At 59.4% G+C, this 115,343-nt stretch carries 86 protein-coding genes and 11 pseudogenes (2 of these 97 cut by a window edge); 54 read left to right on the forward strand and 43 right to left on the reverse strand.

Annotated features, from left to right (window positions below):
- The 7 genes and pseudogenes from RS887_RS28205 to RS887_RS28235 all read right to left on the reverse strand — a co-directional run.
- Positions 1–405 carry the beginning of an enoyl-CoA hydratase/isomerase family protein gene (locus tag RS887_RS28205; protein WP_322617963.1) on the reverse strand. Its footprint begins 714 nt before the window's first position, so only the first 405 of its 1,119 coding nucleotides appear in the window; the start codon lies at positions 403–405; its stop codon lies beyond the left edge, outside the window.
- A gap of 2 nt (positions 406–407) precedes the next feature.
- Positions 408–1,298, reverse strand: coding sequence for a 3-hydroxyisobutyrate dehydrogenase (gene mmsB, locus RS887_RS28210; protein ID WP_322617964.1), 891 nt, complete (start codon positions 1,296–1,298; stop codon positions 408–410).
- A gap of 110 nt (positions 1,299–1,408) precedes the next feature.
- The gene (locus RS887_RS28215) at positions 1,409–2,917 is read right to left on the reverse strand and encodes a CoA-acylating methylmalonate-semialdehyde dehydrogenase (protein WP_322617965.1); all 1,509 of its coding nucleotides are present in this window, start codon (positions 2,915–2,917) and stop codon (positions 1,409–1,411) included.
- Positions 2,918–3,019: 102 nt separating this feature from the next.
- The gene (locus RS887_RS28220; RefSeq protein ID WP_322617966.1) at positions 3,020–4,723 is read right to left on the reverse strand and encodes an AMP-binding protein; all 1,704 of its coding nucleotides are present in this window, start codon (positions 4,721–4,723) and stop codon (positions 3,020–3,022) included.
- A gap of 268 nt (positions 4,724–4,991) precedes the next feature.
- Positions 4,992–6,241, reverse strand: a pseudogene (locus RS887_RS28225) (OprD family porin).
- 169 nt (positions 6,242–6,410) lie between these two features.
- Positions 6,411–8,060, reverse strand: coding sequence for a cation acetate symporter (locus tag RS887_RS28230; protein ID WP_322617967.1), 1,650 nt, complete (start codon positions 8,058–8,060; stop codon positions 6,411–6,413).
- Complete coding sequence (locus RS887_RS28235) at positions 8,057–8,386, reverse strand: DUF485 domain-containing protein (RefSeq protein WP_322617968.1); 330 nt, start codon at positions 8,384–8,386, stop codon at positions 8,057–8,059. The genes RS887_RS28230 and RS887_RS28235 overlap by 4 nt, the downstream gene beginning before the upstream one ends.
- 401 nt (positions 8,387–8,787) lie before the next feature.
- Between RS887_RS28235 and RS887_RS28240 the strand changes: the two genes are divergently transcribed.
- On the forward strand, positions 8,788–9,738 hold the full coding sequence (locus RS887_RS28240; RefSeq protein WP_322618099.1) for a LysR family transcriptional regulator: 951 nt from the start codon (positions 8,788–8,790) through the stop codon (positions 9,736–9,738).
- 518 nt (positions 9,739–10,256) lie between these two features.
- Here RS887_RS28240 and RS887_RS28245 read toward each other — a convergent pair.
- A complete protein-coding gene (locus RS887_RS28245; RefSeq protein WP_322617969.1) occupies positions 10,257–11,330 on the reverse strand; it encodes an FAD-binding oxidoreductase in 1,074 nt (357 codons plus the stop codon).
- A 103-nt stretch (positions 11,331–11,433) separates the two neighbouring features.
- Positions 11,434–12,645, reverse strand: a complete 1,212-nt coding sequence (locus RS887_RS28250) for a patatin-like phospholipase family protein (protein ID WP_322617970.1) — start codon at positions 12,643–12,645, stop codon at positions 11,434–11,436.
- 509 nt (positions 12,646–13,154) lie between these two features.
- On the opposite strand from RS887_RS28250, the gene RS887_RS28255 reads away from it, so the two are divergent.
- Entirely contained in the window at positions 13,155–14,609 is a 1,455-nt protein-coding gene (locus tag RS887_RS28255) for a TrkH family potassium uptake protein (RefSeq protein ID WP_322617971.1), read from the forward strand.
- 186 nt (positions 14,610–14,795) lie between these two features.
- On the opposite strand, the pseudogene RS887_RS28260 reads toward RS887_RS28255, so the two are convergent.
- Positions 14,796–15,104, reverse strand: a pseudogene (locus RS887_RS28260) (LysR family transcriptional regulator); the annotation flags it as partial.
- A 125-nt stretch (positions 15,105–15,229) separates the two neighbouring features.
- Between RS887_RS28260 and RS887_RS28265 the strand changes: the two are divergent.
- Positions 15,230–15,754 carry a flavodoxin family protein gene (locus RS887_RS28265; RefSeq protein WP_322617972.1) on the forward strand — a complete coding sequence of 175 codons (525 nt, stop codon included), beginning with the start codon at positions 15,230–15,232 and terminating at the stop codon, positions 15,752–15,754.
- Between the two features lie 474 nt (positions 15,755–16,228).
- Here the strand turns inward: RS887_RS28265 and RS887_RS28270 are convergent.
- The 6 genes and pseudogenes from RS887_RS28270 to RS887_RS28295 all read right to left on the reverse strand — a co-directional run bounded on the left by RS887_RS28270 (position 16,229) and on the right by RS887_RS28295 (position 22,332).
- Positions 16,229–17,664, reverse strand: a pseudogene (locus tag RS887_RS28270) (IS1182 family transposase).
- Positions 17,665–17,814: 150 nt separating this feature from the next.
- Positions 17,815–18,990, reverse strand: a complete 1,176-nt coding sequence (locus RS887_RS28275) for a PAS domain-containing sensor histidine kinase (protein WP_322617973.1) — start codon at positions 18,988–18,990, stop codon at positions 17,815–17,817.
- Between the two features lie 521 nt (positions 18,991–19,511).
- A complete protein-coding gene (locus RS887_RS28280; RefSeq protein ID WP_322617974.1) occupies positions 19,512–19,883 on the reverse strand; it encodes a hypothetical protein in 372 nt (123 codons plus the stop codon).
- 721 nt (positions 19,884–20,604) lie between these two features.
- Positions 20,605–21,063 (reverse strand): hypothetical protein, encoded by a 459-nt coding sequence (locus RS887_RS28285; protein ID WP_322617975.1) that lies wholly within the window; start codon positions 21,061–21,063, stop codon positions 20,605–20,607.
- A 75-nt stretch (positions 21,064–21,138) separates the two neighbouring features.
- Positions 21,139–21,225, reverse strand: a pseudogene (locus RS887_RS28290) (alpha/beta fold hydrolase); the annotation flags it as partial.
- 33 nt (positions 21,226–21,258) lie between these two features.
- Positions 21,259–22,332, reverse strand: coding sequence for an ornithine cyclodeaminase (locus RS887_RS28295; RefSeq protein ID WP_322617976.1), 1,074 nt, complete (start codon positions 22,330–22,332; stop codon positions 21,259–21,261).
- A gap of 598 nt (positions 22,333–22,930) precedes the next feature.
- On the opposite strand from RS887_RS28295, the gene RS887_RS28300 reads away from it, so the two are divergent.
- The 7 genes and pseudogenes from RS887_RS28300 to ctlX all read left to right on the forward strand — a co-directional run bounded on the left by RS887_RS28300 (position 22,931) and on the right by ctlX (position 28,859).
- Positions 22,931–23,710 (forward strand): transporter substrate-binding domain-containing protein, encoded by a 780-nt coding sequence (locus RS887_RS28300; RefSeq protein WP_322617977.1) that lies wholly within the window; start codon positions 22,931–22,933, stop codon positions 23,708–23,710.
- Positions 23,711–23,769: 59 nt separating this feature from the next.
- Positions 23,770–24,495, forward strand: a complete 726-nt coding sequence (locus tag RS887_RS28305; protein WP_322617978.1) for an ABC transporter permease — start codon at positions 23,770–23,772, stop codon at positions 24,493–24,495.
- Positions 24,492–25,202 carry an ABC transporter permease gene (locus tag RS887_RS28310; protein ID WP_057399569.1) on the forward strand — a complete coding sequence of 237 codons (711 nt, stop codon included), beginning with the start codon at positions 24,492–24,494 and terminating at the stop codon, positions 25,200–25,202. The genes RS887_RS28305 and RS887_RS28310 overlap by 4 nt, the downstream gene beginning before the upstream one ends.
- A gap of 56 nt (positions 25,203–25,258) precedes the next feature.
- Positions 25,259–26,020, forward strand: a pseudogene (locus RS887_RS28315) (ABC transporter ATP-binding protein).
- A gap of 12 nt (positions 26,021–26,032) precedes the next feature.
- Positions 26,033–26,512 carry an Lrp/AsnC family transcriptional regulator gene (locus RS887_RS28320; protein WP_007974731.1) on the forward strand — a complete coding sequence of 160 codons (480 nt, stop codon included), beginning with the start codon at positions 26,033–26,035 and terminating at the stop codon, positions 26,510–26,512.
- A 661-nt stretch (positions 26,513–27,173) separates the two neighbouring features.
- Positions 27,174–27,467, forward strand: a complete 294-nt coding sequence (locus RS887_RS28325) for a hypothetical protein (protein WP_322617979.1) — start codon at positions 27,174–27,176, stop codon at positions 27,465–27,467.
- A gap of 417 nt (positions 27,468–27,884) precedes the next feature.
- Entirely contained in the window at positions 27,885–28,859 is a 975-nt protein-coding gene (gene ctlX, locus RS887_RS28330) for a citrulline utilization hydrolase CtlX (protein ID WP_322617980.1), read from the forward strand.
- Here ctlX and RS887_RS28335 read toward each other — a convergent pair.
- Positions 28,804–29,622, reverse strand: coding sequence for an AraC family transcriptional regulator (locus RS887_RS28335; protein ID WP_322618100.1), 819 nt, complete (start codon positions 29,620–29,622; stop codon positions 28,804–28,806). The genes ctlX and RS887_RS28335 overlap by 56 nt on opposite strands.
- 96 nt (positions 29,623–29,718) lie before the next feature.
- Here RS887_RS28335 and RS887_RS28340 point away from each other — a divergent pair, with 96 nt between their 5' ends.
- Both RS887_RS28340 and RS887_RS28345 read left to right on the forward strand, forming a co-directional pair.
- A complete protein-coding gene (locus RS887_RS28340; protein ID WP_322617981.1) occupies positions 29,719–30,675 on the forward strand; it encodes a threonine dehydratase in 957 nt (318 codons plus the stop codon).
- 60 nt (positions 30,676–30,735) lie between these two features.
- On the forward strand, positions 30,736–31,431 hold the full coding sequence (locus RS887_RS28345) for a tRNA (adenine(22)-N(1))-methyltransferase (protein WP_322617982.1): 696 nt from the start codon (positions 30,736–30,738) through the stop codon (positions 31,429–31,431).
- Between the two features lie 28 nt (positions 31,432–31,459).
- Here the strand turns inward: RS887_RS28345 and RS887_RS28350 are convergent, their stop codons facing one another.
- Positions 31,460–32,452 carry a GlxA family transcriptional regulator gene (locus RS887_RS28350; RefSeq protein ID WP_322617983.1) on the reverse strand — a complete coding sequence of 331 codons (993 nt, stop codon included), beginning with the start codon at positions 32,450–32,452 and terminating at the stop codon, positions 31,460–31,462.
- 182 nt (positions 32,453–32,634) lie between these two features.
- On the opposite strand from RS887_RS28350, the gene RS887_RS28355 reads away from it, so the two are divergent.
- The 8 genes and pseudogenes from RS887_RS28355 to RS887_RS28390 all read left to right on the forward strand — a co-directional run bounded on the left by RS887_RS28355 (position 32,635) and on the right by RS887_RS28390 (position 39,983).
- Complete coding sequence (locus RS887_RS28355; protein ID WP_322617984.1) at positions 32,635–33,426, forward strand: cysteine hydrolase; 792 nt, start codon at positions 32,635–32,637, stop codon at positions 33,424–33,426.
- 275 nt (positions 33,427–33,701) lie between these two features.
- Positions 33,702–34,519 (forward strand): annotated as a pseudogene (locus RS887_RS28360) (alpha/beta fold hydrolase).
- Positions 34,520–35,176: 657 nt separating this feature from the next.
- Positions 35,177–35,810, forward strand: a pseudogene (locus RS887_RS30675) (hypothetical protein).
- Between the two features lie 627 nt (positions 35,811–36,437).
- Positions 36,438–36,880, forward strand: a pseudogene (locus RS887_RS28370) (OsmC family protein).
- Between the two features lie 78 nt (positions 36,881–36,958).
- A pseudogene (locus RS887_RS28375) lies at positions 36,959–37,415 on the forward strand (Ohr family peroxiredoxin).
- A 127-nt stretch (positions 37,416–37,542) separates the two neighbouring features.
- Positions 37,543–37,983 carry a MarR family winged helix-turn-helix transcriptional regulator gene (locus RS887_RS28380; protein WP_416340016.1) on the forward strand — a complete coding sequence of 147 codons (441 nt, stop codon included), beginning with the start codon at positions 37,543–37,545 and terminating at the stop codon, positions 37,981–37,983.
- 432 nt (positions 37,984–38,415) lie between these two features.
- Positions 38,416–39,075: a hypothetical protein gene (locus RS887_RS28385; protein ID WP_322617986.1), complete on the forward strand. Its 660-nt coding sequence runs from the start codon at positions 38,416–38,418 to the stop codon at positions 39,073–39,075.
- A gap of 671 nt (positions 39,076–39,746) precedes the next feature.
- Positions 39,747–39,983, forward strand: a complete 237-nt coding sequence (locus RS887_RS28390) for a hypothetical protein (protein WP_322617987.1) — start codon at positions 39,747–39,749, stop codon at positions 39,981–39,983.
- Positions 39,984–40,196: 213 nt separating this feature from the next.
- Here the strand turns inward: RS887_RS28390 and RS887_RS28395 are convergent, their stop codons facing one another.
- On the reverse strand, positions 40,197–40,475 hold the full coding sequence (locus tag RS887_RS28395; protein WP_322617988.1) for a DUF2790 domain-containing protein: 279 nt from the start codon (positions 40,473–40,475) through the stop codon (positions 40,197–40,199).
- Between the two features lie 595 nt (positions 40,476–41,070).
- Here RS887_RS28395 and RS887_RS28400 point away from each other — a divergent pair.
- Positions 41,071–41,775, forward strand: coding sequence for a response regulator transcription factor (locus RS887_RS28400; protein WP_322617989.1), 705 nt, complete (start codon positions 41,071–41,073; stop codon positions 41,773–41,775).
- On the opposite strand, the gene RS887_RS28405 is transcribed toward RS887_RS28400, so the two are convergent.
- The 4 genes and pseudogenes from RS887_RS28405 to RS887_RS28420 all read right to left on the reverse strand — a co-directional run bounded on the left by RS887_RS28405 (position 41,772) and on the right by RS887_RS28420 (position 47,449).
- Positions 41,772–43,259: an ATP-binding protein gene (locus RS887_RS28405; protein WP_322618101.1), complete on the reverse strand. Its 1,488-nt coding sequence runs from the start codon at positions 43,257–43,259 to the stop codon at positions 41,772–41,774. The genes RS887_RS28400 and RS887_RS28405 overlap by 4 nt on opposite strands.
- A gap of 182 nt (positions 43,260–43,441) precedes the next feature.
- Positions 43,442–44,706: pseudogene (locus RS887_RS28410) on the reverse strand (MFS transporter).
- Positions 44,707–44,757: 51 nt separating this feature from the next.
- Positions 44,758–45,828: a sugar phosphate isomerase/epimerase family protein gene (locus RS887_RS28415; RefSeq protein ID WP_322617990.1), complete on the reverse strand. Its 1,071-nt coding sequence runs from the start codon at positions 45,826–45,828 to the stop codon at positions 44,758–44,760.
- A gap of 112 nt (positions 45,829–45,940) precedes the next feature.
- Entirely contained in the window at positions 45,941–47,449 is a 1,509-nt protein-coding gene (locus tag RS887_RS28420; RefSeq protein ID WP_322617991.1) for a PLP-dependent aminotransferase family protein, read from the reverse strand.
- A 233-nt stretch (positions 47,450–47,682) separates the two neighbouring features.
- Here RS887_RS28420 and RS887_RS28425 point away from each other — a divergent pair, with 233 nt between their 5' ends.
- From RS887_RS28425 to RS887_RS28440, 4 genes are all read left to right on the forward strand, one after another.
- A complete protein-coding gene (locus RS887_RS28425; RefSeq protein ID WP_322618102.1) occupies positions 47,683–48,120 on the forward strand; it encodes a GFA family protein in 438 nt (145 codons plus the stop codon).
- A gap of 224 nt (positions 48,121–48,344) precedes the next feature.
- On the forward strand, positions 48,345–49,217 hold the full coding sequence (locus RS887_RS28430) for a DNA/RNA non-specific endonuclease (protein WP_322617992.1): 873 nt from the start codon (positions 48,345–48,347) through the stop codon (positions 49,215–49,217).
- Between the two features lie 481 nt (positions 49,218–49,698).
- Positions 49,699–51,039: a putrescine-ornithine antiporter gene (gene potE / locus RS887_RS28435; protein WP_322617993.1), complete on the forward strand. Its 1,341-nt coding sequence runs from the start codon at positions 49,699–49,701 to the stop codon at positions 51,037–51,039.
- Positions 51,040–51,087: 48 nt separating this feature from the next.
- The gene (locus RS887_RS28440; protein WP_322617994.1) at positions 51,088–51,993 is read left to right on the forward strand and encodes an amino acid ABC transporter substrate-binding protein; all 906 of its coding nucleotides are present in this window, start codon (positions 51,088–51,090) and stop codon (positions 51,991–51,993) included.
- 135 nt (positions 51,994–52,128) lie between these two features.
- Here RS887_RS28440 and RS887_RS28445 read toward each other — a convergent pair whose 3' ends face one another.
- Complete coding sequence (locus RS887_RS28445) at positions 52,129–53,829, reverse strand: aspartate:alanine exchanger family transporter (protein WP_322617995.1); 1,701 nt, start codon at positions 53,827–53,829, stop codon at positions 52,129–52,131.
- 101 nt (positions 53,830–53,930) lie between these two features.
- Complete coding sequence (locus tag RS887_RS28450; protein WP_322617996.1) at positions 53,931–55,268, reverse strand: MFS transporter; 1,338 nt, start codon at positions 55,266–55,268, stop codon at positions 53,931–53,933.
- Positions 55,269–55,496: 228 nt separating this feature from the next.
- On the opposite strand from RS887_RS28450, the gene RS887_RS28455 reads away from it, so the two are divergent.
- Both RS887_RS28455 and RS887_RS28460 read left to right on the forward strand, forming a co-directional pair.
- Entirely contained in the window at positions 55,497–56,063 is a 567-nt protein-coding gene (locus RS887_RS28455) for a nucleotidyltransferase family protein (protein ID WP_322618103.1), read from the forward strand.
- Positions 56,064–56,120: 57 nt separating this feature from the next.
- Complete coding sequence (locus tag RS887_RS28460; protein ID WP_111286363.1) at positions 56,121–56,282, forward strand: DUF2986 domain-containing protein; 162 nt, start codon at positions 56,121–56,123, stop codon at positions 56,280–56,282.
- Positions 56,283–56,390: 108 nt separating this feature from the next.
- On the opposite strand, the gene RS887_RS28465 is transcribed toward RS887_RS28460, so the two are convergent.
- Complete coding sequence (locus RS887_RS28465) at positions 56,391–57,713, reverse strand: DUF1329 domain-containing protein (RefSeq protein WP_322617997.1); 1,323 nt, start codon at positions 57,711–57,713, stop codon at positions 56,391–56,393.
- A 365-nt stretch (positions 57,714–58,078) separates the two neighbouring features.
- Between RS887_RS28465 and RS887_RS28470 the strand changes: the two genes are divergently transcribed.
- Together RS887_RS28470 and RS887_RS28475 are read left to right on the forward strand one after the other, a co-directional pair.
- Entirely contained in the window at positions 58,079–60,985 is a 2,907-nt protein-coding gene (locus RS887_RS28470; protein WP_322617998.1) for an EAL domain-containing protein, read from the forward strand.
- 69 nt (positions 60,986–61,054) lie between these two features.
- On the forward strand, positions 61,055–61,636 hold the full coding sequence (locus tag RS887_RS28475; RefSeq protein WP_322617999.1) for an eCIS core domain-containing protein: 582 nt from the start codon (positions 61,055–61,057) through the stop codon (positions 61,634–61,636).
- An 84-nt stretch (positions 61,637–61,720) separates the two neighbouring features.
- Here RS887_RS28475 and gfa read toward each other — a convergent pair whose 3' ends face one another.
- From gfa to RS887_RS28495, 4 genes are all read right to left on the reverse strand, one after another.
- Positions 61,721–62,299: an S-(hydroxymethyl)glutathione synthase gene (gene gfa / locus RS887_RS28480; RefSeq protein WP_322618000.1), complete on the reverse strand. Its 579-nt coding sequence runs from the start codon at positions 62,297–62,299 to the stop codon at positions 61,721–61,723.
- Between the two features lie 129 nt (positions 62,300–62,428).
- Complete coding sequence (locus tag RS887_RS28485; protein WP_322618001.1) at positions 62,429–63,295, reverse strand: patatin-like phospholipase family protein; 867 nt, start codon at positions 63,293–63,295, stop codon at positions 62,429–62,431.
- 86 nt (positions 63,296–63,381) lie between these two features.
- A complete protein-coding gene (locus RS887_RS28490) occupies positions 63,382–64,002 on the reverse strand; it encodes a LysE family translocator (protein ID WP_322618002.1) in 621 nt (206 codons plus the stop codon).
- Positions 64,003–64,102: 100 nt separating this feature from the next.
- Entirely contained in the window at positions 64,103–64,981 is an 879-nt protein-coding gene (locus tag RS887_RS28495) for a LysR family transcriptional regulator (protein ID WP_322618003.1), read from the reverse strand.
- Positions 64,982–65,174: 193 nt separating this feature from the next.
- Here RS887_RS28495 and RS887_RS28500 point away from each other — a divergent pair, with 193 nt between their 5' ends.
- The 8 genes from RS887_RS28500 to RS887_RS28535 all read left to right on the forward strand — a co-directional run bounded on the left by RS887_RS28500 (position 65,175) and on the right by RS887_RS28535 (position 73,524).
- Positions 65,175–66,398, forward strand: a complete 1,224-nt coding sequence (locus RS887_RS28500; RefSeq protein WP_322618004.1) for a cyanate transporter — start codon at positions 65,175–65,177, stop codon at positions 66,396–66,398.
- Between the two features lie 164 nt (positions 66,399–66,562).
- Positions 66,563–67,333: an ABC transporter substrate-binding protein gene (locus RS887_RS28505; protein WP_322618005.1), complete on the forward strand. Its 771-nt coding sequence runs from the start codon at positions 66,563–66,565 to the stop codon at positions 67,331–67,333.
- A gap of 125 nt (positions 67,334–67,458) precedes the next feature.
- Positions 67,459–68,148, forward strand: coding sequence for an ABC transporter permease (locus tag RS887_RS28510; protein ID WP_322618006.1), 690 nt, complete (start codon positions 67,459–67,461; stop codon positions 68,146–68,148).
- Positions 68,145–68,858 (forward strand): ABC transporter permease, encoded by a 714-nt coding sequence (locus RS887_RS28515; protein ID WP_322618007.1) that lies wholly within the window; start codon positions 68,145–68,147, stop codon positions 68,856–68,858. The genes RS887_RS28510 and RS887_RS28515 overlap by 4 nt, the downstream gene beginning before the upstream one ends.
- A 25-nt stretch (positions 68,859–68,883) precedes the next feature.
- Complete coding sequence (locus RS887_RS28520; protein WP_322618008.1) at positions 68,884–69,651, forward strand: ABC transporter ATP-binding protein; 768 nt, start codon at positions 68,884–68,886, stop codon at positions 69,649–69,651.
- 79 nt (positions 69,652–69,730) lie between these two features.
- On the forward strand, positions 69,731–70,924 hold the full coding sequence (locus RS887_RS28525; RefSeq protein WP_322618009.1) for an amidohydrolase family protein: 1,194 nt from the start codon (positions 69,731–69,733) through the stop codon (positions 70,922–70,924).
- A gap of 40 nt (positions 70,925–70,964) precedes the next feature.
- The gene (locus RS887_RS28530; RefSeq protein WP_322618010.1) at positions 70,965–72,449 is read left to right on the forward strand and encodes an amidohydrolase family protein; all 1,485 of its coding nucleotides are present in this window, start codon (positions 70,965–70,967) and stop codon (positions 72,447–72,449) included.
- A gap of 382 nt (positions 72,450–72,831) precedes the next feature.
- The gene (locus RS887_RS28535; protein ID WP_322618011.1) at positions 72,832–73,524 is read left to right on the forward strand and encodes a response regulator transcription factor; all 693 of its coding nucleotides are present in this window, start codon (positions 72,832–72,834) and stop codon (positions 73,522–73,524) included.
- 63 nt (positions 73,525–73,587) lie between these two features.
- Here the strand turns inward: RS887_RS28535 and RS887_RS28540 are convergent, their stop codons facing one another.
- Complete coding sequence (locus tag RS887_RS28540) at positions 73,588–75,084, reverse strand: sensor histidine kinase (RefSeq protein WP_322618012.1); 1,497 nt, start codon at positions 75,082–75,084, stop codon at positions 73,588–73,590.
- Positions 75,085–75,156: 72 nt separating this feature from the next.
- Between RS887_RS28540 and RS887_RS28545 the strand changes: the two genes are divergently transcribed.
- On the forward strand, positions 75,157–75,579 hold the full coding sequence (locus tag RS887_RS28545) for a hypothetical protein (protein ID WP_322618013.1): 423 nt from the start codon (positions 75,157–75,159) through the stop codon (positions 75,577–75,579).
- Between the two features lie 298 nt (positions 75,580–75,877).
- Positions 75,878–86,866, forward strand: coding sequence for a peroxidase family protein (locus tag RS887_RS28550; RefSeq protein ID WP_322618014.1), 10,989 nt, complete (start codon positions 75,878–75,880; stop codon positions 86,864–86,866).
- A 174-nt stretch (positions 86,867–87,040) separates the two neighbouring features.
- On the opposite strand, the gene RS887_RS28555 is transcribed toward RS887_RS28550, so the two are convergent.
- The 4 genes from RS887_RS28555 to RS887_RS28570 all read right to left on the reverse strand — a co-directional run bounded on the left by RS887_RS28555 (position 87,041) and on the right by RS887_RS28570 (position 90,571).
- A complete protein-coding gene (locus RS887_RS28555; protein WP_322618015.1) occupies positions 87,041–87,442 on the reverse strand; it encodes an ester cyclase in 402 nt (133 codons plus the stop codon).
- Positions 87,443–87,534: 92 nt separating this feature from the next.
- A complete protein-coding gene (locus tag RS887_RS28560) occupies positions 87,535–88,293 on the reverse strand; it encodes an SDR family oxidoreductase (protein ID WP_322618016.1) in 759 nt (252 codons plus the stop codon).
- Positions 88,294–88,472: 179 nt separating this feature from the next.
- Entirely contained in the window at positions 88,473–89,375 is a 903-nt protein-coding gene (locus tag RS887_RS28565) for a LysR family transcriptional regulator (RefSeq protein WP_322618017.1), read from the reverse strand.
- Positions 89,376–89,470: 95 nt separating this feature from the next.
- Positions 89,471–90,571: an alkene reductase gene (locus RS887_RS28570; RefSeq protein WP_322618018.1), complete on the reverse strand. Its 1,101-nt coding sequence runs from the start codon at positions 90,569–90,571 to the stop codon at positions 89,471–89,473.
- A 146-nt stretch (positions 90,572–90,717) separates the two neighbouring features.
- On the opposite strand from RS887_RS28570, the gene RS887_RS28575 reads away from it, so the two are divergent.
- The gene (locus RS887_RS28575; RefSeq protein ID WP_322618019.1) at positions 90,718–91,602 is read left to right on the forward strand and encodes a LysR family transcriptional regulator; all 885 of its coding nucleotides are present in this window, start codon (positions 90,718–90,720) and stop codon (positions 91,600–91,602) included.
- A gap of 55 nt (positions 91,603–91,657) precedes the next feature.
- On the opposite strand, the gene RS887_RS28580 is transcribed toward RS887_RS28575, so the two are convergent.
- From RS887_RS28580 to RS887_RS28595, 4 genes are all read right to left on the reverse strand, one after another.
- Positions 91,658–92,575, reverse strand: a complete 918-nt coding sequence (locus RS887_RS28580) for a LysR family transcriptional regulator (protein ID WP_322618020.1) — start codon at positions 92,573–92,575, stop codon at positions 91,658–91,660.
- A 21-nt stretch (positions 92,576–92,596) separates the two neighbouring features.
- Positions 92,597–93,349 (reverse strand): Asp/Glu racemase, encoded by a 753-nt coding sequence (locus tag RS887_RS28585; protein ID WP_322618021.1) that lies wholly within the window; start codon positions 93,347–93,349, stop codon positions 92,597–92,599.
- Between the two features lie 24 nt (positions 93,350–93,373).
- Positions 93,374–94,693 (reverse strand): MFS transporter, encoded by a 1,320-nt coding sequence (locus RS887_RS28590; protein ID WP_322618022.1) that lies wholly within the window; start codon positions 94,691–94,693, stop codon positions 93,374–93,376.
- A 355-nt stretch (positions 94,694–95,048) separates the two neighbouring features.
- A complete protein-coding gene (locus RS887_RS28595; protein ID WP_322618023.1) occupies positions 95,049–96,221 on the reverse strand; it encodes a DUF1624 domain-containing protein in 1,173 nt (390 codons plus the stop codon).
- A 384-nt stretch (positions 96,222–96,605) separates the two neighbouring features.
- Between RS887_RS28595 and RS887_RS28600 the strand changes: the two genes are divergently transcribed.
- From RS887_RS28600 to otnI, 9 genes are all read left to right on the forward strand, one after another.
- Entirely contained in the window at positions 96,606–97,427 is an 822-nt protein-coding gene (locus RS887_RS28600) for an ABC transporter substrate-binding protein (protein WP_322618024.1), read from the forward strand.
- The gene (locus tag RS887_RS28605; protein WP_322618025.1) at positions 97,424–98,269 is read left to right on the forward strand and encodes an amino acid ABC transporter permease; all 846 of its coding nucleotides are present in this window, start codon (positions 97,424–97,426) and stop codon (positions 98,267–98,269) included. Before RS887_RS28600 ends, RS887_RS28605 begins: the two co-directional genes overlap by 4 nt.
- 36 nt (positions 98,270–98,305) lie before the next feature.
- On the forward strand, positions 98,306–99,688 hold the full coding sequence (locus RS887_RS28610; protein ID WP_322618026.1) for an LLM class flavin-dependent oxidoreductase: 1,383 nt from the start codon (positions 98,306–98,308) through the stop codon (positions 99,686–99,688).
- Positions 99,689–100,355: 667 nt separating this feature from the next.
- Positions 100,356–100,502, forward strand: coding sequence for a hypothetical protein (locus RS887_RS28615; protein WP_322618027.1), 147 nt, complete (start codon positions 100,356–100,358; stop codon positions 100,500–100,502).
- On the forward strand, positions 100,499–101,404 hold the full coding sequence (ltnD, locus tag RS887_RS28620) for an L-threonate dehydrogenase (RefSeq protein WP_057399507.1): 906 nt from the start codon (positions 100,499–100,501) through the stop codon (positions 101,402–101,404). Before RS887_RS28615 ends, ltnD begins: the two co-directional genes overlap by 4 nt.
- 10 nt (positions 101,405–101,414) lie before the next feature.
- Complete coding sequence (gene otnK, locus RS887_RS28625; protein WP_322618028.1) at positions 101,415–102,707, forward strand: 3-oxo-tetronate kinase; 1,293 nt, start codon at positions 101,415–101,417, stop codon at positions 102,705–102,707.
- Entirely contained in the window at positions 102,704–103,342 is a 639-nt protein-coding gene (locus RS887_RS28630) for an aldolase (RefSeq protein ID WP_322618029.1), read from the forward strand. Before otnK ends, RS887_RS28630 begins: the two co-directional genes overlap by 4 nt.
- 189 nt (positions 103,343–103,531) lie before the next feature.
- A complete protein-coding gene (locus tag RS887_RS28635) occupies positions 103,532–104,992 on the forward strand; it encodes an SLC13 family permease (RefSeq protein WP_322618030.1) in 1,461 nt (486 codons plus the stop codon).
- Positions 104,993–105,013: 21 nt separating this feature from the next.
- Complete coding sequence (gene otnI / locus RS887_RS28640) at positions 105,014–105,802, forward strand: 2-oxo-tetronate isomerase (protein WP_322618031.1); 789 nt, start codon at positions 105,014–105,016, stop codon at positions 105,800–105,802.
- A gap of 46 nt (positions 105,803–105,848) precedes the next feature.
- Here otnI and RS887_RS28645 read toward each other — a convergent pair whose 3' ends face one another.
- From RS887_RS28645 to RS887_RS28655, 3 genes are all read right to left on the reverse strand, one after another.
- The gene (locus RS887_RS28645; protein ID WP_322618032.1) at positions 105,849–106,670 is read right to left on the reverse strand and encodes a DeoR/GlpR family DNA-binding transcription regulator; all 822 of its coding nucleotides are present in this window, start codon (positions 106,668–106,670) and stop codon (positions 105,849–105,851) included.
- 384 nt (positions 106,671–107,054) lie between these two features.
- Positions 107,055–108,482, reverse strand: coding sequence for a mechanosensitive ion channel family protein (locus RS887_RS28650; protein WP_322618033.1), 1,428 nt, complete (start codon positions 108,480–108,482; stop codon positions 107,055–107,057).
- A 61-nt stretch (positions 108,483–108,543) separates the two neighbouring features.
- Positions 108,544–109,560 carry an alpha/beta hydrolase gene (locus tag RS887_RS28655; protein WP_322618034.1) on the reverse strand — a complete coding sequence of 339 codons (1,017 nt, stop codon included), beginning with the start codon at positions 109,558–109,560 and terminating at the stop codon, positions 108,544–108,546.
- Between the two features lie 233 nt (positions 109,561–109,793).
- Between RS887_RS28655 and RS887_RS30680 the strand changes: the two are divergent.
- The 3 genes and pseudogenes from RS887_RS30680 to RS887_RS28665 all read left to right on the forward strand — a co-directional run.
- A pseudogene (locus RS887_RS30680) lies at positions 109,794–109,910 on the forward strand (LysR family transcriptional regulator); the annotation flags it as partial.
- 75 nt (positions 109,911–109,985) lie between these two features.
- Positions 109,986–110,639: a hydrolase gene (locus tag RS887_RS28660; protein WP_322618035.1), complete on the forward strand. Its 654-nt coding sequence runs from the start codon at positions 109,986–109,988 to the stop codon at positions 110,637–110,639.
- A 142-nt stretch (positions 110,640–110,781) separates the two neighbouring features.
- The gene (locus RS887_RS28665) at positions 110,782–112,365 is read left to right on the forward strand and encodes an MFS transporter (RefSeq protein WP_322618036.1); all 1,584 of its coding nucleotides are present in this window, start codon (positions 110,782–110,784) and stop codon (positions 112,363–112,365) included.
- Positions 112,366–112,604: 239 nt separating this feature from the next.
- Here the strand turns inward: RS887_RS28665 and RS887_RS28670 are convergent, their stop codons facing one another.
- On the reverse strand, positions 112,605–113,558 hold the full coding sequence (locus tag RS887_RS28670; protein WP_322618037.1) for a LysR substrate-binding domain-containing protein: 954 nt from the start codon (positions 113,556–113,558) through the stop codon (positions 112,605–112,607).
- A 132-nt stretch (positions 113,559–113,690) separates the two neighbouring features.
- On the opposite strand from RS887_RS28670, the gene RS887_RS28675 reads away from it, so the two are divergent.
- Together RS887_RS28675 and RS887_RS28680 are read left to right on the forward strand one after the other, a co-directional pair.
- Positions 113,691–114,860, forward strand: a complete 1,170-nt coding sequence (locus RS887_RS28675) for a M20 aminoacylase family protein (RefSeq protein ID WP_322618038.1) — start codon at positions 113,691–113,693, stop codon at positions 114,858–114,860.
- Positions 114,861–114,918: 58 nt separating this feature from the next.
- A protein-coding gene (locus RS887_RS28680) for an ABC transporter substrate-binding protein (RefSeq protein WP_322618039.1) crosses the window boundary here: on the forward strand, positions 114,919–115,343 show its 5' portion. Its footprint extends 364 nt past the window's final position; 425 of the gene's 789 nt are visible here — the first part of the coding sequence; the start codon lies at positions 114,919–114,921; its stop codon lies off the right edge, out of view.

Genomic DNA, 115,343 nt, shown 5'->3' on the forward strand with positions numbered 1-115,343 from the left:
CATCCTCGTGCGCTCGGTGATCACCCGCAGCGAGGCAGCCTGTGCCAGCCCCATGCCACCGCCCAGGACAAAACCATCCAGCAGCGCCAGCACCGGTTTGGAGTAGCCATGCAGGTACTCGTCAAGGGCGTACTCTTGCTCCAGGAACAGCTCGTGCAGATCGTCGCCGCCCTTGTGACTGTCGTACAGCATGCGGATGTCGCCACCGGCACAGAAGGCCTTCTCTCCGGCGCCACGGAAGGTCACGGCGACGATCTCCGGATCCCGCTCCCAGGCCGATAGATGCCGGTACAGCTGCGTCACCATGGGCAGGTCCAGGGTGTTCAATGCGCTCGGTCGATTCAGTGTCAGGTGGCCGATGCGGTTGCGCACACTGGCCAGCACCGGGGCTTGCTGCTCGCTCATGCTCAGGCTTCCCCGCGGAACAGTTTGATGATCGCGGAGAAGTCCAGGCCGCCATTACCTTGCAGGCTGAAGGTCTGGTACAGCTGCTGAGCGGCAGCACCGAGCACCACTGGCTGACGCGCATGTCTGGCTGCTTCGGTGGCCAGGCCGAGGTCCTTGAGCATCAGGTCGGTACCAAAACCGCCACTGTAACCACGCGAGGCCGGCGCATTTTCCAGCACGCCCGGGAACGGATTGTTGATCTCCGAGCTCCAGCAGCGACCGGTGGAAGTGCCGATGACACCGGCCAGCACCTTGGCATCCATGCCCAGGGCCACACCCAGGGCCATGGCCTCGGCAACGCCGACCATGGAGATGCCGAGCAGCATGTTGTTGGCGATCTTGGCCACCTGACCGTTGCCTGCTGCGCCGCAGTGCACGATGTTCCTGCCCATGGCTGAGAGAATCGGCAGGGCCTGGTCGTACACACTGACCGGGCCGCCGACCATGAACGTCAGGGTGCCTGCCGTCGCACCGCCGGTGCCGCCCGATACCGGCGCGTCGAGCATCAGGTTGCCTTGGGCAAGGGCGAATCTGGCCACCTCGCGGGCACTGAGCGGGTCGATGGTCGAACTGTCGATCAACAGCACGCCTTGGCCCATATTGGCCAGCAGGCCGTCCTTGCCCCGATAGACTTGCTTCACGTGCTCGGCGGTTGGCAGCATGGTGATAATCACCCCGACCCCGGCTTTGGCCACGCCGGCAGGCGAGTCAGCGGCGCTGGCGCCGGCCTCGACCAAGGCGGCGACAGCCTGCGGGAAAGGATCGAAGACGGTCAGGCTGTGGCCAGCCTTGAGCAGGTTGCGGGCCATTGGGCCGCCCATGTTGCCCAGGCCGAGAAAACCGATATGCATGATGACTACCTTTTGCGAGTGGGGCGACGCTACTGCGCATCGACCCGTTATGTCGGGTATTGCACCGTTCAGCTCCCGGCCGGCCGACGCTTGGCGCCGGCCGGCAGAGATCATTTCAGGGTGATGGTGGTGTTCACCGAGCCGCCGGTGTCATCCTCGTCGAACCAGCGCTGGGTGACTGTCTTGGTCTGGGTGTAGAAGGTCACCACTTGCTTGCCGTAAGGGCCCAGATCGCCGAGCTTGGAGGCGCGGGAACCGGAGAAGGAGAACAGCGGAACCGGTACCGGAATGGGCACGTTGATACCCACCTGGCCGACGTCGATTTCTTCCTGGAAGTGACGGGCAGCCGCGCCGGATCGGGTGAACAGGGCGGTGCCGTTGCCATTCGGGTTGGCGTTGATGATCTCGATCGCCTCGTCCAGGCTGGCTGCGTGCATGACGCACAGTACCGGGCCGAAAATTTCTTCGCGGTACACAGACATTTGCGCAGTGACGCTGGAGAAGATGGTCGGGCCGACGAAGTTGCCGTCCTGGTAGCCGGGCACGCTTGGGTTGCGTCCATCCAGTTCGAGCCTGGCGCCTTCTTCGATGCCGCTGGCGATCAGGCTGTTGACGCGATCCAGCGCCACGCAGGAGATCACCGGGCCGATGTCGGTGCCAGGTTCGGTGCCGCCATTGATCTTGAGGGTTTTGGTCCGCTCGATCAGGTCCGGCAGCCAGGCCTGCGCTTCACCCACCAGGATCACCACCGGCAGTGCCATGCAGCGCTGGCCGGCGGCGCCGAAAGAGGCGCCCAGCAGGTTGTTCAGCGTCTGCTGTTTGTTGGCATCGGGCAGGACGATGGCGTGGTTCTTCGCGCCCATCATGCACTGTGCGCGTTTGCCGTTCTGAGTGGCACGGTTGTAGACATGGGTACCGACCTTGGTCGAACCCACGAAGGACACGGCCTTGATGTCCGGGTGATCACAAATCAGGTTCACCGCATCGACGCCGCCGTGGATGACATTGAGCACGCCCTTGGGTACACCGGCTTCCAGTGCCAGTTCGACCAGGCGCATGGTCACCAGCGGGTCCTGCTCGGACGGTTTGAGAATGAAGGTGTTGCCGGTGGCGATGGCCATGGGGAACATCCACAGCGGGATCATCGCCGGGAAGTTGAACGGGGTGATGCCGGCACACACGCCCAGCGGCTGCATCAAGGTGTAGGTGTCGACGCCGTTGGCGACGTTGTTGGCCAACTCGCCCATCTGCAGGTTGCCAATGGAGGTGGCGTGCTCGACCACCTCCAGACCGCGGAACACATCGCCTTCGGCATCGGGCAGGGTTTTACCCTGTTCGGCGGTGAGCAGGGCGGCCAGTTCCTTGATGTTCTCGCGAATCAGTTGCTGGTATTTGAAGAAGATCCGGGAGCGGGCGCCGATCGGAGTCTTGCGCCAGGTCTTGAAGGCCTCCTTGGCACTGGCGACGGCGGCGTCCATTTCCTCGGCGGTGGCGAAGGGTACGCGAGCCAGGACTTCCTGAGTGGCCGGGTTGACCACGTCGCGCCACTGGGTGGTACGCGATTCGACGAATTCGCCGTTGATAAGGAGCTTGACGCTTGGAATGCTGGAAGAGGTCATTTTCGGGGTCTGCCTACTTTCTTTGGGGCGAGTTAAACCCCTCGGCCGGGTTGGCCGAGCGGTCGGATTTGAATTCGGAAAGGCCGGCGTACCGGCCCCGGTTCAGCCCTTGAGCTGAGGGAAGTCTTCTTCGAAGTACTCTTGTGGGCCGCGCGCGTCGCTCTGACGGCGCTGCGTTTCCATCTGCCGCAGTTCTACCCGGCGGATCTTGCCGGAGATGGTCTTGGGCAGCTCGGTGACGAACTCAATGCGTCGTACCCGCTTGTAGGGCGCCAGGTGCTCGCGGGCGAAGGCGAGGATATTGCCGGCCAACTCGGCGCTCCCGGGTTCGTCATGGGCCAGGATCAGAAACGCCTTGGGCACGGCCAGGCGCAGTGGGTCCGGGCTTGGCACCACGGCCACTTCCATCACCGCCGGGTGCTCGATCAATGCGCTTTCCAGCTCGAAGGGACTGATGCGGTAGTCGGAGGCTTTGAACACATCGTCGGCGCGGCCGACAAAGGTTACATAGCCATCCTCATCGATCTGCGCGGTATCGCCGGTGCGGTAATAGCCGTCGCGCATCACTTCGGCGGTTTTCTCCGGGCTGTCCTCGTAGCACAACATCAGTCCGAGCGGACGCACGTCCAGCGGCAGCGCCACTTCCCCCTCGTTGCCCGGCACCCCGTCGGGGTCGAGCATGGTCACCCGGTAGCCCGGCAGTGGACGGCCCATGGAGCCGGGTTTGAGCTGTTGGCCGGGCGTGTTGCCGACCAGGGCGGTGGTTTCCGACTGGCCAAAGCCGTCACGCAACGGCAAGTCCCAGGCATGCAGGATCTGCTCGATGATCTCCGGGTTCAGCGGTTCACCGGCGCCCACCAGTTCGCGCAGGCGCAGGCGTGTCTTGTAGCTGGCCAGGTCTTCCTGAATCAGCATGCGCCACACCGTGGGCGGCGCGCACAGGCTGGTGACGCCGTAGCGTTCCAAAGCGCCGAGCAGGGCTGGAGCGCTGAAGCGTGCGACATTGTGGATGAAGATGCAGGCGCCGGCGTTCCACGGTGCGAAGAGGCAGCTCCAGGCGTGCTTGGCCCAGCCCGGTGACGAGATATTCAGATGCAGGTCGCCTGGCTGCAGGCCGATCCAGTACATGGTCGAAAGGTGGCCGACCGGGTAACTCTGGTGACTGTGCAACACCATCTTCGGCTTGGAGGTAGTGCCGGATGTGAAGTACAGCAGCATCGGGTCGGTGGCCAGCGTGCGGCCCTCGACTTCGAACTCTTCGGAGTATTCGCTGGCGGCGCTGTGCGGGGTCCAGTCGGCGGGGGCCGGGCCAACACAGATGCGGCTGCAGCCTTCACCCAACCCGACGAACTTGTCCACATGGGCGCTGCCGACCACCAGATGGCGAACCTGGCCACGTTCGATGCGGTCACGCAGGTCATCGGCGGTCAGCAGGGCGGTGGCGGGGATGACCACGGCGCCGAGCTTGAAGGCAGCCAGCATGGTTTCCCACAGGGCGACGTCGTTACCAAGCATCAGCAGGATGCGTTCACCGCGGCGGACGCCAAGGGCACGCAGGTGATTGGCCACCTGATTGGAGCGCGAGGCCAATTGCTGGAAACTGTAGCGCTGTTCGCTGCCGTCTTCTTCGACTATCCAGAGAGCGTTGGCCTGGTTGTCCTGTGCCATTGCATCGAAGTAGTCCACAGCCCAGTTGAATTCGTCGAGTTGCGGCCAGCGGAAGTCACGCACGGCAGTGTCGTAGTCGGTACGGTGGGCCAGCAGGAAGTCCCGAGCGGCGAGGAAAGGTTGGCAATGGCTGTTCATTGGAGTCTCCCGAGACCCGTGCGGGTACTTGATAGCGAGGAGACGGCGGTAAGCATGAATGTCTTCACGGTGGGGGCCCTTGTTTGTTTTTATCGGGTCTGAGCCGGTTCATGACCAGGCGGTAAAACCGAGTATAGGCATGCAAAAATCAAATAAGAATGCTCATAAAAACCGGTGCGTTGTGCAAAAAAGTCATGGATATTCCGCGCCAGTCGGGGGCTGATTGCATCGTCAGACGATGGGCGCGGCCCCCGGCTGGCGGGGGTATTTACCAGAGCGCCAGGGTATAGCTGAGGATCAGGCGGTTCTCATCGAGCTCGTTACCGAAGTGGGAGGTGCGCACCGTTGCGTTGCGCCACTTGAGGCCGACGTTCTTCAGTGGCCCGTCCTGCACCACGTAGCCGATGTCGGTATCACGTTCCCATTCGCGGCCGTCGGGCTTGCGGGCACCAGATCGATGTTGTCGCCCGATAGGTAGCGGGTCATGAAGGTCAGGCCGGGAACTCCGAGCGCAGCGAAGTTGTAGTCGTAGCGCGCCTGCCAGGAGCGTTCGTCCTTGTTGGCGAAGTCACCGATCTGCACGAAGTTGACGAGGAAAGCGTCACTGCCGTTGACGTAGGCGAAACCGGTATCGCCGCTCATGCGCTGGTAGCCGAGACCGAAGGCATGGCCACCGAGGGCGTAGGTGAACAGAGCGCCAAGCGCCGTGTTGTCGATGTTGCTACTGCCGTCGTCGGTGGATCGGGCGTAGCGCAGGTCGCTCTTGAGCGACTGTCCCTCGCCCAGCGGCAGCACCTGGACTAGGTTGAGTTGGTGCTGGTGGTAGAAGTTGTCCAGGCCACCGTAGCTGTAGCTCGTGTTCAACCGGTCGTTCCACTGGTAGGCCAGGGTGGCGAAATCGAAGGCATTGCTGCGCGCCTGGCCGCTGACGATGCCTTTGGCACCGGTGGTGGTAATCCCCATTTTCTCGTAGTCCGAGGAATCGCGCTGGTTAACCCGATCCAGGTGCCCGGCATCGATGGTCAGGTCCTTGATCTCCTGAACGTTCAGTTGGCCACCTCGAAAGGTTTGTGGCAGCAGGCGCGAGTCATTGGCCAGCAGCACCGGTAACCGGGGTGTCAGGGTACCGAGCTTGAGCACGCTGTTCGAGGTCTTGATCTTGGCGGTCAGGCCCAGCTCGCCGTATTCGTCCTTGGCGCGCCTGGGCGATTCGTTATCGCGCTTGAGCAGACCGGAGCCGGCACGATCGGGGCTGGAATCGAGCTTGACGCCGAGCAGACCGAGGGCGTCGATACCGAAGCCGACCGTGCCATCGGTGTAGCCGGATTCGTAGCGCAGCAGCAAACCCTGGGCCCATTCCTCTTGCTTGGACTGGGCGGCACCTGCCTGACGATAGTCACGATTGAAGTAAAAGTTGCGCAATTCCAGTTTAGCCTTGCTGTCTGCGAGGAAGTCTGCGTGGGCTTGGGTGGCAAGGCTGCTGCCTGCCAGGAACAGAGTGAAAAGGGTGGGTTTCATTGCATGCCTCTTGTTGTTATAGGCAAGCCGTTCCCGCACTGGCCGGGGCCGGTGGAGGGAGGGCTCTGTGGCGGTGCCCTGCGCCAGGCGGTGCAGGGCGTGAGTAAAAAAGCGCGAAGTAAAGGAGCGGACTTGCGCTCGGGGCCGTTGGCCCCGCAAAGCTGCGGCGTTAGTGACTGCTGGCCATGGCAGCGCCCAGGCCGGTCTGGGCGCGGACGAACTGATCGGCGTAGGCCGCGCGCTCACGGTCGGCGCGCTCGCTGCGGTCCAGTCTGGACGCGACCACGATGACCAGGAAGGCCAAAGGCATGGAGAACAGCGCCGGCTGGTCGTAAGGAAAGATCGCTTGGGCATGGCCCAATACACCGACCCATACCGACGGTGAGCCGATGACCAGGGCCAGAGCACTGATCAGGCCGGTCAGGCCACCGTAGAGGGCGCCACGGGTGGTCAGGCCACCCCAATACATGGCCATGATCAATACCGGGAAATTAGCGGAGGCCGCTATGCCGAACGTCAGGCCGACGAGGAAGGCGATGTTCTGGCCCTCGAACAGAATGCCGAGGGAAATCGCGACAATGCCCAGACAGACAGTGGCGATGCGCGACACGCGCATTTCCTGCTTCTCGTCGGCGTTGCCCTTCTTCAGTACTGAGGCATAAAGGTCGTGGGAGATGGCCGAGGCGCCAGCCAGGGCCAGGCCGGCCACCACTGCAAGGATGGTGGCGAAGGCTACGGCGGAGAGGAATCCGAGAAACAGATTGCCGCCCACCGCTTTGGCCAGGTGCATGGCCACCATGTTGCCGCCGCCGATCATGGCGCCGCCGAGCTTACCGTCGACGTAGTACTGTGGGTCCGTGCCGACGATGACGATCGCGGTGTAGCCCAGGATGCAGACCACGAGGAAGAAGAAGCCGATGAACACCGTGGCGAATAGCACCGATTTGCGTGCCTCCTTGGCATTGGGCACGGTGAAGAAGCGCATCAGGATATGCGGCAGACCGGCGATGCCAAAGACGAGGCCAAGGGACAGTGATACCGCGTTGATCGGGTCGGCCAGCAAGGTGCCCGGGCCCATAATCTGCACACCACTGGCGTGCACCGCCACGGCCTGTGCCGACAGCGTCTCGAAGCTGAAGCCGAAGCGACTCATGGCCATAACCATCAGGGTTGTGCCGCCAGCCAGCAGCAGGACTGCCTTGGTGATCTGCACCCATGTGGTGGCGAGCATACCGCCGAAGATCACGTAGACCAGCATCAGCAGGCCAACCACCACCACCGCCGTGCGATAGTCGAGGCCAAACAGCAGCTTGATCAACTGGCCGGCACCGACCATCTGCACCACCAGGTAGCAACACACCACCGTCAGCGAACCGAGGGCGGCGAAGCTGCGCACGCGAGTCTGATCCAGGCGAAAGGAGACGATATCGGCGAAGGTGTAGCGGCCCAGGTTGCGCAAGCGCTCGGCCATCAGGAAGGTGACGATGGGCCAGCCGACGAAGAAGCCGATGATATAGATGAAGCCGTCATAGCCCTTGGTGAACACCAGGCTCGAGAGGCCCAGCAAAGTGGCTGCAGACATATAGTCACCGGCGATCGCCAGGCCATTCTGAAACCCCGTGATACCGCCACCGGCACTGTAGAAGTCAGCAGCGGAACGCGTGCGGCGCGACGCCCACCAGGTGATCAGCAAAGTGGCGAGGACGAAGACGAAGAACATGCCGATGGCATGCACATTGAGCGGTTGCTTCTCGGCGGTGATGGGGGCGGCGTTGGCCAGCAGGGGGCTGAGGGCGAGCAGGGCGAGTAGGCGTTTCATGCGCGGGTCTCCTGGAGGATCTGTGCGCTGAGCGCGTCGAAGCGAGTGTTGGCGGTGTGCACGTACCAGGCGGTAAGCAACCAGGACAGCAAGATAATTGCCACGCCAATCGGCATGCCGAGGCTGAGGTGACTGCCGTCGTACAGTGGCAGGTGCAGCCAGGCAGGGGCGAAGGCCACTACCATGATGAAGCTGTAATAGACGGCCAGGACCGCGCCGCTCAGTGACCAGGCCAGCAGCGAGCGCTGGCGGGTGAGGCGCTGGAACTTGGGATTGGCCCTGACCTGGGCGCAGGTCCGGGCGTGGTTCGGATGGTCAGTCGTCATGGTGAGGCTCCGCTTTTTATTTGTTTTTGTTTGTCGGCCTTTTCAGGGGCGTACGGGTACCCGAGCGACGACCCGAAGCGGGGCGTCGCCTGAATGCTGCTGGAGTCATTGCCTCCCTGGTGATCCTCCCGAGGCGAGGGGAGGGTGGAATGTCACAGGCATCGCGTCGACAGGGTGCTCGCCGCATGAGTCCTCGGCGGGCAAACATCTGGCTGTGATTTCTCTGCCTCGCCGTTGCCTTTTTTCGGTTTGAAAGCCGACGTTCCGCCCTGCATTCATGCTGTCAGTCCTGATTGAGTTGGGGACCTTGCTGGCTGGCAAACGGTGCTGGTCAAACCAGGCTGAATGCGAGTATATGGTTGCAAATATCTAATATGTATTGGCAGAAAAGCCTGATGAATATGCAAAAACGCACAACGAAAAGTCATGTGAATTGGGACGATATGCGCTTCTTCCTCGAGGTCGCCCGTGCCCGCACCGCCAGTGGTGCCGCACGCCGCCTGGGGGTGGACTACACCACGGTGTCGCGGCGCATCCGCGCCCTTGAGCAAAGCCTGGGCGCCCTGTTGTTCGAGAAGTCACGAACGGCGGGCTTCGTCCTGACGGTCGAGGGGCAACGGCTGATCAGCCACGCCGAAACCCTGGAAAGTACGTTGCTGGCAGCCTGCGAGCAGGTTTCCGGAACCACCGGGGGGCTCGCCGGGCACCTGCGGATCGGCTGTACCGAAGCCTTCGGTTCCTGCTTCATCACCACGCAGATGAGTCACTTCATCATCCACTATCCGAATATCTCGGTGGACATCCTGCCGGTCCCGCACTTCATCAACCTGTCACGACGCGAGGCGGACATCGCCATCACCCTGGAGCGTCCCGAGCGCGGTCCCTATGTGTGCTCGCGTCTGTGCGACTACCGCTTGCGTCTGTATGCGACACCGGAGTACCTGGTCAATCATCCGCCGATTACCAGTAGCGAGGACTTGGCGGATCACCCGTTCGTGACCTATGTCGAGGATCTGGCCTTCAGTTTCAAGCTGCTTTACCTGAACGACCTGCTGCCCGGCGCGCACAGCCGCCTGCGCAGCACCAGCGTAGTCTCCCAGTACCATGCGGCGCTGGAAGGGCGCGCGCTGGCCATTTTGCCCTGCTTCCTCGCCGGTCCGGACCCGCGCCTGTGCGAAGTGCTGCCGGACCAGGTGGAGGTCACTCGACAGTTCTGGATGTACTACAGCGAGGATCTGCGCAAGCTCAAGCGGATCACCTTGGTCGCCGATTACCTGCGCGCCTGCGCAGAGCTCAATCATCCGCTGCTGATGGGCGAGTCGCGCACGATGGCCTATCTGCCGTCGCCCTGAGTTGCGACTCTGGTCAGTGACCAACCAGTACGCGTCCGGCGGCGGATGTGCAGTGGCAAGACTGGTTAGGCCGAGGTGAAGCGTGGAGCGTCGACCCAGGGGAGAGTAAGAAAACAAGTTCGGAGCGTCTATCGTCTGCCGGCAAGGGGTGTCGGAATCAGGCACTTGTTCACGTACTGCGCAGGTGGGCGACGAGTAAACGACTGCAGCCAACTCTGAATACTGGATGGAAGTGTAGGCCCTGACTTAAGTGCGATGAGTCTTCTGGGCGCTGAGGATTCGTGTTTATTTCTGGGCATAGGCAGGCGGTTCGGTACGCCCCGACGTGGCGGACCTGGCTACCCCTAAACGGACGCTATGCCAAGGAGTGTTCGCTCATGGCCGATCACTGCCTGTCACGCCTGACCGGAGTCGATCCAAAGCAGCCGGTGACAGGTTGCGAGACTTGGCCAGAAGAGCTCAGTTTCGAACTCAGGCTGGTGATCACGAGTGTTGTACTGAGGACAAAGATAAGTGCCCTACGCTCGGAGAAATCGCTCGGGACGGCATGGGTCAAGTGCAGCAGATGCCTTATCGTCGATGATCTCCTCGCTGGCAAGTCGGCCCACTATCGCCGCCAGGGTGACGCCAGGATGCATCGAGCAAATGTACACACCGCCAATATTGGGTAGATAGCCGATGATGGGGGTGCCATCGACAGGTATTGGCCTTAGTCCGACACACGCCAATTCCGGCTCAATGGAAACAACCCCGTAGAGTTCGTTCTGGATGGCCCCGGCGGTTCGTAGCGCCGTCGCTTCCGGCTGGTTTTCCAAAGCGTCTCCCAAATAATCTTCCGCCGCCAGTAACCTACCATCCGTGCATTGCCTCACTTCCATTTCAGGGCTGGAGATGATGGTTTTCACGAGGTTGGGCTGTGTCTTGTAGCGGATGAATATTGCAGGAGAGGCTTCTATTGGAAGGGACGCGTTCAGCGTCTGTGTCAGGTGTGTGATGCCAGTCCCTGCTGCCAGTACGACAATGTCGGCCTCAATGTTGCCCATTACGGTTTCAACTCCGGTCACCTTTGCACTCCGGGTCATGAAGCTGAGCACTCGAGTCTGTGTGAAAACCTTCGCCCCATGAGCCTGGGCACCTGCGATCAAGGCATGGGTTGCTTGCACGGCGTCCAGCGCGCCTTCTTCGGCTTCATACAAGGCATGCTGAGGGGGATTCTTGAGGTTCGGCTCCAGGCCGAGAATCCGGGAGCGGGATACTAGAGTTGCCGAAGGCTGTTGACCTGAAGCTTGCGGCACCTCACCCAAGCTCGCGCTGTAAGACAGGGAACCCGTCCATCGTACCTCCAGACTGGGCAGCTCAGTTTGGAGTCGGCGGTACTCTTCGATGGCTGCACCACGCAACTGCGCGATGGAGTCAGGCCCGTTGTGGGAGGTGTTGATCCATGCGAAAGAGCGCCCTGTCGCGCCGGACGCTATGTCTTCAGCCTCGACCAGGATGACGTTGGCACCTTTGCCAGCCAGGTGATACGCCAAGGACGCGCCCACTATGCCTGCGCCAATGACAACGACTCGTTTGCCTGCACCATTTCTCATATCAACCTCCGTTCTGTCGATCTGACGATGGTACGACAGCCGGAGGAGTGGCCGCTTCTGGCTGAGGGTTCAACCGATCGATGCAACAGATTGGCCCAATCCCTCAGCGGGTGCTTCGTAGTCCAGTGTTTTCCGAGGGCGGCGATTTATGCCACGCATAGCCCTTCGCGCTGAGTTGAAAGGCGTAATCGAACAAACGCTTCATGTACTCGCCATCGAATTTCTGATTGTGCGGAAAGTAAAAGTCGGAGCCAATGTACGCAAGATTGAAATCCGCTCCATCTTGCTGCGCCATACGGTAGATTCGCTCCAGGTCGCTGATCCCCTGAGTTTGAATCAATGCACTGATGGCTCGACCGCCGATGCTCAATGTACGGCGTTTCGTCCCGGACCACTGCGGCTCCAGTGACCCATTACGAATGACATAGAAATGACGTTCGAGTCGCAAAGGTGCTCCGGTGGCTCTGTTCAGCGCCATCTTGGTGCCAGGTGGGTAAAGGAACACCTGAGTGATTACCCCGCCGTCCACGTGCATTTCCTGAAACTGTTTGCCGTCAACGTCCACATCGATCATCACGGGCGAGACTGCGCCGGGAATACTCATCGACGCGATCATGATGTTGCGGAAGAGGTCGAGCGCTCCCGGTGCTTCGCTAGAGGCAATAGTGCCCATGTTCCAAGTGACTGGCCGCCCTGAATCAAGGTCGGTTGTGCCGATCAGCAGGATTCGTCCTTTGGCGTATTCCGACGCAATCGCCGCAAGAATCTCCGCAGTGACGTACTTAGCAATGAGCCGCGACAGTGGCTTGTTGTCCGCAATACCGTCGCTAGCAAGTCGGGTCAGCACGTTTCGCGAATGAAAAACGTCTTTTGGACCGATGGCGTTGGCGATATACCGAATGACGTCGTCGTACTCGGATCCCAGGTAAGCGAACGGGGCGAGCAGGGCGCCCGCGCTAATGCCCGTGACGACCTTGAACATGGGTCGAGTCCCATGCGTGGTCCACCCCGTAATGAGTCCCGCTGCGAATGTGCCTGCGTCACCGCCTCCCGAAACTGCCAGCATACTTGCCTGCGGCAGGATGTTGTTCGGTTTCCCGGCCCTGGCCAGAGCCTCGCTCTCGCGTTTGTTGCCCTCAATTGCATCCTGAATGAACAGAGTCAGGTCGTGGTCCAACCAATAGCGAGCATTGGGAATGCCTGGGATCACCGCTTTTTCCGTTAACGTTTGCGGCACAGCATCACGGCGTGGCAAGCCCCCTTGCAGGAACATGTTCAGAGTTGAGGCGCCTGGTCTGAGCGGGAATGGTTTCAAAACGCCTCCTCCGGCCCCTGCAGTCGACAGCAAGCGCGCTCATCCTACCCGAGAAAGTCCTTACCCATCGTGCCCGAGATGACTACGCGCCAGTCGACTGCGACACGTCATTCGAACGCCAGGTTGCTCATTTTGCGCTCCTTTACATGATAAAAAAACTCATTGGCCGCGCACTCCAGGCTCTATACGAAAGCCCTTGAAGTTTCCAGGTTAAGGGGCAGAACGTAATATTCAGGACGGGTCACATCTTAAAAGGAACAGTGTTTGCACAAACTTTCGGAGTCTCTCTGACGAGTTTCGCCATCAACTTGCGCACGCTGTAGTGATGAATCAGAGGTGAAGACTGCCCGGATGAAGTCCCGTTGCTCGTCTGTGAACACGATTGACTCATGGAAAACCCTCCGAGGTACGCAGCCTGAGGGATTGCCCGTAGAAATTTTACGCTAAATTTACGGGGCCTTGACGTTGGGTATCTAATACTGCGCGGTGCTAATTTGGAACGCTCTGTTATGTCCCTCGCAGCTATTCGGCTTATCGCCTTCATCTTAGGCATTTTTCTGATCACGCTGGCCATAAGCATGGCTATTCCCATGATCACACTGGTGGCCTATGAGCGTAGCGACGATCTGTCGGCCTTTCTCTGGTCGAGTTTGATTACCTTCATTTTCGGCCTCCTGTTGATCGTGCGGGGGCGCCCGGATATTGGCCAGCTTCGCCCGAGAGATATGTACCTGCTGACTACTGGCAGTTGGGTAGTTGTGTGTACCTTCGCAGCGTTGCCAATGGTGTTCATCAGCCATATCAGCTACACCGACGCGTTCTTTGAAACGATGTCTGGCATCACAACCACTGGCTCGACTGTACTCACCGGTTTGGATACCTCATCTCCCGGCTTGCTGATATGGCGCTCCATGCTGCATTGGTTGGGAGGCATCGGTTTTATCGGCATGGCTGTGGCGATCCTTCCACTGTTGCGAGTAGGCGGCATGCGGCTGTTCCAGACAGAGTCCTCAGACTGGTCGGAGAAAGTGACGCCACGTTCCCATGTGGCAGCCAAGTACATCCTTTTGCTCTATCTGGGACTTACCAGTATCGGAGCTGTCGCGCTCTGGATTGCGGGAATGACGCCATTTGAAGCGGTTAACCATGCAATGTCGTTGATCTCTACCGGGGGATTCTCAACTTCGGACGCCTCACTTGGGCATTGGACGCAACCAGCGATTCACTGGGTGGCAGTGGCCATCATGATTCTGGGCAGCCTGCCGTTCACATTGTACGTCGCGACATTGCGGGGCCATCGGCGTGCGCTGGTTCAGGATCACCAGGTACGCGGATTTATTGGATTCTTGCTCGTCACTTCGCTGGCTGTGGGTACCTGGCTGTGCTTTCACAGCGATTACGGATGGTGGGATGCGTTTCGTATCGTGGCGGTCAATGTGACCTCGGTCGTCACGACCACCGGAATTGCGGTTGGCGATTACACTTTGTGGGGCAGCTTCGCTGTCTTGCTGTTTTTCTATTTGACCTTCGTGGGTGGATGTTCCGGCTCCACTGCCGGCGGTCTCAAAATCTTCCGTTTTCAGGTTGCTGCCGCTCTGCTGGTCAGTAGTTTGAAGCAGTTGATCCATCCTCGAGCCGTGATTCAGAAGAAGTACAACGGTCATCCCATCGACGAGGATATCTTGCGCTCGCTTTTGACCTTCTCGTTTTTCTTCACCATCACCATTGCTGCCATCGCCTTGGGCTTGGCTCTCATTGGGCTTGATTGGACAACAGCGTTGAGCGGTGCCGCTACTGCGGTGTGTAACGTCGGGCCAGGGCTTGGCACGATCATTGGGCCAGCAGGTAATTTCTCCTCATTACCGGATGCCGCCAAATGGCTACTGACCGTTGGAATGCTACTGGGGAGACTGGAAATCCTGACTGTATTGGTGCTCGTAACTCCCGTTTTCTGGAGGTATTGACCCACTTTGCAGGGCTCTGAGTCTAAAAGGTGCATGGGTGGCAGTCGAATGGTTTGCCGCTGGTTTACGTAATCTCGCCAGCGACAATGTTGCGTTTTAGAAACGCGGCGAAGACAAAGTCACGACTGACCGCTCTTGGTTGTGGATTCAACCGGTCGACGCAACAGATTGGCTAAATCGTTCAGCGAGCGTTTCGTAGTTTAGTATTTTCCGAGGGCGGCTCTCCCAGCTACTCGCCACTTGCTGAACCCATTGGGTCAGGCGAGAGACGTCTTGCATCAGCCGCACCGCTTCGTTGAACAGCAATTCACCGGCCGGGGGTGAGCTGTAACCTGTAGCGGCGGCGGTCAAGGAGCAGTGCATCAAAGCGCCCCTCCAGTTGTCGCGCTGCATAGGACACCGTTCACGGCACCTTACCCAAATGCGCCGCCGCCCGCGACAGGCTGCCGGTTGCGCGGATGGCTTCCAATAGCACTGGTTTTCAATCGACAACATGTTCGAAATCATCGAACGAATAGGCCAGAAACCTGGTGCGTCATTCGAATGGTATCGGCAGATGATCACTCTCAATCCGCAACCAATCATGGGCGGACCTACTGATCACTACCGAGGATTGCACCATGGCTGACATTACCCGCGTTGCCGTCGTTTACCACAGTGGCTATGGTCACACCGCCAAACAGGCTGAGGCCGTTGCTAAAGGCGCAGGCAGTGTTGCCGGTACCGAAGCCTTGCTGATCAGTGTTGACGATATCGACCAATACTGGGAAACCCTGGAAGGTGTTGACGCCATCATCTTCGGCTCTCCAACCTACATGGGTAGCGCTTCCGCCCAGTTCAAAGGATTCATGGACGCGACCTCGCGGACTGTCTTCGCCAAGGGTGGCGTATGGGGCAACAAGATTGCCGCAGGTTTTACCAATGCCGCCTCCCGTTCCGGTGACAAGCTGGCAACCTTGCAGCAACTGTCGATCTTCGCCGCGCAGCACGGCATGCACTGGATCAACTTGGGTCTTCCACCGGGTCACAACAGCACCAAAACAACGGAAGACATGCTCAACCGCCACAGCTTCTGGCTCGGGCAGCAGCCCAGTCCGATGCGGACGTCAGTGCTGAATTCGGTCCACCGAAAGCGGACCTGCTGACCGCCGAACACCTCGGTGGCCGTGTGGCAAAGGTAGCCCGTCAGATGGCTGCGGGTCGTCACGCCGTGGAATGACCCCCGGCGAGTGTTTAACTGCCGATGTACGATGGCTCATCACCCGGAGAGCGCGATCGTACATCGGTTTTTTGTCAGTTTTTCTCGACCAGAAATGCCTCGATTTTCGGCACGATAAAGTCCGGTTGTTCTTCCAAAGCGGTCTATCTGCAGAATTTACATTTGCCATTGTCAGGCGGGCTTGGGCCTGGCTTGATTTCAACCAACCGGGCGGCCGCTTTCGACCCAGGCTGTGTGAAAACGCACTGAGTACGTCGATAGCGGAGAGTTGCGTGCGTTGCCTGCGAAACAGCAGACGGAAGAGCGAATTGCCCTAGTCAGTTACATGGGTGTTCGTAAATGCGGTTTGGGCCGCGCCAGCGGCCCAAATCACCGATCACGGCCGATCACGCGGCTGGATTCACGCCCTGATCGCTTCAAGCAATCCTGCGATGCCGAAGATGCTCATCATTCGCTTGAGGTTGTAGGCGAGCACATGAAGGCTCATCTCGGTGCTTACCCTCGGCAGGGTTTTGGTCAGGAAGTGGGTACTCCCCATCCAGTATTTGAGCGTTCCAAAAGGATGTTCAACGGTCTGCCGGCGACGCCTCATCATCGTTGGATCATGATCCAGCCGAGCCTGCATCGCATCGACTACGGCTTCATGTTCCCAGCGCTTTATCCGGCGCTCCTTACCCGTCGTACATTGCTTTTGCATTGAGCAGGATTGGCAGCCAGAGAAGTAGTAACAATGCAATAACATGCCGTCTTCCATCGACGAATGCCGCCTGGTCAGTAACTGCCCCGCAGGGCATCGATACTCGTCCGATGCAGCAACGTAGATGAAGTCCTGCTTACCAAATCGGCCTTCGGCTTTGCTGCCTGATGTCAGGGGTTTCGGTACGAAGGTGGTGATACCCGCCTGCTCGCAGGCAAGGATTTCCAACCCTTTGTAATAGCCTCGGTCGGCGACCACCGTCAGCGACTCAGCGCCGATCTCTTCACGCGCCTGGTTCGCCATATTGCTGAGTTGCGTCCGGTCATTGCCAACGTTGGTCACCTCATGGGCAATGATCAGATGGTGCTTTTCGTCGACGGCTGTTTGTACGTTATAGCCAACCGTTCCGGTACCTCGGCCGCTCGTGGCCATTGAGCGTGCATCTGGATCGGTAAGAGAGATTTGCTGGTCTGGACTGTCGTGAAGCTGCGCCTCGATGTCCTTGAGTTTCTGCATTTGCTTTTTCAGCGTTTCTATCTTTTCTTTCAACCGCTCGGCCTTGGCCTCGGCTACTTCGGGGGTTGCCCGATCCGCCGAATCCATCGCCGCCAGATAACGGTCAATGCTCTGTTCGATCTGCTGCATGCGTGCCTTCACTTTGCCCTGGGTGAAGTTACGGTCGCGATTATTGACGGCTTTGAATTTGCTGCCATCGATGGCAATGATTGATTGGGAGAAGAGGTCGAGGTTGCGGCAAAGCACTACGAATTGCCGACAGACGCTGCGAATGGCTTTGCCGTTGTCTTTGCGAAAGTCGGCAATGGTTTGAAGTCCGGAGCCAAGCGCCCCGTGAGCCACATCAACTCGACATTGCGCTCGGCCTCCCGTTCCAGCCGGCGGCTGGACTGAATCCGATTCAGGTAGCCGTAGATACAGATCTTCAGCAAGATCGCTGGATGGTAGGCAGGACGCCCCGTTGCAGCAGGATCAACACCTTCAAATCCAAGCGCACACAGGTCGAGTTCATCGACGAAAACGTCGACCACTCGCACTGGATTTTCTTCGGCTACGTAATCGTCCAAGCACTCAGGCAGCAACGTGACTTGCGTCCGCGCCTCACCTTCAATGAATCGCTTCATGATCGCCCCCAATACGATCTAGACGATCAGAAGGTTAGACAAACACTGGCGTTTTCACACAGCCTGGACCCACAGCGGCCAGTCCGCCAGGCTATCGTATCGTCGGCTAGTAATGGAGGGGCGATGAGGCTGAGTGAGGGGCAATCCAGGCTAATTCAAGGTGCGAGGAAAGGTTGCAGTGAATGTTGTACCGTTGGTGAGAGTAGAAGTGACAGCCACTTCGCCGTAGTGCGCCTTTACGATCTCCCGAACGATGAACAGACCTAACCCGACACTTCTGAGTTCGGCATTGTCATGACTGCCTCGGATCATCGGCTCGAACAAATCCCCAAGCAACGCCTCAGGTATAGGGGTGCCAGAATTGTGCACGGTAATAATGACCGCTTGATCTTCAATGCGTGTAGAAACGGTGACTTCGCTATCGGCGGCGCCGTAGGCGACTGCATTGGCGACCAGGTTGCCGATGAGCTGATAGAGTCGATCACTGTCTGCAGAAAAATCCCCTTGCCCATACCGCAGATGGGTCAACTCATGCCTGGGAAAAGCCAGGCTCAACTCGTCCAGGCAATCGGCCACCAGTTCGTGTAAATCGACGGGTTTGGGCAGGACCGAGATACCTCGCCCGACCTGAGTCAAGGTGAAATCCAGCAGATCGGCCACCAGGCGCTGCGCACGCTCTGCCGAATGGGTAATGTGGCCAAGTATCTGCACCTGTTTAGCATCCATCTCCCTGCGGCCCAGCAGTTCCGTCGCCATCTTTATGGCCGATAACGGGTTGCGCAGGTCATGACTGACAATCCCGATAAGCTGCTCGGCGAACAGGGCCCGGTCCTCAGCCGCAGCGTACGTGATGCGCAACTTGTCCTGGGTCATGTCCAGTACGCGTTGGTCCTTGAGGTGTTTCGCCAAATGCCTTTCGGCAAGCATTCGGGCATTGAGCAGTTCGCGCTCGTACTTTTGGCTGTCCACGGCTTTGAACAGGGTCATTTCATGAAATATGCCAGCAGAATGCTCACAGCTGATGGCGCTGAGCATCAGTGGAATGGAATGTCCGTTGTAGTGAACGAGATCGAACTTCACGTCAGCCACGACGCCCTGTATCTGCATGAGGGGCGCCCAGTACATCTTGTGGAACGTCCTTCCCTCGAGGCTCATCAAGTCCTGGATGTGACGACCGAGCAGCTCTTCTCGCCGGTAGCCTAGCCAGCGGCAGAACCTGAGGTTGACCTGTACGATCTCGCCATTTTCTGCGGTCAGCAGTAAGCCGCAGTCAGCTTCGTCGAAGAGAACGTCAGAACCGGGCCGAGAGTCGTCATCTGCGGGCATTTGTATTCACTGACCAATGGGGCCGATATCTGAAAAATTATAGGCACGACTCGCGCAAGGACCCTCAAAATTTATCCCTTTCGCAGTGATTGGCCTCGACATTCGGGGGGGATTTTGATTTGACCCTGGTTCCCCAGGTAAATCCGAAGGCCAGACTCCTGGTCTATCCCATTGAAAATACTCATCTCTTTAAACCAGCCAATCGGCTGAGGGGCGATGCTCCAATGGGGCAGGTTGAATTTTTTGCTCAACGCATGCCTTTGTCCTGGTACTTATTTGTTGAACTCGGGCTGAAAGCACTCCTCTAACATAAGCGTGGGAAAATTTCCCGCGCAACGTTACTGACTGGCTTTGAAGGATCGTGCGGATACCGCAGTTGCTCGTTATTGCTGCAGATTGATGTTCGTGCCGGTTGGCTGGCCGCTCCAATGGGCGGCCGGGAACTCACTGGACATTGCGTTCGATAGGGAGATGACGACGCAACTCCAAGCGGAGGTTGCAACATGCAGCTCAAAAAATGTTTATTGGCTCTGGCAATTGGCGGAGTCCTGTCGGCATCGACTGTCCTGGTGCCCGATTACATCGGTAGTTTCTCCAGCGTGTATGCCAAAGATGGCGGCAGCGGAGGTGGTGGCGGTGGTCACGGTGGCGGTGGCTCCGGAGGCGGTGGTCACGGCGGCGGTGGTCACGGCGGCGAAGGCGGTGGCGGCCACGGTGGCGAAGGCGGTGGCGGTCACGGCGGCGAAGGCGGTGGCGGTCACGGTGGCGGCGACCATGGAGAGGGTGGCGATCATGGTGCAGCAGGCCATGGCGGTGACGGTCATGGAGGCCCAGGGCGCGGCGACGCTGACCATGGTGGTATGGCCGGGAACAGAGGCCCAGGCAATGCGCATGACAACGACAACGCAAATGACAACGCAAATGACAATGACAATGACGCCGGCGATGTAGCCCGGGACGCTGCCAAAAACGACGCAGATGCAGCCCGGGATGCGGCAAAAGCTACTGCCAATGCAACCAGAGATGCCGCCAGAGCTAAGGCGGATGCAGCCAGAGACGCCGCCAAGGCAGACGCAGATGCAGCCAGGGACGCCGCCAAAGCTGACACGAAAGCAGCCAGAGAGGCTGCAAAAGTTGAGGCGAAAGAGGCCAGAGAGCCTGCCAAAGTTGAGGCGAAGGAGGCCAGAGAGGCTGCCAAAGTTGAAGCGAAAGATGCCCGAGAGGATGTGGCGGACGCCCCAGACGCTCCGGATGTCGACGCGGCTGAGGTACACAACTAGGCCAGCACGTTCCGTAATGAACACGGCAGGCCTGGCCGTAGAAAACGTCCCGGGAACTTGAGGGGCGTATCGCCAAAGAGTCGCAAGCCCCGAAGCGTCGTGGGGTTTGCGATTTTTTTTCGAAATCTGTCGCACAGTCCGCAACACTGACGAGGGGGGCGGAACTGGGCGGGTAAGCAATCAATCCCGGTCGTTCACAAAAACCGGAGCCTTCCCGTGGTTGTGGCGCGGGGTCGGGAAGTTGGACTCATCTGTCCACCGGTTGAATCCACAGCCGATTGCAGCCCGTCGCGAAAGGTTGCAACCGCCCCATGGCGGACTTGCTGAGCGACCATTACGGTGTCGGTAATCCTAGTCGATGTGCTTCGTTGCTCACATTCATCCTTGTGCCCTTGAGCGCCGGCGGATGGCCGAGCAGGCGGGTGGCAGGTTCCAGGCTGTCATCCGCAGGCACGAGCAGCGCCTGCAAGCTCTCCGGATCGATAACACCCCAGTTTGATAAATCGACACAACCGCTACCGGCGCATACCGCTTGGTAGACGATTCGTGGGGCGCTGCTCGCGTCTGTGTCGCACATGCCTCCAATGAAATCGACGTTGCTGTACCGCAGGAGCGTCGAACGCGGACCTCGTTCTACACGCAGCATGACGTCAGCGCCTTCAGTCGATCGTAATGGCAGGGTCGTGTCGACGCTCATAGTGACTGTGGCTTCACCACACTGGAAAACCTGTTCGGCCAGAACCGATGGAGAAGCCATTGTGAGCAGGAGGGAACAGGCGGCGATCCGTAGCATGCTGGTAGCTCAGAAATATACAAAAAGCGGATGCTAGCAGACCTGTCTGCGAACCATTCGTGCGAAGTCGCGGCTGATTTGGGTATCCCAGTCATCGCCGGACAGCGGCCAGCCGTGATGGAACACGATGGGCTGACCGATGTCCCAGTCCTTGTAGAAAATACGCGTGCTCGCGCGATGTGATTGCTGTCGGGATCAAATCTCCAGCGCTGCTGACCTCGCATGTTGAACGGGCTGCACATCGGCTGTTGCCGAAGGCTGCAGCAACGAGAACAGGTTCTTGGGATCTTGCAGCTCTGGCACGAGCTGGATGTCGCTGCCAATGTTGAGCGTCCTGGCTACATCCAGCACATAGCGCAAGGCGGAGTAGTCTTCGAGGGCGAAGCCGACCGAGTCGAACAGGGTGACTTCCTCGGCGTGCTGGCGACCTTGAGTCTGGCCATTGATGACTTTCCAGAACTCGATAACCGGTGAGTCGGCCGGCATCTGCTGTATTTCGCCTTCAATGCGGCTCTGCGGTTCGTACTCAACCATGACCCGCGCACGCTCCACGATGTCCCGGTGCAGCTCGGTCTTGCCGGGACAGTCGCCGCCCACTGCGTTGAGGTGCATCCCGGGCTCGATCATCTCAGGCGTCAGAATGGTTGCGTAGGCCTTGTCGGCCGTGACTGTGGTCACGATATCGGCACCCCGTACCGCTTCGGCGACGGTTTTGGCAACAGTCACCGCGATGGCGGGGTAGGCCCGCAGGTTGGCTACCAGCTTCGCCGTCGCGGCAGGGTCGATGTCGTAGAGGCTGATTTCAGTAATGCCTAGCAGTGTATGAAATGCCAGGGCCTGGAATTCGCTCTGTGAGCCATTGCCGATGAGTGCCATGCGGCGACTGTCCGGTCGGGCAAGGTAGCGGGCCGCGAGCGCAGAAGTGGCAGCGGTGCGAATGGCGGTCGTCAGGGTCATTTCACTCAGTAACACAGGCTTGCCGGTATCGACGTCTCCCAGTGCACCAAACGCCATGACCGTCAGCATGCCATTGTGCGTGTTCTTCGGATGTCCATTGACGTACTTGAAGGCGTACAGCGCTGCATCAGACACGGGCATCAGCTCGATGACGCCCTCGGGTGAGTGGTTCGCCAGGCGCGCGCATTTTTCGAAATCCGGCCAGCGTACGTAATCCTGACGGATGTACTCGGCCATTTCGGTCAGGCATCGAGGCAAGCCTTTTTCCTGGACGAGAAGGCTCAGATCATTGACGTCGATGTAACGGGTCATTTCGGGTTCCTTTGGGCGCTTTTTTGGGGGGAGGCGGATGTGCCGGCCTGGACTGCCTTTCGCTTTGACGGCTGCGACTCAGGAGGTGGGCCATGTATTTGCGACGGACCCATTGTCGAGGCAATGGCGAGAAGATTTCGGCCAATACTGACCCCGGATACAGCGAGAGAAGTCGAAAAACAGGGCACGTACAGCGGAATCGGCTTGGTGCTTCACGATGCACCATCATGCAGATAAAGAAGGCTGCAAAGAGCATCACATGTCCTGTGCCGCTCCCATTAAGGGGAGAAACCGTGATTTACAGCAGACAACAGAATCGGCTGTGAAAGCCCTTCGTTCAGCACAGTCACGCTGTTTTAACGAGGGCTTACGACACCAGCTCCTTCCTCGCAATTGGCATTCTGGCGGTCCGTTTCAAGCGCTTGTCGATCGCCGCTTGAGATGGAATGCGACTCCGACGACTGGCTGCTTGCGGTCGAAAACAACAACAAAAACGGCTGCGGTGAAGACCGCATCGACTCTCTGCCCCTGTCAAAAAAGTGTGGTCCGACGCAGGCGCCGGATCGCGATAAATCCAAATACTCCGGGACTCAAGAAGATGAACATCAAATGGCTGACTTTGCCGGCACTCGCGTTGCTGTGCTGCACCACGGGCGCCAGCGCCAAGGAATGGAAGGAGCTGCGATTTGGCGTCAACCCAAGCTACCCACCCTTTGAATCCACCACGGCCGATGGCGGGGTCCAGGGCTTCGGCGTGGATCTGGGCAATGCGATATGTGCCGAGCTGAAGCTGACTTGCGTGTGGGTCAGCAATGACTTCGACGGACTGATTCCTGGGCTCAAGGCCGGCAAGTTCGATGCCATCGAATCTTCGATGACCGTGACCGACACGCGCAAAAAACAGATCGACTTTACCGATCGCCTGTACGCCGGACCGACTGCCATCGTCACCCGCAAAGACTCCGGACTGCTGCCCACGGCCGAGTCGTTGCGCGGTAAAACCATCGGTTACATGCAAGGCACGATTCAGGAAACCTACGCCAAGGCCAAACTGGGGCCGGGCGGGGTGAAACTGCGGGCTTATCAGAATCAGGATCAGGTCTATGCCGACCTGGTGTATGGCCGTCTCGATGCGTCGATCCAGGACAAGTTGCAAGCGCAGATGAGTTTCCTGACCTCGCCGCAAGGCGCGGACTTCCAGAACAGCGAAGGCATCAGCGACCCGTTGGTGCCTTCGGAAATCGCCATCGGGGTGCGCAAAGACAACGAAGAGCTCAAAGGCATGCTCAATGCCGCCATCAAGGCCCTGCACGACAAGGGCATCTACGCGCAGATCCAGCAGAAACACTTCGGTGATCTGGACCTCTACAACAACTGATCCTCGTGTCCCGGTCGCTGTGTCGCAGCGACCGGGGCGCATCAAGACAGGTGACTGGCGTGAATTCCTTCCTGAATATCCTGGGGCTCGACCTTTCGGCCCTGCAAGGCTATGGCCCTTTGTTGCTGCACGGCACCTGGGTCACTCTCAAATTGTCGGCGCTGGCGCTTGTGGTGAGCATGGCGCTGGGGCTGCTAGGCGCGGCGGCAAAGCTGTCGCCACTGAAGCTGTTCAATCTGCCGGCGACCTTTTACACGACACTGATCCGTGGCGTGCCTGACCTGGTGTTGATGCTGCTGATTTTCTACAGCCTGCAAGGCTGGCTCAGCGCCCTGACCGAGGCCATGGGCTGGACGTACATGGAAATCGACCCGTTCGTGGCTGGCATCGTCACCCTTGGCTTCATCTACGGTGCGTATTTCACCGAGACCTTTCGCGGGGCGATTCTGAGTGTGCCACGCGGGCAACAGGAAGCCGCGGCGTGCTTTGGCCTGAACCGTTGGCAGCGCTTTCGTTTCGTGGTGTTCCCGCAAATGATGCGTTTCGCCTTGCCGAGCCTTGGCAACAACTGGCTGGTGCTGCTCAAGGCCACGGCGCTGGTATCGATCATTGGTTTGTCGGATCTGGTCAAGGTCGCGCAGGAGGCGGGTAAAAGTACGTTCAACATGCTCGATTTCCTGCTGCTGGCCGCAGCGCTTTACCTGCTGATCACTAGCGCTTCGAACTACGTATTGCGCGTGCTGGAACGGCGCTACAACCAGGGTGTGCGGGGGATGGCGCGATGATCGAGTTGATTGCCGAATACTGGAGGCCCTTCCTGTTCAGCGATGGCGAAAGCTTCACCGGACTGGCGATGACCCTGTGGTTGCTGGTGGCGAGTATTGCCATGGGCTTCGTGCTGTCGCTGCCCCTGGCGATCCTGCGCGTGTCGCGCTGGGGCGTTTTGCGTTGGCCGGTCCAGCTGTTTACCTACGTGTTTCGCGGCACGCCGTTATATATCCAGTTGCTGATTTGCTACAGCGGGATCTACGGCATCGCCGTGGTCCGTTCGCAGCCATTGCTCGAAGCGTTTTTCCGCGACGCAATGAATTGCACCTTGCTGGCGTTCACCCTCAACACCTGCGCTTACACCGTGGAGATTTTCGCCGGGGCGATCCGCAGTATTCCCTATGGCGAAATCGAAGCGGCCCATGCCTATGGCCTGAGTGGCTGGCGCCTGTATCTGCAACTGATCCTGCCTTCGGCGCTACGCCGCGCGCTGCCGTACTACAGCAACGAAGTGATCCTGATGTTGCACGCGACTTCGGTGGCATTTACCGCAACGATTCCGGACATCCTGAAAATCGCCCGGGATGCCAATGCGGCGACCTTCATGACGTTCCAGGCATTCGGCATCGCCGGTCTGCTGTACCTCGCGCTGTCGTTCGGGCTGGTCGGTGCATTCAGGCTCGCGGAGAAGCGCTGGCTGAGCTTTCTCGGCCCGACCCACTGACTTCCATTGTTAATCCAGAGCGGCGGCGAAAAGCGTGCCGTTCCAGGAGTATTCGCATGTACAAACTTACGGTTGAAAATCTGTATAAACGTTTTGGTGACAACGAAGTGCTCAAGGGCGTCTCGTTGAACGCACGGGCAGGGGACGTGGTGAGCATGATCGGCGCCAGCGGTTCGGGTAAAAGCACCATGCTGCGCTGCATCAATTTTCTGGAACGGGCGGACGAGGGTGCCATTGCCCTGGATGGCGAGCGAATCCTCACCCGTCAGGGCGTTGGTGGCATGCGCGTGGCCAACCCGAAACAGTTGCAGCGTTTGCGCACGCGACTGGCGATGGTGTTCTAGCATTTCAACCTGTGGAGTCACCTGACCGTGCTGGAGAACATCGTGCTGGCACCGTGTCGAGTCCTGGGCATGAGCCGCAAGGCCGCTGAAGAAAGCGCACGGGCGTATCTGGACAAGGTCGGCCTGCCGCAGCGGGTAGCCGATCAGTACCCGGCGTTTCTGTCGGGCGGGCAGCAACAACGGGTGGCGATTGCCCGTGCCCTGGCGGTGGAACCCGAAATCCTGTTGTTCGACGAGCCTACCTCGGCGCTTGATCCGGAACTGGTGGGTGAAGTCCTGAAGGTGATTCAGGCACTGGCCGAAGAAGGCCGGACCATGTTGATGGTGACCCACGAAATGGGCTTTGCCCGGCAGGTTTCCAGCCAGGTGTTGTTCTTGCATCAGGGCCGGGTCGAGGAGCAGGGTGATGCTACGATACTCGACCGGCCAAACAGCGAACGTTTGCAGCAATTTCTATCGGGTCGTTTGAAGTGAGGCAAAGCGTACATGGCGGATATCCGCGATCTGTCGATCGTGCTTGATCGTATCGACCAGGCAATCATTGAAGTGTTGCGCCACGAAGGGCGCATCACTTATCAAAAGCTCTCCGAGCGCGTGCACCTGACCCCCAGGCCTTGTCTGGAACGGGTACGCAAGCTGGAACAGCTCGGAGTCATTCGCGGCTATGGCGCGATACTCGACGAGAAGAAACTGACGCCGGGTTTATCGTTGCTGGTGCTGGTGGCGTTGTCGAACCAGAGCGGGCGCGCAGCACAAAAGGCCTTCGAGGCCAAGGTCCGCGCCTGCCCGCAGGTGCTGGAATGTCGCCTGATCAGTGGCGCATTCGACTACAGCCTGCGCATGCGCTGCCGTGACATGGAGCATTACCGGGTGTTGACCGAAGTCTGGTTTGACGATCCGGATTTGCACATCGACAAACTGGTCAGCCACCCGGAGCTGGCGATGGTCAAGACCACGATGGAATAAGATCAAAAGATCGCAGCCTGCGGCAGCGAACGTAAGGGGCAAAGCGTTTTTGTTACTTTGACGCTGTCCAAAGTGACCCGCCGTAAAGGCGGAACCGTTAGTGACCGCGACCGCAGAAGCGGATATGTACACCGGTAAAAGACACGTCGCCCAACACCCCGCCATCGCAAGCAGGCTTGCTCGCGAAGGCGGCCTGATAACCAGCCTGTCTTTTGTTGTCGGTGTACATATCCGTTTTTTCGGTAACGGCGGCTTAGGGTTTCGCCCTTACGGCGACTCACTTTTTTTGACAAACGCCTCAAAAAAAGTAAGCAAAAAAAGCGCTCGCCCCGAACGTACGGCCCCTCGCCAGGGCTCGGGGTTCCTTCGCTCCGGTGTCCATCCGGGGGCATTGCCCTCCGGTCGGCTTCGCTTCGACCTACATGCAATGAGTTCGACTGCGTCGAACGGCGCTGCGCGCCCATTCCCGGATGAACACCTCCACTCAGCCTCCCGAGGGGGCGGGTGGGTCAAGATCAAGAGCGGCAGGCGAGCTAACGCTCGGCCTGTTGAATGGTGAAGAGCGTGGGGGGTACACAGCCCTGTCTTTGCTCTGCTCTTCTCTCTACTGTAGGAGCGAGCTTGCTCGCGATGGACGTCAACGATGACGCGTGTGGCCTGAATGCCCGCGTTGTCCAGGCGTTTTTCGTCGGAACGCCGCCCGGAGCAAGCTCGCCCCTACAGGGGAACGCGTTTAATTGCGATCAGGCCGGCCAGCAGGCCGCCTCGCTTTGGCTTTGGCTTTGGCTTTGGCTTTGGCTTTGGCTTTGGCTTTGGCTTTGGCTTTGGCTTTGGCTTTGGCTTTGGCTTTGGCTTTGGCTTTGGCTTTGGCTTTGGCTTTGGCTTTGGCTTTGGCTTTGGCTTTGGCTTTGGCTTTGGCTTTGGCTTTGGCTTTGGCTTTGGCTTTGGCTTTTGATCTTCTTGCCCCTCGAGAGGCCGAGTGGAGGTTCTGTGCAGTGGGCAACCCGGCATGGATGCCGGGTTAGCCGCCACCGGCCATGGATGGCCGATGGCGGCGGGCCCACGGAGCAGGACCGGAAGGAGGGAATGCCGAGCCTAGGCGAGGCACCGAACGTCAGGGGCAAGAGCCCTTGGTTACTTGGGGCTTTTCCAAGTAACCCGCCGTCAGGGCGGAACCCTAAGTGGCCGTTACCACAGCAATGGATATGTACCCCTGAAAGGGCTGCCAAGCCGCCTCCGCGGCCTCACCGAATCGGCTGAAAGGGTCAGAATCTTCAGCCGTTTTCATCAGCGCAAAAGCCGTTATCAACCGGGTTTTTCCCGCTTCGAAACAGACAATGAGCCTCTCTCGACCCTCATTGAGTCTGTGCCCATGCAAACCACCAATACGGTATTAATGATCCGCCCAACACGTTTCTCCTTCAATCAGGATACGGCGGCGAACAACCGTTTCCAGCGTCCGGCCGCAATAGCCGAAGACGTACAACTCAAGGCCCTTGCCGAGTTCGATGGCTATGTCGCCGCGTTGCGTCGCCACGGCGTCGAGGTCCTGGTACATAGCGATCGCGAAGCGCCACATACCCCGGACTCGATCTTCCCCAACAACTGGTGGAGCACCCACCCGGACGGCACCTTGGTGCTGTACCCGATGCAGGGCCACAACCGGCGGCTGGAACGGGACAAAGGTGTACTCGACGGGTTGCTGGACGCATACCGGGTCGAGCAGGTGCTGGACCTGACCAGCCTCGAAGAGCAGGAGATTTTCCTCGAGGGCACCGGCAGCATGGTGCTGGATCGGCAACAGCGGATTTGCTACGCCGGGTATTCCACGCGCACCCACGCCCAGGCCCTGGATCAGTTGGCCACCCATTTGGGCTATGAGCTGTGTGCATTCAACGCCGTGGACCGCCAGGGCGTGGCGATTTATCACACCAATGTGATGATGAGTGTCGGCACCCGCCTGGCAGTGGCGTGCCTGGCGTCCGTGCCTCAACCCGGCGAACGTGCGGCGCTGCGTGAACGGCTCGAATCCAGCGGCAAGCAGGTCGTCGCCCTGAACTGGACACAGCTGGAGTCTTTTGCCGGCAACATGCTGCAAGTGCACAACGCAGCGGGCGAGCCGCTGCTGGTGATGTCGCGCACCGCCTGGCAATCGCTGGATGCCGATCAGCGCCGCTTGATCGAAACTCACACCACGCCGTTGCCGGTGAACATCGATACCATCGAGCGCATCGGCGGCGGCAGTGCGCGCTGCATGCTGGCCGAGGTGTTCCTGCCCAAACGTTCCCCGGCTAGGAGCCGCTGCGATGACGCAGTTGCGCCGGACTCACGCCAAGGCGTTGCCTGAACGTGGTCGCCATGTGCGCCTGGGAACTGAAACCGCAGGCGTAGGCGATTTCCGTCAGCGTGGCCGTTGAATCGAGCATCAGGGCTCGGGCCTTGGCGAGGCGTCGGTCGATCAGGTAAGCGTGCGGGCTTTTGCCTGTGGCGTTTTTGAATGCCCGCATGAAATAGCCTTCGGACAATCCAAGCAGGCCCGCCATTGCCGGTACGCTCATCGGGCCATCGAGGCCCGCATCAATGAACTCGTCAAGCAAGCGCATCCGGTGTCCGGTTATCGAGCCATGGGGCGCTGTGGACATGGCTTCGCTACCCGTCGCCCGCTCAGACAGGGCGAGTGCCCAGGCTTCCCAATCGTCGTCCACGGATGCCTGCAACAGCGCGGCACGCATCCGCCGCGCGAGGACAGTGGCTTGCTGATCGATGCGATTGTTGAAGGCTCGATCCCCCATCAACGCAATACCGTCGGTGCGTATCACCCGCAGATATTCACCGCCCTTGGCTGATTCGGACAACACGTCACACCCGACGGGGATGAACGCCAGGCCGTTGGGCATGGCATCGAAGGGGTGTACCCGGTCGCTGCCGATCGCGTGCAGGCCTCGCTGGCTGTCGAAGGCAAAGCCGATTCCCGCCTGGGTCGCTACATACCGGGTGGCGTAGGCGCGCCCGGGTAGCAATTCGATCGCCCAGGGCCCGGCCTCGATGCGGCGGATCGGTTCGGACAGGAGCGGTGGCGGCAGGCGGTTTCGATGACTCATGGACACCATAGTAGTGAAGGTGAGGGGCAAAAGTCAGGTCAGTTTTCTGAAAGTTGCAAGACGGCGCTCGTGTTCATACTGGGCAAAATCTCAGGGGGATAACTCATGCAAAAACTGACTCGCAACGATATCGAACAGGCTGCTCGCAACGTCTACCAGGTCATGCCTGCCACCGCCCAGTACCCTTGGCCCTTGCTGGCCCAGCGGTTGGGTTGCACGGTGTGGGTCAAGCACGAAAATCACACGCCTACCGGTGCTTTCAAAGTGCGCGGCGGTATCACTTTCATGCACTGGCTCAAGCGCGAGCACCCAGAAGCGAAGGGGATTGTCAGCGCTACCCGCGGCAACCATGGCCAGAGCCTGGCGCTGGCGGCGGGCGCACTGGGCTTGCAGGCGTTGATCGTGGTGCCGGAAGGTAACTCGGTAGAAAAGAACAACGCCATGCGCGGCTTTGGCGCTGAAGTGGTCGAGTATGGCCGCGATTTCGATGAAGCCCGTGAAGAGGCTGCACGCCTTGCGCAGGCGCATGACCTGTTCCTGGTTCCGCCGTTTCACCCTGAACTGGTCAAAGGCGTCGCCACGTATGCGCTGGAACTGTTCAACGCTGCGCCGGACCTGGATACCCTGTATGTACCGATTGGTTGTGGATCGGGGATCTGTGGGGTGATCGCCGCCCGCGATGCGCTGGGTCTGAAAACCCGGGTGGTGGGCGTGGTGTCCACAGAGGCGGCGGCCGCACAGTTATCGTTTGATAGCGGAGTGCTATGCGAAACCGCCTCGGCAACCACTTTTGCCGACGGTCTGGCCGTACGCAAACCAGTGCCAGAAGCTTTTGCCGTGTACGCGGCAGGTGCGGCGCGGATTGTCGCGGTCAGTGATGCGCAGATTGCCGAGGCCATGCGCGTGTACTACACCGATACCCACAACCTTGCCGAAGGGGCCGGTGCGGCGGCATTGGCAGCACTTATTGCAGAGCGTGAAGACATGGCGGGGAGAAGGGTGGGGGTGATTCTATCCGGAGGAAACGTCGACAGATCGGTGTATGCGCGAGTGATTGCGTGACAGAATCACGCCCCGATCCGGCCAGAGGCGCCGGACGTTGGTGGTGAAAAGGGGCCGCAGTTGAACGAACAGACATTGTCCATGCGCCTGGAACGCGTGGCGGCACATGTGCCAGCCGGTGCGCGCCTGGCCGATATCGGCTCGGATCACGGCTACCTGCCGGTGGCGTTGATGCGCCGTGGCGCTATCACCGCGGCGGTGGCCGGCGAGGTGGCGTTGACGCCGTTCCGCTCGGCCGAACGCACCGTGCGCGAGAACGACCTGGACCTGCAAATCACCGTGCGCCTGGCCAACGGCCTGGCGGCTATCGAGCCGGGAGACGGGATTACGGCGATCAGCATCTGCGGCATGGGCGGCGAAACGATCCGCGACATCCTCGACAGCGGCAAGATGTACCTGAGCGGTCAGGAGCGCCTGATCCTGCAACCCAACGGCGGCGAGCAGCCACTGCGTCAATGGCTGATGGAAAACGGCTATCGCATCCTCTGCGAAGAAGTGCTGAGGGAAAATCGTTTCGACTACGAAATCATCGTCGCCGAGCGCGCCGGGCCAGTGATGTACACCGCCGAGGAGCTGTACTTCGGCCCGTTGCAGATGCAGGCCCGCAGCCCGGCGTTCCTGGTCAAGTGGCAGCGCAAGCTGCGCCAGAAGCAGAAGACCCTGGCCCACTTTGCCCGGGCGCGGCAGGCCGTGCCCGAGGACAAGGTGCAGGACATCGCGCGCCAGGCCCGGTGGATCACCCGGTTGCTGGCTTGAGCCCGTTCCGGGAGGTGCGCGTCTGCGCTTACGCGGGCGATGGATCCCCCTTGTTCCCGCCCCCGGCATTGCCTTTGGCCTGGCGGGTGCTGCGACGCAGTTCCTGTGGCGTGCGCCCGACGACTCGCACGAAGCTGCGCAACATGTGATCGGCATCGCCGAATCCGAAGCACCTGGCGATCTCCTCGAACGTCTGGTGCCCGTCTTCGACCAGTGGCCGTGCCGACTCGATACGCAGGCGCTCGATCGCTTTCGCCGGCGTCACCCCGACCGATGCCGCGAACACTCGGCCAAACTGGCGCACGCTCATATGGGCAACCTCTGCCAGGCGATCAACCGACAGGTCATCACGCAGATGATCGCGCACGTAGCTCAGCACGGTGCGGATCCGGTCCGAGCCCGGGTCGAAATCCTGCAGCGAAGAGAACTGGTACTGACCACCCGGTCGCCGATAGTAGACCACCAGCATGCGCGCGACAGAGCGTGACACTTCCTTGCCCAGGTCCTGCTCGATCATCGCCAGGGCCATGTCGATGCCGGCGGACATGCCTGCGGACGTCCAGACATTGCCGTCTTCGGTCCAGATTCGATCTCCGTCGACGCGCAGCGCCGGATAGCGTGCCTGCAATTGCGGCGCGTAGTTCCAGTGGGTGGTCGCGACACGACCGTCGAGCAGGCCGCTCTCGGCCAACAGGAAGGCGCCAGTGCAGACGCTGGCAGTGCGGCGCGCGCGCGGGGACATCTGCCGTATCGCCGCTGCCATCGGCGGCATCCTGTCATCGATCGGGGCGGTGGGGGCGCCGACAATGATGAGCGTGTCGAGCTGGTCGACAACCTGCAGGGCTTGCGTCGCGACTTGCAGTCCGCACGACGCGCTGATCAATCCGCCATCAAGCGAGGCGACCGTGAATCGATAGCCCGAAGGGCGTGCACGACTGGCATTGGAGAAGGCTTCGAGCGGGCCGCTCAGATCGAGCAGCACGAAGCCCGAGTAGACCAGGAAACATATGTGACGCTGCATGCACGGAACATCCACAGTCTGATGGGGGCATAGTACGCGCTTGCTCTCTGGAAGGTCACGGGCCGATCCGCCTCATGCAAGGTGAGGGAGCAGGTCGGCCGAAATCCAGGGATATATGTCCATTTCATAGCGCCTTCTCGCCGTACCGTAAATGCACCACCTCCACCTTGCGGACGTGCAAAATGACCTTCAATCGAATTCATCCCGGCAAACTCATCTCCTGCGCCACCTTGCTGGGGGCTATCCTGATGGCGCCCGGCATCGGTTTCGCCGCCGAGAACCCCTATGCCGATCCGGCCAAACCCGCGCTCCCGGCCTCCACCTTTCAATGGGATTCCAGTCGAACCGCGCTGGTCGTGATCGACCCGCAGATCGACTTCATGAGCCCGGAGGGTGCGGGCTGGTCAGTCTTCGGCCAGAGCGTTACCGAGCAGAACCTGGTGCCGAATCTGACCCGGCTTTTCACGGCGTTCAAACAGGCCGGAGCGACCGTCGCCATCTCGCCGCACTACTACTATCCCCAGGATCATCAGTGGGAGTTTGAAGCGCCAGCGGAAACCGTTCAGCACAAGCTGGGTATGTTCGACCGCAAGGGCGCCCTGACGCTGGATGGATTCCGCAATTCGGGTGCCGACTTCATGAAGGAATTCAAACCTTTCATCGAAGACGGCAAGACCCTCGTCGCCTCACCGCACAAGTTGTACGGCCCGCAAAGCAATGACCTGATGCTGCAGTTGCGCAAGCAGCGGATCGACAAAATCGTCCTGGCCGGCATGGCCTCCAACCTGTGCGTCGAATCGCACCTTCGCGAGTTTCTGGAGCGCGGTTTCGAGGTGGTTGTCGTACGTGACGCCGTCGCCGGCCCGAAGCTGCCTGACGGCGATGGATACGGTAGCGCACTGGTCAACTTCCGCTACATCGCCAACGGTGTGATGACCACCGACGAAGTGGTGAAAAAACTGGAAGCGCGCTGACCATGGGCATGACCCATTTCATCAGCGGACAAGGGAGCCCTTGCGGCTCCCGAATCAACCGACTGGCACGTAACTGAGTCAGCCATGGGCGTGCGAAAACGCAGAACCGATGGCCGGATGGCAGAGATTTTTCTGTTGCTGGGTCTGAGTGTCACGGCCCTCGCAGAGCGCTGTCCTCGGGTTGCTTGCCGCAACACTCACGTCCGTCAACTCTCCGGAAGCACCAGCAGCAGAGGCATGACCATGAGCAAAGTGACGACCGGGATGGCGTTGAAATCTTCTACAAGGACTGGGGCCCGAAAAACGCCCAGCCAATCGTGTTCCACCATGGGTGGCCGCTCAGCAGCGATGATTGGGATAGCCAGGCGCTGTTCTTCATTGGCCAGGGCTTTCGCGTCATCGCCCATGATCGACGCGGCCATGGCGCTCTTCTCAGACGGGCGATGGCCACGACACTGGACCACTACGCGGCTGGAGCGAAATGCTTGCGCTGTTTTCAACAGCTGAACCTGCGTAACGCTGTGCATGTCAGCCCACTCGACCGGTGGCGGGGAGGCAGCTTTTTGCGCTTCGCCATCGCCAGGCATGGCGGCGGTATAAGCGCGTGGCCAAACTGATTCTGATTGGTGCGGTGCCGCCGGTCATGGTCAAGAGTCCGGCAAACCCGGGCGGACTTCCGATCGAGGTGTTCGACGACATGCGCAGGCAACTGGCAGCCAACCGGTCTCAGTTCTACCTGGATGTTGCCAGTGGCCCGTTCCTGGCGGCTTCAGCGTTCGGCTGCCGCTGTTTCGCCAGGCATGATCAGAACTGGTGGCGCCAAGGCATGGCCGGCGCGGCAAATGCTCACTATGAGTGCATCAAGGCCTTCTCTGAAACCGACTTCACGGATGACCTGCGGGCGATCACCGTACCCACTTTGGTCATGCACGGTGACGACGACCAGATCGTTCCCATTGCCGACTCCGCGCTGCTGTCGAGCAAGCTGCTGAAAAACGGAACCCTGAAGGTGTACGAGAAATACCCGCACGGGATGTGCTCAACGCATGTCGATGTGGTCAATCAGGATCTGTTGAAGTTCATTCGCGGCTGACCGGATTGAGCCATGGCTCTGCTGCTCGCAGGGCCATGGCGGGATTCATGGACCGGCCGCGTCACTCTTCTTCCCCGAGTGCATGGGCGTCACTGCGTGCAACTCAAACTTGCCGGTGACTGGGCGGCAATGTGTACCATCGGTCGGGTCAGGCGATGTAAATGTGACTCGATGGCTATTTTTTTCAGCAATAATTTATGAAACGATTCAGCTGCATAGTTACGCGGGTTTCAGCGAAGAAAACAGGTCCCCCCGGGCGCTGGATTCAGTACCGTTTGTCGAGCGTTTTGCTCGAAAAATGAACGATCGGGAAATGCAACGCTCCTATGTACGCCGAGCGGTCGCTGAGTTTCGCGTTGCTCTCCCTAGAAAAATAATGGACGTATACCTCATCTGCATTGAATGGAATGCACTTGGGGATTTTTTTACCTGAGGACCTGGGTGATAGTATGCCGTCATCACTGACTCGCTGGGCGAGTCGCTCTCTCTTGTAATACCCAAACTATTCTAGTTGCTTTAATCAATGTGAACTTGATTGTGCAGGCGTGATTAATTAATTCGCGTGCCTGGGGCATGGTCACTCGCACTGCCGCAATAAGTGGAGATGTAATCGTGGATATACATACAATTATCGGCCTGTTAGGGCAGAAAGAATCCATGGAGTTTTTGCGTTTAGGAGTTGTTTACGTTCACCTGTTGGCTTGCTGCGTAGCCATTGGTCTGGTGTTTGCCAGCGATGCCGCAATGGTCAAGGACTTGTTGAAAGGTCGAGTGTCGTCGGGGCACGATAATGATCATATGGCCAGTCTTCAGAAGTCTGTTTCCAATGCACTTATATTCTTGTGGGTGACCGGCGCTGCGATCATTGGCATTGATTATCTTGATAAAGGAATGACCTATTTTGCCAATCCGAAACTTCAAGCCAAAGTCATTATTGTGTTATTTGGCTGACGTTCGGCAGCGTATTGTTGCACATATGTATTGCCGGCAATGCTCAAGGCCGGGTCGTTGTGATCTGCCTGCAGATCAATGTGCGAAGATGTTGCCTGTTCTCCGGTGCACTGTTATCAGGCGTATCCTGGCTGTATCCGCACGATGCTTTAAATTGTCGGTCGACCGCTGGCCTGGAAATATTCGCTCTGCCAGGCTACTGATGGCCTATCGGTGTTGATGTGCTCGGCTTTGCGATGATGGTGGCGTTGACTCAGTGGGGCTTTGCATAAACGCAACGAGGCCGCGATCTCTCTCAGAGAGCCTATTATTGGTATTCGCGGGAATTCCTGCGCGGTGAGCTGACAAAGAGTCCAGGCAAAGACGGGTGAAACCCTTTGCACCTTTCAAACATCAGACCCCCTCCTGGCGAGGGGGTTTTTTGTGCGTGCAGGAATTGGGAAGTCAAAGAAAACCGGCTCGATTGGCTAATGCTGATCAATTAAGCCGAGACACTGAACCTGTGGCGAGGGGCTGATCCCGCTGGGCAGCGAAGCGGCCCCAAATGGGCTACTGTGCGAACGCCCGGAAGCCAGTTTCGGCTTCATGCTCCCCGCAGGCCTGACAGTAGAAGCCAATCAACCATTCGGCGAGGGGGAGGGTAGCAAGGTCGGCCTCGAGCCTACCGCTCATCGCCAAGCCATAAAATAGGCTTTGACATCGTTGGGGCTTTGGTTAAAGATTAATCAATCGCATACGATCAAGTCGAGCGCGATCACAAACAACAACAACCCTTGCCGTTTGGAGATTCAGCCATGAACACCGGAAGCAGCCGCAAAATCATCAGCTCTACCGCTCAAGCTTCCCATGGCCACAACGGCAACAACTGGATCAGTGCACACGCCAATTGATGGACCTTGTCTTTTTAATGCCACATGCATCGCACACGATATAATCGTGCGAAACATTAAACCCTGAGGAAATCCCCATGAGCAAAATCGAAAAAGTACTGGCTACCGGCAAAACCCACACCACTCACAGCAGTGTCGGTGGTCACAATGGCAACCTCGATATCGAGCTATCGTCGCCCGGTTCCGCCCAGCCGGCCCACGTCTTTACCGCTGTCCAGCCACACCCGAAAGCCGAGCAACTGTTTGCCGGGGCCTGGTCGGCCTGCTACACCGCGGCAGTGGGGCTGGTGGCCCAGGAACGCAATATCGTGTTGCCGTCGGACATGGCCGTCGACATTGAAGTGGACCTGGGCCAGACGGGTCCGGCGTATTTCCTTCAGGCCCGACCGGCCTGCGTGCCGGGGCTGGCGCAGGATGTCGCGACCGAACTGGCCCACATCACTTGGCCGACTCCATCTGCCCTTACTCCAAAGCCACACGCGGCAATATCGATGTTGCCCTGAACGTTATTACGGCGTGATGTCTGGATGCATTAAAAACATCGCACACGATACAAGCGCATACGAATATAACTGACTGTAATCCTGAGGGAATCATCATGAGCAAGATCGAAAAAGTATTGGCCAGCGGCAAAACCCACTTAACCAACAACGCGCAGGAAACACGTCGCGCGGACATAACGGCAACCTCGACATCGTGCTGTCGTCCCCTGGCAGCGAAACACCGGCACACGTGCTCACCGCCGTCCAGCCGCACCCGAAAGCCGAGCAGCTGTTCGCCGGAGCCTGGTCGGCCTGCTACATCGCAGCAGTGGGGCTGGCCGCCCAGCAGTTGAAGGTGACATTGCCGGCCGACACGGCCGTCGACATTGAAGTCGATCCCGAACCAGGAATGGCGCGGCATGCTTTACTCCCAAGGGGCGACTGACGTTGCGCGTACCGGGGCTGGATCATGGGGTGGCGACTGAATTGGCCCACAACGCCGATGCAATCTGCCCGTACTCCAAGGCCACACGCGGCAACATTGATGTCGCCATCAATGTCTTGACGGCATGACCCACTCGTAGGCCGGCCCACCGGGGATTTTCCCGGTGAGCCGGCCTTCGGTGTTCATGCGCATTTCCGATATCATCGCGTACGATGTATAGTCTCGGTCTCGCCAGCTTGAGCCAAGAGAGCACCCATGAAAAACACCGGCAAGCTATCCGCCCTGGATCTCAAACTCTCCGACTTCCTGTGTTTTGCGGTCTATTCCACCAACCTGGCGTTCGGCAAGGCCTACAAGCCGATGCTTGAACGGCTCGGCCTGACCTATACGCAATACATCACCCTGGTTGCGCTGTGGGAGGAAGATAACCAGACCGTTGGCAGCCTCGGCGAAAAGCTGTTTCTCGAATCCAACACCCTCACACCGATTCTGAAGAAGCTGGAAGCGATGGGTTATCTGCTGCGCCAGCGCGACCCGGAAGATGAACGCCAGGTGCGGATCAATCTCACAAAAGAGGGACGAAAACTGCGTGAAGACCTCTCCGAAGACGGCTTCCCGCAAACAGGTCTTGATCCCGACGACTTCGTGCAAATGCAGAAGGCAATTGGCGGTGCAGGGGCGTCTCATCCGATCTGACGGGCGAGAGAAATTGTCATGTCGGGTAAGTAGAGTGAGGTCCCCCGATTTCCAGGTGGAGCACTTACTAATGGGTGGCGGTATTGCTCAGCCGTATTCGCCTCTTTAGAACTAGCAACCATTTCAATATCAAACCAGTATTTCAGGCATCAATTCATCTTATATATTGGCAAAGGTGGCAAAGGGTGTTACTGGAGTGACTTGTCCCATTCATATGCGAGAAAGTGCAAAATTCGGAAGCCAGTGGGCCTGTCAAACCACTCCATTGATTGATCGCATGTAACCATCGGTTTGCATCACGAAGTACCCCTGGCTACTCAATAGAAGTGCTGCAGTCATCCTCTGCGCCCGTCCAGGGGAAATGCTAATGAGCCACTCCAGACATACGTGTGCGCAGGTAGCGCTGCACGGGTTATCGGCATTGATCATTCTATGGACGATGCGCACCAGTTCTTACATGACCTTATTCAATGTCCCGGCAGGCCTCAAGCTGGCCATTGTCGACTTGAATATTTCCCTGGCGACATTGTTCATAGCGTTTCTCCTGTTGATCAGACCTTTCGTTCGCCATCTTTTGTGTTTTCTGGTTTGCCTGCTGACACCATTAACGCTTTGGTGGCAGCAAACGGCGCCCTCAGGGGCGGCGACAATCGAGTAACGGAAGTAGCGGCACGGGCCGGCACCTCCGGCTCAGCCTGTGAAGCCTGGCGCAATGCGATTCGCGCCGCACCAGGCCAATACCCCGGCAACCTGGTCTTGGTCTTGAAGGGACTTCCGACAATGCCGAGTGCATGGCGCTTGCCATACGGGAATCTACTGAAAGCAGTAACGTCGATGATATCCCCGGAGCCACCGGACCCGGACCCCTCCTATCAGGCGCGCCAGCGTGCGAGTTCGGCCACCGAGGGCAAGGTCGATAATTTTTGCACCGGCTGCCATACCCCGATCGGTCTCACGACCGGGCAGATCAATTCGGAAGTCAACCGTTCCTCGATTGAAGACAGCGCGAAGAATCATCATTGCCAAAGTCCCGATTGCGGGATGCACGGCATCGGTGCCCGCGATTTCGTACCGGCACTTCCATGTTTCTGAGCCCGAGCGCGTAAAACCAAACCGGTTTACGTACGTAAAGATGCCGTTTCGCCTTATCACGACACCGTGTATTCCGCTCTGCGCGCTCGGACGCGGCACCTCGCACAACGTCCGCACGTTCAACAGTGGCGGCGGTCAGGCGCACCTACTGACGATGCGGAAGCGCCTACGAAAACTTTAACGATGTCACGCTGCCCGACTGCATATGTCGGGTTTGCAGGTAAGAGCCGCGATCATGGGGCTGAACCGCGGTGGTCGCCTCGCTGGTTCGGCGGCGCCCGGCTTTTGATGATGCTCGACATCTCGGTCCAGGAAGAGGCACCAACGCGCCGCAACAGCATCACTCTTGCGGCGAAATAAAGTTTACAAAACGGCACTGCCGGCAGCCATCATTTGAGCAATACACTCATTCGCGGTCAAAGAGTTCCGATATCCGGCGCCGAGCTGAAAGCTGCCGACCAGCGGCTTTTCCGGAGGGACAGGGAGATGTGGATCGATTTCCGGGTGCAGGATACCGAGAGTGGTTAGCAAAGTCTATCAGCTGGTGCGATCAAAGAAGACAAGGGCCGAGCACGACACACGCAGAAATTTCAAAGAGTGCACATGAGCACGTGGATGACGTCGTTGGCGTCGAGGTGTGAGTGCCGCCAAATTCTCTCGGACAACCGTAATTGCCCAAGGGCTACGAAACCGGGAAGTTCTCCTTCCTGGTGCCGGCCGACGCCGTCGGGCCACTGACCCTGACTGCCGAACTGAACTACTGGCCGTTTTCGCAGAAGCTGGCCGACTACCTGCTTGGCAAGGATAAGTTAAAGGTGGAAATCAGATGGCCAAAGTCACGCAGAACGTCGCTGTCCCCGATGCTGCGTCCCGCCGATAGCGGCGCCATCAGTAATGATCTCTTATGACCCGCTTAATGCAGGTTACCCTGCCTGAATTCATAAAAGTGGAAAAGCGGAGAGGTTACTTTTCCGGCGCTGCTGCCAGGTGCAGTTGGTAGCGCCTTCAGGCTTGCTCCCCGAAATATCGCTTTGACAATTGGACGAGTTTCTGCGACAGGGCGAGTCAGGGGTTCGAACGCAATGCCGCTGGCGAGGCCCGGAACCCTTTCGACGAGCGGATCAGGCCGCACTCGTGGGACTGGCCGGGCTTGCACCCCATTCGAGGAAACGGATCTTGTGAACCTCACCCTCGCTGTCTTCGTAGACCAGGGTCACCGGCACCATACCGGTCTTGTCGGATGTATCGGTGCGCTGCAGTACCCGCTTCACATCGATTTCCATTCCGTAGTGGTATTCGACGGCCGAGACATGCGCGCCGGGTTCTTGCAGGCCGTTCTGGTCAAAGACACTGGGTGCGAGACTGGAAATTACCGCACTGACAATTGTGGCCATGTTCATAACGCTGTACCTCTGTTGTTGTTCGCTTGACAAGGACTTCATGTGACACGCCTTGAAAGTGAAGTTCACTCCACCACGACGAACGCACCGGCCCGAGTCGCCTGTAGTGGCTTCAGGCTCCCGGCAATTCCCCGTGCTTGACGCCTTTCGACCATTCGTCCTGTAAACGCCGTATTTGTTGGGCAAAACGCCGTTTTTGGATGAGGTCATAACATGTCATGACGGATTTTCGCGCAAGGTTTCACACGGTGGCTGTGACGTTTCATGGAGCGAAAACGGGGAGAAATGATCAGTGCTCAGGCTATATGTACCCGGGCGCACGAGAGCGACTGTTGGTCGGATGAAGGATGGATCCGGGTTTCACGGATCTGTCCGTTTATCGACGTGTTCGGAGGCGTTTTAAAACAATGGGTTGGAGCGTGAAGTTCAGGGTCTTGTCATGAAGAGTGCTTCTTGAGGCTCGAATTTTCATCCGACCTAAGTCCTATTTCCGAACGCCTTGAGCCTGGGACACACAACGGGTGAGCGGCGGCATCCCGGGTTCCCTGCTATTAATCAATGAGTACTCGAGTGCTGATCTTTTGGGGAGCGCGTCATGAATCCATTCATCCGCATCGGCATTGCCGACGATCATCCGATGTTGCGTGAGGGTGTTGCCAATACATTGAGGAAACGCGCGGATCTTCAGGTCGTGGAGCAGGGCGCCAATGCAGACGATGCCAGGGATATCGCCCAAAGGGTGCGGCCGGATGTGATGTTGATGGACGTCAATATGCCGGGCGATGTTTTCGCCGCGGTGCGGTTCATTTCCACCCGGCTGGCGGATGTGAAGGTGTTGATGCTGACGGTTTCAGAATCCGAAGATGACGCCTTTCTGGCACTGGAGGCCGGCGCGCGTGGGTATGTGTTGAAAGGTGTCAGCGGACCGGAACTGGTTCTGGCGATCAGGACGGTTGCCAAGGGTGAAACGTATATCACCCCCGAGTTTGCCAACAAACTGCTGAGTAACAGCAAGCAACACGAAGCGGAAATTCACAAGGCTGATCTGACCCATCGCGAGGAGCAGGTCATTCGTGAAGTTTCAAAAGGCCTGACCAACAGGGAAGTTGCGTCAAAGCTGTTGATCAGTGAAAAAACCGTCAAGCACCACATGGGCTGCGTGATGCAGAAACTGCACGCCCGAAATCGTGTCGAAGCGGTCACGGCTCTACGGCGTTATACCGAACAAGAAGCTGTCGGGCGACTGCACATCGGCGCAGGGGAAACACCATTGGATTCCCGGAGCGGCTCTGCTGACTAGAGTTTGAACTGTGCATTGACCGACGTACCTGTGGCGCCGGAGTCGATGCTGAACAACCCGCCCAGAGATTCAACGCGATAACGCAAACCGGCGAGCCCCAGTCGGGTTCTGCCGGATGTCTCTTGCAGCATGGCGTCCGCCGCCATGCCAGGGCCACTGTCCCTGACGCTGATGTTCAATACTTCATCCATGTATTGCGCCTGGATGACCTGGCCCTCGCCGTCGGCATGACGGTAAGCGTTGTTGAGGGCTTCTTGCACAAAACGGTACAAGCAGAGTTTGAGCGGCAGTGGCGCGGCCTTCGGTAGCGGCCCCAGGCTCAATGTGACTTTGGTGCCAGTACGTTGCTCGTGCCGTTGCGCCACCAGTTGCAACTCTTCCACCAGGCTCACGTCGTTGATTTCCGGAAGTGCCAGGCCTCGTGACAAATCGCGGACCTCACGCAATGCGTCGGTGGCGGCGCCACGAATGGTTTCCAATGATTCCTGATCGACTGCGGAGCAGTTTTCGGCCAGGTCGTCGAGCCGGATCAGAATCAAGGTCAATAGCTGCGCCGGCCCATCGTGCAGGTCTGCACCAATGCGCCTCAAGGTGAGTTCGTTGACACGGGAAAACTCCTGGGTAGCCGTCGCTATCTTGCGTTGGAGTTCGGCATTGCTGATGTGCAAACGGGTTTGCTCCTGCAGCCGCAAGTGCAGTGCCACTTGTTGCTGCTGGATAATCTTGTCACCGCGTCGCACGATGAAGAAGAGCAGTGTCAGCATGGCCAATGTCGCGGCACCAACGACCATCCATACCTGCTGTCGGACGCGATTGATCTCGCGCTTGAGACTATCGGCCTTTTCATAAAATTCGCCTACTGCGATGATATTCCCGGAGCTGGAATCCCTTAGGGGCGCGTAAATCTCATAAAGCGGCACGTTGAGCTTGCGCTCGAACTCGTTCTCATCCTCGTTCAGCCCTTCAAGGTCGGTGACCACTTTGCCCTTGAGTGCCTCGGTGATCTCATCCATTGGGAATTTGAGGTTGGTGATGGCTTTATTCGTGCTGTAGACCACCGTGCCATCCGCTCGCCAGATCTTGATCGAGACAATGTGGTGTTTCAGCGAACGACTTTCGGTGAGGCGGTCCAGGGACTGGACGCTTGCAGCCGAGAGGTTGTCGTCCCGGCTCAACTCCTGCACATAAGGCTCCAGAAACGTATCCATGTACTGGGCGCCTGCTTCTGCCGCGCTATTTACCGCGGCACGTTCTATTCGTGCGCTCACCAGTTTGCCTACGAAGAACATGGTAAGTCCCAGGATCACCGCAGCGGCAATGACAAACTGGGTCGAGCGACTCAGCTTGCGCGCCCGGGCCCTGATCCGTGTGCGCCAGAGTCCATTGCGAATCGCATCGGAAACAGGGGCTGGCTCGTCCAGAGCCTCAGTCTCCTGCGCGATAAAAGTCTCGTTTTTTGATTCGACTTTTGCATCTTTTGCCATCGCCCTGGTTCCCTGATCATCGTGACAAGTCGGTTGGAAACCCTGAAACTCAACGGATATCCGGAGATTGACTGTCGGCGCCATGCCCATGACTGACAGTAGTTCACTGCATGGCGATCCGACAGCTTCACCGTTGGACTACACACCTCGGATGATAGTCAGGTTCATTGCCCTGGCGAAGTTCAAGCTTGCGCTGTGCTGACCTTACCAGTGGCCGTGGAATTTTTCCGGACCGCCTGATACAGCAAACTGGATACCATGAACCCGAGAATGGCCAGCAGACTCATTAACGAGAAGACGTAGTTGTAGCCCTGTTGACCAGGGAAGTGGTCGAGTATTGCGCCATAGATGACGTAGGCAAACATGCCGGGCGCATAGCCGATCAGGCAACCAATGCCAAAGGCTGAACCGGTGATGTGCTGGGCAATGCCGACCTCACCCATGGGGGCCCAGAACACGCCGCGCATGGAAAAGACAATCAGCGCGAAGGAGAGGGTGGCGGCCATGCCGGCGTAGATGAAACCCGGGCTTTTCGGGATGAGCATAATGGCGCCCATCAGCGGCAGTAACGCCAGGAATGCCCATTTCAGATAGCGGCTGGAACTCTTGAACTGCTTGTCGGCAATGAAACCGCCGGCGGGGCCGCCGAGGATCTTGAGGAAGTACTGGTTGATGATGCCATAGGCGCCCACCAGCGCCACGGGCAGTTCGTACATGTCCTTGAGGTAGGGAATGAAATAGGTCAGGCCGCAGTACACGATGTAGACCATGAATACGTTGAGGCTGACCAGCCAGATACCCGGCACCTTGATGGCCTCGAGCAGGTTCGACAATCCGTTCTTGGGCTTGGCGGTCGACTGGGTATTGCCGCTCTTGAGCAGCAGCCAGGTCAGGGTCCCGGCGAGAATGTCGATGACCGAGTAGAAGAGGATCGCCGACTTCAGACCGTTTTCACCGGAGCCCATGGCGACGAAGACGCCCAGCGCAGAGAAGGCGACCAGGGTATCAATGACGCCACGCCCGCCTTCGAGAAGGCCGAACAGACGCCCCTGTTCCTGATCGTCGCCCAGGTTGCGGATGGCTTTGAGCAGCGAAGGCCAAAAGATGCAGTCGGCACACACGGCCAGCAGGCAGAACACAACCAGCAGATTGCTGAAGGGCGGAAAGGTCGCCAGGTAAAGCCCGAGGCTGCCGGTACCGATCAGGCCGAGGGGATCAGCTTGCGCGTGTCGTACCGGTCGGCGAGCATGCCGCCGACCACGAACAGCGCGGTGGCGATGATGGCGTTGGCGCTCAGCAGCACGCCGATTTCAGTGTGGGACAGCCCCATGAATTCCTGCATGGGGATGTAGAAGGCGTCTTTGAGATTCGCCAGCTTGTAGATGGTGCCACCACCGAGGATGAGAATCAGGAATCTGAGCCATTTGGCCTTGTCATGGGATGTCATTATTGTTCTCCAGGCGTAATTGGGTAGGCAGTGCCGGTCGGCACGTCAGGTTCAGGCGCTGGCGCAATGGGCCAGGGTCAACTCGGCCAGTGTCCGGAACTCGGCCAACAGGCTTCGTACGTAGGCGACCTGGTTGTTTGCCCAACGGTGTTCATCGGCCAGCATTTGCTCCAGCGAGTAGCCTTCCGGCAGCGCTGTTTCACTCATTTCCCGGTACGCAATGAACGGGTCGGCCGCTTCATCAAGCTGGCGGAACGCCGGGGCGACGTAGTGGTTTTCCTGCTCGAGAATGAAGGCGATCACTTGCGGGCTTGATTCGCCGAGCATCAGCAGTTCGTACAACATGCGAGCGTTGGGCAGGTCGTCTTCGTCACTGCCCTGCAGCACGCCGTAATGCCCAAACCCGTTTTGCTCGGGGACGATGCGCACACCCTTGAGGTGGGTCTGGCGTATGTGCGGCGCCAGGGTGCGCAGTGCCGTAAGGGGCTGTTCGCAGGCATTGATCATGTTGCCGAAATCGAACAGGGCATGCAGCCGTGGGTGGTTCAGCCGGTTCAGCAGTTGCGCGATTTCAGCGCTCTTGAGTTCCTCATGCTGCTCGAAGTCGAAGAACAGGTCGTGCTCTTCTGCCTGTTGCGCGAGGTAGTCGAGGTCTGTCTCGATCAGGTCCATGACCCGGGACAGTGCCCCTTCGTAGCGTGAGTAGACACGGATGTTGCGGGTGCCCAGCGCCTTGGCGATGGCGATCACTTGATCGACATCTTTTTTCAGGGTGCTGCTGATTTCCAGATGCACATCCAGCCCGAGTGCACTGGCCTTGGCCGCGAACGCCTGAAGCTGTGCGGGTGTCATTTGACTCAGGCTGTTTTCCTCACCGTCGAGCAAGTGCAGGCTCAGACCCTGCAGTTCGTGGCGATAGGCAAAGTCCAGCAGGTCGCCAGGGGTGACACGGCCGTGGGTCAGGTTGGTCAGCAAGGGGTAGGCATGCGCAAACAAGCGCAGTTGCCCGAGTCGGTCGAGCAACCGGCGGGCCAGTACCTCGGTCAGTTCGGGAGGAGCCCCGGCCTCGACAGCCTTGTGGCTGAGCAAGGTGTTGAATCGTTCCTGGATCTTATTGTTCATTCGAGTCGTTCCTGGTTCAGACGCCGGGTCTGTCGGCGCAGCCTTTATCGCGCCAGTCAGGAACTCTCGATAGATCCATTATCAGTTAAATCATAAGACCACTTGCCTTGGGTCAAGTGGCCTGTTGCAGGTAGCCCATTTTGCTCAAGGCCTGGGCAAGCGCTTCGACGCGCGCGCGCGCCTGGTCTTCAGGGGTACTGGCAAAACCGATCAGTAGCGCCGGCGGCAAGACGTGCTCGACGCAGTAGTCACTCAGGGGATAGGTATGAATGCCATGCTCGCCGAGTTCCCTGGCCAGGGTGTCGTCTTCAAGATGCTCGGGTAACCAGGCAATCAGGTGCATGCCGGCTTCCACTGGCGTGATCCTGAAAAAAGTGCCCAGCTGTTGCTGCAGTTGTTCGACCAATGCTTGCTGGCGAGCCTGGTACAGCGCACGCATTCGTCGAATATGACCGAGAAAGTGGCCTTCGCGCATGAAGTCTGCCGTGACGGCCTGTAGCAGTGTGGGCGGGCTGCGATCCATGACCGCGCGCAAGGTGCAGAAGGGTTCGATCAAGGCGTTCGGCAGTATCACGTAACCCAGTCGCAGCGAGGGGAAGAGTACTTTGCTGAACGTTCCGGCGTAGATGACCCGGGCCCATTGGTCCATGGCATAGAGTGCCGGCAGGGGGCGGCCGTTGTAGCGAAACTCACTGTCGCAGTCGTCCTCGATGATCCAGCTTTGATTGCGCGCGGCCCAGTCGATGAGTTCCTGGCGCCGGGCGTAACTCATGGTGATGCCCAAGGGATGCTGACGAGAAGGGGTGGTAAACACCAGGCGGGCGTCAGGACATAGAGCCAGGCCTTGCTGGATATCGATCCCCTGTTCGTCGATACGCAACGGCACGACCAGTCCCCCTTGGGCCTGGAGCGCAATTCGCGCCGCGATATGCCCGGGATCCTCCATCCAGAAGCTGTCCTGCGGATTGAGCAAAAGCATGCCCAGCAGGTTAAAGGCTTGCTGGGCGCCGGAAACGATGACCACCTGCCCGGCACTGCAGTCGATGCCCCGGGCATCGAAGACGTATTCGGCAATCGCCTCGCGCAGGGCCAGCAATCCTTGCAGTTCGCCATAGCCAAGCATGGCCTTGGTCGGTTTGTGCAGGTGGCGGTTCAACAGCCGCTTCCAGACCGTTTGCGGGAACGCATCGTAAGCGCTGTGACTGGGCAGGAACGAGGTCGGGCTTCCGGTCGCCCAGTCAGCATAGGAAACGCCCCGGAAATGATCGCTGCGCAACGACAGCATGGACTGGCTCAGGTCGGACAGGCGAGGAGGCTGGCGCTGGTGCGTGTCGTCATCAATACCGCGGCCTTCCCATTCATGGCCGACATAGGTCCCGGCCCCGGTCCGCGACGTCAGAAAACCTTCGGCAATCAGTTGATCGAACGCATTGAGAATGCTGATTCGCGAAAGCTGCAGTTCTTTGCTCAAGGTCCGGGTGGACGGTAGGCGTACGCCGCCCTGAATCCTGCCACTGAGAATCTGTTTGCGAATCTGCAAGTAGAGCTGGCGGTACAAGGGGATGGAGCTGGCACGGTCCAGCTCGATACCTGACAACAGCAAACCGGCGGAGGATTTCATTATTTGTTCGTCTGGATGGAGTGTGGTCTGGCCTGAATGGCCGTCAGGCACCTGGATGCGAAAGGGTATCGAGCGCTACTGGATAAGTCATCCACCACAGGCATTGATGCGGCGGCCGGGGACGGCATTTTCCATGGCAATGAAAGGCCAGTACCATGACGGCCACCTCTTTACCGACATCGGCATTCAAGCCGGCAAATAACCCGGTGAATCGTTCTTCAATGGAGAGACACATGACTTCAGGACAATGTCTTTGCGGGGCTGTACGTTTTTCCCTGACGGTTGAACCACGATTTTTTTATCGCTGCCATTGCTCTCTGTGCCGCAAGCAAACCGGGGTTGGCCATAATCTCGCCACGCTGGTCAAGGCTGGCGACTTTCGCTGGGACGCAGGGCAAGGTGCGATCTCCAGTTGGCGCAAGCCCAGCGGGTACAGGAATGACTTTTGCTCGCAGTGTGGCTCGACCGTGCCCAACCCTCTTCGCGAGACACCGTACTTCTGGATTCCGCTTGGACTTCTCGATGTCGAGTTGAGCATGGCGTGTGTTGGCGATTTCTGCACCGATGACGCGATGCCGTGGGACGAACACCGCTCGGAAAAAACTCATCGCGCGGCCCCGGATTCTCTTGGGTTTATTCTGCATGAACTTCAGGTCGACACTGGCGAATAGAATCCGGGCACTGCCCGGCACTAACCTGTGCTGGCATGGTCAATACACCGCGCTCGACCCTCGGCGGTCGAGCTGCCCGGAACCGACCGGCCCCGCATCGGCAATTTGATCAAGGACAGTGAAAGCATGCTCGCCGCCACATAATCAGCAACAGCCTCCACCTGGTTCCGTGAATCGGGACTCGCCATTCGGTTCCCCCTCAATCCCATTCGAAGATTTAACCCATGTACCTACGCAAAATTGCAGTTGGGCTGTCGGCACTTGTTTTGCTCTCTTCCGGGGCAGAAGCCCGCAGCCTGCTGGATCTGCTCAAACCGCCCGCCACGCATCATGAACAAGCATCCCGCTCGGGCTCGATCAGCCAGAGCGCGGCCCTGGACCTCTACTCGAACAAACAAAAACAAGCATCCTTTGACGGCTGCGCCGATCTGTTCCCGGCAGCGAAACCGATCAACACCGCCACCGTGCCGGCAACCATGAAACCCATGGCTTTGTGTTCCGACAATTTCGCAGTGCTGTACTCGCAAACCAGCAAGACCCCGCTGGTCGTGGTCGAACGCCTGAATGCAGCCCAGTTGCAGGATGCCAAAGGGGAGGAGCGCACCAACCAGTTCTATCCGGACCCACGCATCCCCAAGAGTGGGCGTGCTGAATTGAGCGACTACCGCAGCCAGCATCCGGCCGTGGACCGTGGCCATCAATCCCCGGCCGCCGATGCACCCAGCCCCAATGCCATGGCCCAATCCTTTGCGCTATCGAACATGGTGCCCCAAGACCCGACCAACAACCGGAAGATCTGGAGCAAGGTCGAGTCGGATGTCAGGAAGTTTGCCAAGCGAGCCGATGGCAACGTGTTTGTCTTTACCGGTCCGCTGTTTGATCCTGGCCATTCCACCATCGGCGATAACCAGGTCTGGGTGCCGACGCGCCTGTTCAAGCTGGTGTACGACGCATCGTCCAAACGTGCCTGGGCCTACGTGCTGCCTAACGGTGAAGCCCGGATCGAGAGGCCGATGGACTATGAGACTTTCGTGAAGAGTACCGGGCTCAAGCTGCTGGGGAATCTGCCGGTCACAGGGTCCGCAGGGCGCACCTGATGGCTGGATGAGCAGCACCCCAAAGGTTGGATGCAATCGATGGGGTGTTTCATCGCCATGAACCACGCAAAAAAGGTCCGGAAAATAAATCCGGCAAGAAGTAACAGATTGCAAATTTGAACTATACCCAATAGGGCAATCGCTCCTGACCCCGGGACATGATGCCTCCACAGATACTCGTCCCAGGAACTTCAACGTCAAACAGACCGAGAGATTCTGGTTATGAACGCTTCGAAAATCGCGGCCGGCGATGCGGGCCGGGATTCCTTTCGCGATGCCCGTGTCATTTTCCTGTTTGGCGCAGCGCTTCTTCGTCGTGATCGTGACCATGGCTCAGGAACACGACGACAGCATCATTCTGTGCAATACCCAACCTGCAAGGTTTACCTGTTCAAGCAGTGAGCATTAGCCCACCTGTCCGGCTGCGTGCTGAACGTCGCCAAGCCCAGGTTCAAGACTCTGAAAAAGCAAGGAGTTTGCGATGGCTGATTCAAGCAAGAAAATGGGCCTGATGGGGCTCACGACGCTGGTCACGGTCAACATGATGGGCTCGGGTATCATCATGTTGCCCACCAATATGGCGCAACTGGGCGCCGTTTCGCTGCTGTCATGGATCTTCACCGCGATCGGTTCGATGGCCATCGCCTACTGCTTTGCCCAGTGTGGCGTTTTCTGCTCGCGTTCTGGCGGCTTGTCCGCCTATACCGAAGAAGCCCATGCGAAGTCGGGTTTTTTCCTCTGCTCGTACCTGTACTTCCTGTCCCTGGCCATCGCCAACGTGGCCGTGGCCATTTCGGCAGTGGGCTACATGACGGCCTTCGTGCCCTGGCTGGGCACAGGTGCCATTCCGCTGTGCATCGGCACGATCGCGCTGATCTGGCTGACCACTTTCGCCAACTTCGGAGGCCCGGGCATCACCGGCAAGATCGGCGCGTTCACGGTGTGGGGCGTGATCATTCCGGTAGCGGGCCTGAGCATCATCGGCTGGTTCTGGTTCAAGCCCGATGTGCTGGCCGCCGCCTGGAACCCGAACAGCCTGCCGATTTCCGAAGCCGTCGCCAAAGCCATTCCCTTGACCCTGTGGGCCTTCCTGGGCATGGAATCGGCGGCCCAGGCCACCGATGCCGTGGAAGACCCCAAGCGCAACGTGCCGTTGGCCTGTCTGTTCGGTACCCTGGGTGCCGCCGTGGTCTATGTGCTGTCGACCACTGTCATCCAGGGCATCATTCCCAACGCTGAGCTGGCCAAGTCCTCCGCACCCTTCGCGCTGGTCTACGCCACGATTTTCAGCCCGATGGTCGGCAATATCGTCATGGCCCTGGCGGTCATGGCCTGTGTCGGTTCGCTGCTGGGCTGGCAATTCACCCTGGCGCAAACCGCGAAAATGACGGCGGACCAGAACCTGTTCCTCAAGCTGTTCAGCAAGGTCAACTCGATGAATGCGCCCGTGGTCGGCATGATCGTCTGCGGCGTGCTGCAGACCCTCATGGCCCTGTCGACCATCTCGCCCGATGCCGCCGCCCAGTTCAGCAAGCTGGTCAGCCTGGCGGCGGTCACCAATCTGATCCCCTATATCACGGCGCTGACCGGCCTGCTGGTGATCATGCACAAGGCCGAGGTTTCGCCGTCCATCTACTCGCGTAACGTGGTGGTGTTGCTGATTGCAATGACGTACTCCCTGTACGCCCTGTATGCCTGCGGCAAGGACGCAGTGATGGGCGGCACCCTGGTGCTCGCTGTCGGCTATCTGCTCTATGGATTCCTCGCCAAACGCTTCACCGAAGCGCCATCCGCCAATCAGGCCAGGGCCGGCAACCCTTAGGCGTGGCTACCAGGACTGCACAGACATTTGCATACGGGGAAACCGGACATGAACGTACCATTTGCCACAACCACCAGACTGCTGCTGGCCCTCGCACTCTCGACGCTGCCGCTAGTGGCCGGCGCCAACACCCTTGAACGCGTGCGCAGCAGCCACACCTTTACCCTGGGTTACTTGCCTGACTTGGCCCCTTTCAGCAAGCAGGAAGGCGACAAAGCCAGCGGTTATGCCATCGACCTGTGCCTGAAAGTCGCCGACAAGCTCAAGAGCGAGTTGGGCCTGCCCGACCTGCAGGTGCACTACCAGCTCGTCAAGATTTCGGACGAGGTCAGTGCCGTGAGTCAGGGCAAGGTCGATATCCTCTGCACGCCGACTCCGCCCACCCTGGAACGGCGCAAGATGATCAGCTACTCCATACCGATCTACACCGCCGGCCTCTCGGTCGTGGTGCGCAACGATGCCGCCGAACCCTTGCTCAATGTGCTCAATGGCAAGGTTGCCAATACCGGCCCGACCTGGCGTGCCAGCATCAACAATGGTCTGGCCAACCACACCTACGCCACCATCGAGGGCGGGGTGACCGAAGACTGGATTCGCGAGCAGATGCGCCTGCTCGGCGTGATCGCCTCGCTGGTGACCGTGGCCAACAACGACGAGGGCATCAAGCTGGTCGCCGACGGCAAGGCCGATGCCTACTTCTCCGAACGCATGCTGCTGAAAAACGAAATCGCCAAGGAGGGCGCGGCGAAGAACCTGATGCTCCTGGACCGCATTTTCGAGTACTCGCCGGTGGCGATGATCGTGGACCGCAACGACGAAGACTTCCGCTTGCTGGTCGATACGGCCCTGAGTGAAGCCTATTACTCGGGCTTCGTGGAAAAGGCCTACGACCAGTATCTTGGAGGGACCAACCTGATCGTGAAAAAACTGTTCAGGGTGTATGCGTTGCCTTAGAGGCATCGTGCAAACCTGTGGCGAGGGAGCTTGCTCCCGCTGGGGTGCGGAGCGCCCCCCAAAAAGGGACTGCTGCGCAGTCCAGCGGGAGCAAGCTCCCTCGCCACGGATGATGTAATTGGCTCGGGCACAGCGTCAACTCGCGAAGACCATGGCGAAGTAGCCGAGAACCGTCAGCAGGATTCCCGAGACGGCAAAGGCTACGGGAAAACCGACCCACGGCACGTTGCTGCCGATCTCCGCCGCGGCCTCCAGGCACGGTCCGGAATGACTGCGGGCGCCGGCCATACCGCCCATCAGTACCGCCGGATTGATTTTCATCAAGTGATAGCCAACCACCCAGACGGCGAACGGCGGCAGCATGCAGGCGACGAAACCCACCAGGAATATCTGCACGGCGAGCGTTCCCGTCAGTTGAGCGAGGAGGGTGGCACCGGCATTGATCCCGACAATGGCAACGAACACCAGCAGGCCCATGTCCTCAAGGATATTACGCGCTGCGCTTGGCGTATTGCCGAAGAAGCGCAGGCGCGAGGACAGTGACGAGACGATGATTCCCGACACCATCAGGCCGCCGGCGCTGCCCAGGCCGACAGACGCACCAAAGGCGGGGAACTGGATCAAACCGATCAACAACCCCAGGCTCATTCCGACAAACAGCGTCAACAAATCGGTCATGCTGCTGGGCCGGGCGATGACGCCGAACAACTCGCCCGCACGTTGCACTGCGCCGGACAGGCCGGTGACGAAAAGCACGTCGCGGCGTTGCAGCGTGGTCTCCGGCCCTACGGGCAGGGGTACACCGCCGCGCTGGATGCGAGTCAGCTGTAGCTGCCCGGCCAGGTCCAGTCCGCGGAACTCCTTGAGCTTCTTGCCGACGACGGCCTTCTCGGTCACCAGGATCTCCGCATGATCCAGTGCTACGGCGAGTGCCTTGGCGTCATCGACTTCCGGGCCGATCAGACCGATGTTGGCGGTGAGGCCTGTGCGTGTGCCGCCAAGGGTTATCACATCCCCCAGCTGCAACCGGATATCAGGACCTGCCCCTATCGACTCACCGCCGTGATGCACATTGACGACACGATACTCAGGGAATCGAGCAAGAAACTCGCGGATGGTGAGGCCGGCAGTCGTGTGGTTTTCCAGGCGATAAGCACGCAAGCCGAAGGCCTTGTCAGCGGTGAGGCCGTCGTCCTCGAGATCATGCATCCCATGCTGTTCCTCATAACGACGGGCTGCCGCCTTTGCATCGACTCCCCACCAGCGCGGCATGTATTTGCACATCAGTACGATGCCGACGGTGCCCCAGATGTAAGTAATGCCATAGGACAGGGTAATCATTGCGGACACCCCCTCGACCGTGTCGCCCGGTGCCAGGTGGACGGCACCTGAGGTCACCGCCTGTTCGGCCGAGCCGATGGCCGAGGACATGGTCGTCGCCCCGGCGAGGATTCCGCCGGCCGCGCCAGTCGGCAAGTTCAAAACACGGGTACCCACGACCACCACGGCCAGACTGCACACACTGCAAATCACCGCCAGGACGGTGAACTTCAGCCCGTCATCCTTCAGGCTATTGAGGAACGAGGGACCGACGCGCAAGCCGACGCCGTACATGAACAGGTAGTAGAAGAGGTTCATGGTGAACGTGTCGAGCTTGAACGTGATGCCATAGAGGGATGCAGCAATGGCGACACCACAGCCAACCACGATGGCGCCGCCGACGGTACCCAACCCATAACCCTTGATGGTGAAGCGGCCAATCAGCACCGCCAGGCTCACCACCAGGAACAGCAGCATGTAGGGGTTGGCATTGAGAAACGCGAAGAGTGCCTGCACGGGTTGATTCCCCTTTTTCGCTACGTTAATGCCTGATGTCCGGAAACTTCAGGCAGTAGCGTAGCGTGTGAATCCGGGGCGGTTGACCCGCAACGCCATTTTCAGGCCGCAGCACTCACGCTTGCGCCTTTCTCCTGCGACGCAATGTCATGCAGGGAAATCCTTGAAGTCTCCGGTAATGCCAGCCCGCCCGCCAGCGCGAGCAATGCAACAGCGATCAGATAGAACGCTGGCGACAGGTTGCTGCCGGTGGTGCTGATCAGCCATGTCGCCACCAGCGGAGCGGTACCGCCGAAGATGGTGTACGCCATGTTGTAGGTGATCGCCGAGGCGGTGTAGCGGGTACGGGTAGGGAAGGTTTCCGAGAGCAGGGCCGCCGTCACCACGCCACACAACACCGCGCCAATCGCCAGGAGCATGACGCCGACGATGGACGCTGCGAACGAGCCGGAACTGGCCATCAGGAACGATGGATACACGGCCACGATCAACAGCGCGCAAGCCGTCATCACCGTCATTCGACGCCCGACCCGGTCCGAATACAGCCCGGCCAGGGGACAGATTGCCGCGGCGAACAGCAATGCAATCAGTGATACCAGCAACGCTGTGGCGCGACTCAGGCCACCGGCGACTTGCAGGTAGGTCGCGAAATAGGTGGTGAACATGTAAAACGACAGTGCCGTCAGTGACACAAAAGCGCCTAGGCAGCAAATAGCCGCACCATGGTTGCGCAAGGTTTCCTTGAGTGGGGAGTGTGCGACCGCATGTTCCTGGGTCACTGCCTGGAATGCCGGTGTCTCATCGAGCTTCCAGCGCAAGTAAAGACCCACCAGGCCCAGGGGCGCGGCAATCAGGAACGGCAGACGCCATCCCCAACTGCCCATTGCCTCGGCCGACAATGACGCCTCGAGTGCGTAGGCCACCACGGCTGCCGCGGCAAAGGCGGAAAATGTCGACACCGGAATGAAGCTGCCGTACCAGGCGCGTTTGTCACGCGGTGCATGCTCCATCAGGTAGGCACAGGCACCGGCGTACTCTCCACCGGCGGAAAAGCCCTGGGCGCAACGGATCAGCGAAAGGAGAACCGGCGCCATGACGCCGATCGCGGCATAAGAGGGCAGCAGACCGATCAAGGTCGTCGCCCCGGCCATCAGCAGAATGGTCATCGCCAGGGTTCGCTTGCGACCGATCCGGTCACCGAGCATGCCGAAGAAAATCCCGCCAAGGGGCCGAAACGCAAAGGCCACGGCGAATACCGCAAAGGTCTTGAGCAGCGCGGCACTGGCATCGCCGCTGGGGAAAAATTGCTGGGCAATGGTCGTGGCCAGAAAGCCATAGACGGCGAAGTCGAACCACTCGACGAAATTGCCGATGCCGGCGGCCACAATCACTCTTCTCAGCGTTTGCGGGCTGACTTGTTCCATCGTTGCGTTCGTCATGCTTGACCTCGACAGTCCGTGAGTACGCTATCGATTATCGGGGCAGACACTGAGGTGGCTCACTTCAAAAGTGTCATCCACATAGTCAGCACCGACTTCGTGCCGTTGAATCACGCATGATTCGCGCCAGATTGGCCGAGGGAGAGCAAAGGGCAATGTCTCTCGAATTTGAAAAGCACCGAGGGTATTGTCGGTCGCCGGGACCCGTTCGATTTTTAAGGAATGAACATGACATTGACTGTCGAAAGCCTCGTCAGGATCGCAATGACCAACCCGGTAAACGCAGAAATTTACGCTCGCTTGCCTGAGCTCGGTTTGAGCCAATGCATGCTCACTGCCGGTTGCCTGTTCCAGGCCGTGTGGAATCATCAGTCTCAGCGACCGCCAGAGTGGGGCGTGAAAGACTACGATGTCTTTTACTTCGATGATGACCTGTCGTGGGAAGCCGAAAATGAGGTCATCCAATCAGGTCAGCGTCTGTTCCGGGACCTCGACGTGAACATTGAGATCAAGAATCAGGCTCGCGTTCACCTGTGGTATGGCCAGCGGTTTGGTGGGGATTATCCAAAGCTTGAGTCGGCCAGGGACGGGATTGATCGCTACCTGATTGCCGGCACCTGCATCGGTCTGGATGTTGAAACGGGCGAAGTCTATGCACCCAACGGCCTGGCCGACACAGAGTACGGGCTGCTTCGTATCAATCCAAAGAACCCCAAGCCAGTGCTGTTCGATCAGAAGGCGAAAAGTTATCAGGCTCGCTGGCCCTGGCTCAGGATCATGGAGCCGCAAAGTTGAATCGGCTAAATGTCTCAAGCTGATATCATTCAAGAATTACAGGCTGAGTAGCACAACATGAACCGTCAAAAGAAACTGAAGCAGCTGTTCAAGGAAAAGGCCAAAAAGGCCAGTGCCAAACTGGCACCGAAGAGCAAGCCTAAATACATTTGTAAAGCCGACCGATTGAAGCTGGCGGCTGAATCCAGTCACGACCCAGTCATTTCCTCTGAGAGCTGATCGTTGTAGCTCGCGCACCACTCGAAAACTCAAGCCCCTGGTTCTTTCGAGCCGGGGGCTTTGTCATGTACCGGTCATGCATCATCGATGCGTTGCATCACCGCAGACCTAGCGAATACCGGCACCCGCCATGGACTCTGGCACCCACTGCGCCGTCGACAGCGGCTCGATGTAGCGGATGCCGCCATGGGGGCCGACCACGCCATTGATGTTGTAGGTGCCACGCGACAGGTCGTAGGTCATGAACGGGGTGGCGTCCGGGACTTGCTGGTCATAGCTCTGGCTGAAGAACGCGAAGGAACCACGATACAACTGGCCACTGGTGTCGTATTGATCGGAGGCCATCGCGGCCCAGGTATCTTCATCCAGGTAAAAGCGGCGCTTCTGGTAGATGTGCGTTGCACCGGGCTTGAGGTTGCCCTCCACGACGTAGACCCGGTGTTTTTCCCAGCGTACGAAGTCCGGGGCGATGAAATTGGGGGTGGTCAGCGATTTGGCGTCGCGAGCGTAGGTGAGCTTGTAGGTGTTGTAAGGCACGATCATTTCCTGCTTGCCGACCAGCGTCCAGTCATACAGCTCCAGCGCACGGGCGGTACCGGGGTTGGGTGTGTCGTAGGCCAGGATCGAAATCTGTTTGACGCGGCGCTGGGCAGGCATGTACTGCCAGGCGCGGCCAGGAAACTCTGTGGCATTGGTGGCGTTCTTGAGCATGATCGACTCGCCAGCCCGGCGCGCAGGCCCGGTGTAGGACAGTTTCAACTGATAATAAATGTCCGAGCTGCTGAACGGCTTCGACAGGTTCTCGTAAATCGGGAAGGACACGTATGCCTCGCCGGTGACAGCCAGGCTCGGAACGCCCGCCGTGTCGACGCTCCAGGAGTCGTACTTGGAATGGATGTTGACACCCTGATAGCGCAGCAGGAAGTTCCACATCGCTTCGGCGCCTGATTGCGGGATCGGGAACGGCACCCCGGGCATCACATTGTCGATGGCGATCCCGCCATTGAGGGACTTGGCGTTGGTGGCATTCCTGCGGCTGTTGTCCAGTATCGCCTGTGGTAGCGATGCGGTGCGGTGGGTCGGATAAACGTCGATGCGAAAGCCGGGGTAGCGCCTGGCCAACGCTACGGTGGTGGCGGTCAGCAGGCCTTTGTACGAGTCGACGTTCTTGCCATTGATCACCAGCAGCGGCTTTTCGTGTGCAAAGGGGTCCGGGCGCATGCTGTCGCCGGTCTTGAAACTGGATGGGGCCGTGGTCAGGCCACCGTTGTAGGGCGGAATGGAGCCATCGGCATTACCGGCCTTTTCGGCGCCCACCCAGGTCAGGCTGTTGCCCAGTCGTGCGGCTTCATGACTCGATACATAGGCTTGGGCATCGATGGCCAGCGCCATCAGGGGGAGGCCAGCCAGAAGACTTTTCACGAATTTCATATTGTTATTCTCCTGCCTGGCGTACCAGGCAACTCGTGACTCAGGCGCCGCGGATATATCCGTCGGCTCAATCGCCAGAGGCTTTTTTCAGAACCTTCATTAAAGAGCCCGCGATTGGGGGGCGCTTTTCATTTGACGACAGTCCCTTGGCTATTGATGACAGCCACGGACGTTTGCCTGGGTGTGGTGAGCAGAAACGGTTGTGCCGGGCAGCCAGTAGCGAAAAACTTGTGGTCCGTCTCAAAGTTGGCTTTAAAGTGAACAAAATTCTTAAAAAAACCTTTATAAGTTACTGACGGGGAACTCATGGCACATTGCTACCTGCCTGCAAGTGAGTTTCGGCAGTTTTGGCTCAGGGAGCGCTGATGAGTTTTCGTACATTGACCGATTCCCCGCAGCAAACGAGCCATCGCAATGTTGCCGCACTGCAGCCACCCGGGAACCCGGATACTGTCGGCATGGCTTACGCTGGCAACGATGACACGATCGAACACTTGCTGGATTCAGCACGCCATTGGGCCCATACCACCGCCTGGGCGTTTTATCGCGCCGGTGAACAAATGCATTGGGTCGGGCAGGGCGACCCACGGGTGCAATGGCCTTCAAGCGTTGCGAATGAAGCGTTTGAAGCCTTTTGCCTGACCTCGAACTTGCACCGTTGGCCGACCGGTAAAGGCGAAAGTGTGCTGGGCTGGCTGCTCGCGCCAGTCAATGAGGCGGCAGAGCCGGCGTTCGCCGAGTTTGCCCGGCGCCTGGGCATTCAACTGCAGACCAATACCCTTGCCCGGGCGCAAATCACCCAGCGTGTGCTGTATGAAATTACCTATCTGGCCAGTTCGACCCGTGACCGGTCAGTGTTCCTGGTGGGGGTTCACCGGCTGCTGGCCAGCCTGATCGATGCCGAGAATTTCTATCTCGCGCTGTATAACCCGCACACCGGCAAGATCGACTACCCCTATTACGTCGACATCATCGACGTTGATGCCCTGGAATCCGAAAACTACGAATACCTTGACCCTTCGCGCCTGTCGCTCACCGGGCAGGTGTTGACCACTGGCCAGCCATTGCTGATCGACGCCGCCGGCATTCTCGCGGCCCAGGCCGAAAACCGTTTCCATTGCGTGGGTGATCGTCCCGAGTTCTGGATGGGCGCGCCGTTGAAAAATGCCTCGGATGAAGTGTTTGGCATGCTGGCGATGCAGGTCTACGACGTTTCCCGCATCTACAGCGCTGAAGATCGCGCGCTGTTTCTGGTGGTTGCCCGCCACGTGGCCATGGCACTGGACCGGATTCTGCACCGAGAGGATCTGGAAGAAACGGTGATGCGTCGTACCCTGGAACTTTCGGCACTCAACGACGCATTGCGCCAGGAAGTGGCCGACCGGGAGCGCGCTGAACATCTGCAGGGCGCACTGTTCCAGATTGCAGAACTGTCGAGCCAGCCTGGCGACATGGCCGAGTTGTTTCAAACCTTGCATGGCATCGTCGGCGATCTGCTGTTCGCGCAGAACTTCTACATTGCGCTGTTCGACGACGCGACCGGTGAAGTGACTTTTCCCTATTACGTGGATGAGCGGCAGACGACTTGCCCGGCGGCACGGCGAGGGCGCCGGGGCTTGACTGAGTATGTGATTCGTCAGCGTCGACCTTGCCTGGTTGACGCCGACGAGGCTGAAAGGCTGTCTGCTCAGGGTGAAACCGAAGTTGCCCATGAGTCTGTACGCTCCTACTCCTGGCTGGGCATTCCATTGTTCGAAGACGACGTGGTGCGTGGCGTGCTGGCGGTGCAAAGCTATACCTCGCAGGTGCGCTATACCCTGCGTGACCAGGAACTGCTGACGTTCGTGTCGCGGCACATTGACACCGCGTTGTCGCGACGCACGGCCGCCGAGGCGATCCACGCCGCCAATCTCAAGCTGGAAGCCCGGGTACAGAGCCGCACCCGCGAACTCGATCACGCCAATGCCAAGCTGAAGCACGAAAACGCTCACGATGCGCTCACCGAGTTGCCGAATCGCACCTATCTGCAACAACGCCTCAATCTGGCCTGGTCAAGGTTCCGCAGCGAAGGCGGGCACCTGGCGGTGATGTTCATCGATCTCGACCGCTTCAAGGTGGTCAACGACAGCCTCGGTCACCATTTTGGCGACCTGCTGTTGATGCAGGCGGCCCAGCGTCTGCGCGGTTGCCTGCGGGACACCGACATGCTGGCGCGCCTGGGAGGCGATGAGTTTTCGGTGCTGGCCCCCGAGGCCCCGCTGGAGGTGATGATCGAAATCGCCGAGCGGATCCTGGTGGCGTTCGACCTGCCGTTTTTCATCAACGGCCATGAAGTTTTCTCGTCGTGCAGTATCGGTATTGTCAGCGCCGACAGTCAGTTCCACCACGAACCCGCCGACTTGCTGCGCGATGCCGATGCGGCGATGTACCGGGTCAAGAGTGCCGGGCGCGACAGCTACGCGGTGTTCAACCAGGAAGTGCGCCGTGAAGTCTCGGACCAGGTCGAGCGTGAAGGGGCCTTGCGCAACGCGCTCAAGCGTACGGACGAACTGCTGCCGTATTTCCAGCCGATCGTCAGCGTCGAAACCGGCGAACTGTTGGCCCTTGAAGCGCTGATCCGCTGGCATCAGCCGGGCGGTCGGGTGATCGCGCCGGGCGAGTTCCTGCCGGATGTCGAGGGGTTGCGCCTGATCGGTCGGCTGGACCTGTACATGCTCAACAGCATTGCAGCGATTCTCGCACAGCCCGCGCACGCCAATTGGCCGCCGGTGCACGTCAATTGCTCCAGCTACAGCATGACGCGTCCCGACTTCGCCAGTGAGGTGCTGGCACTGTTGGCACAGCACCGGGTCTCGCCATCGCGAATCTGCCTGGAATTGACCGAAGGGGCACTGGTCGCCGAGCCGGCGATTGCCCGCCAGACCATGCAGCAACTGGCTGACAATGGCATGTCGGTGGTGCTCGATGACTTCGGTGCAGGGTTTTCATCCCTGAGCTATGTGCATCAATACCGTTTCAGCGGTTTGAAAATCGACAAATCGTTCATCCTCGAGCTGACCACCAGTGCCCGCAGTCGCGCGATCGTCCGGGCGATTGTACGGATGGCCGAATCGCTGGACCTGAGTGTGGTGGCCGAAGGTGTCGAGGATGAAGCAACGCTGGGCCTGCTGCGCGAAATGGGGGCAGGGCAGGCCCAGGGTTATCATTTTGCCAGGCCGATGGGATTGAAAGCGCTGTTGGCGAGTTCACTGCTCTGTCGGCAGGATTGCTGATGTTTTGAAGCAGTGGCGATGACGCCATGCCATGGAATGAACAACGCTCGGAAAAATCTGGAGCGCCCAATGCCGCCCATCACCACGCGCCTGCTGGCGTTGTCTGTTCTTTGCCTGGCACTTGAAGTGCCAGCCCAGAGCAACGGCTGCCCGGCTGGCGAAAAACAAGTGTGCCTGGACGGCTGCATCTGCCTGCCAGACCTGGTGCCTGATGATGTCTACCAGATCGCGGCACCTGCCCTGGCCCTGTGGCTCACCCAGGTCCGCGCGGAAGCCGCCAGCGCCGACCTCCAACCCATTCCGGCGCACATCCGCGAGCAGCTGCTGCACTGGTACGACCCCGGCGTCCTCGATACCGCGCGCTACAAAATCAGCGACAACAACGGCCAGTTCAGCGCCGCCACTGCCATGCTGCAAAACCCCGATGTCGGTGCCGTGACGCTGATCGATATCATCCTCTTCCGGGACGCTCAATCCGCCGAACAGGACATCGCGCTCTGGGCTCACGAACTGAAACATGTGCAGCAGTATCAGGAGTGGGGAGTGCAGGGATTTGCCCAACGCTATACCCAGGATTTCAATGCCGTGGAGGCGCCGGCTTATGCCATACAGGCCGAGGTCAGGCGGTCGCTGCGCAAAGAGACTGACTGAAGTGACTTCGCCGTCATTGCTGCCTGCTTCAGGGCAGGCAGCCCGCAGCCGCGGTCCGGAAAAGAAACCGCGGCGACGGATCAATCAGGCGGCGGGGAGCAAGCCTTTCTGTTTGGCGACATGAGTCGCCAGGGCGTCCATCAAGTCCGGGGACAGGCAGTCATAGGGCTCCAGGCCGATCGAGCGCAGGCGCTCACGAATCGCCTTCATTTGTGCTGGTGGTGTGCCGGTTTCGATGATGGAGGACACGAAAGCCGCGAATCCCGGCGCAGCCCATCCGCTCTGTGGCGAAAGCTCGGTGTGGACGAAGTCCAGGCCATAGAACGCATGGTTCTGGTTCTCGATGCGCCCAAAGAGATGGGCGTGACACTGCTTGCAGGCGTGGCGCTGGATGGTGGCGGTTTCGTCGACAATCGCCAGTTTTTCGCCGTGGGCAATGACGCTTACCTTAACCCGAGGCACTACGGCGATGACGGCGAATATCGCGTTTTTCGGTTTCCAGCATTTGCTGCAACCGCACGCGTGGTTATGCAGGGTTTGTGCGTCGATCCTGACCTCGACCTTGTCGGTCGCACACAGGCATTGCAGGGTGCCACCGGTGAAATTCGCGGCGGCGGGTTGGATACCATTGTCCAGTGCAGGGTGAAGTTGCAGGGTGCTCATGCTGGCCTCTCCATTTCAAGGTGTCAGACAAAAGTGCCTGGGGCTGTGCCCCTGGCCGGTAGTTCATCGGATTTCGAAAAGTACATACGGCATAAACGGGTGACCTCCTTCGGTGCGACCGGTCGGTTCTCAATGCTCATGGGCATGTGAATGGAGGGTCAGGGCACCCGGTACCTTGGTGCGTTCGAGCCCCCCACGTTCCAGCCACCGCAGGGTCTGTGTATAGGCGCGCTGCAACAAAGACTCGGTCTGATCAAAGTTGAACACCGAGACATCTACTGGGCACAAGGGCGGGACGATGTGCAGGCTGGTGAGCGTGCGGAAGTGTTCGATGTCGCTCACCAGTTGGCGCATGCTCATCAGGTTGACGGTGTGCAGGGCCAGGGCGACCAGGCCTCGGGGTGGTTGTGTCAGGGCGCAACTTATGCCAGTGGGGATGACCACGACGTTGGTGGCGCCCAAGGCTACGGCAGTCGAAATAGGTGTGTTGCTTGCCACGCCGCCGTCAACCAGGAACCGGTCGGCGATTTGTACGCAGGGGAACACCAGCGGGATGGCAGCGCTGGCCAGTAACGCCTGTTCGAGTTCGCCACTGGACAGAACGGTCTCGGCACCACTGAGCAGGTCGGTGGTGACGATGTGCAGGGGCAGCGCCGCCTCCTCAATGCGATGAATGGGCAGTGCCTGACCCAGCAATCGGTTCAAGGCTGCCGGCTGCAACAGAAAGCCACGCCGCTTGATCAGTCCTCTACAGGTATCGAGCCAGGAGAGGGGAAAAATGTCAGCTTTACTCAGCCCCCGCCAGAATCCGGCGAGTGCCTCGACGCCATCGGAATCGGGCCTTGCGGCAAAGTAGGCACCGTTGATAGCACCTACCGAAGCGCCAACCACCATGTCGAATCGAACATTGGCCTCGACCAGGGCCCGCAACATGCCCACCTGCACCGCCCCCAGGCTGCCGCCACCAGCGAATACGACTGCGGTTTTGGTCGCCATGGTCGAAGTCTCGGCGCAGAAATGTATCGAATCAGTGTAGCTGACGGATACCTGTTACTTGCGGGGGCTCGCCGCTGAGACTGTTCTCAACGCTTGCTAAAGGCCAGCCGAGCAGCGAACAGCACAAAGACCAGGCCAGTCGTGCGATCCATCCAGGTGATGACCTTCTCACGCCGCAGAACGCCGGCAAGTTGTTGAGTAGCGCCAATCAACGTCGACGACCACAACAAACCGAGCATCACGTGAATGCTGACCAGACCGAATGTCCAGGCCATCAGGTTGTGCCCTTGGGGAACAAACTGCGGGAGAAAGGAGACGTAGAAAATCCCGATCTTGGGATTGAGGACGTTGCCCATCATGCCCTTCAGGAACCAGTTTGCATTTGGCTTTGCGTCCGCTTCGACGGGCGACAATGAGTTGCGTGGGCGCAGCAACATGTTCAACCCGAGCCACGCCAGGTAAGCGGCGCCGCAGTACTTCAACAGGCTGTACGCCAGCTCCGATACCGCAATCAGAGCACCCAGGCCAAAGGCGACGGCAGCGCCCCACAACAAGCAGCCGGTATTGATACCCAGGGCAGCACGAAACGCCTGCTGTTTGCCTTCCACTGTAGCGGTTCGCAAGACCAGGGCGGTATCGAGACCCGGTGTCAGCGTCAGCAGGGTGGCGGCAAAGGTAAAGGCAAGGAGGTTGTCTGCAATGGACATCGGCGTATGACTTTAAAGTGATGAAGCGCGAACGTTAGCACATGGCTGATCGGCATCAGATTCCGTTGAGTGCTCTAAATGCCGCCTTTGCTTCCAGAGCCTAGGGCATGCTGACGTGGCCGGTCACCTGGGCACATAGTTTTGTCAGCTGTTCGGCCAGATCGATCACGCGGCGTGGTGCGTCGGGGCGCAGGTGTAACGCGATTTCCAGTGCCGCCAGTTCGGCGAAGGAGTCGGCCACGCCCAACCGTCGGTGACCGGGCAGTGCAAGCCGTGAGGGGAGCACGCTGACGCCGAGACCATCGGCGACTGCCGAGCGGACGCTCGCGAGGCTCGCGCTGCTGTAGCCAATGCGCCAGCGTCGGCCAGCGCTCTCGAGCACGTGGATCATTTCATCGCGATACAAGCCGCCGACCGGAAACACCACCAATGGCAGCGGGTCGCGTTCGTATGTCGGCTCGTTGAGGCTGTCGAACCAGGCGAGCGGTTCGGGCCAGGCGGCGTGCCCCACCACCTGTCCAGGGCGCTGTTTGATCAGCACCAGGTCGTAGTCGCCTGCACAAAACTGCTGCCATAGCGTGTTGCTCAGCCCACTGCTGATCTCAAGCCTTATCGACGGGTGCGCGCGTGCGAAGGCGCCAAGCGTTGGCGTCAGCAAGTCCGAGGCGAAGTCTTCTGGCACACCGATGTGTATCTCGCCCTGTGCGTGGCCCTTGCGTAATTCCTCCACCACCTCTTCCATCAACCCCAGGACCCGGCGCGCATAGCCTAGCAAGCGCTCGCCGTCCTCGGTGGTGACGACGTAGCGCCCGCTGCGGTTGACCAGTTCGCAGCCGAGTTGCTCCTCGAGGCGCTTCAACTGTTGGCTGATGGTTGACTGGCTCAGGTGCACGCGCTCACCGGCGCGCGTGAAGCTGCCGCTCTCTACCACCGCGACGAAACTCTTGAGCAGCAACGGATCGATCAGCGTCGAAGTCATTACATTCCCCACTAATAGCCATTCGAACATTTCATTTCCGAATGATAGCAGCTGCTCTTAATCTTGCAGCACAGCCGCTGATGCGGTCCGTTGACCAGAATCCCCAAGGTAAATGTGATGACCAGTGACGTGACGCTGATGCCGCAGAGGCTGCCGAGTCTGTACACGCACCGGCCGCAAAGAAGTGCCCGCCATGACTGATCGCGGATCGGCTTGCATCGCTACGGGCGTGTCGCGGGCGGGCGAAGTATCACTGGCCGCACTGGTGCTTCTGGTGCTATTGGGCTTGAATTTGCGGCCATTCCTGACTTCGGTGGGGCCGGTGCTCGATCTGGTGCGCGCTGACATTGGCCTCGATTTTCGCGCCGCCGCGATGCTGACCACCTTGCCGTTCGTGCTGATGGGCTTGATTGCTTTCATTGGCATCGGTGTCGCACGTCGCTTCGGCGAAAGACGGGCGCTGGCCGGCGCATTGCTGCTCTTGATGCTCGGGTGCGCGTCACGCGCCGTGGTCAAGGACGGCGCGCAGTTGATTGTCGGCGCCGGTATTGCCGGCACCGGCGTGGCCGTGATCCAGGCCTTGATACCAGGTGTTGTCAAACGCTGGTTTCCTGAACGGATAGCGATGGCGATGGGGCTTTACTCGGCGGCATTGGTCGGCGGCGGGGCGCTGGGCTCGCTGGCAAGCACCTGGCTGAATACGTATGGCGGCTGGAGGTTGGGGCTTTCCATATGGGCGTTGCCAGCGCTTGCCGTGCTCTTGCTCTGGCTGGTGTGCGCGCCACGCACACCGTCGATAGAAGCTCGCGGACCTGCACCCGTCTTGACCGGCAGGTTTTTCAAGAATCGGCGTGCGTGGCAGTTGGCCGCCTACTTTGGGCTGACCAACAGCGGTTACTCAAGTCTGGTGGCATGGCTGCCGTCCTTCTACCAGCAGCAGAACATGGGCCTGCAGGCCTCGGGCAACTTGCTTGCGTGGTTGGCGATGTTCCAGGCGACGGCGGCGTTCGCCATGCCGATGCTCGCCCGCCGCAGCGCTGACCGGCGCGGTGCCTTATTGCTGACGATAGCGCTGCAGGTCGCGGGCTTCGCCGGCTTCGCGCTCGCTCCCAACGCAGCGCCGTGGTTGTGGGGCGCACTGGCCGGTTTCGGCCTCGGCGGGTTCTTCTCGCTCAGCCTGATTGTCAGCCTCGACCACTTGTCCAACGCGCAAGCGGCCGGGACCTTGGCGGCCTTCGTTCAGGGCATTGGTTTCCTGCTCGCCTCGAGTGCTCCCTGGTTGATCGGCTGGCTGCGCGACTCCGGCGGCAGCTTCATCACCGGTTGGTGGTTGCACATTGGGGTGCTCGCAGCGATGGCGGTGCTGACGCTCAAGTTCTCCCCGGCGAGTTACCGACGCAGCATGCAAGCGGTGTGACGCAGGTCAGGATTGAATACAAGACAGTTTGAATTGGAGTTTCTTTTGCATCTTGCTGTAGCGACATCAAGGCGCGTTGCCCGGCGGACTTTTTATAGGGAAAAAACCCATACAGGGTCGGCCACTTTTAAAACCTCAGTACCACTGTGCTTACGGAGAATAATATGAAGAAGTTCGCAGTTTCAGTTGTTCTGGCCTTGGCCGCCAGCGGCGTCTACGCGAAAGACTTGCAAGTCATTCGCTTCGGCGTTGACCCCACTTACGCGCCGTTCGAGTCGAAGGCGCCGGATGGCAAACTTGTGGGATTCGATATCGATCTTGGCAACGCGATCTGCGAAAAGCTGAAGGTCAAATGTGTCTGGGTCGAGAACTCCTTCGACGGCATCATCCCGGCGCTCAAAGCCAAGAAGTTCGACGGCATTCTGTCCTCCATGAGCATGACGGAGAAACGTAAGGCGCAGATCGCTTTTACCGACAAGATCAACAATGTCCTGCCCCGGATGATTGCGAAAAAAGGCTCCCCTCTGCTGCCAACGCCCGAATCCCTGCAAGGCAAACGTGTGGGGATCGAGCAGGGCTCAACCCAGGAAACCTATGCCAGGGCTTACTGGGCGCCGAAGGGCGTCACCATCACCACCTACCAGAACCAGGACCTGGTTTATCAAGACCTGATAGCCGGTCGCCTCGATGCAGCGTTGCAGTCCTCGGTCCAGGCCGATCTGGGTTTTCTGAAAACCGAGGCCGGACGTGATTTCGCTTTTGCCGGCCCGGAGTTGCGTGACCCGAAAACCCTGGGTGAGGGTGCGGGGATTGGTTTGCGCAAGGAAGACAATGAACTTCGCGAACAGATCAATGGCGCGCTCGCCGAGATTATCAAGGACGGCACTTACCAGAGGATCAACGATAAATACTTCTCCTTTGATGTTTACAACTGATTGATTTCAAGTTTCGGACTTGAACCTTTTACGAACCCAGACTTTTGCGACATTCAAAAACAATAAAAGTACGATTGAACAAGACAGGCAGCATCGGCTGAACTGTCGCGTTCAAGGAGAATGTAATGTCCTTGGCAGACTATGGGCCGCTGATCGCGAGTGGCACCTGGATGACACTGAAGCTGGCGATATTATCGCTGCTGGCTTCAGTACTGATTGGATTGGCAGGCGCCAGCTCCAAGTTGTCGGGTAATCGGTGGCTGCGCAATATGGCCACCCTCTATACCACGATGATCCGCAGTGTTCCCGACCTGGTGACCATGCTGTTGCTTTTCTACAGCATTCAGATCCTCCTCAACCAGATCACCGAAGGGCTTGGAATGGATCAGATTGATATTGATCCCTTCCTCGCGGGAGTAGCGACGCTCGCGTTTATCTACGGTGCTTATTTTACCGAGACCTTCCGCGGTGCTTTCCAGGCAGTCCCCCGCGGTCAGACAGAGGCGGCCATGGCTTATGGCCTCAGTCCATGGCAGGCGTTTTATCGTGTCTTGTTCCCGCAAATGATGCGTTTTGCCTTGCCCGGTATTGCCAATAACTGGCAGGTCATGATCAAGGCGACTGCTCTGGTATCCATCATCGGCCTGTCGGATATCGTCAGGGCCACCCAGGATGCCGGGAAGAGCTCCATGCAACTGTTTTACTTTACCGTGATCGGTGCACTGATTTATCTCGTCATTACCACCGTCTCAAACGGCGTCTTGATATGGCTCAGGCATCATTACTCCGTCGGAGTTCGGGAGGCTGAACTGTGATCGCTATTATCCAGGAATATTGGCAAGCGTATTTGTGGTCGGACGGCGCCAACTTTTCCGGCCTGGCAATCACCTTGTGGCTGCTGGTGCTGTCGATCGCGATCGGATTCGTCCTGTCGGTGCCGCTGGCCGTGGCTCGCGTGTCGAAAAACCGCTTTATCCGGCTTCCAGTCTGGTTTTACACCTATGTGTTTCGTGGCACGCCGCTCTATATACAACTGTTGATCATCTACACCGGTGTTTACAGCCTGAGCGTGGTGCGCGAGCACGAATTCCTCGACATGTTCTTTCGCGAAGGCTTCAACTGCACGGTGCTGGCGTTCGCGCTCAATACCCGCGCCTACACCACGGAAGTCTTCGCTGGCGCGATCAAGTCGGTGCCGTACGGCGAGGTAGAAGCGGCCAGGGCCTTCGGTATGTCGAAGTTCAACCTGTACCGCCGCATCATCCTGCCCTCGGCGCTGCGTCGCGCACTGCCGTACTACAGCAACGAGGTGATCATGATGCTGCATTCGACCTCGGTGGCGTTCACCGCCACGGTGCCCGACCTCCTGAAGGTCGCCCGCGATGTCAACTCGGCCACCTATGCATCGTTCGAGGCTTTCTTCATCGCCGCACTGTTGTACGCAGTGATTGCACTGTCACTTGTCTGGCTATTTCGTCGCGGTGAAACCCGCTGGCTGGCCTTCCTGAAACCCCAGGCCGCCTGAGGGCCGCCTACACAGGGTCAACACCATGTACAAACTGACCGTAGACAATCTGTACAAGAAATATGGCAACCACGAGGTACTCAAGGGCGTGTCGATCAAGGCCAAGGCTGGCGATGTGATCAGCATCATCGGCTCCTCAGGTTCAGGCAAGAGTACCTTCTTGCGTTGCATCAACTTCCTCGAGCAGCCGTGCGCCGGGCGAATTACGGTGAACGCCGAGGAAATCCGCACCGAGAAGGACAGGAACGGCGGGCTGCGCGTGGCCAACCAGAAGCAGCTGCAAAGCATGCGTACCAAGCTGTCCATGGTGTTTCAGCACTTCAACCTGTGGGCGCATATGTCAGTGCTGGAAAACGTTATCGAGGCGCCGATGCATGCACTTGGCCTCAGCCGCGATGTAGCGATGGCCCGTGCACGCAAGTACCTGGCCAAGGTCGGCCTGCCGGCCAGCATGGAGGCAAAGTACCCGTCGCACCTGTCCGGCGGTCAGCAGCAGCGTGTGGCGATCGCCCGGGCCCTGGCGATGGAGCCGGAAGTGATGCTGTTCGACGAGCCGACCTCGGCGCTCGACCCCGAGCTGGTCGGCGAGGTGTTGAAGGTGATGCAGTCCCTGGCCGAGGAGGGTCGGACCATGGTGGTGGTGACGCACGAGATGGCTTTTGCCCGCGAGGTGTCCAACCACGTGATCTTTCTGCACCAGGGCAAAATCGAGGAAGAAGGCAACCCGGAGCAACTGTTCAAGCACACCAGGAGTGAGCGCCTCAAGCAGTTCCTTGCCGGCAACTTGAAGTAGCCCTTCGGATGACCCCGTAAAGAGTGCGCCCGCTGGCCATCTGGCGGCGGGGGCACGCTCAAACAGTGATGAGGTTCAAATGACGTTCTGGCTGCGTAATGTCCGCCCCTATGGCGGCGAAATCGAAGACATACAGATTGTTGATGGTCGTATCGGCGATCGTCGTCCAGCCAGTGGCAATCCAGTCGCCGGCGCTGACCTTGACGGGCAAGGTCAATTGCTCGTTCCGTCACTGGTAGAAAGCCACATCCATCTGGACAAGACCCTGTGGGGGCAACCTTGGCGGCCGCACAGTGCAGGCCCAAACCTCAAAGCGCGCATAGCGAACGAACGGCAAATCCTGCGCGAGCTCACATCGCCCATTGCCGAGCGAGCGGGTGCCCTGCTGGAGCAATGTATCGCTCGCGGTTCGCTGTTGTTGCGCTGTCATGTCGACGCCGATCCCGAGTTGGGTATCCAGCATGTGGAGGCCATGCTGGAGCTGCGCGAACGCTACGCCGACCTGGTAGATATCGAGTTCGTCACTTTCCCTCAGGTGGGCCTGGTCAACCGCCCCGGGGTTGAAGCATTGATGCGAGAAGCCCTGGGTCTGGGGGTCGAGGTAGTAGGGGGGTTGGACCCCTGCGGCATAGACAATGATCCCATCGCGCACCTGTCGATCCTGTTCGAGCTTGCGGACAAGTTTGATCGCGGTATCGATATCCACCTGCATGACGGTGGGGAGCTGGGGCTCTGGCAGATTGCTCGCATCATTGATTTCACAGAGCGCTATCAGCGTCAGGGGCGAGTCATGATCAGCCATGCCTTTTGCCTGGGCATGAAAGACTGGGCTCTAGTGCTGCCGTTAGCTGAACGCCTGGCTGCCAACCAGATTTCCCTCATGACCACAGCGCCATCGGATATTGCCATCCCGCCCTTTGCCGAGCTGCGCTCAGCGGGAGTAAACGTCTGCCTCGGTTCAGATGGCATCCGGGACGCATGGACCCCAATGGGCAATGGCGACATGCTTGAACGCGCGATGCTGCTCGCCTTGCGCTGCGGCATGCGAACCGACCCTGAAATCTGCGCAGCGTTCGAAGCCGCTTCCGGTAATGGGGCGCGGGCACTGGGGCGAAGCGATCATGGATTGGCGACAGGGCAAGCAGCCAACTTGTTGCTGTTGCCCGCCGAGACACTGAGTGAAGCCGTAGTGGCACGCCCGCTGGCGCGGACGGTGATCAGCCGCGGAAAAGTCGTGGCGAAAAATGGCAGCCTGCTGCAAAGCCGCCTGTGACCCAAAACACTTTGCCCCCAGCCTCAACCGGATGCCCTGTATGACACATCACGACAACGTGAATGCCCCCCTCAATAAAGTCGACCTGCTGATCGAGCACGGCGTGGTCATCACCGTGGACGAACAACGGCGCGTCATCAAGGACGGCGCAGTAGCCGTGCTCGGCAACCGCATCGTAGCGGTGGGGCGCACGGATGAACTGCGGGCACGCTTCACCGCTGAAAAAGTCATTGATGCACGCAACAAGGCGGTGCTCCCAGGCTTGATCGACAGCCACGCCCATGCCGGCCACGCCATGCTGAAAACCATCGGCGGCGGGGAGGGCGATGCCTGGATGGAAGCCTGCCAGACCATTTATACCTCGGCCTCCGGAATCGGGTTCTGGGAGGTCGAGGCCAGGTTGTCGGCGCTGGAGCGGCTCAAATGCGGCACCACCACCGGCGTGTCGCTACTGGGCGGAGGCGATTCGATCATGCGGGTCGACGACCCGGTCTACGCGCAACGCCACGCCCAGGCGATCGCCGAAATCGGTACCCGCTCGGTGGTCGCCGTTGGGCCGTCGCGGCCGCCAGCGCCGCGCACCTACCTGGACTGGTCGACCGAACCGCCCACTCGGCGCGACGTCAATTTCGAGACCATGTTCGAGGTCTGCGAAGAAGTCGCCCGCAGCTGCGACGGTATGGGTGACGGTCGGGTGCGCATTGCCATTACGTTGCCGGTGTATGCACCACAATACGAGCCCGGCCATCGGGAGCTGGCACCTCTGTTCCGCCAGCAAGCACAGGATTACCTGGCCCTGGCCCATCGCTACGGCCTTACGTTCACCCAGGATGGCCATCGCGCCGGTACGCTGGCGCTGGCTCACCGAGAGCTGGGCCTGCTCGGCCCGACATCCTTCATGTCGCACTGCATTGACCTGACCTCGGAAGACATCGCCCTGTGCCGCGAGACACAGACCAAAATCGTGCACAACCCGAGCGCCATCATGTCGATCCTGGGTCGCTGCCCGGTACCGGAACTGATCGAGGCCAATGTAACCGTCGCCCTCGGCTCCGACGGCGCCGCCCCGGACCGGGGTTACGACATGTTCCGCCACATGTTCCAGTGCATGCACTACCACCGCCGGCATTTCCGCGACCCGGACGTCTTGCCGCAGGGCAAAGTGCTGGAAATGGTCACTATCGACGCCGCCAAGGCACTGTCGATGGAACATGAGATCGGCTCGCTGGAAGTCGGCAAGAAAGCCGACATCATTCTGATCGACCTGTTCAAACCGCACCTGATGCCGATGAACATGCCGGTCCACCGTGTCACTTGCTTCGCCAACGGCGCGGATGTGTGTACCACCATCGTCGATGGCAGGATCCTGATGGAGGACTACGTCGTACACGCCGTCGACGAGGCTGCTGTGCTGGCCGCGGTGCAGGAGGAGTCGGAACGCATGCTGGATCGTAGTGGCTTACGCCATCTGACAGACGAATCGAAAGGCCTCTGGCGGACGGCTCGGCATCACGCCGCAGGTTGAGTAACGCGGCTGCAAATGCTGGCACAACCTCAGGGCAAGCAGCACCTGCCAAAAGCGAATGGTGAAGCGGGGTGCTTCTACCTCCAAAAATGGGGCATTTCACCCACCCAACCGGGTGTTTACCACCTGATTTGAGGAATATTCCCCGCCTCACCCATTCTCTTGCTTGAAACACCCAGAAACATCCTGTTAATTGATTTGAGCTTTTTATTCGCCCTATTGAAATGGCTCATTAGTTGCAGCCCCCAAGTACCCGCAACAACTGTCGTCCCGGACATCATGGAGACGACAGGGATTGCCGGGTTCGGCATGACGCGAGGGGAGAAAAATGAAAAGCACGACACCACCATGCAGCTCCGTCGCCTCCAATGAGGAGCTTCTTATGAGTTCCATGATCAGGATTGGCATCGTTGATGATCACCCGCTGTTGAGGGATGGGGTCACGATGGCGCTGAAGAAAATAGCTGACTTTCATGTGGTCGAGCAGGGCGGGTCTGCCGATGATGCCCTGGAAATTGCTGCTCGTTTTGCGCCGAATGTGTTGCTGATGGATGTAAATATGCCGGGCGACAGTTTTGCTGCCGTGCGAGCGATCTCGGCTTCTTCGCCAGCAGTTAAAGTGTTGATGCTGACGGTATCCGAGTCCATCGAGGACGCCTATTCCGCCCTCGAAGCGGGCGCGCAGGGGTATGCGTTGAAAGGCATAAGCGGTCGTGAGCTTGTACAGATCATCAGAAACGTTGCCGCTGGTGAAACCTTCATTACACCCAGGCTTGCCAGCAAGCTGTTAAGCAATTTCAGAAAGCACGCCGGTGACAAGCAAAAGGTCGAGCTGACCCATCGCGAAGAACAGGTTATCCGGGAAGTATCGAAGGGCCTGACCAACCGTGAGGTTGCTGTCAAGCTCGAGCTCTGCGAGAAGACCATCAAGCACTACATGACAAATGTCATGTACAAGCTGCGCGTTCGTAACCGGACGCAGGCAGTCGCCGCAGTGAGACGGCATTGGGAGAGTGACCATATACCCGGCTTATGTGGTGCTCTTCAACGCCGCGACTTGAATGACAACGCTTAGCCAGACAACGAGCCATAAGCGCTGGCGGTGACTTGAGTGCAACGATCATGTTGGCACAGGTGATCAGAGTTTGAACTGCGCCCTGGCTTTGGTTCCGGCATGGGGCGCCGATTCAATGGTGAATATTCCGCCGAGGGATTCGACGCGATAGCGCATGCCGACAAGGCCCAGATGAGTTCTGCCTCGACCTGAGACACTCGGTTTCTCGGTTGGAATACCCACTCCCGAATCCTCGACTTGCACTTGCAGCAGGCCTTCGGAGTGCGAGGCGCTGAGTTTTTGGCCTTTTCCTCCGGCGTGGATATAGGCATTGTTCAATGCTTCCTGGGCGAAGCGGTAAATACAGATCTTATGCGCTATCGGTACGTCGTCTGGAAGCGTATCAAGCTGCAGGTCGACTCGCGTCTCGGTTCGCTCTTCGTGCCGTTGAACCAGCAATACCAGTGCATCGTGCAGGGTCAGGTCATTGACTTCGGGAACCGCCAGGCCAAGTGATATTTCCCGCACTTCATTCAAGGCATCCTCGCCGGCACGCCTGATCATTTCGAGGGCTTCCCCATCCGAGGTGCCTGCCGAATCTTCGAGTTCTTCAAGGCGAAGGAGAATGAGTGACAACAGCTGAGCAGGACCATCATGAAGATCTGCCCCGATCCGGCGAAGGGTGAGTTCATTGATTCTGGAGAATTCGCGATTGGCTGTAGTGACTTTGTGCTGAAGGGCGGCATTATTCGAGTGCAACCTGGCTTGCTCATGCATTCGCCATTCAAGTGCTGTTTCCTGCAGCCTTATTATTTTGTCGCCACGCCGAACGATAAAAAACAAAAGCAAAATCATCGCCATCGTTGCTGTACCAACAATCGCCCATACTTTCTTGCGAACGTTATTGATTTCGCGCTGTAACGCTTCTGCGGTTTCGTAGAACTCACCCACCGCAACAATCTTTCCAGTACCCGCTTCGCGCAGTGGAGCAAAAATTTCATAGAACGGAATGTTCAGGCTTCGCTCAAAGGCATCCTCAGTATCACCATCAAGATCTTCGTTCAGTTCCGTATAGATCTTGCCTGCCAGCGCCTGTGTGATCTCCTCCGTCGGAAAATTTTTCTTGAACGTGGATTTGTCGGTGCTGTAGACAATCGTGCCGTCCGGGAGCCAGATCTTCACCGAAACAACATGTGTACTGAACGAGGTGCTGGACAGCAGGTGATCAATGGTCTGAATAGTTCCATCGGGGAGTTCCCTGGCAGTGGTCAATCCCTGGACGAAAGGTTCGAGAAAGTTCTCCATATAACGCGCACCGGTCTCTGCCGCCGTTTGAACCGTTGCATCTTCGATACTCTGGCTTACGAGGTTTCCAACGAACGTCATGGTCAAACCCAGAATGATTGTGGCGCAGATTGCAAACTGGGTTGAGCGGCTTAAATAACGCAGTTTCGCACGGGTGCTCTGTCTCCCAGGCACTCCTCCACTGGACGTTTGGCCAACGTCTGATTCGACCAAGGTCTGATCCGATTCATTGACCAAGGTCTCAGAATTTGGTTGGGCTTTCGTCTCTGTACACATCCGGGTAGCACCTCAATACTCATTTTCAATGGAGTGTAAAGCTGGCGTTTGAGGATGAAGGCGGGAGGCGCGATGAATAATTCAAAAAGATTCTCGATCATTCTGGGTAACCGCTATTTCCGGCAACAACAGCCGGGGGTTATTACCCATGGTGTGGTCGGCCATTCGCGCCTTGTACTGTCACCTTATGGCCATACAGACCAGGATGGACACGTCTGCATGCTTGGCATTCGAGCCAAACCCGGCTCACCACCAGGCGCGTGGAACCCGTCTCCATTAGATACTAGTCAATTCGTGGTCGATGCCAGTTTTCTCATGGATAAAAGGCTTGTTGACGAAGCCGCATGGACGCAGAACCGTGCCATCACCCCTCAGGAAATCCCGGACTATGGCGATCTTCGCCAGCCTGTTCCGGCCAATGACTCTGATCGCTGGATGTGTGGCATCTGTGACAAGCCCCCTATGCCTGAGAGAGCTTCATGGACAAATGTATAGAGCCCCGATACGTGACGGGGCATTTAACAAGTTGCACCTTCTATTCAACCTGCGTTCACGGGCCGTCGCCTCCTTGAGGCGCAACACCAGCCTGTAGGCACGGTTGTCACGGGGAATTGACCCTTAGTTGAGCACTGCTGATTGCACGCCATTCAGCAAGGGCTCCGTGCGCCCATGCGACCAGGTCCCGTCGTTCAATTTTCGATTTTCATTTATGGGGTTCAACACTAAATCATGCGCTTGCAGCCGTGTTTTATGCGTGTGGTTTCCTGATTAGTCGAGCATCGAGGAAACAACCATGGCCAGCTTCATCAAGTCCGATCTTGAGTTCATTCTCGAACAAATTTTCATTGCTGAACGGCATGCGGCAGGCGCGAGTCTGGCTGACATGCTGCCGAACGTGGAAGTACCTTTCGGCCTGCGCACCGTCACCGGCATCTACAACAACCTGGCTGATCCCCAGATCCAGTTCGGCGCCGCCGACAACATCTTCCCGCGTATGACGCCGCCGGTGTTCAATACCGCGCAGGTACAGCCGGCCGGCTTCTTCGGCCCGGCCGATCCTGGCGGAACCACGCCGACCTCCTACCTGCAGACCAGCGGTTTCGTCTTTGACTCGCAGCCGCGCACCATCAGCAACCTGATCGTCGACCAGACCGCCAACAACCCGGCGGCGGTCGCGGCCGCAGCGTTCAATCCCGATTCACAGACGGTCACCAGCCCCGGTCTGGATGGCCTGTTCGGCACCGCCGACGACGTTTCCGTCTTCAAGATCCCCAATATCACGCCAGACGCGGGCCTGACCGTGCCCTTCAACGCCTGGATGACCTTCTTCGGCCAGTTCTTCGACCACGGCCTGGACCTGGTCACCAAGGGCGGCAGCGGCACGGTGTTCATTCCGCTGCAGCCCGACGATCCACTGTTCGTGCCTGGTAGCCCGACCAACTTCATGGTGTTGACCCGGGCCACCAATCTGCCCGGCCCCGATGGCATCCTCGGCACGGCCGACGACATCCACGAACAGCAAAACACCACCTCGCCGTTTGTCGACCAGAACCAGACCTACAGCTCGCACCCCTCGCATCAGGTATTCCTGCGTGCCTATGAGATCAACGCCGCCGGCGATCCAGTCGCCACCGGCAAGCTGATCACCAATCGTAATCTGGGTGCCGATGGTGTGTTCGGCACGGCCGACGATACCGAAATCGGTGGTATGGCCACCTGGAAGGTGGTCAAGGCCCAGGCCCATGATCTGCTCGGCATCAACCTGACCGATGCCGATGTGTTCAATCTGCCGCTGCTGGCGACCGACGCCTATGGCAACTTCATCAAGGGGCCCAACGGCCTTCCGCAAGTCGTGATGAAGGGCGCCGATGGCATTGCCGGCACCGCCGACGACATACTCGTCGAGGGTAACCGCGCCGCTCCCATCGACCTGACGAACGCCGTGCGCACCGGCCACCAGTTCCTCATCGACATTGCGCACAGTGCCGATCCCACCGGCGGCCTGACGCCTGACGCGGACACCGTCATTGGCGGCCCGCAAGCGCCCGGCACCTATGACAACGAGTTGCTGGATGCGCACTACATCGCCGGCGATGGCCGCGTCAACGAAAACATTGGCCTGACCACCGTTCACTCTGTTTTCCACCACGAGCACAACCGGCTGGTTGACCAGACCAAGCAGACGGTGCTGGCCTCCGCCGACCTCGATTTCCTGAACAAGTGGCTGATGCCTGACGCCCAACTGACGGCGTTGCCGATAACGCCGGCCGACATCGCGGCCCTGCACTGGAACGGCGAGCGGTTGTTCCAGGCCGCCAAGTTCGGCACCGAGATGCAGTACCAGCACCTGGTGTTCGAGGAGTTCGCGCGCACCATCCAGCCGCAAGTGGACGTCTTCCTGGCACCCATGGGTAACGACACCACGATCGACCCGTCGATTGTCGCCGAGTTCGCGCACACCGTGTTTCGGTTCGGCCATTCGATGCTGGTGGAGACAGTCGATCGTTTCGATGCCAACTTCAACGTCGTCGGCGATGGCAATCCGACTGCCCCGGGCAATCAACAGACCGGCCTGATCGCGGCCTTCCTCAATCCGCTGGCATTTGCTGCGAGCGGCCCGACCCCTGAGCAGGCGACAGGCGCCATCGTACGTGGCCTGACCCGCCAGGTCGGCAACGAGATCGACGAGTTCGTGACCGACGCGGTGCGCAACAACCTGGTCGGTCTGCCACTGGACCTGGCCGCCCTCAACCTGGCGCGCGGCCGCGACACCGGCATCCCGTCGCTGAACGCGGCGCGGCGCGAGTTCTACCACATGACCGGCGACAGCCAGCTGAAGCCCTACACGAGTTGGGCCGATTTCGTGCAGCACATGAAACACCCGGAATCGCTGATCAATTTCATCGCTGCCTACGGTACGCATTCAACCATCACTGGCGCTACGACGATGGCGGAAAAGCGCGCCGCGGCTGCGGATCTCGTGCTCGGCAGCGCCACGGCGCCCGCTGATCGCCTGGACTTCCTGCACAGTACCGGTGCCTGGGCCAGCACCGCCGGTGCGGACGGTATTCTGAACACCGCAGACGACGTGACCACCACCGGCCTGGACAACGTCGACTACTGGATCGGCGGCCTGGCCGAGGAGAAGATGCCCTTTGGCGGCCTGCTGGGTTCGTCCTTCAACTTCGTCTTCGAAACCCAGTTGGAAAACCTGCAGAATGGTGACCGCTTCTACTATCTGGCGCGCACCGCGGGACTCAACTTCGGCACTGAGCTGGAGAACAATTCGTTCGCCAATCTGGTGATGCTCAACAGCGACGCCACACACCTCCCGGCCAACATATTCCAGACGCCGGCCTTCATCCTCGAGACCGACCCGTTGCACCAGTTCAACCAGAGCGTGGTGGCCGGACCGGACGGCATCGTCGGCACGGCCGACGATCTGCCCGCCAACGCCGACCCCTTTGGCCTGTCGGACCACCCGATCGGCTCACCACGGAATGACCCTTTCACGCCGCTGGTGATCCGCGACAACCCTGACACAGTGGGCCCGGATACCAACTACTTGCATTACACCGGCGGTGATACGGTGGTGCTGGGCGGCACGGCAGGCGATGACATCCTCATTGCCGGCGACTCGGACGACGACACCGTTTATGGCGACGCCGGCAACGACCGGATCGACGGCGGCTATGGCAACGACAACCTCTTTGGCGGCGCCGGTGACGACATCATCACTGACATCGGCGGTGACGACGTCATCCACGGCGACGACGGCAACGACGTCATCCAGGCCGGCAACTCGACCCTGGCCGGCAACAATCTGGTCCTCGGCGGTGCGGGTAAAGACTTCATCATCACCACCGAAGACATCACGATGACCTTCGGCGGCGCGGGCGACGACTTCATCCTCGGCGCCAAGGTCAACCTGGCGCCCACCGGCAACGAAGGCGATGACTGGATCGAGGGCGGCACCCAGGACGGTGCACCCGGCGATAACATGAGCCCGACATTGACCGACGATGTGCCCGGCAACGATATCTTCATCGGAAAGGGTGGATTCGATGAAATGATCGGCGAGGGCGGCGACGACATCTTCGTCGCCAGCGACGCCCAGGACAAAATGGACGGCATGTCCGGGTTCGACTGGACCACCTACAAGAATGACAAGTACGGCGTGACCGTCGACATGGTCGTTCCCTTCTTCAGTCCCTATCACCCGGTGCCCAATGCAACGGGCAGAATCGTCGGTGCAGTGGGGCAATCGCCCGATGCGATCTATGACCGGTTCGCGGAAGTGGAGGGCCTGTCGGGGTCGGCCTTCGCCGACTTCCTGCGCGGCGATGAACAAAACGCAGCCATCCTCGCCAACATCACGGCCAGGGGCAGCATCCTCACCAACTTCGATCTCGTCAGCGGCCTGCGGGCCTTCGTCGGCAGCGCCGGTTTCGGTGCCGACGGTATCGGCGGGACGGCCGACGATCAGTTCGGCGCGGGTAACATCATCCTCGGCGGCGATGGCAGCGACATCATCGAAGGTCGTGGCGGCAGCGACCTCATCGACGGCGACAGTTGGCTCAACGTGCGCATCAGCGTGCGGCAGAACATCGATGGCACCGGGCCGGAGATCGCTAGCTTCGACAGCATGACGCCGATGATCCCGCTCATGCTCAACGGCACCTACAACCCTGGCCAGCTCGTTGCCGTGCGCGAAATCCTGCCCGGTACATCCGCAGGCGGGGCTGCGTTCGACACCGCCAACTTCCTGGGCCCTCTGGCGAACTACACGATCGCCGTCAACGGCATCGTCGTTGACCCCGCCGTTCCCCTCAATATCGTCGGCACCGACATCGTCACCGTGACCGACAATGTCGGCCAGGAAGAAACTGACCGTCTCACCCACATCGAGCGGCTGCAGTTCTCCGATCAGGCAGTGGTCCTCGTGCAGGGGGTCAACGCCGAGCCTGTGGGCGCACTGACGGTAGATAACACCGCGCCGACCGTTGGCCAGACGCTGACCGTGTCGGCGGCAGGCATCACCGATGGCGACAACGCGGGCGGGGCGATCCACAACTCCATCAGTTATGTATGGCAGTTTGAAGCGGCACCGGGCACGGGCGTCTTCCAGGACATCATCCTCGGCCCAGGCCGCATCGGTATCGGATTTGTAAGAGCGGACGCGCCCACTTTCACGGTGACCTCGGATCTTGCCGGTCTGGCAATTCGCGTCAAAGCCATCTATGCGGACGATCATGGCGTGACCGAGCAGGTATTCTCGGCACCGACGACGGCCGTAGTGGCCGCGGCGCCGGCCCCCGCTGCGGCGCCTTCGCTGATCGATCCGCAGACCACGGCCCCCAGCAACGGTGTGCGTTACACGCAATCGGACCTGGCGTTCATCCTTGACCAGATCAAGCTGGCGGAACACCACGCGGCTGGTGAGAACCTGAACTCGCTGCTCCCGAATGTGCGGGTGCCGTACGGTTTGCGCACGGTCGAAGGGACGGAAAACAACGTGCTCCAGTCGCAGACCCAGTTCGGTGCAGCCGATACGGTATTCCCGCGCCTGACCACGCCGAACTTCCGCCCGGCCGAAGCCGGCACGAGCTACACCCAGACCAGCGGCCTTGTGATTGACTCGCAGCCGCGCACCATCAGCAACCTGATCGTCGACCAGACCGCCCACAACCCGGCAGCGGTCGCGGCCACCTTCGATCCCGGTCTGGACGGCATCCTCGGCACGGCTGACGATGTCCTCAAGGCCGGTGCGCAGGTGGTTACTGGAACCCGCACCGACGGCACGACGTTCCAGACCTTCTTCAACCCGAACGTGAGCCCGGACGCGGGCCTGACCGCGCCCTTCAACCAATGGATGACCTTCTTCGGCCAGTTTTTCGACCATGGCCTGGACCTGGTCACCAAAGGTGGCTCGGGCACTGTGTTCATTCCGCTGCAGCCGGATGACCCGCTGTTCGTGCCCGGTAGCCCGACCAACTTCATGGTGCTGACGCGCGCCACCAATCTGCCCGGCCCCGATGGCGTTCTGGGCACGGCCGACGACATCCACGAGAACACCAACACCACCTCGCCGTTTGTCGACCAGAACCAGACCTACAGCTCGCATCCTTCGCACCAGGTGTTCCTGCGTGCCTATGAGATCAACGCCGCTGGCGATCCGGTGGCCACCGGCAAGTTGATCACCAATCGTGATCTGGGCGCCGATGGCGTGTTCGGCACTCCCGATGACGTCGAGATCGGCGGCATGGCCACCTGGAAGGTGGTCAAAGCGCAGGCGAATGCGCTGCTGGGCATCAACCTCACCGATGCCGATTTCGACAACGTGCCATTGCTGGCGACCGACGCCTACGGCAATTTCATCAAGGGTCCGAACGGGTTTCCACAAGTGGTGATGAAGGGCGCGGATGGCATTGCCGGTACGGCCGACGACGTGCTCGTCGAAGGTAATCCGCTGGCGCCCATCAGCCTGGTCAATGCCGTGCGCACTGGCCATGCCTTCCTCAACGACATCGCGCACACCGCCGTTCCGGTGGACAGCCAGACCGGTGCAGCACTGCTGCCTGATGTGGACACTGTCGTTGGCGGTACACCAGCGCCTGGCTTTTACGACAACGAACTGCTCGACGCGCACTACATTGCCGGCGATGGCCGGGTCAACGAGAACATCGGCCTGACCACTGTCCATTCCATCTTCCACCATGAGCACAACCGCCTGGTCGATCACACCAAGGCGGTGGTCCTGGCAACAGCGGCAAGCGGCGATGTATCGTTCCTGAACGAGTGGCTGCTGACGCCTGTCACTGCCGTTCCCGCCGATACCTCGACCCTCGACTGGAACGGCGAGCGCCTGTTCCAGACCGCGAAGTTCGGCACCGAGATGCAGTACCAGCACCTGGTGTTCGAGGAGTTCGCGCGTACGATCCAGCCGATGGTCGATCCCTTCTTCGCCCCGGGCCAGGTGTACGACACCGCGATCGATCCGAGCATCGTTGCCGAGTTCGCGCACACCGTCTATCGCTTCGGGCACTCGATGCTGCTGGAGCAGGTCGACCGGCTTGATCCTAACTTCGCCACGAGCGATATCGGGCTGATTCAGGCCTTCCTCAATCCGCTGGAGTTCGCGGGCAGCGGTCCCACTCCGGAACAGGCGGCCGGTGCCATCGTGCGCGGCGTGACCCGCCAGGTGGGCAACGAGATCGACGAGTTCGTCACCGAAGCCCTGCGCAACAACCTGCTGGGTCTGCCGCTCGATCTGCCCGCCATCAACCTGGCGCGCGGTCGCGATACCGGCATTCCGTCCCTGAACGCGGCGCGGCGGGAGTTCTATTTGCCCACCGGTGACGCAGAGCTCAAGCCCTACACGAGCTGGGCCGATTTCGTGCAGCACCTGAAGCACCCGGAATCGCTGATCAACTTCATCGCCGCTTACGGCACGCACCCGACGATCACCGCTGCCACCACGCTGGCGGACAAGCGCGCCGCGGCTGCGGACCTGGTGTTGGGCGGCGCGACCGCACCGGCTGACCGTGTTGACTTCCTGAACAGCACCGGCGCCTGGACCAGCACCGCTGGTGCGGACGGTGTTTTGCACACGGCAGACGACGTGACCATCACTGGCCTGGATAACGTCGACTTCTGGGTTGGCGGGCTGGCCGAGGAGAAGATGCCCTTTGGCGGCATGCTTGGCTCGACCTTCAACTTCGTCTTCGAGAACCAGATGGAGAAACTCCAGGACGGTGACCGCTTCTACTATCTGGAGCGCACCGCCTCGATGGACTTTGGCGCTGAGCTGGAGAACAACACGTTCTCCGCGCTGGTGATGGCCAATACCGACGCCACACACCTCCCGGGCAGGGTTTTCCTGACGCCGGCCTACATTCTGGAGGTCAACCAGGCGAACCAGTACAACCCCAGTGTGATTGCCGGTCCCGACGGCATTGTCGGCACCGCCGACGATCTGCCGGCCAATGCCGATCCTTTTGGTCCGTCGGACCACCCGATTGGCTCACCGCGCAGTGACTTCCTCACGCCGCTGGTGATCCGCGACAATCCCGCCACGCCGGGCCCGGATACCAACTACCTGCACTACACCGGTGCCGATACGGTCGTGCTGGGCGGTACGCCCGGCAACGACACCCTCATCGCCGGCGACTCGGACGACGACACGGTCTATGGCGATGCCGGTAACGACCGGATCGATGGCGGCTACGGCAACGACCAACTCTTTGGCGGTACCGGTGACGACATCATCACCGACATCGGCGGCGACGACGTCATCCACGGCGAGGAAGGCAACGATGTCATCCAGGGCGGCAACGGCCTCAACCTGATCCTCGGCCAGGCCGGCCAGGACTTCATCATCACCGGCGAGGACGCAGCCGACACCAGCGGCGGCCTGGGCAACGACTTCATCCTCGGCAGCAAGGCGAATGAATTCGCGCGCGGTGGCGAAGGTGACGACTGGATCCAGGGCGGATCCGCCGATGGCGTTGCCGGCGACAACTTCGACCCGTTCGGCAACGATCCGATCGATGGCAACGATGTGTTCATGGGCGATGGCGGACCGGACAACTTCGACGGGGAGGGCGGTGATGACATCATGATCGGTAGCCCCAGTGAGGCGGACCGTTTCATCGGTTTCTCCGGTTACGACTGGGCAACCTTCAAGGACGACCCGGCTGGCGTGACCATCGGCCTCAACTCCAGGCTGCGCTTCTTCGACCAACCGGCGGTGCCCGGTTCCACCGCGTCGATCCTTGCCCGGCTGGACCTGGTGGAAGGGCTGTCGGGATCGTCACACGCCGACTTCCTCAGCGGCGACGATTCCACCGCGGCATTGCTCGCTGTGGCCGGCGCCAAGGGCAGCGTGCTGACCAACTTCGACCTCATCAGCGGTCTGCGGGCGTTCGTCGGTGCCGCCGGTAACGGAGCGGATGGCATCGCCGGTACGGCCGATGATAAGTTCGACGGGGGCAACATCGTCCTGGGCGGCGCCGGCAGCGACGTCATCGAAGGCCGTGGCGGTGATGACCTTATCGACGGCGACAAGTGGCTCAACGTACGCATCAGCGTGCGGCAGAACATCGATGGCACCGGCCCGGAAATCGCCACCTTCGACAACATGACGCCGCTGGTTCCGCTGATGTTGAACGGCACCTATAACCCCGGCCAGCTCCAGATCGTCCGCGAGATCCTGACCTCGACCACTCCGGACTTCGACACGGCGCTGTTCTCCGGCAACATGGCGGATTACACCGTGGTCAACAACGCCAACGGCACCTTTACGGTCACCGATAGCGTTGCTGCCAGGGACGGGACTGACACCCTCAGCAATATCGAGCGGTTGCAGTTCGCCGATCAGTCGGTCGTGCTCGGCGGAGTGAACTCGGAGCCAGTCGGTTCGCTGAGGATCGACGATCCGACGCCAGCCGTCGGCCAGACGCTGACCGTCTCGGCGGCCGGCATCACCGATGCCGACAATGCCGCGACTGGCGGCGCGATCACCAGCCCCATCAGTTACTTCTGGCAGTTCGAAGCGCGCCCGGGCTCGGGAGTCTTCGAAGACATCACCTTCTTTGCCGCCGGTGAGGTCGCGCGCGCGGAGGGTACGACTGTCACGGTGGGCTCGGAACTCAGGGTGGCACCACCGGCGACCCTTATTGGCGCCGTGCCGGCTATTCCGCAACTCGTCGTGGCAACCGGACTGGCTCTGCGCGTCAGGGCGGTCTACAAGGACGCCAATGGCGTGCTGGAGCAGGTGTTCTCGGCGCCGACCGCACCGATCACGGTGGCCGGTACCGGTACCGTCAATGTCCTGCCGGTTGGCACTGTGCTGATCAGCGATACGACCCCGACGGAAGGCTCGGCCTTGACCGCCACGGATGCGTTCACCGACGCCAACGGGACCACCACCTCGGTGATTACCCATCAGTGGCAGGCGGGTAGCGGTGCGATCTTTACCGACATCGCCGGCGCGACGGGCACGACCTTCACGCCCGGCCAGGCGCAAGTCGGTCAGCAACTGCGTGTCGTCGCGAGCTACACCGATGACCTCGGCACACTTGAGCGAGTCACCTCTGCCGCAACGACAGTGGTCGGTGATCTGTTTGTCGGTACCGCCGGTGTCGACCTGTGGACCGGCACGGCAGGCGATGACGTGGCCAGCGGAGGTGCTGGCAACGACACCCTGAACGCCTTGGGCGGCAACGACATCCTCAATGGCGACGCGGGCAACGACTTCCTCATTGGCGGTGCGGGTAATGACCAGATGACCGGCGGAACCGGCAACGATACCTACCGCGTCGACTCAGTCGGGGACGTGGTGGTCGAGTTGACGGGCGAGGGTCAGGATTCCGTACAGACCACGCTGGCCAGCTACACGCTGGGCGCCAATGTCGAGCATCTGCTCTACCTCGGAGTCGCCAACTTCGTCGGCACCGGCAACGCGTCGAACAACGTCATCACCGGTGGGGTGGGTAATGACACCCTCAACGGCGGTGGCGGCAACGACACCTTGATAGGTGGTGCCGGCAACGACGTCCTCACTGGTGGTGCGGGTAATGACGCGATGGTCGGCGGCGCCGGCAACGATACCTTCCGCGTCGATTCAGTCGGGGACCTGGTGGTCGAAGTGGCGGGTAACGGTGAGGACTCGGTACAAACCACGCTGACCAGCTACACGCTGGGCGCCAATGTCGAGCATCTGCTCTACCTCGGAGCCGGCAACTTCGTCGGCAACGGCAACGCGTTGAACAACGTCATCACCGGTGGGGTGGGTAATGACACCCTCAACGGCGGTGACGGCAACGACACCTTGATGGGTGGCGCCGGCAACGACGTCCTCACTGGCGGTGCGGGTAATGACGCGATGGTCGGCGGAGCCGGCAACGATACCTTCCGCGTCGATTCAGTCGGGGACCTGGTGGTCGAGGCGTCGGGTGAGGGTGCGGATTCGGTACAGACGTCGCTGACCAGCTACACACTGGGTGCCAATGTCGAGCACATGCTCTACACCGGAGCCGGCAACTTCGTCGGCACCGGCAACGCGTTGAACAACATCATCACCGGTGGGGGGGGGAATGACACGCTCAACGGCGGTGACGGCAACGATACGTTGCTGGCCGGCCTCGGCAACGACGTCCTCAATGGCGATGCGGGTGCCGACCGGATGGAAGGCGGAGCCGGCAACGACACCTACCGCGTCGATTCATTCGCGGACGGGGTGGTCGAGGTGGGGAATAACGGTGAGGACTCTGTACAGACCTCGCTGGCCAGCTACACGCTGGGCGCCAACGTCGAGCATCTGCTCTACACCGGAGTCGGCAACTTCGTCGGCAACGGCAACGCGTCGAACAACGTCATCACCGGTGGGGTGGGTAATGACACCCTCATCGGCGGCGCCGGCAACGACACATTGCTGGGTGGCGCCGGCAACGACTTCCTCGATGGCGGTGCCGGCAACGATAGTGTGACCGGTGGTGCCGGCAACGACACGATGCTTGCCAGCAATGGCGACGATGTCTTCATGTTCGCTGCGGGCTTCGGCAACGATGTGATCACCGGCTTCGATGCCAACGCGGCGGGAGGCCAGGACCTGCTCAATATCGCCGCGCTCAACATCACGGCGGCGACCTTTGGCAGCAGCGTCACCATCACCGATGTCGGTGCCAATACGTTGCTCAGCTTCGGAGCCGACACCATCACCCTGGTAGGTGTGGCCGACGCAACAACCGTCACTGCCTCGGACTTCATTCTGGCCAGTTGAGGTCCTGGTCAGTACTGTCGCAGGGGACGTGGACAGCGGGGGGGAGGGCAATGGATGCCCTCCCTTTCTCCTTCCACTCAACTGCCCATCAGTTTCACGTCCAAGAATTCGGGTAGTGATATTTCAGCAGTGCGCTGGTTGATCAAAGACCGCCGAGCGAGCTGGTGTGGAGTGTCAGCCGGGGAACTGATCTCCAAACATGAGGTACCCGCCGGCGGAACCTGAGCGCGTTGCCTCGTCCTGAATCACATCCCAGTGTTCGACCATCACACCGTCCTCCAGGCGCAGGATATCGACCACGACCCAGTTCGCAGGTTGACCGAGCCCAGTGAAGCGACCGTGCAACATGACAAAGTCGCCTTCAGCTACAGCCAACTGGCATTCGTAACGCATATCGGGCGATCCTGCGGCGACCAGTTCGAACAGACCCTCGCGACCCGGGGGCACATGGGCACTGTGCTGGATATAGGCGGGTGACCAGAAGCGCTCGGCTGCCGCCAGATCCTTGCGATTGAACAGGGTGGCGAAGCCTTCGAGGACGATGGCCTTGTTCTCGGCGGGGGTACGTGAAGTCATAGTCGGGACCCTGCTAACAATGTAAAGGGCTGGTGGCTGAAGGGAATCGCCTTGAAATCAATGTGGGCCTGGCCATTCTGATGCAGTCGCGATCAACCGAAAGCCGGTCCGTTTGCAATCATGTCGTTGAACCCGTTGACCCAGGCATGCTCGTTCGGGCCAGGATTGGCGCGCATGGCTTCGGCTGGAGCGACGAGGATTTCATCGGCACCGCTTTCGAACTGTTTCATCGCCTCCGAGATGAATTGGTCCAGGGGAATGGCGCGTTCCTCCTCGCTGCTGTCGAGCAACTCGGTACGTACCCACGGTGGTGCGATCTCGACCAGTTGAACCCCGTGTTCGCGTAGCAGGTAGCGCTGTGACAGGGTGTAGGAGTGCAACGCAGCCTTGGTCGCCGAGTAGACCGCCGTCACGGCCATCGGCACGAAACCGGGCACCGAGGAAACGTTGACGATGACCGCATCCGGCCTGGCCTTCAGATGCTCGACCAGCGCCGAGGTCATGCGGATCGGCCCCAGCAGGTTGGTGGTGACGGTCGACAGGGTAAGCTCATCGTCCACCGGACCTTCGGCATGATCGAGCAGCATGATGCCGGCATTGTTGATCAGCACGTTGAGCCCAGGGTAATGGGCGATGAGGTGCTGCGCTGCAGCCTGGATGCTGGCCGTGTCGTTGATGTCGAGCTCGATGGCTGCCATGCCGGGGTTGGCGTCGAGCGTCTGCTGCAGTCGCTCCTTGCGCCGTCCTGAGATGATCACTTGATTGCCGAGTTTGTGGAAAGCTTCGGCCAGGCCCTGGCCGATGCCAGAGCCACCACCAGTGATGAAAATGGTATTGCCGGTCATACGCATCACGCTTCTCCTGGGGAGATGAAGTAAGGAAATGCCGCCACGAACGAACACGGCGAGCGATGTGTCGTGCAGGCAGTGACGCTAAGTTGGCAGCTTCGGCGTGAACCGAGTAGCCACTCTTGTTCGCTATCATTTATGTAAGGGATGCATAGGTATTGCTGCACTGTGCCGACCTGAAGCTAGCTTGAAATGCTGCTTCCCTCGCCAACCAGGCTGACGACAAGATGTTCGATCAGGGCGCGGCCGGCACTGCGGGTTCGCGGGCCGTGGGGGAAGTAGGCATGCACAGGTACGGATTCGGTTTCCCAATCGGTGAGCAGCGCGACCAGTTCACCGCTTTCCAGCTCGCGCCGACACGCCCATGCCGTGGTCGAGGTGATCCCCAGGCCGGCAGTTGCCGCCGCGACAGCGCCTTCGTTTTCGTCGGTCGAGAAGTGTGCCTCAAGCGGAATCGTCCTGGTCTCGCCATCGCGTTTGAACATCCACCCGCTCGGAACCGTCGAGGCTGGACCTGCGATGATTCGGTGGGATTGCAGGTCCTCAGGTGTAGTCGGCTCCCCAGCTGCGCGCAGGTAGGACGGTGAGGCGAGAATGAACCGGGGGATCGTCATGATTTGACGGCTCGTTGCACTGGAATCCACCAGCCGTCCCAGCCTGATCGCAACATCGATAATTTCCCGCACCAGATCCTGCCAATGGTCGGCGAGCAGGACCTGGATATGCAGGTTGGGGTGTATCGTCGCGAACGGCGCGATACGCGGAATGATTTCCCGTACACCGATGCTCGTAGGCATGCTGATCCGCACGACGCCACGCAGTTCTCCGCCGCCGCGAACGCTTTGCTCGGCTTCTTCCACTGCGGTGAGGATCGGCTCCATGCGAGCCAGAAAATCTGCGCCTGCCTCAGTCGGTACGACGGCACGTGTCGATCTCGCCAGCAACAGGGTGCCGAGATCGGTTTCCAGCTCGGCCACAATCCTGGAAACCTGGGATTGAGAAAGGCCCACTTCGCGTGCCGCAGCGGAAAAACTGCCCAGTCGCGCCACCCTTGTGAAAAGCCTGTAGGAGAAAAGGTCCTTCATGCGCTCGGATCGCTACTTGGGTGGGTGTTTTTTTGGGGGGGGGGAGGGGAAGGTAACCGGGGCACTATGGCCCCAGTTACCCGTGGTGCAAATTATCACGCAACTTCAGTATGGAAAGGATAGTCCGTGTAACCCGCTTGCGTGCCGCCAAAGAATGACTCGCGGTCGTACGGGTTCAGTGGCCAGCCGTTGCGCAGGCGTTCTGGCAAGTCAGGGTTGGCGATGAAGTGGCGGCCGAAAGCGACCAGGTCTGCATCGCCGGCCTCGAGGATCGCGTTGGCTGATTCACCGGAGAAACCGCCTGCCGCGATAAGGGTGCCCTTGTAGTGCTGGCGGATGAGTTGGGACGCCACCGGATTCTGGTCCCTGCGCTCGTCTTCGGCGACTCCCAGGATACGCGGCTCGATCAGGTGCAGGTAGGCGAGGTCCAGCTTGTTCAGCTCACGCGCGACATAGGTGAACAGGCCAATGGGGTCGCTGTCGGACATATCGCCGAAATTGCCGCTCGGCCCCAGACGCACTGCCACCCGATTGCTGCCCCAGACGGAGATCACCGCCTCTACCGCTTCCAGCAGGAACCGGCTGCGGTTTTCGAACGAGCCACCGTAGATATCCGTACGTTTGTTACTGCCGTCCTGGAGGAATTGATCGAACAGGTAGCCGTTGGCCGAGTGCAGCTCCACGCCGTCGAATCCGGCTGCGATACCGCGTTCGGCCGCGGCGCGGAAGCTTTCCACCAGTCCGCGGATTTCCGCGATGGTCAATTCCCGCGGCGGGCTGCCAGGGGTCCAGCCGGTCTCGGTGAAGGCGAGGCCACCGTGTTCCACGACGGAAGGTGCCACCGGCTGTGCGCCGTTCGGCTGCAAGAGGCTATTGGACTGGCGCCCCGCATGATAGAGCTGCAGAAAGATTTTGCCGCCCTTGGCATGCACTGCGTCGGTCACGAGTTTCCAGCCGGCGATCTGGCTGTCGTCATACAAATCGGGAGCGCCGAGGTAGCCGTTACCATTGGCTGCGGCGATAGTCGCTTCGCCGATGAGCAGACCACCGGCGCTGGTACGCTGGGCGTAGTACTCGGCCATCAATGGGCCAGGGATGGCACCCGGCTCGGCACGCATACGGGTCAGTGGCGCCAGAACGACGCGATGGGAAATCTGGTATGGGCCTATCTGGATGCTGGTATGCAGTTTGGACATGACAACGATACCTATCAATGTTGGGATGGGTGCAATCTAGGCGTAAAGTTCGTGGAGAAAAACATCCCGCGATGCCGAACATTTCGGATGGTTTTTCCGTAATCCCGCCCTGTTGGTGGGGCTCTGCCGGAGCAAGCAGAAAAGTGATGGAAAGTCTGAGTGGCATCTCGATGTTCGTGCAGGTTGCCGAAACGCGCAGCTTTACCGAGTCCGCCCGCCAGTTGGGGGTGTCGTCCTCGACCGTGGGCAAAACCATCGCCCGCATGGAGGAGCGCTTGCATGTACGGCTGTTTCATCGCAGTACACGCAGTATCACGCTGACCGCCGAGGGGACCCTGTTCCTTGAGCGATGCCGCCGTATCCTCAGTGAGGTCACCGCTGCAGAGACCGAGCTGTCAGGCCTGGCTGGCAATCCACGTGGGCGGCTTCGGGTGGGCTCTCCGCTACTGGGCGACCTGATGATGCCGGCCTTTGACGGGTTCATGGAGCGGTATCCGGAAGTCGAACTGGATATCGATTTTTGCGACCGCATGGTCGATGTGATCGAGGAGGGGTTCGACGTGGTCATTCGGACCGGCGAGCAAACCGATTCTCGCTTGACTGCGCGCCGCCTCGGTTCCTGTGCACATGTGCTGGTAGCGTCACCGACGTATCTTGAGCGGCATGGTGTACCCGCTTATCCGCGTGAACTGGAACGCCATGCATGCCTGCAGCACAAATTCCCCGCGACGGGAAAGCTGGAGCGTTGGCCGCTGCGGCTCGAAGCCTCCGAGGCTGAATTGGTGCTGCCCGCCACGATGACGTCGAACACGATCGAGCCTCTTGCCTATGCCGCAGTCCGGAGCAGGGGCATTGCCTTTCTGCCAACCTTCCTGGTGCGCGAAGCGCTGGAAAGCGGCCAGCTGGTCACCGTGCTGGACGATTACATAGACCGCCAGGTCGTCTTCTGGATGCTGTGGCCAGCCAGCCGTTATGCCTCGCCGAAGTTGCGCGTTTTCATTGACTACATGAGTGCGCACTTGCGCATCTGATTGCTCACGCCGGCAGCGACCGGCGCACGCCGTCGCGGTTTGAGCCTGATATCGCTTACGCCCTTTCGAGCAAGTGTTCCAGGAACAATACCGCCGCGACCGACAACGCCTCTCGCGACCTTACGCACACGCTCAGTTCACGGGAGGCCCACGGCTCATCCAGCCTGATCGCCTTCGCACCGTCCATTTTGTAAATCGCCGCGCTCCCCTCGGGCATGATGCCAATGCCCAGGCCGGCCTGAACCATCAGGCATAGCGCGTCGTAGCTGGAGACTTCCATGCGGATTTTCAGCGACCGCCCCAGGTCGTTGGCCGCCTTGATCAACTGAAAGTTGAGATGAGTGCCGCTGCGCAAGGCGATGTATTCGTGATCCAGGGTTTCGCTGAATTTGACCGAGCGGCGTGTCGCCAGTGGATGCCCAAGGGGCACAAGCAACACCAGGCGATCGGTACGAAACGGGAAAACCTCGATATCGGCACCGTGCGGAAGACGGGTGAAGATGCCAATGTCGGTGCGATTTTCCGACACCGCCTTGGTGATGGCCAGGCTTTGCCTTTCTTCGAGGCTGATGTTGATCAGTGGGTACAGTTCCATGAACGACTTGATCAGGCCCGGGAGGAATTGGGTGATGGCGGAAATATTGGCCAGGACATGCACAGAGCCACGGCGGCCATGGGAGTAGTCACGCATCTGCACGACGATTTCATTGAGGTTGTTCAATGCACTGCGAGCCATGAACAGTAGCGACAGACCGGCGTCGGTCGGGGTGATGCCTTTGTTGGTGCGATTGAGCAGTTTCGAGTCGAGCAGTTCTTCCAGCTCGCTGAGCCGTTTGCTGACCGCCGCCGCGGCGATGTGTTCGCGTTTGGCGGCGGCAGCAATGGTGCCCTCTTCAACGACGCTGACAAAGAGTCGCAACGAGACCGGATCGAGTTTCATGGGAGGTACCGGTTTGGCCTGAATGGCCAGCATAGTACCTCCTTGGGCATCGGTTCAAAACGCCCCGGACAACAGGTGGCCGGCGTTGGGTACTTGCGCCTTGAGGCCAAGGGTTTTCAACATCTGGTAAACGGTGGCGACCGATGCCGACAGCACAGGTTTGTCGAGGCGATCCTGGACAAGCTGGATCGCCGGTAGCGACGGCATTTGCACGCAGCAGGACAACACCACGCCATCGGCCTGGCCAATGTTCAGCCGGTCGGCGTGAGCCAGCAGATTCATCGGGTCCAAACGCCCGACTTCGAGGTTGTCGGAAACCTCCAGGCTGATGGAGTCGACCACTTCGATACCGGCCGCTTCGATGTAGTCGATGACCTGTTGGGTCAGCGGCTTCATGTACGGCGTGATGATCGAGACTTTCTTGTAGTCGAGCATTTGCAAGCTATCGATCAGCGCACCGGCGGAGCTGAGTACCGGAGCGGTCGATTGATTGGACGCCACGGTTTTACTCAGGCGATCCTGCGAGACTTTGTGATAGCCCGCGCCTTGGCACATGATTGCCACCAGGCAGGCATAGGCCATGACATCCACTCGCGCATCGCTCAATTCCAGCGCGCAACGGTCGCTGTCGATGTCCATCTTCCTAAGCTCTTCAGGGCTGACGTGCATCATGCGCATGCGTGACGAGTGAAAGGTAAAGTGCTCTTCGGGAAACAGTTCGTAGCGTGAAGTCAGCATGGCCGGGATTTCGGTTTCCATCGTCGTGTTGGAACTGGGGACGATTTGGCCGATGCGAAAATTTTTCATGGTTTTTTCCTTTGAACGGTCGGGTCAGTTGCCGCTGGTGAGTTGAACGCCTTTGGTTTCCTGCAGCGTAAACACCATGACGGCGGCGATGACGTAGGAAACGGAGGCAAGGGAAATGGTGGCGGTGAAGCCGATGAGCGGGATCAGCACCGGGACCAGCTTGATGCCGGCGATGGCACCGACCCGGCCAAAGTTGAAACAGAATCCCGACGCAGTTGAACGAATGCTGGTCGGGAACAACTCCGAGTACCAGGCGCCGAACCCGCTGAAATAACCGGTGAAGAAGCCCAGCAGTGCCGCCAGCGAACCGAGGGCAATGACGTTCTGGGTGGTGAACAGCAGCTTGCCGTCCGTCAATGGCATCAAGGTCGCCGAGTAGGCAAACACCGGCACCATGATCGCCATGCCGCCAAAAAACACCGCGAACGACAAGCGACGGCCGATGCTTTCGGCCAGGTAGCCGTAGGCCAGGTAACCGATGGTGGCGCCGATACCGATCCAGATGACAAACACCGGAGCCTGATCGATGCGCACATTCAGAATGCTCTGCAGATAAGCCGGCATGAAGGTGGTGATGATCCAGTAACCGTACATGCCCAGAACCGAAATGCTCAGGCCCAGCAGGGTCACTTTCAGGTATTGCGGGCGGAAGATTTCCATCAGTCGGCCCTTGTCGCTGTTACGCCGCATGAACTCGCGGTTGGCCAGCCAGACCGGTGATTCCTTGACGAACAGCCAGATGAACACCAGGGTGAAATACGCCGGGATCGAGGCGTAGATGAACAAACTGCGCCAGGATTCAGGGTTGCCGCCATCGAGGAACGTCCAGGCGAAAATCGCCGCCAGCAGACCACCACCCGACCAACCAGTCTGCATCACCGCGAAGGCCTTGGCGCGACCGGCCGCAGGCCAGATCTCGGACACCAGCGCCGCCGCGGCGGACCACAAGCCACCGACGGCGATACCGACACAGAAGCGGAACACATTGAGCTGCCACAGGCTGTCGGCAAAAGCACAGAGCAAGGTGCCGGTGCCATAGACGAACACCGACAGCATCATGGTTTTCTTGCGGCCGATCTTGTCGGAAATATTGCCGAGGAAGAAACCACCGATACCGGTGGCCAGCAGAAACCAGGCAACCGTGGAGACCACGTCGCCCAAACCGACGGCAAAGGTCTTGGCGACCGCCAGCAGGACAAAGCCGAAGATGGTGGCATCCAGCGCATCAAACAGCCAGGCGGCCCAGGAGCCACCCAGGGTCACGTAACGCTGGGTGGCGGTGAGTTGAGCGACTCTGTCGACGACAGGCGCTTGCGCCGTGGAACTGGCGGCCAGGGTTTTCATGGTTCAACCTCGCGGGTTTGCGTTTTTATTCTTGGAGCTCGTGTGCCGAGTGGTGAATGGCAGCCAAGTGGTCATGTGCGACCGATGTTAGGAGAGGTAAAAGCCGTTCGTATATCAGCCATTCACGAGCCTGCCATCGCGGGTGACGATGGCAGTGAGGGGGTGTAAGAGAAGATCGCAATCGGCAGTCTGTGTTGGCTATCTGTTCTACCTGGGGCCCAGGCAGTTGTTCAAAAAGAGCCCGATGCCAGCGAACGGTATGCAGGATGGCTTGAAGAAGAGCAGGCCCACTCACTAAAAGCGATGGCGTCGGCGATGGGCTTCATCACGGCGGTTACCAGCACGGCGTTGCCGATCAGAAATACTTGAGCCAGCCAATATCGCGACGACGCGCCTTCAGTGCAGCGAACCAGCGCACCGGTAAATACAGCGATGTGGCCAGGAGCATCGCCGTCAGCCACACAGCCCAAATGCCGTCGAAACCGAAGTAGTTACCCTGGTTCAAACCAAACAGTGCGACGCCGATCAGATACAGCACTTTCAGTACGTAAAGGTGAAGCAGATAGAAGAACATGGGGGCCGCTCCAAATACCGCCAGGGTGCTGATCCACTTGCGTTGCTGAGCGCGTTCAAAGCCGAGAAGCAGTAACAACCCCACCCCTAGAGTCAGGGCAAGGAACAGCAGGGAAGGTGGATATTTTGTGATGTTGAAAAAACTCAGCAAGCTTTGTGCGGTGCTTTCGTAGGCCACCCAATGGGCTTCGCCATAACCATTGGCAAGGCGCAATGCCAGGAAGCCTGTCAACGCTGCAATGCCTGCCAGCAACAGGTTGCGTTGACGCAGGGTGACGCAGGCCGAACGAGCAAACCAGGGGCCGATGCAGTAACCCAGGGCGATCACCCCGATCCAGGGCAGAACAGGGTAGGAGGTTCGCAACCTAAGCCCTTCGGATACGTCGATCCAGCCGCGATCATGGAGAACCGCCCAAGGCACGTGCATCGTTGTACCGACCGGGAAGTGCAGACCATCGAGCAGGTTGTGCCCGGCGACGATGAGCAAGGCCAGGGCAAACAGGATTGGCCTTGGCAGCCAGACCAGTAGGGCGAGGGCAATCATGCTGACGCCGATGGCCCAGATCACCTGCATGTAAATCACTGTGGGTGGGAACTGGAATGTCCAGGCGAAACTCACCAAGGTGAACTCCAGCAGCACCAGGAACAACCCGCGCTTGAACAGGAAAGTGGAGATGTCGCTCTTGCCCTGGTGTTTTTCGCCGTACAGGTACGCAGACAGTCCAGTGAGCAGTACGAACACGGGGGCACACAGATGAGCGAGTGTCCGGCTGAAAAACAATGCCGGTTCGGTCGTCTCGATCCCCATCGGGTCAGCGACCTGGCGGTGCAGGAAGAAAGTCTCTCGCACGTGATCCAGCAGCATGAACAGGATCACCCATCCCCTGAGGGCATCGACGGACAACAGACGTTGGTTTAGGCGCGTAACGGGCGGAATGTGAACAGATATCGTCATTGGAAATCGCAGGCTTGGGGTGAATTGCTCTGCCAGACAACGCTGACAGCTCTATAGCGTTATTATATAACGTTGCGATATATTCTGTCCCGTTGCCTTTCGAATGTCGCTCCTTCGGGCCAATGAGATCCGGCTGCACCTTGTTTTCTGATGCAGGAAGCCGGTCAAAAAACCACTTGTTTGAAAAGTCCCAAGTATTCGAGTGCCAACATGTTCTGTGGCTGCTTGTGCATCGCCCAAAGGGTGCTGACTTCAGGGGGCAGTCTGACCCCATAGTTTCGATATAGCCTGAAGCCAGTATCTTATTCCATATAAGTAGTACAATAGCTTTTTATAGTGCGTTTTAATCTAATCAGATTTTTACAACTGATTGGAGCTTCGTACTTGAAAACCACGGCATTGTTGTCCTTGGGCCTGGCGTTGGCCGCCAGTTGCTCTGCGGCTTTTGCAGGCCCCATCCTGGATCGAGTGACAAAAAAAGGGGAGTTGACCGGCGTACTGATGGAAAGTTATCCGCCGTTTTCTTTTCTCAATAAGCAGAACCAGTTGGACGGGTTTGACGTGGATGTCGCCAAGGCGGTTGCCCAGCGCCTTGGCGTCAAACTCAAACTGGAGACCCCGTCGTGGGATGTGATCGCTGCTGGCCGCTGGAGTGGACGTTATGACATCTGCGTCTGCTCGATGACCCCGAGTAAAGCCCGTGCCGAAGTGTTCGATTTCCCGGTCGAGTATTACCAGTCACCCGCGGTGATCGTGGTGAATGCCAAGGATAAAGACATCACTGCGGGCAAAGACTTGTCCGGCAAAAAAGTCGGTGTGATCAGCGCGTCGACTTACGAAGCCTACTTGAACAAGGATCTGGTCATCGAAGGCGCTGAGGACAAACCGTTGAGCTATCCATTCGATAATGTCCAGGTGGCACCCTACGACAACGAGACAGTGGCCTTCCAGGATCTGGCACTGGGTACGGGCGTGCGTCTGGATGCCATGGTCACCAACCTCATCACAGCGCGCGAGCGTATTGCCCAGGATCCTCGCTTCAAGATTGCCGGCGATACGCTCTACGCCGAACCGAACGTCGTGGCGATCGAGAAGGGTGATCCGCAATGGAATGCCAAAGTCACCGAGGTCATCACCCAACTCAAGTCTGACGGTACGCTGAGCAAGATTTCGCAGAAGTGGATCGGTGCCGATATCAGCCAATGACAGCCCTCAATCCACACCCCGCCAAGGCGACTGTCGCACCCGAAGCCGAGCCACGCCGCTTGAGCCGGTTTTTTGATTTTCGCACTCGCCTGTATTTGACGTGGGCGGCGCTGTTCGGCTTGTGCGTCATGTTCTTCATGAGCTTCGATCTGAAGTTCTCGATCATTCTGGAAAAGTGGCCGAATCTGGTCGGCCTGCATCCGGGGCCGAACGGTTTCCTGCAGGGTGCCGCACTGACGCTGTTTCTGTGCTTCTGCTCGATCTGGCTGTCACTGCTCCTGGGTTTCGTGACGGCGCTGGCGCGTTTGTCACGCAGTGCCGTGGCTTTCGGTATTGCGAGCTTTTACGCCTCTTTTTTTCGCGGTACACCGCTGCTGATTCAAATTCTCCTGATCTACCTGGGTTTACCGCAGCTGGGCGTAGTTCCCGGAGCCATCAGTGCCGGCATCATTGCGCTCTCGCTCAATTATGGGGCCTACCTCAGCGAGATCTTTCGTGCCGGCATCCTGGCCGTAGCACCTGGGCAGCGCGAAGCGGCGATGGCGCTGGGTCTCAGGCCGACGGCGACGTTTCTGCACATCGTCCTGCCGCAAGCCATGCGCACGATCATTCCTCCGACCACCAGCCAGTTCATTTCAATGCTCAAGGACTCCTCGCTGATCTCGGTGATGGGCGTCTGGGAGGTGATGTTCCTGGCGCAGTCCTATGGGCGGTCTTCTTATCGCTATATCGAAATGCTCACCACCGCGGCCGTCATCTATTGGCTGCTGTCCATCGGGCTCGAGTTGATTCAGCACCGCCTCGAACGCCACTACGGCAAAGGTTTCAAGCATCAGCGGTGACCCGCCCGGTTTAATCACTTATTTACAGGAACCACTATGTCCGATCCAAAACCTCTGCTGTTTGCACTCTACGAGCAGGCCAGTGTCGGTTGCGGCGGTGCGCCAAGCCTGTGGACGCACCCGGCTGACGAGCGACTGACCATCAACTCTCTTGGCTACTGGTCGAACCTGGCACGCATTGCCGACCAGGCTCACCTCGACATGCTGTTTTTTGGTGATGTGCTGGGTTTCTACGATGTATTTGGCGGCAATGCCGATGCGGCCATGAAATGGGCGGTAGAAGCACCGGCGAACGATCCCTTGATGATCATCCCGGCTTTGGCTGCCATGACGGAAAACCTGGCCTTTGGCGTCACCGTCACCACCAGCTACGAACATCCGTTTACCCATGCCCGGCGCTTCAGCACGCTGGATCACCTCACCAATGGCCGGGTCGGCTGGAACATCGTCACGTCTTACCTGTCCAGTGCCGCCCGCAACTTTGGCCTGGAGCAGATGATCAGGCACGATGACCGCTATGAGCGCGCCGAAGAGTTTCTCGATGTGGTCTACAAACTCTGGGAAGGCAGTTGGGCCGACAACGCCGTGATCGCGGACAGGTCGCGCCAACTCTACGCTCGGGGTGATCGTGTGCGGCCGATCAACCACGTCGGTGAGCATTACCGGGTGGCCGGGCCGCACTTGACCTCGCCATCGCCGCAGCGCACGCCGTTGTTGATTCAGGCCGGTTGGTCGGGACGCGGACGTGAGTTTGCGGCCAAGCACGCCGAGCTGATCTTCATTGCCAAGTCCAACCCGCAGGAAATTCGTCAGGGGCTGGAAGAAATCTGGGCCAAGGCTCAGGTACGCGGTCGTCAGCGTGAGGATGTGAAATCACTGACGGTGCTGCGTATCGTCACAGCCAAGACCGAGATCGAAGCTCAGCGCAAATATGATGAACTGCAAAGCAACTATCGATTGCAGGCCCAACTGGTCAGTTACGCGGGTGACACCGGCATCGACATCAGCCGCTACGCCGAGGGTGATGCACTTTCCACCCACACCGAAGGCATGACCTCCTATGTGATGCGTCCCGATGGCAGTGGCAAACCCTTGACCGCTGGTGACGTCAAACAACGGTTTGCCAACGTCACCCGAGGCAGCGATCTGATCCTGGTGGGCACCCCTCGACAGGTGGCCGAGCGCATTGAGGAGCATGCGCGAATCTCCGGCACCAGTGGTTACATGCTCAATCCGCTGATCAGCCCCGGAAGCCTTGAGGACTTCGTCGAACTGATCATCCCCGAACTGCAAAAACGTGGGCTGTACCGTACTCAACCGCAAAGCGGCACCTTGCGTTCGCGGTTACGGGCCGATGGTTCAAGTCTCTTGCCGGCGTCGGCCTATGGGGCCTCGTTCCGTTTCGACAAGGCTCTTTAGAGGGTATGGGGCGATTCGCCCCATACACTGCGTGCACCTTCGGCATTCAATGCCCGCGGCTGCTGCGAATCAACTCATAAGCCCGACGCACCAGAGGATTAAGCGTATTGGGTCGAATCCACAGGTGGTAAGTTTCACTGTCTCACTTACGTGAGCCTCCAGCGCCAATAGCGTCCGGATACGACCTTGAGCTTCGTCCCTCGCTCGTTTGTTCGGAGCCAATAACTCCGCGATCTGTCGAAACTCGCGATCTGCGAGAACATCGAAACCTGGCACCGCAGTAGTGGATAACGGCAGGACACGAAGCGGGAGACTGACTTCGTTCGTCCTGGATCGTCGTGCCCATTGAATACCTCCAGCCCCGGCGCAGGGAGGCGATGGCCATATTCATGAGCGTTCGGGCTTCGCGCTTCAGCTTCATCGATCTGCATCCATGTGCTGATGAAGATCAGTGGGGAAAAACAGCGCCAACCCTAGAGAATCCAGGGTTTCAACGAGTTCGTGATTCGGTTGTCTCCCATGGGGAGGCAGCATCTCTTCGCTCAGCGTGACGAAAGCGATGTTAAAATATGTGAACTCAAAAAAATACTTCACATAATCCGTTCATTGGTGGATTATCTACCCAGCCGGCATGACAACCTGATAACACAACAACAGGACTGCCTTGATGTTCGATGAGATCCCGACTCACGTCCTGAACGACAGCGCCATCGGTGCTGATCCTGTCTGCCGACGCCCTATCTACAACGCGGCCAACGTCTGCGCCTTGCAGGTATTGAAGCAGTCGCTGCTTTTCCTCTGGAGTACCCCATGAATAACAAGAATGTCGGTGTAGTCGGTCTGGGCGCGATGGGGCTGGGCATTGCCCGCTCGTTGTTGCGCAACGGTTTCAATGTGCATGCCTGTGATGTGCGCACTGCCGTAACAGAGCAGTTCGCCGGGGAGGGCGGTGTGGCTTGCCTGTCACCGTCGCACATGGCTGCCGAGTGTGACGTGATCATTACCGTGGTGGTCAACGCCGAGCAGACCGAGACCGTTTTGTTTGGTGAGGGCGGGGCCGTGGCCCGTCTGCGGCCGGGTAGCCTGGTGATCGGCTGCGCCACAGTCGCTCCGACCTACGCCGTGGACCTGGGCCAGCGCCTGGCTGCGCTGGGTTTGCTCTATCTGGATGCACCGATTTCCGGTGGCGCCGCCAAGGCTGCCGCTGGCGAGATGACCATGATGACCTCGGGCCCGGCCGACGCCTATGCCAAGGCCGAGTCGATCCTGGCGGGTATGGCCGGCAAGGTTTATCGCCTGGGCGACGTCCATGGCCTGGGTTCGAAGGTCAAAATCATCAACCAGCTTCTGGCCGGGGTGCATATTGCCGCTTCCGCCGAAGCCATGGCGCTGGGCCTGCGTGAAGGGGTCGATGCCGATGCGCTGTACGAGGTGATCACCCACAGCGCCGGTAATTCCTGGATGTTCGAAAACCGCGTGCCGCACATTCTCAAGGCTGACTACACGCCGTTGTCCGCAGTGGATATTTTCGTCAAGGACCTGGGGCTGGTGCTGGATACCGCCCGGGCCAGCAAATTCCCGCTGCCGCTGTCGGCCACCGCTCACCAGATGTTCATGCAGGCATCCAGTGCCGGCTTCGGCCGTGAGGATGATTCGGCGGTGATCAAAATTTTCCCGGGCATCGAATTGCCGACTGCCAAGCCTGAGCCCGTTTGAGGAACACCCCATGACTACATCCACTGCACGCCCGCTGCTGGGCTGCATCGCCGACGACTTCACCGGTGCCACGGACCTGGCCAACATGCTGGCGCGCGGCGGTATGCGCACCGTGCAAAGCATCGGTATCCCGAGCGCGGACATTGCCGCCGGGCTTGATGCCGACGCCATCGTCATTGCCCTGAAGTCGCGTACCACGCCGGTCTCCGAAGCGGTCGAGCAGTCTCTCGCCGCGTTGGCCTGGCTGCGCGAGCAAGGGTGCGAGCAGATCTTTTTCAAATATTGCTCGACGTTCGACTCCACCGCGGCCGGCAATATCGGCCAGGTCAGCGAAGCGCTGCTGGCCGCACTGGGTAGCGACTTTACCCTGGCCTGCCCGGCGTTCCCGGAAAATGGCCGGACGATCTTTCGCGGCCACTTGTTTGTGCAGGATCAGCTGCTCAGCGAGTCGGGCATGCAACATCACCCGCTGACGCCGATGAGCGATGCCAATCTGGTTCGGGTCCTGCAATCACAGACCCGCCTGAATGTCGGTCTGTTGCGCTACGACACCATTGCCCGTGGCACAGAGCAGGTGAGGGTACGCATCGCAGAGCTGAGGGCGCAGGGTGTCGGCATGGCGATCGCTGATGCCTTGTCGGACAGCGATCTGTACACCCTCGGTACTGCCTGCGCCGATTTGCCTTTGTTGACGGGCGGTTCGGGGCTGGCCTTGGGCTTGCCGGAAAATTTCCGTCGGGCCGGCAAGCTGCGCGACCTCGATGCCGCGAAACTCCCGGCGGTGTCAGGCCTGGAAGTGGTGTTGGCCGGTAGTGCTTCGATCGCGACCAATGGACAGGTGGCGGCCTGGCTCGAAGCGGGTCGACCGGCCTTGCGCATTGATCCGTTGGCCTTGGCTGCTGGTGAGCCGGTGGTGGCGCAAGCCTTGGCCTTTGCTCGCGATAACGAACAAACCGTATTGATCTACGCCACCTGCTCGCCGGAAGAGGTCAAGTCAGTGCAACAGCAACTGGGCATCGAGCAAGCCGGGAGTCTGGTGGAAAACGCCTTTGGCGAAATTGCCCAAGGGTTGCGCCAGAGCGGTGTGCGCCGCTTCGTGATCGCCGGCGGAGAAACCTCGGGCGCTGTGGTTCAGGCGCTGGGCGTACAGCTGCTGCAGATCGGCGCGCAGATCGATCCGGGTGTGCCGGCGACCGTCAGCAACTCTGACGAGCCCCTGGCGCTGGCACTCAAGTCGGGCAACTTCGGTGGCCGGGACTTCTTCAGCAAAGCCTTGAACCAACTTGCCGGACGTGTGCAATGACTACCGAAAACGCCTTGCGCGAAGAAATCTGTGAGGTAGGCCATAGCCTTTACCAGCGCGGTTACACCGTCGGCAGCGCCGGCAATATCAGCGCGCGCCTGGACGACGGCTGGTTGATCACCCCGACTGACGTCTGCCTCGGACGCCTCGATCCGGCGACCATCGCCAAGGTCAATCTGGCGGGTGAATGGGTGTCCGGTGACAAGCCTTCAAAAACCCTGGCGCTGCATCGCCAGGTCTACGACCGCAACCCGGGCGTCGGTGGCGTGGTGCATACCCACTCCACCCATCTGGTGGCGTTGACCCTGGCCGGTGTCTGGCAGGCGGGCGACATTCTGCCGCCCTTGACGCCGTATCAGGTCATGAAAGTCGGGCATATCCCCTTGATTGGCTACCAGCGACCGGGTTCGCCAAAAGTTGCCGAACAGGTCGCCCAACTGGCCAACAGCGTTCGCGGCGTGATGCTTGAACGCCTCGGCCCGGTGGTCTGGGAGAGTTCGGTGTCCAGGGCCAGCTACGCCCTGGAAGAACTCGAGGAAACCGCGCGGCTCTGGCTGATGAGCAATCCCAAGCCAGAGCCGCTCGATCGGGCGGCACTGGACGAGCTGCGAGAAACCTTTGGTGCGCACTGGTAAAGCGCTGGCTTAACACGACAGATCGATATCGCAAGCCTTGCCCGGGGGACGCACAGCAACTCTCGACGGACACGGCTTGCCTGAAAAAACAATAACAACAGGAAATCCAAGCATGACTCACCTTCACCGCGACGTGTTCAGATCCAGTGGTAGAACCGTTTCATTTACCCGGCGTGGAGGGTTTCAGAAATGAGCCCTTTACTCTTGATGATGACCGCAGGCGTCGGCATCGCGCTGTTGTTGTTCCTGGTGCTCAAATACAAGTTTCAACCCTTCGTAGCCTTGATGCTGGTGAGCATTCTGGTGGCGCTGGTGGCCGGGGTGAAACCGGCCGATCTGGTCGCTACCATCGAAGGCGGCATGGGCAAGACCCTGGGCCATATTGCGATCATCATTGCCCTTGGCGCGATGATCGGGCGGATCATCGAACTCTCCGGTGGTGCCGAGGCGCTGGCCAAGACGCTGATTACCCGTTTCGGCAATCGGCGTACGCCCCTGGCCTTGACGATTGCCGGCTTCATGGTCGGAGTGCCGGTGTTCTTCGAGGTGGGTGTGATCATTCTGATGCCACTGGCCTACGGTATTGCCCGCAGTGCGCGTAAGCCGTTGTTGGTGTTTGCACTGCCGATGTGCGCCGCATTGTTGACCGTCCACGCCTTCCTGCCGCCACACCCGGGCGCCGTGGCCGCTGCCAGCCAATTGGGCGCGGACCTTGGCCGTGTACTGATGTTCGGTCTGCCAATGACTGCGTTCCTTTGCTATGTCGGCTACCGCGTGGCCGGGCGCATGACCCGTCGGGTGTTCCCGATGACCGATGATATTCGCGCCGAGGTCTATGGCCCGCATGTCACCAACGAGGACCTGGCCGCCTGGTCCAATGGCAACGACAAGAGCCCTGAGCGAGCGGCTGTGGCCGTGTCGCACATGGGCCTGGAAGAGTCCACCAGCAGCATCGTTTCCAAATTGCCTGCGGCACCGGCGCCGGGTTTTGGCCTGATCGTCAGCCTGATTCTGCTGCCGATCATTCTGATTCTGCTGGGGACTCTGTCCACCTCGTTGCTGCCTGCGGAATCTACCCTGCGCGGCGTCATGACGGTGCTCGGTGCACCGCTGGTGGCGTTGCTGATCGACACCTTGCTGTGTGCCTGGCTGCTGGGTTCGCGTCGGGGCTGGAGCCGCACTCAGGTGTCCGACGTGATCGGCTCGGCCTTGCCCGGTGTGGCCATGGTGATCCTGATTGCCGGTGCCGGCGGCGTGTTCGGCAAGGTGCTGGTGGATACCGGAATCGGTGCCGTGGTCTCCGACATGCTGCGCACTACCGGTCTGCCCGTACTGGCGCTGGGCTTTCTGCTGACCATGCTGTTACGCGCGGTACAGGGCTCGACCACCGTGGCGCTGGTGACCACTGCCGGCATCATCAGCCCGCTGATCGCAACGCTCAATCTCACCCCGAACCACATGGCGTTGCTGTGCCTGGCCATGGGCGGCGGGGGCCTGGCCATGTCCCATATCAATGATGCCGGCTACTGGATCTTCACCAAACTGTCCGGATTGAACGTGGCCGACGGCTTGCGCACCTGGACGGTGCTGACCACTTTGCTCGGCACCTTGGGTTTCTGTATTACCCTGCTGATCTGGCCCTTTGTCTAACCCGTTATCTCAGGAGCTACCATGCCTCGTTTTGCTGCCAACCTCAGCATGCTTTACCCGGAACATGAGTTTCTGGATCGCTTCGCCGCCGCGTCGGCCGATGGTTTCGAAGCGGTGGAGTATCTGTTCCCCTACGACTACAGCGCTGAAGAACTCAAGCAACGCTTGAGCGACAACGGCCTGGTGCAGGCATTGTTCAATGCGCCGCCCGGTGATTGGGCGACGGGCGAGCGGGGTACGGTGTCGTTGCCGGGGCGAGAGAGTGAATTTCGTAGCGGTTTTGATCGCGCCCTGGAATACGCCGGCGTGCTGGGCAATTCACGCATCCATGTCATGGCCGGCCTGCTGGCCTCCGAGAATGACCGGGCACGGCATCACGGCATTTACCTGGAAAACCTCGCCTATGCCACCGCCCAGGCCGCCAAGGCAGGCGTCACGGTATTGCTTGAGCCAATCAATACGCGGGACATGCCGGGCTTTTTCCTCAATCGCCAGGATCAGGCCCAGGCCATCTGCAAGGAAGTGGGCGCCAGTAACCTGAAGGTCCAGTTCGACTGCTACCACTGCCAGATCGTCGAGGGCGACCTGGCCACTAAACTGCGTCGGGACTTCGACGGTATCGGTCACATCCAGATCGCAGGTGTGCCTGACCGGCACGAGCCGGACCTGGGAGAAGTCAACTATCCCTATCTGTTCGAGCTGATCGACCAGTTGGGTTATGACGGGTGGGTAGGGTGCGAATACCGGCCTCGAGGCAACACGTCTGCCGGCTTGCAATGGTTGCGGGACTGGAAGGCGCGTCAAGCGTAGTACGAAGCTGAACCATGGGCTCCGCTGGAAGCAGGAGCCCGTTGTTTCAGGCCTCTGTATTGTCCGATGGAAGTAACAGTTCGACTCCCTGCTTGCGGATGCCATCGGCCGCGGCAGGGGTCAACGCGTCATCGCTGAGGATAATGTCGAACTGCTCGAGATCGGCGATCCTGTACATGCTGAAGGTGCCATATTTCGAGCTGCTGGCCACCAGCACCACTTGCGAGGCCGATTGCATTGCAGCTTGCTTGACCTCCACCTTCAGCGCCGAAGGCGTGGTCAGTCCGCGACGCAAATCCCATGAGCTGGTCGATATGAACGCGATATCGGTGACGACCTGACGCAAGGTGGCAACCGCCAGGCTGCCCACGCACGATTGATTGGAGTGATCCAGTTGCCCGCCGGTATGGATCACCGTGACATGAGGCGCTTCGATCAGGGCCTGGACAATGCCGAAATCGTTGGTCACCACGGTCATGCCGGACAGCGCCTTGATGTAGGGGACAATTTCCAGGGTGCTGGTACCCGCATCCAGGTAAATCGCCATATCGGCATGCAGTAGCCGGGCGGCGAGTTTGGCCATGGCCTGTTTCTGCGGCAACTCCACCACCGCCTTGAGCTGATGGCTGGGCTCGCTGTGCAGCTGACTGGCGATTCGCACCCCACCCGTTACCGAGTAGGCACGACCTTCCTGCTCCAGCAACGCAATGTCGCGGCGTATGGTCATGTGCGAACAGTCGAACATTTCCATCAATTGATGAACGCTCAGCACCTGATGCTTGCGCAACTGTCGCAGCATCAATTCACGGCGCTGTTCAGGAATCATCGGTGCGCCGCTTTCGGCGGCCATGTCCTTTTGACTAGGCATTCAGGCTCCAGTAATGAAGAAATCCGCGGACAAGGAAGGCAGGCAAACATAGTAGCGAATCTGCGGCTGGATCAGTAGCGAGATGAGGCATCGAGCCCATTCCCCCTACCAGAACAAGGCAATCAGTGATTGTTTCGCCGCAGGACAACGTCATCGGCGCCGTTGATGACTTAGAAGCGACCCGACTGCAGGGCCTCGTTGCCATCCTCGCCTGGGGCGCTGGACAAACAGTTCCCGGATGCACCGTTCATTACCGCCAAACAAGTGCAAAACCTGTGGGAACAAGCCTGCTCGCGAAAGCGGTGTGTCAGATGACATCAATGTCACTGATATTCCCTTTTCGCGAGCAGGCTCGCTCCTAGAAGGTCAGTGCCTGACCGTTGTTTAACGGCTCTGCAACCATCCCAAAAAGCCACCTTTCCTCACCGCCACCGGTTTGGCCATCAACGCCATCCGGCTGTTCTGCTGCCGCACCGCTTGCAGCTTGTTCAGCGCCCGGTCGACTTCGCGTCGTTGTTCCATGCAACTGCGGGTCAGGGATTTGTCGAGGCGGTAGATGATGCTTGAGGTCATGGCAGTGAAGCGTGCCTGGGACGGCGTGTCGGCGAGGATGCTTTGTTCGCCCATGATTTCACTCGGCCCCATGCGCCCGGCTTCGACCTGCATGTTGCCGTCGGGGACCGTGGCGCTGACCACGCCAGTGGCGATGACGAACAGGCTGTCCGGTACTTCGTCCAGATCCAGCACCACCTCTCCGGCCGCGTATTGCTGCGCCACCATGTTCCGCGCCAGGCGATCACGCTCCTCGGCGCTCAGGGAGCGGAAGACTTTCACTTCATCGAGCAAGGCCCGGGCGCGGGTCGAAGGCTCGATCACCCCGTCGGGCTGGCGGGAGATGCCTGCCGCTTCGAGGTGCCGATGGGCGAGATCGAACAGCTGATTGCGCACTTCGCTTTTCTTGCCGAGCTCGGCGATGAATCCGCTGGCCACGTATTCGGACATCTCTTCGCCGGCCTCTTTCAACACCGCTTTGGGTGCAGGGTTCAGCAACAGGCTGCTGCTGCCTTGCAGGGTGCGGTCGAGGGCGTCGAGTACCCGGCGAGGGCGGATGTGGTTCGGCACCCTGATGCTGATCGACACCCCGTGCAGGTTGTTCGGTCGGCTGAGGTTGACAATCTTGGCCTTGGCCGCCACCGAGTTTGGCACGACCGCCGTGCTGCCGGCGCTGGTCAGCAGGTGTGTGGCGCGCCAGTCGATGTCGAGCACTTTGCCTTCAACGCCATCGATCACCACAAAGTCGTCCACCTGATACGGCTTGGTGGTGTTGAGCACGATGCCGGAGAACACGTCGCTCAAGGTGCTCTGTAATGCCAGGCCCACCACGATGGCGACGACGCCGGAAGTCGCGAGCAGACCTTTGACCGGCAGATCCAGCACATAGCCGGCGGCCGCGACGATGGAAGCCAGAAACACCAGGGCACCGATAACGTCCTGCAACAAACGGCCGCTGTGACCAATGCGGTGCATCAGCACCAGACCGAACACCTCGGTCAGCACCCGTGCGGCATACAGCCACCAGAGAATCCCCAGCGCCGTCGCACCGAGTTGTGCCGCCGGGTCATCGGCAAACAACGGCGCCTGCAACGGGCTGACGCCGGCATTGATGACCAGCGCACTGAACGCCAGAAACAACACCAGCCGCACACCGACCTTTGGCGCGCGATGCTTGAACGGCACGAGGTGCCAGAGCAGAGCGTCGAGCACCAGCAGCAGGGCGCTCCAGGACAACAGGTGGGCAGAGAAAAAGCTCATGGGATGGACTCCAGCGGGCACAAAAAGTCGCCACACCCTGGGGTGTGGCGAGTGGTTGCACTCAGTTCAGATGGGTCTTGAGTTCCGCCGCCGCTTGCCGCACGGCTGCCTTCACCTCGGGAATCCGGCTCAGCGGATTGAGCAGGCCAAAGTCATGAATCATCCCGTTGTAGCGCACCGAAGTCACCGGCACACCGGCGGCATCGAGATGGCGGGCGTAAACTTCGCCTTCGTCACGCAGCACGTCGAATTCGGCGGTCTGCACCAGTGCGGCAGGCAGGCCCTTGAGCTGTTCGGTGCTGGCATTGAGCGGCGAGGCATGGATCTGTGCACGCTCGGCCGGGTTGGTGGTGTAGTTGTCCCAGAACCACTGCATCATGCCTTTGGTGAGGAAGTGTCCCTCGGCGAACTGCTGGTACGAGCCGTCGTCGAACTGCGCGTTGGTCACCGGCCACATCAACAGCTGGAAGCGCAGGGCCGGGGTTTTCTGCTCCTTGGCCATCAGCGCCACGACTGCCGCCATGTTGCCGCCGACGCTGTTGCCGGCCACCGCCAGACGCTTGCCGTCGACACCGATCTCCTTGCCATGCTCGGCCACCCATTTCGTCGCGGCATAGGCCTGGTTGATCGCGGTCGGGTACTGCGCTTCCGGCGACGGCGTGTAGTCGACATACACCGCGACCGCGCCGGAGCCCACCACCAGGTCACGAATCAGGCGTTGGTGCGTCGGGAAGTCGCCCAATACCCAGCCGCCACCATGGAAGAACATGAACACCGGCAACTCGCCTTTGACCTTGGCGGGGCGCACCACTTTCAGGTTGAGGGTTTGCCCATCGACCTTGATCGCCTTGTCGCTGACCTCTACACCGGACAGGTCAACCTTCACCGAGGCCTGGGCACCGGTCAGTACCGCGCGGGCATCTTTCGGGCTCAATTGCTCAAGCGGTTTGCCACCGCCGGCGGCGAGAGCATCGAGGAAGGCCTGGGTGTTGTGTTCGACGCCAGTGCTTTGTGCAGCGAACGCGTTGCCGATGGACAGGGCGAGGAGGGAAGCGGCGAGGGTTTTCTTGATGTTCATGTGCAAATCCTTTTTAAGTCGTTTGAGTTTTTGTATGCCTTGGGATCGGGCTGCTGTGGCGCTGGGGTTTCGGCCTCAGCAACACCGTGAGCACAGATTAATGAGGTGCCGCAAAGTGAAAAAGCGGCCATAAAGCGTTTAACTGTCAACCGGAGCGTGACAATTAATCCGTTCGAAGGCATGCGCATTTTTGCCGGGTCATGGACTCCGGCAGCGTCACCGCTGATCAATTCAGTGCGCCGTTGTCATTTGGCGTGGCGCATCCGGGCTGTGTGTTGCCGCTGTTCCTGCAGCGCTATCGCGAGGTGACTGTTGGCGAAAGACATTCTCTCAGCACAAATCCTCCAGATTCGCACATCCGTACAATCGCTCGGCTCCAACGAAACCGAAAATAGCGCTTCTCAAAACATATCTGGAGAAGTGTTATGGCAACCGCAAAAGCAGCACCAGGCAAAGGCCTGATTGACCCGAGCAACCACGCTCTGATCCTGATCGACTTTCAGTCGCAGATGGCATTTGCAACCAAATCCATTGACGCTGTCTCACTGCGTAACAACGCTGCACTGATCTCGAAAGCAGCGAAGGAATTCGGCGTTCCGTCCATTCTTACCACCGTCGCCGAAAAAAGTTTTTCGGGCCCCATGTTTGAAGAGATCACCTCGGTCTTCGCCGGCCAGGAGCTGATTGACCGGACCAGCATGAATACCTGGGAGGACGAGCGTATAGCCGTCGCCGTGAACAAGATCGGTCGCAGCAGAATTGTTCTTGCCGGTCTCTGGACTTCGGTCTGCATTGTCGGGCCAGCGATCTCGGCTCTTGAACAAGGGTTCGAGGTCTACATCATTTGCGATGCGTGTGGTGACGTTTCAGATGAGGCTCATGAGCGCGCTATCGAACGTATGGTTCAAGCAGGTGCGCGTCCAATGACCTCGCTTCAATACCTGCTTGAACTGCAGCGTGACTGGGCTCGCGGCGACACCTATAACGAGACGGTGAAAACCGCTATCACTCACGGTGGCGGTTATGGTCTTGGTTTGATTTATGCCAAAACCATGTTTAACGCATCGGAAGGTCACTGATCTGTATGCGCCTCTCCCCACCAGGGGATGAGGCGCACTTTGACGGATAATCTGGAAGATTGGCATTGGGTACGAGTCTGTCGCATCGTTGGCCACTCCTTAGCAAACTGCAGGGAGGAGTAGGGAGGAAAGAGTGAGTACGATGACTGAAGAGCAGGCACCGGGTACGGCTTGGCAACCGCTTCGCCATGGATTGTTTCGCAGTCTATGGCTCGCCAGCATTGCATCCAGCATAGGGACGTGGATGCATGAAGTCGGGGCCGGGTGGCTGATGACCTCCTTGTCGGCCAGTCCTTTCATGGTGTCTCTGGTACAGGTAGCTGCTGCCGCTCCCATGTTCCTTCTAGCGCTGCCTGCTGGCGCGCTGGCCGACATCGTCGACAAACGACGTTACCTGTTGGCTGTCCAGGCAGGGATGGCCGTCATTGCACTTGCGCTCGCCTTGATCACCTTTGCGGACCTGATGAGCACTACGCTTTTGCTCCTGTTTACTCTGGCCATGGGGATTGGAACAGCCCTGACCATGCCAGCATGGTCAGCGTTGACACCCGAATTGGTGCCAGCCAGTGATCTACCCGCCGCGATATCGCTTAGTAGCGTGGGGGTCAACGTTGCCCGAGCACTCGGACCGGCCATCGCTGGCATCATCATCAGCCTGGCAGGGCCATGGGCGACATTTGCCGTCAATGCGCTGTCCTTCCTTGGCGTTATCGCGGTGCTCGCCTTGTGGCATCGTACGCCACAACAGACCGTATTGCCGGCAGAGCGCCTGTTTGGCGCTATACGTACGGGTTGGCGCTATACCCGTAGTTCACGGCACCTGCAGCGGGTTCTGGTGCGCGCCCTGGCTTTTTTCCTGGGTGCAAGCGCCGGTATGTCTTTGCTTCCACTGATCGTGCGAAGTGAGCTGAAGGGCAGCGCCGAGCAATTTGGGATCTTGCTTGGTTGCGTCGGGATCGGGGCGGTGGCGGGTGCAATGTTTTTGCCCAGGATTCGTCAGCATGTTGCTGTCAATCTGCTGGTGGCATCGGCCAGCCTAATCTATGCGGCAGTATTGCTGGCTTTGGCATGGATTCAGGATTTCTATCTGCTTGTCCCTGTGATGTTCCTCAGTGGCGCTGCCTGGATCGCAGTATTGTCCAGCTTTCAGGTGTCTGCGCAAACATCGGTACCTGCGTGGGTAAGGGCCAGGGCGTTGGCGGTCTACATCCTGACTTTCTTTGGCAGCATGGCTTTGGGCGGTGTGATATGGGGACTGATCGCCAGCTGGTTTTCGATCTCGATATCGCTGAGTTTTGCCGCCGTCATCATGGTGGTGGGAGCAGGGTTGGGCTGGTGGGTCAAACTGCCTGCGCTGAGCGCAGAAGACCTGGCCCCTTCGCTGCATTGGCCGCAACCGTTGATGGGTGTCGACGTTGAAGGTGAGCGTGGGCCTGTCATGGTTACACTCGAATATGAGATTGACACGGTGGATGCCGATGCCTTCAAAGAGGCTATGGAAGAGGTGCGCAGGATGCGGCAGCGCAATGGTTCATTTTCCTGGCAGTTGATGCAGGACACCGAAAACCCGCAACTGTGGATCGAGTTGTTTTTTGACGAGTCCTGGTACGATCATCTACGCCACCACGGTCGAGTCACTCGCGCAGAGTTGAAAATCGAATCAGCCGCCCGGCACTTTCAAATCGCTGGTAAGCCTGTACGTATTCGGCACCTGCTCAAAGGCTGACTGAACCGCGTTGAAACCCGCCGTTCAAATCATTAAAAACGTCAAGAAGTCCCCACTTCTATGGCGCTACTATCTACTGCGGTTCTGTCATATGGGTTGCAATTGAGTCGGGATTTGGAGCAGCGCCAAGCACGGTTGGAAGCGCTACGCTTCGATATCGAGCACAAACGGGTCGATCCGGTATGTCATGAGGCAATGAAACAAACGTCCTGTTAAGCCCTGGCGGTGCGTCCCGTGCCTTACACCCGCAGACGCAACGTTTCGAAGAGTTGCCGATCTTCCTTTCTGGCCGAACGGGCATGACGCCGAATGACCTGCAACAGGCAATCGGTGAAGCAGAGTGCCGGGTTGCTCAGCGCCCCGTTGCGTCGGGTGACGATGCTCAGTTGTCGGGGCTCGAATTGCTCGCTCAGCCCCAGAGACACCACGCGACCCAGGAATGGCGGGGCTGTGCTCACAATGGACGGCCCCCAGGTGCACATGTTGGCCCGCTCGACCATCATCTGCAAAATGGCCAGTGAATGGGCGCGCACGATTCGGTTCTCATCAATTTGCGCACCGTGTTTCCAGAACAGTTCCTGCATCAGCCCATCGTGCCCGTCCGGCGCGTAGTTCAGGGTCCAGTTTTCCTCCAGTAACTCGTGGATCGATCGTGCGTGCTGTCGGGCGTGACCCTCGCGGACCAGCACCGAAGTCTGGTAATCGAGCAAGGTTTCGCAAGCAAATTCCTGAGTCGATTGTGCCGGATGGAGCTGACCGATCGCGAAATCCATGCTGCCGTCGCGTAACAGCGGTTGGGCAACGGCCATCAGGCTTTCAAACAGCTCCAGCTTGATTTGCGGCATGCGCTCGCGAAATGCCAACACCACTTCGGGCAGGAAGGTCAGGGCGATCCATGGGGTGATCCCGACGCAGAGCCGTCCCTGGGCCTTGCCGCGCATATGATCGAGCTCGGTCTGCGCATGTTCGAGCTGCTTGATCACCAGCCGCGCGTGGGTCAGCAGGACTTTCCCGTATTCGGTGAAGTGCAGGCCGCTGGGGGTTCGGGTGAACAACGGCAGTTGTTGACTGGTTTCCAGTTCGCGCAATGCTTTGGTCACGGCGGCCTGGGAAATCTCCAGCGAGCGCGCGGCCGCCCGGATGCTGCCCGTTTCGGCACTGGCAATCAGTGCCTGTAATTGATGCAGTTTCATCTGACCACCTTGATGACAACCAATGGTTGTCATCATAACCAAACTGCGCCTCCCCAGCCCAGCGCCTGTTCCCTAAGATCGAACCCAACAGCGCTTTCGCTGCTGCTCAGACCCTGTCGAAGGAGAACACCCATGAATGCCGGCCTGGTCCTGCCTGGTATTGCCGCGATACAAGATGAAATGATCGCGATACGTCACAGCATTCACGCGCACCCTGAACTGGGGTTTGAAGAGTTCGCCACCAGCGAGCGGGTCGCGCAGTGTTTGACCCGGTGGGGCTTTGAGGTCAGCACCGGCGTGGGCAAGACCGGGGTCGTTGCCACCCTGAAAAATGGTGAGGGCCGGTGCATCGGTTTGCGCGCCGACATGGATGCGTTGCCGATACAGGAAGCCACCGGTTTGCCCTATGCCAGCCGGATCGACGGCGTCATGCATGCCTGCGGCCACGACGGCCATACGGCAATCCTGCTGGCGGCAGGGCAGTATCTTGCCCGGACACGGGCGTTCAAGGGCACGCTGCAGCTGATTTTCCAACCGGCGGAAGAAGGACTGGGCGGTGCCAGGAAAATGCTCGAGGAAGGGTTGCTCGAACGGTTCCCGTGTGACGCGATCTTCGCCATGCACAACGTGCCGGGCTATCCCGTCGGGCATTTGGGTTTTTACAGCGGGCCGTTCATGGCGTCTGCCGACACCGTGAACATCAGAATCATCGGCAATGGCGGTCATGGAGCGGTGCCGCACAAAGCCGTCGACCCCGTGGTGGTTTGTGCCTCGATCGTGATGGCCCTGCAAAGCATCGTCTCGCGCAATGTCAATCCGCAGGAGATGGCGATTATCACGGTGGGCTCCCTGCATGCCGGAAGCGCCTCGAATGTCATCCCGTCCAGCGCCGACATGAGCCTGAGCGTGCGCGCCCTGACCCCCGAGATTCGCCACTTGCTGGAGGTTCGAATCACTGAATTGGTCCAGGGCCAGGCCGCGAGTTTCGGTGCTCAGGCCCACATCGATTATCAGCATTGCCATCCGGTGTTGATCAACGATCCCGAACACACTGCATTCGCCCGTGAAGTCGCCCGCGACTGGCTGGGAGAGGAGCACCTGATCGATGACTTGCGGCCGTTCACAGCCAGTGAGGACTTTGCCTTTGTCCTGGAAAAATGCCCCGGCAGTTATCTGGTGATCGGCAACGGTGAGGGAGAGGGCGGGTGCCTGTTGCACAACCCCGGCTATGACTTCAACGACGGCTGCCTGCCGGTGGGCGCGAGCTACTGGGTCAAGTTGGTCGAGCGTTTTCTGTGTTGAGACGGCGCTTTTTTGCGCGTCATTTTGGTAAAAATCTGCAGCCTGGAGAGGAATAAAAATGAACAAGATGATTGCAGCCGTTTCCCTGGTGTTCCTGACGGCATCGAGCCTGGCCGGTGCAGCCGACTGGTCTGGCAAAGTGTTGAGACTGGGGGTGGACCCAACGTATCCACCGCTGGAGTACAAGAATCAGGATGGCACGCTGACCGGCTTCGGGGTCGACATCGCCGAGGCGCTCTGCGCCGAACTGAAGGCCCGATGCGTCTGGGTGGAAAGCAGCTGGGACGGGATGATCCCGGCACTGCTGGCGCGCAAGTTCGATGCGGTGGCGTCTTCGATGACCATCACCCCCAAACGCCTGGAACAGATTGCGTTTACCGACAAGGTGTCCAATGCACCGGCACGCCTGGTGGCCAAACGTGGATCGAGATTACAGCCTACCCTCGAATCGCTCAAGGGCAAGCGCATTGGTGTGGAGCAGGG

It is taken from the genome of Pseudomonas sp. BIC9C, from assembly GCF_034541995.1.
GTDB classification, from domain to species: Bacteria; Pseudomonadota; Gammaproteobacteria; order Pseudomonadales; family Pseudomonadaceae; genus Aquipseudomonas; species Aquipseudomonas fluorescens_CC.

Coding starts and splice junctions, on each gene's coding strand:
- mmsB (WP_322617964.1), bottom strand. CDS start 1,298: ATGCATATCGGTTTTCTCGGCCTGGGCAACATGGGCGGCCCAATGGCC.
- RS887_RS28215 (WP_322617965.1), bottom strand. CDS start 2,917: ATGACCTCTTCCAGCATTCCAAGCGTCAAGCTCCTTATCAACGGCGAA.
- RS887_RS28220 (WP_322617966.1), bottom strand. CDS start 4,723: ATGAACAGCCATTGCCAACCTTTCCTCGCCGCTCGGGACTTCCTGCTG.
- RS887_RS28230 (WP_322617967.1), bottom strand. CDS start 8,060: ATGAAACGCCTACTCGCCCTGCTCGCCCTCAGCCCCCTGCTGGCCAAC.
- RS887_RS28235 (WP_322617968.1), bottom strand. CDS start 8,386: ATGACGACTGACCATCCGAACCACGCCCGGACCTGCGCCCAGGTCAGG.
- RS887_RS28240 (WP_322618099.1), top strand. CDS start 8,788: ATGCAAAAACGCACAACGAAAAGTCATGTGAATTGGGACGATATGCGC.
- RS887_RS28245 (WP_322617969.1), bottom strand. CDS start 11,330: ATGAGAAATGGTGCAGGCAAACGAGTCGTTGTCATTGGCGCAGGCATA.
- RS887_RS28255 (WP_322617971.1), top strand. CDS start 13,155: ATGTCCCTCGCAGCTATTCGGCTTATCGCCTTCATCTTAGGCATTTTT.
- RS887_RS28265 (WP_322617972.1), top strand. CDS start 15,230: ATGGCTGACATTACCCGCGTTGCCGTCGTTTACCACAGTGGCTATGGT.
- RS887_RS28275 (WP_322617973.1), bottom strand. CDS start 18,990: ATGCCCGCAGATGACGACTCTCGGCCCGGTTCTGACGTTCTCTTCGAC.
- RS887_RS28280 (WP_322617974.1), bottom strand. CDS start 19,883: ATGCGCATTGCCTGGGCCTCTGTTCCCGGCCATACCACCATGGTCAGC.
- RS887_RS28285 (WP_322617975.1), bottom strand. CDS start 21,063: ATGCTACGGATCGCCGCCTGTTCCCTCCTGCTCACAATGGCTTCTCCA.
- RS887_RS28295 (WP_322617976.1), bottom strand. CDS start 22,332: ATGACCCGTTACATCGACGTCAATGATCTGAGCCTTCTCGTCCAGGAA.
- RS887_RS28300 (WP_322617977.1), top strand. CDS start 22,931: ATGAACATCAAATGGCTGACTTTGCCGGCACTCGCGTTGCTGTGCTGC.
- RS887_RS28310 (WP_057399569.1), top strand. CDS start 24,492: ATGATCGAGTTGATTGCCGAATACTGGAGGCCCTTCCTGTTCAGCGAT.
- RS887_RS28320 (WP_007974731.1), top strand. CDS start 26,033: ATGGCGGATATCCGCGATCTGTCGATCGTGCTTGATCGTATCGACCAG.
- RS887_RS28325 (WP_322617979.1), top strand. CDS start 27,174: ATGCCCGCGTTGTCCAGGCGTTTTTCGTCGGAACGCCGCCCGGAGCAA.
- ctlX (WP_322617980.1), top strand. CDS start 27,885: ATGCAAACCACCAATACGGTATTAATGATCCGCCCAACACGTTTCTCC.
- RS887_RS28335 (WP_322618100.1), bottom strand. CDS start 29,622: ATGGTGTCCATGAGTCATCGAAACCGCCTGCCGCCACCGCTCCTGTCC.
- RS887_RS28340 (WP_322617981.1), top strand. CDS start 29,719: ATGCAAAAACTGACTCGCAACGATATCGAACAGGCTGCTCGCAACGTC.
- RS887_RS28350 (WP_322617983.1), bottom strand. CDS start 32,452: ATGCAGCGTCACATATGTTTCCTGGTCTACTCGGGCTTCGTGCTGCTC.
- RS887_RS28355 (WP_322617984.1), top strand. CDS start 32,635: ATGACCTTCAATCGAATTCATCCCGGCAAACTCATCTCCTGCGCCACC.
- RS887_RS28380 (WP_416340016.1), top strand. CDS start 37,543: ATGAAAAACACCGGCAAGCTATCCGCCCTGGATCTCAAACTCTCCGAC.
- RS887_RS28385 (WP_322617986.1), top strand. CDS start 38,416: ATGGACGATGCGCACCAGTTCTTACATGACCTTATTCAATGTCCCGGC.
- RS887_RS28395 (WP_322617988.1), bottom strand. CDS start 40,475: ATGAACATGGCCACAATTGTCAGTGCGGTAATTTCCAGTCTCGCACCC.
- RS887_RS28400 (WP_322617989.1), top strand. CDS start 41,071: ATGAATCCATTCATCCGCATCGGCATTGCCGACGATCATCCGATGTTG.
- RS887_RS28405 (WP_322618101.1), bottom strand. CDS start 43,259: ATGGCAAAAGATGCAAAAGTCGAATCAAAAAACGAGACTTTTATCGCG.
- RS887_RS28415 (WP_322617990.1), bottom strand. CDS start 45,828: ATGAACAATAAGATCCAGGAACGATTCAACACCTTGCTCAGCCACAAG.
- RS887_RS28420 (WP_322617991.1), bottom strand. CDS start 47,449: ATGAAATCCTCCGCCGGTTTGCTGTTGTCAGGTATCGAGCTGGACCGT.
- RS887_RS28425 (WP_322618102.1), top strand. CDS start 47,683: ATGACTTCAGGACAATGTCTTTGCGGGGCTGTACGTTTTTCCCTGACG.
- RS887_RS28430 (WP_322617992.1), top strand. CDS start 48,345: ATGTACCTACGCAAAATTGCAGTTGGGCTGTCGGCACTTGTTTTGCTC.
- potE (WP_322617993.1), top strand. CDS start 49,699: ATGGCTGATTCAAGCAAGAAAATGGGCCTGATGGGGCTCACGACGCTG.
- RS887_RS28440 (WP_322617994.1), top strand. CDS start 51,088: ATGAACGTACCATTTGCCACAACCACCAGACTGCTGCTGGCCCTCGCA.
- RS887_RS28450 (WP_322617996.1), bottom strand. CDS start 55,268: ATGACGAACGCAACGATGGAACAAGTCAGCCCGCAAACGCTGAGAAGA.
- RS887_RS28455 (WP_322618103.1), top strand. CDS start 55,497: ATGACATTGACTGTCGAAAGCCTCGTCAGGATCGCAATGACCAACCCG.
- RS887_RS28460 (WP_111286363.1), top strand. CDS start 56,121: ATGAACCGTCAAAAGAAACTGAAGCAGCTGTTCAAGGAAAAGGCCAAA.
- RS887_RS28465 (WP_322617997.1), bottom strand. CDS start 57,713: ATGAAATTCGTGAAAAGTCTTCTGGCTGGCCTCCCCCTGATGGCGCTG.
- RS887_RS28470 (WP_322617998.1), top strand. CDS start 58,079: ATGAGTTTTCGTACATTGACCGATTCCCCGCAGCAAACGAGCCATCGC.
- RS887_RS28475 (WP_322617999.1), top strand. CDS start 61,055: ATGCCGCCCATCACCACGCGCCTGCTGGCGTTGTCTGTTCTTTGCCTG.
- gfa (WP_322618000.1), bottom strand. CDS start 62,299: ATGAGCACCCTGCAACTTCACCCTGCACTGGACAATGGTATCCAACCC.
- RS887_RS28485 (WP_322618001.1), bottom strand. CDS start 63,295: ATGGCGACCAAAACCGCAGTCGTATTCGCTGGTGGCGGCAGCCTGGGG.
- RS887_RS28490 (WP_322618002.1), bottom strand. CDS start 64,002: ATGTCCATTGCAGACAACCTCCTTGCCTTTACCTTTGCCGCCACCCTG.
- RS887_RS28495 (WP_322618003.1), bottom strand. CDS start 64,981: ATGACTTCGACGCTGATCGATCCGTTGCTGCTCAAGAGTTTCGTCGCG.
- RS887_RS28500 (WP_322618004.1), top strand. CDS start 65,175: ATGACTGATCGCGGATCGGCTTGCATCGCTACGGGCGTGTCGCGGGCG.
- RS887_RS28505 (WP_322618005.1), top strand. CDS start 66,563: ATGAAGAAGTTCGCAGTTTCAGTTGTTCTGGCCTTGGCCGCCAGCGGC.
- RS887_RS28510 (WP_322618006.1), top strand. CDS start 67,459: ATGTCCTTGGCAGACTATGGGCCGCTGATCGCGAGTGGCACCTGGATG.
- RS887_RS28520 (WP_322618008.1), top strand. CDS start 68,884: ATGTACAAACTGACCGTAGACAATCTGTACAAGAAATATGGCAACCAC.
- RS887_RS28525 (WP_322618009.1), top strand. CDS start 69,731: ATGACGTTCTGGCTGCGTAATGTCCGCCCCTATGGCGGCGAAATCGAA.
- RS887_RS28530 (WP_322618010.1), top strand. CDS start 70,965: ATGACACATCACGACAACGTGAATGCCCCCCTCAATAAAGTCGACCTG.
- RS887_RS28535 (WP_322618011.1), top strand. CDS start 72,832: ATGAGTTCCATGATCAGGATTGGCATCGTTGATGATCACCCGCTGTTG.
- RS887_RS28540 (WP_322618012.1), bottom strand. CDS start 75,084: ATGTGTACAGAGACGAAAGCCCAACCAAATTCTGAGACCTTGGTCAAT.
- RS887_RS28545 (WP_322618013.1), top strand. CDS start 75,157: ATGAATAATTCAAAAAGATTCTCGATCATTCTGGGTAACCGCTATTTC.
- RS887_RS28550 (WP_322618014.1), top strand. CDS start 75,878: ATGGCCAGCTTCATCAAGTCCGATCTTGAGTTCATTCTCGAACAAATT.
- RS887_RS28555 (WP_322618015.1), bottom strand. CDS start 87,442: ATGACTTCACGTACCCCCGCCGAGAACAAGGCCATCGTCCTCGAAGGC.
- RS887_RS28560 (WP_322618016.1), bottom strand. CDS start 88,293: ATGCGTATGACCGGCAATACCATTTTCATCACTGGTGGTGGCTCTGGC.
- RS887_RS28565 (WP_322618017.1), bottom strand. CDS start 89,375: ATGAAGGACCTTTTCTCCTACAGGCTTTTCACAAGGGTGGCGCGACTG.
- RS887_RS28570 (WP_322618018.1), bottom strand. CDS start 90,571: ATGTCCAAACTGCATACCAGCATCCAGATAGGCCCATACCAGATTTCC.
- RS887_RS28575 (WP_322618019.1), top strand. CDS start 90,718: ATGGAAAGTCTGAGTGGCATCTCGATGTTCGTGCAGGTTGCCGAAACG.
- RS887_RS28580 (WP_322618020.1), bottom strand. CDS start 92,575: ATGCTGGCCATTCAGGCCAAACCGGTACCTCCCATGAAACTCGATCCG.
- RS887_RS28585 (WP_322618021.1), bottom strand. CDS start 93,349: ATGAAAAATTTTCGCATCGGCCAAATCGTCCCCAGTTCCAACACGACG.
- RS887_RS28590 (WP_322618022.1), bottom strand. CDS start 94,693: ATGAAAACCCTGGCCGCCAGTTCCACGGCGCAAGCGCCTGTCGTCGAC.
- RS887_RS28595 (WP_322618023.1), bottom strand. CDS start 96,221: ATGACGATATCTGTTCACATTCCGCCCGTTACGCGCCTAAACCAACGT.
- RS887_RS28605 (WP_322618025.1), top strand. CDS start 97,424: ATGACAGCCCTCAATCCACACCCCGCCAAGGCGACTGTCGCACCCGAA.
- RS887_RS28610 (WP_322618026.1), top strand. CDS start 98,306: ATGTCCGATCCAAAACCTCTGCTGTTTGCACTCTACGAGCAGGCCAGT.
- RS887_RS28615 (WP_322618027.1), top strand. CDS start 100,356: ATGTTCGATGAGATCCCGACTCACGTCCTGAACGACAGCGCCATCGGT.
- ltnD (WP_057399507.1), top strand. CDS start 100,499: ATGAATAACAAGAATGTCGGTGTAGTCGGTCTGGGCGCGATGGGGCTG.
- otnK (WP_322618028.1), top strand. CDS start 101,415: ATGACTACATCCACTGCACGCCCGCTGCTGGGCTGCATCGCCGACGAC.
- RS887_RS28630 (WP_322618029.1), top strand. CDS start 102,704: ATGACTACCGAAAACGCCTTGCGCGAAGAAATCTGTGAGGTAGGCCAT.
- RS887_RS28635 (WP_322618030.1), top strand. CDS start 103,532: ATGAGCCCTTTACTCTTGATGATGACCGCAGGCGTCGGCATCGCGCTG.
- otnI (WP_322618031.1), top strand. CDS start 105,014: ATGCCTCGTTTTGCTGCCAACCTCAGCATGCTTTACCCGGAACATGAG.
- RS887_RS28645 (WP_322618032.1), bottom strand. CDS start 106,670: ATGCCTAGTCAAAAGGACATGGCCGCCGAAAGCGGCGCACCGATGATT.
- RS887_RS28650 (WP_322618033.1), bottom strand. CDS start 108,482: ATGAGCTTTTTCTCTGCCCACCTGTTGTCCTGGAGCGCCCTGCTGCTG.
- RS887_RS28655 (WP_322618034.1), bottom strand. CDS start 109,560: ATGAACATCAAGAAAACCCTCGCCGCTTCCCTCCTCGCCCTGTCCATC.
- RS887_RS28660 (WP_322618035.1), top strand. CDS start 109,986: ATGGCAACCGCAAAAGCAGCACCAGGCAAAGGCCTGATTGACCCGAGC.
- RS887_RS28665 (WP_322618036.1), top strand. CDS start 110,782: ATGACTGAAGAGCAGGCACCGGGTACGGCTTGGCAACCGCTTCGCCAT.
- RS887_RS28670 (WP_322618037.1), bottom strand. CDS start 113,558: ATGAAACTGCATCAATTACAGGCACTGATTGCCAGTGCCGAAACGGGC.
- RS887_RS28675 (WP_322618038.1), top strand. CDS start 113,691: ATGAATGCCGGCCTGGTCCTGCCTGGTATTGCCGCGATACAAGATGAA.